The following is a 115,343-nucleotide window of genomic DNA, read 5'->3' as shown; positions in this document are numbered from 1 at the left end:
CGAGCCTTGAAAGCGATTGGTGAGGCCGATCGCATCTTGCTCGTGGTTGATGCCACTGCGCCTGAGGCCGTGAACCCGTTTGCACTGTGGCCAGAATTTCTTGATGAGCGCCCTGATCCTGCCAACGTCACATTGATCCGGAACAAAACCGATATCAGCGGAGACATCGTAGGGCTACAGATGAGCGCCGACGGCCACGTCACGATCAACCTGAGTGCCAAGGCCGGCGGAGAGGGCCTTGAACTGCTGCGCGAGCACCTGAAAGCCTGCATGGGTTATCAACAGACCTCTGAAAGCAGCTTCAGCGCCCGTCGGCGTCATCTGGAAGCGCTGCACAAGGCCAGCGCCTCCCTCGAACACGGTCGTTCACAGCTGACACTGGCGGGCGCCGGTGAGTTGCTGGCTGAAGATTTGCGACTGGCGCAGCAGTTCCTGGGCGAGATTACAGGCGCGTTCAGCTCAGATGATCTGCTGGGACGCATCTTTTCCAGCTTCTGCATCGGTAAATAACGCCTCCGCTTGTCCACAGGCGGACCCTTTTCCGCGGTCTGCCTGTTTTTTCCCTTCACATTCTTTCCATCCGCACCGTTCAGGCCGTCGGATCGCTTTCGTGCGTCTGCTTTTTAACCGCGAAACCACTAAGAAATGCGAAATGAGCCCTGTGCATAACCGCCATTCAGCTCAGTTGATAAGTTGGCCTTTGACCTGAGGATAATCCCCCCTGTGGGTAACAGACCATTTAATCCACAGGCTTAAACGGGTTATCCAACGCGCTCATTGCTACCTGATCACAGAGTTTTGATTCTCTGTACAGCAAGTAGAATGTGGGCTGTATGAATCTATCCACAGAAAGGCGGTCCACTAAACATAAACATAAAAACAAAGCTTTTATAAATTTCTCTTCTTTTTATTTTTTTATCTGCCATTCATCCACAGTTGGTTAAATTTTGTGCAAAAGGTTCCTTTCAGGGGGGCGAAGTCCCTATACTTGCCGCCAATTTCCTATTCCCCCCATTAACAGGCACGAGGTGCGTGGTGGATTTCCCTTCCCGTTTTGAAGTGATCGTCATCGGCGGCGGTCATGCCGGTACCGAGGCAGCACTGGCGTCTGCTCGCATGGGTGCGAAAACCCTGCTGCTCACGCACAACGTGGAAACCCTCGGCCAAATGAGTTGCAACCCCGCTATTGGCGGCATTGGTAAAAGCCATCTGGTCAAGGAGATCGATGCGCTTGGCGGCGCAATGGCTACCGCCACTGATCTGGGCGGTATTCAATTTCGCGTTTTGAACAGTCGCAAAGGCCCAGCGGTGCGTGCAACACGTGCCCAGGCAGATCGCATCCTCTACAAGGCTGCCATCCGCGAGATCATTGAAAACCAGCCGAACCTGTGGATATTCCAGCAATCCTGCGACGACCTTATCGTCGAGCAGGATCAGGTGCGCGGTGTAGTCACACAGATGGGCCTGCGTTTCATGGCAGATTCCGTCGTGTTGACTACCGGAACCTTCCTCGGTGGACTTATCCACATTGGGTTGCAGAACTACTCAGGCGGCCGCGCCGGCGACCCTCCCTCAATCGCGTTGGCAAGGCGTCTTCGAGAATTGCCCTTACGCGTTGGCCGCTTGAAAACAGGTACACCGCCCCGCATCGATGGCCGGTCTGTTGATTTCTCCGTGATGACCGAGCAACCGGGAGACACGCCGATTCCGGTGATGTCGTTCGTGGGTTCGAAGGAACAGCATCCTCGCCAGGTCAGTTGCTGGATTACACACACCAACGCACGCACCCACGAAATCATCGCGGCCAACCTTGATCGCTCGCCGATGTATTCCGCTGCCGGTGAGATCGAAGGCGTCGGTCCTCGCTACTGCCCGTCGATTGAAGACAAGATTCACCGCTTTGCGGACAAGGAAAGCCATCAGGTCTTCATTGAGCCGGAAGGGTTGACTACCCACGAGCTGTATCCGAACGGCATCTCGACGTCTTTGCCTTTTGACGTGCAATTGCAGATCGTGCGATCGATTCGCGGGATGGAAAATGCCCACATCGTGCGTCCCGGGTACGCCATCGAGTACGACTACTTCGATCCGCGGGACCTGAAATACAGTCTGGAAACCAAGGTGATTGGTGGTCTGTTCTTCGCGGGTCAGATCAACGGCACTACCGGTTACGAAGAAGCCGGTGCGCAAGGTCTGCTCGCCGGCGCCAACGCTGCGCTGCGGGCCCAAGGCAAAGAAAGCTGGTGCCCTCGCCGCGATGAGGCCTACATTGGCGTGCTTGTGGATGATTTGATCACCCTTGGCACCCAGGAACCGTACCGGATGTTTACTTCCCGCGCCGAATACCGGCTGATCTTGCGGGAAGACAATGCCGATTTGCGCCTGACTGAAAAAGGTCGCGAGCTGGGCTTGGTCGATGATGCGCGTTGGGCAGCGTTCTGCGCCAAGCGCGAAGGCATCGAACTGGAAGAACAGCGCCTGAAATCCACCTGGATTCGACCAGGTACGGAACAGGGCGATGCGGTCTCGGCTCACTTCGGTACGCCGCTGACCCACGAATACAATCTGCTGAATCTGCTCAGCCGTCCGGAAGTGGACTACGCAAGCCTTGTAGCCATCACAGGCAATGGATCAATTGATCCACAGGTCGCTGAACAGGTTGAGATCAAGACCAAATATGCGGGATACATCGACCGCCAGCAGGATGAAATTGCACGTCTGCGCGCCAGTGAAGACACCAAGCTTCCAGCGGACATCGACTACACCGGCATTTCCGGGCTTTCGAAAGAAATTCAGAGCAAGCTGGGGATAACTCGTCCAGAGACCCTCGGCCAGGCATCCCGCATTCCGGGCGTTACTCCAGCAGCGATTTCATTGTTGATGATTCATTTGAAAAAACGCGGCGCGGGCCGTCAGTTGGAGCAAAGCGCTTGAGTTCTATGGTCACCCCGCAACACGCAGAAGAATTGACCCTCGGCGCCCGCGAGCTTGGCGTCGAGCTGACCGAAACCCAGCACACGCAGCTGCTGGGTTATCTGGCGCTGTTGATCAAATGGAACAAGGCGTACAACCTGACCGCCGTCCGTGATCCTGATGAAATGGTGTCCCGGCATTTGCTGGACAGTCTGAGCGTGGTGCCTTTCATCGAAGGAAACCGCCAGTTGGACGTCGGCAGCGGCGGAGGCATGCCAGGTATTCCGCTTGCGATCCTGTTCCCGGACATGAAAGTCACGTGCCTTGACAGCAACGGAAAGAAAACCCGGTTTCTTACCCAGGTCAAACTTGAGCTGAAGCTCGACAACCTGGAAGTTATCCACAGCCGCGCAGAAGCCTTCCAGCCAGACGTGCCGTTCACCGGGATCATCTCCCGCGCTTTCAGCAGCCTTGAAGACTTCACGCAGTGGACGCGGCACATGGGCGACACCGAAACACGCTGGCTGGCGATGAAAGGTCTGCATCCTGCGGACGAACTGGTAGCATTGCCCGCAGATTTTCATCTGGAAAGCGCGCAAGCCTTGGCCGTCCCCGGTTGCCAAGGTCAACGGCATCTGCTGATACTGCGCCGCACGGCATGACAGGGAACACACGCAATAATGGCTAAGGTATTCGCGATAGCGAACCAAAAAGGGGGTGTGGGTAAAACCACCACCTGCATCAACCTCGCAGCGTCGCTGGTCGCCACCAAGCGTCGGGTGCTGTTGATCGACCTCGATCCACAAGGCAACGCCACCATGGGCAGCGGTGTGGATAAGCACGCGCTGGAACATTCGGTCTACGATCTGCTGATCGGCGAATGTGATCTGAATCAGGCGATGCATTTTTCCGAGCACGGCGGCTATCAGCTTCTGCCGGCCAACCGTGACCTGACCGCCGCCGAAGTCGTTCTGCTGGAAATGCAGATGAAAGAGTCCCGTTTGCGCACCGCACTGGGACCGATTCGGGAAAACTACGATTACATCCTCATCGACTGCCCACCATCATTGTCGATGCTCACGCTCAACGCACTGGTTGCGGCCGATGGCGTGATCATTCCCATGCAGTGCGAATACTTTGCTTTGGAAGGTCTGAGCGACCTTGTGGATAACATCAAGCGCATCGCCGAATTGCTGAATCCACAGCTCAAAGTCGAAGGCCTGCTGAGGACGATGTATGACCCGCGCCTCAGCCTGATCAACGACGTTTCCGCGCAGTTGAAGGAACACTTCGGCGATCAGCTTTACGACACGGTGATCCCGCGCAACATCCGTTTGGCAGAAGCGCCGAGTTTCGGCATGCCGGCGCTGGCCTATGACAAGACATCCCGAGGCGCCTTGGCGTACCTGGCCCTGGCCGGCGAAATGGTTCGTCGTCAACGTCGCGGTACGTCACGCGCCGCAGCCCAGCCCACTTAAGGAAATCCCATGGCCGTCAAGAAACGAGGACTCGGGCGTGGGTTGGACGCACTTCTGAGCAGTCCTACCGTCAGCGCGCTGGAAGAACAGGCCGTCAAGGCTGATCAGCGTGAGCTGCAACACATTCCACTGGACCTGATTCAGCGCGGTAAGTACCAGCCGCGTCGGGACATGGACCCGCAAGCGCTGGAAGAACTGGCCAACTCGATCAAAGCGCAGGGTGTCATGCAGCCGATCGTGGTACGGCCGATCGCTGACAACCGCTACGAGATCATTGCCGGTGAACGCCGCTGGCGTGCCAGTCAGCAGGCCGGCGTGGACACCATTCCGGCGATGGTGCGCGATGTGCCGGATGAAGCCGCCATCGCCATGGCGCTCATCGAGAACATTCAGCGTGAAGACCTGAATCCGATCGAAGAGGCCATTGCACTGCAACGTCTGCAGCAGGAATTTCAACTGACCCAGCAGCAGGTGGCCGAGGCTGTGGGCAAGTCGCGCGTCAGCGTTGCCAACCTCCTGCGCCTGATCGCGCTGCCTGAGGTGATCAAGACCATGTTGTCCCATGGTGATCTGGAAATGGGTCATGCCCGTGCATTGTTGGGCTTGCCGGAAGAACGGCAGGTGGACGGGGCGCGACATGTTGTCGCACGCGGTCTTACCGTGCGCCAGACTGAGGCACTTGTGCGCCAGTGGTTGAGTGGTAAACAAGAGCCTGCCGCTCCCGCCAAAGCCGACCCGGATATCACGCGACTCGAACAGCGTCTGGCCGAGCGGCTAGGCTCTAACGTGCAGATTCGCCATGGGCAGAAGGGTAAAGGCCAGCTTGTGATTCGCTATAACTCGCTCGATGAGTTGCAGGGTGTCCTCGCCCACATTCGCTGAAACAAATAGTCCGTAGCGTGTAGTCGGAAATCACTACCCAGCAGTTGAATAGGGGCTGAACCGCCCCTATACTCTGCGCGCATTTTGTCGGCACAAATTATGCCAAGTTATTGATTTTGGCGGCTGGCATACGAGGAGCCCATGTGATGGAGACACGCACGCCAAACCGCTTGCCATTCCATCGCCTGGCTGTTTTCCCGGTACTGCTGGCTCAATTTATTTTCCTGTTACTGGCGGCGGTGACGCTTTGGCAGTGGCATGGAGTCGTAGCTGGGTATTCAGGGCTGTGCGGAGGCCTGATAGCGTGGCTGCCCAATTTGTACTTTGCTCATAAGGCATTTCGGTATTCCGGTGCCAGGGCAGCGCAAGCCATCGTTCGGTCGTTCTATGCCGGCGAGGCGGGCAAACTGATTTTCACGGCAGTGCTTTTTGCACTGACCTTCGCAGGTGTGAAGCCGCTGGCCCCGCTGGCGGTCTTCGGCGTGTTCATACTGACCCAGTTGGTCAGTTGGTTCGCACCCCTGCTAATGAGAACAAGACTTTTGAGACCTTAGGGCGTTTGAGGCAACCATGGCAGAGCAAACAGCTTCGGGCTATATCCAGCACCACTTGCAGAACTTGACCTTCGGTCATTTGCCTGACGGCACTTGGGGCTTCGCGCATTCCGCAGCAGAAGCAAAAGAAATGGGCTTTTGGGCTTTCCACCTCGATACTCTCGGCTGGTCGGTTGCTCTGGGTCTGATTTTCGTCCTGATTTTCCGCATGGCCGCCAAAAAGGCGACTTCTGGTCAACCAGGTGCACTGCAAAACTTCGTTGAAGTCCTGATCGAGTTCGTCGACGGCAGCGTCAAAGACAGCTTCCACGGTCGCAGCGCGGTCATCGCTCCGCTGGCACTGACCATTTTCGTCTGGGTATTCCTGATGAACGCGGTCGACCTGGTACCCGTTGACTGGATTCCACAGTTGGCCGTCATGATTTCCGGTGACCACCACATTCCGTTCCGCGCCGTGTCGACCACCGACCCGAACGCCACCATCGGTATGGCGCTGTCGGTCTTCGCACTGATCATTTTCTACAGCATCAAGGTCAAAGGCATCGGCGGTTTCATTGGCGAGCTGACACTTCACCCGTTCGGTAGCAAGAATGTTCTGGTTCAGGCGCTGTTGATTCCTGTGAACTTCCTGCTTGAATTCGTGACGCTGATCGCCAAACCGGTTTCTCTGGCCCTGCGTCTCTTCGGCAACATGTACGCTGGTGAACTGGTGTTCATCCTGATCGCGGTCATGTTCGGCAGCGGCTTGCTCTGGCTGAGCGGTCTGGGCGTGGTTCTGCAGTGGGCGTGGGCTGTATTCCACATCCTGATCATCACCCTGCAAGCGTTCATCTTCATGATGCTGACCATCGTCTACCTGTCGATGGCTCACGAAGATAACCATTAAGACTCGCCTGGCGAGTCTGATGATCCCCTCATTGCGGTGAGGGGGCGCCCGCAAGGGCGGATGTAAAAAACGATTTTGCTTTACCGCTTTAATCTAAAAAAACCTAACCAATACGACGTAAAAGTCGGGAGGAAAGATGGAAACTGTAGTTGGTCTAACTGCTATCGCTGTTGCACTGCTGATCGGCCTGGGCGCACTGGGTACTGCAATCGGTTTCGGCTTGCTGGGCGGTAAATTCCTGGAAGGCGCCGCGCGTCAACCAGAAATGGTTCCAATGCTGCAAGTTAAAATGTTCATCGTGGCTGGTCTGCTCGACGCCGTAACCATGATCGGTGTTGGTATCGCTCTGTTCTTCACTTTTGCGAACCCCTTCGTTGGTCAACTCGCTGGCTAATCGCTCGAATTTTCGAGTTGATTGGTGTGATGGACAACGAACGAGCGAGGTGTTGGCGTGAACATTAATGCAACCCTGATTGGCCAGTCCGTTGCGTTCTTCATTTTTGTGCTGTTCTGCATGAAGTTCGTGTGGCCTCCGGTCATCGCGGCTTTGCACGAACGTCAGAAGAAGATCGCGGATGGACTGGACGCTGCTACACGAGCAGCTCGCGACCTGGAGCTGGCCCAAGATAAAGCGGGTCAGCAACTGCGCGAAGCGAAAGCTCAGGCAGCTGAAATCATTGAGCAAGCCAAGAAACGCGGTAACCAGATTGTCGACGAAGCCCGTGAACAGGCCCGTGTCGATGCTGACCGCATCAAAGCTCAGGCTCAGGCCGAGATCGAGCAGGAACTGAACGGCGTCAAAGACGCGCTGCGCGCCCAACTGGGCAGCCTGGCAGTCAACGGCGCAGAGAAGATCCTGGGTGCCACAATCGATCAAAACGCGCACGCGGAGCTGGTTAACAAACTGGCAGCAGAAATTTAAGCGAGGGCGATCATGGCAGAACTGACCACGTTGGCCCGACCTTACGCTAAGGCAGCCTTCGAGCATGCCCAGGCCCACCAGCAACTGGCCAATTGGTCAGCCATGCTCGGCCTGGCTGCTGCAGTGTCGCAAGACGACACAATGCAGCGCCTGCTCAAGGCCCCGCGACTGACGAGCGCAGACAAGGCCGCCACTTTTATTGAAGTGTGCGGCGACAAGTTCGATGCCAAGGCACAGAATTTCATCCACGTCGTTGCTGAAAACGACCGTCTCCAGCTTCTGCCGGAGATCTCCGAACTGTTCGAGCTGTACAAGGCCGAGCAGGAAAAATCGGTAGATGTGGATGTCACCAGTGCTTTCGCATTGAACCAAGAACAGCAAGACAAACTCGCCAAGGTTCTCAGTGCACGGCTCGGCCGGGAAGTGCGCCTGCACGCTGCGGAGGATGCTGCCCTGATAGGTGGTGTCATCATCCGCGCCGGCGACCTGGTTATCGATGGCTCAGTTCGCGGCAAACTCGCGCAACTAGCCGAAGCATTGAAATCTTGAGTTTGAAGGGGCAGCAGAGCAATGCAGCAACTCAATCCTTCCGAAATAAGTGAAATCATCAAGGGCCGCATCGAGAAACTCGATGTAGCCTCCCAAGCCCGAAACGAAGGCACTGTCGTCAGCGTGTCTGACGGTATCGTGCGGATTCACGGTCTGGCCGACGCTATGTACGGCGAAATGATCGAGTTCCCGGGCGGCGTTTACGGTATGGCACTGAACCTGGAGCAAGACTCCGTGGGTGCGGTGGTACTGGGCGCTTACACATCGCTGGCTGAAGGCATGAGTGCCAAGTGCACCGGCCGCATCCTGGAAGTTCCGGTTGGTAAGGAACTGCTGGGTCGCGTTGTCGACGCACTGGGTAACCCGGTCGACGGCAAAGGCCCCCTGAACAACACCGAGACCGATGCGGTCGAGAAGGTTGCTCCGGGCGTTATCTGGCGTAAGTCGGTAGACCAGCCTGTACAGACTGGCTACAAGGCTGTCGATGCCATGATCCCTGTCGGCCGTGGCCAGCGTGAGCTGATCATCGGTGACCGTCAGATCGGTAAAACCGCTCTGGCGATCGACGCGATCATCAACCAGAAAGACAGCGGCATTTTTTGCGTATACGTAGCAGTTGGTCAGAAGCAATCGACCATCGCCAACGTTGTTCGCAAGCTGGAAGAAAACGGCGCTCTGGCCAACACGATCATCGTGGCTGCCAGTGCTTCCGAATCCCCTGCGCTGCAATTCCTGGCTCCGTATGCCGGTTGCACCATGGGCGAATTCTTCCGCGACCGTGGTGAAGACGCGCTGATCGTTTATGACGATCTGTCCAAGCAGGCTGTGGCTTATCGCCAGATTTCCCTGTTGCTGCGTCGTCCACCAGGACGTGAAGCTTACCCAGGCGACGTGTTCTATCTCCACTCACGTCTGCTGGAGCGCGCATCCCGCGTTTCGGAAGAATATGTAGAGAAGTTCACCAATGGCGCAGTGACCGGCAAAACCGGTTCGCTGACCGCATTGCCGATCATCGAAACCCAGGCTGGCGACGTTTCCGCGTTCGTTCCGACCAACGTGATTTCCATCACCGACGGTCAGATCTTCCTGGAATCGGCCATGTTCAACTCCGGCATCCGTCCGGCAGTGAACGCCGGTGTTTCGGTATCCCGTGTGGGTGGTGCCGCTCAGACCAAGATCATCAAGAAGCTGTCCGGTGGTATCCGTACCGCTCTGGCTCAGTACCGTGAACTGGCGGCATTCGCCCAGTTCGCTTCTGACCTGGACGAAGCGACCCGTAAGCAACTTGAGCATGGTCAGCGCGTTACCGAGCTGATGAAGCAGAAGCAATATGCGCCAATGTCGATCGCTGACATGTCGCTGTCGCTGTATGCCGCTGAGCGTGGGTTCCTGACCGACGTTGAAATCGCCAAAGTCGGCAGCTTCGAACAAGCGCTGATTGCTTACTTCAACCGCGATCACGCCGATTTGATGGCCAAGATCAACGTGAAGGGTGACTTCAATGACGAAATCGATTCTGGCCTGAAAGCCGGTATCGAGAAGTTCAAGGCCACCCAAACCTGGTAAGCCGCAGCGGGAGCCGCGAGGCTCCCGCTTGCTAACCTGATAGGTGTTACATGGCAGGCGCAAAAGAGATTCGCAGCAAGATTGCGAGCATCAAAAGCACGCAAAAGATCACCAGCGCCATGGAAAAAGTGGCGGTCAGCAAAATGCGCAAGGCTCAAATGCGCATGGCTGCTAGCCGTCCTTACGCGGAGCGCATCCGCCAGGTGATTGGTCATCTTGCCAACGCTAACCCGGAATACCGCCACCCGTTCATGATCGACCGTGAAGTCAAGCGCGTCGGTTATATCGTGGTAAGCAGTGACCGTGGTCTGTGCGGTGGCTTGAATACCAACCTGTTCAAGGCTTTGGTCAAGGACATGGCGAAGAACCGTGAAAACGGCGTAGAGATCGATCTGTGCGTGGTCGGCAGCAAAGGTGCGGCGTTTTTCCGCAACTTCGGCGGTAACGTCGTCGCTGCGATCAGCCACTTGGGCGAAGAGCCATCGATCAACGATTTGATCGGCAGCGTCAAGGTGATGCTGGATGCCTACCTGGAGGGCCGTATTGACCGCCTGTCCGTGGTATCCAACAAGTTCATCAACACCATGACTCAGCAACCAACGGTCGAGCAGTTGATTCCGTTGGTCGCCACCCAGGATCAAGAACTCAAGCACCACTGGGATTACCTGTACGAACCCGACGCTAAAGAGCTGCTGGACGGCTTGATGGTCCGTTACGTGGAGTCGCAGGTTTACCAGGCGGTGGTCGAGAACAACGCAGCTGAACAAGCCGCGCGGATGATCGCGATGAAGAACGCTACTGACAACGCCGGCGACCTGATCAGCGATTTGCAGCTGATCTACAACAAGGCACGTCAGGCAGCGATCACCCAAGAGATCTCGGAAATCGTCGGCGGCGCTGCCGCGGTTTAACGGTTCAAATATTCAGAGGATCCAGCTAATGAGTAGCGGACGTATCGTTCAAATCATCGGCGCCGTGATCGACGTGGAATTTCCACGCGACAGCGTACCGAGCATCTACAACGCGCTGAAAGTACAAGGCGCGGAAACCACCCTGGAAGTTCAGCAGCAGCTGGGCGACGGCGTGGTTCGTACCATTGCGATGGGTTCTACCGAAGGCTTGAAGCGCGGTCTGGACGTTATCGACAGCGGCGCAGCCATCTCCGTACCGGTCGGTAAAGGTACCCTGGGCCGTATCATGGACGTCCTGGGTAACCCGATCGACGAAGCGGGCCCGATCGAAGCTGACGAGCGTTGGGGCATTCACCGTCCAGCGCCTTCGTTCGCTGATCAGGCAGGCGGCAACGACCTGTTGGAAACCGGCATCAAGGTTATCGACCTGGTTTGCCCGTTCGCCAAGGGCGGTAAAGTCGGTCTGTTCGGTGGTGCCGGTGTCGGCAAGACCGTAAACATGATGGAACTGATCCGTAACATCGCCATCGAGCACAGCGGTTATTCCGTGTTCGCTGGTGTGGGTGAGCGTACCCGTGAGGGTAACGACTTCTACCACGAGATGAAGGACTCCAACGTTCTGGACAAAGTAGCCTTGGTATACGGCCAGATGAACGAGCCGCCGGGAAACCGTCTGCGCGTTGCTCTGACCGGCCTGACCATGGCCGAGAAGTTCCGTGACGAAGGTAACGACGTTCTGCTATTCGTCGACAACATCTACCGTTACACACTGGCCGGTACCGAAGTATCCGCACTGCTGGGCCGTATGCCTTCTGCAGTAGGTTACCAACCGACCCTGGCTGAAGAGATGGGCGTGCTGCAAGAGCGCATCACTTCGACCAAAGAAGGTTCGATCACGTCGATCCAGGCGGTATACGTACCAGCGGACGACTTGACCGACCCGTCGCCAGCGACCACTTTCGCCCACTTGGACGCCACCGTCGTTCTGTCCCGTGACATCGCTTCCCTGGGTATCTACCCGGCGGTTGACCCACTGGACTCGACTTCGCGCCAGCTGGACCCGAACGTTATCGGCCAGGACCACTACGACACCGCTCGCGGCGTCCAGTATGTTCTGCAGCGCTACAAAGAGCTGAAAGACATCATCGCGATCCTGGGTATGGACGAGCTGTCGGAAACCGACAAGCAGTTGGTATCCCGCGCTCGTAAGATTCAGCGCTTCCTGTCGCAGCCGTTCTTCGTGGCTGAAGTCTTCACCGGTGCTTCGGGTAAATACGTTTCCCTGAAAGACACCATTGCTGGCTTCAAAGGCATCCTCGCCGGTGAGTACGACCATCTGCCAGAACAAGCGTTCTACATGGTCGGCGGCATCGAAGAAGCGATCGAGAAAGCCAAGAAACTGTAATCCAGGCGCCCGGCAACGGGCGCTAATCAGGTTGAGGCAAGCAAATGGCTATGACAGTCCATTGCGATATCGTCAGCGCGGAAGGAGAGATTTTCTCCGGTCTGGTCGAGATGGTGATTGCACACGGTAACCTGGGTGATATCGGTATTGCTCCAGGTCACGCGCCGCTGATCACTGATCTGAAGCCGGGTCCTATCCGTCTGATCAAGCAGGGTGGAGAAGCCGAGGTGTTTTACATCTCCGGTGGTTTCCTTGAGGTTCAACCGAACATGGTCAAAGTGCTTGCCGATACCGTGCAACGCGCTGCCGACCTGGACGAAGCCTCTGCTCAGGAAGCCGTCAAGGCTGCCGAGAAAGCCCTGAATGAAAAAGGCGCAGATTTCGACTACGGATCTGCTGCTGCACGTCTGGCGGAAGCCGCAGCCCAGCTGCGTACCGTTCAGCAAATTCGCAAGAAGTTCGGCGGCTAAGGTCGGCGGCTCTCATGCGCGATTGAGTAAAAGGGTAGCCTCGGCTACCCTTTTTCTTTTTCGGCTCTTTCTCCTGAACCACCTGCCCGGCCAAGGCTGAGGCTAGTCCGCCTGGAATCCCTTCATGTCTCTCGATATCGTCATTCTCGCCGCAGGTCAGGGCACCCGCATGCGTTCGGCGCTGCCCAAGGTGCTGCACCCGGTCGCCGGCAACTCTATGCTGGGCCATGTTATCCACAGCGCCCGTCAGCTTTCTCCGCAGAGCATTCAAGTCGTGATTGGCCACGGCGCAGATCTGGTACGGGACCGTCTCGCCGCTGACGACCTGAGCTTTGTGCTGCAGGACAAGCAACTGGGCACCGGCCACGCCGTAGCGCAGGCTGTACCTGTCCTGAGTGCTGACACCGTGCTGATTCTCTACGGCGATGTGCCGTTGATTGAGGTGGAAACACTGCAACGCCTCTTGACCCTTGTGAATGACCAACAGCTCGGCCTGCTGACAGTCAATCTGAATGACCCCACCGGCTACGGCCGCATCGTCCGCGACGCAGATAACCGTGTCAGCGCCATCGTCGAACACAAAGACGCCACCGAGGCACAGAAGGCGATCAAGGAAGGGAATACCGGCATTCTGGCGGTGCCGGGCAAACGTCTCGCCGACTGGCTCGGTCGTCTGTCGAACAACAATGCTCAGGGCGAGTACTACCTTACCGACGTTATCGCCATGGCGGTGAACGATGGTCTGACCGTGGCCACGGCGCAGCCGCTGGACGCGATGGAAGTGCAAGGCGCCAACGACCGCAAACAACTCGCGGAGCTTGAACGCCACTATCAGATGCGTGAAGGCCGCCGACTGATGGCACTCGGCGTGACGCTCCGTGATCCTGCGCGATTTGATGTGCGAGGCGACGTCACCGTGGGCCGCGACGTGCTGATCGACGTGAACGTGATCCTCGAAGGCCGTGTCGTGATTGAGGACGACGTGTCCATCGGTCCGAACTGCGTGATCAAGGACAGCACCCTGCGCAAAGGCGCCATCATCAAGGCCAACAGCCACCTTGAAGGCGCCATCGTGGGTGAAGCGGCCGACGCAGGCCCGTTCGCGCGTCTGCGTCCTGGCAGCGTGCTGGGCCCTCGCGCCCATGTGGGTAACTTTGTCGAGTTGAAGAATGCCGAGATGGGCGAGGGCGCCAAGGCGGGTCATCTGACTTATCTGGGCGACGCGGTCATCGGCGCGCGTACCAACGTCGGTGCCGGCACGATCACCTGTAATTACGATGGTGCGAACAAGCACAAGACCATCCTGGGCGAAGACGTGTTCATCGGCTCCAACAACTCTCTGGTCGCGCCTGTGGATATCTCATCCGGTGCCACGACGGCCGCTGGTTCAACCATCAATCAAAATGTAGGTGCCGAGCAATTGGCGGTCGCACGCGCGCGTCAGCGCAATATCGACGGCTGGAAGCGGCCAGTTAAAACCAAGAAAACCTGAGTTATCCACAATTGGAACCGGCGTGAGCGTCAGTGAGGGCGTTCAGGCCGGATTCAGTCCCCATGTGCCACGCTGCTTGGCATTCGAATGCACCGCCCTCGAAATATGCCGCCATTTCACAGCCACCTCTTGACGAACATCTTTCGATAGGTTTCTATCGCGATCGTTATCTTTCGAAACGAAACTTAAGGTCGACCATGTCGAAGCGCAATACCCCTCAACGCCGCCACAACATTCTTGCGCTGCTTAACGAGCAGGGTGAGGTAAGTGTGGATGCGTTGGCAAAGCGTTTCGAAACATCCGAAGTTACGATTCGTAAAGATTTGGCAGCGCTTGAAAGCAACGGTCTGTTGTTGCGTCGCTACGGCGGCGCTGTGCCTATGCCACAAGAGCTGATCGGTGAACCCGGACAGCCAGTGTCGCGCTACAAGCAGGCCATCGCTCGTGCCGCCGTCGCGCGTATTCGTGAACACGCGCGCATCATCATCGACAGCGGCAGTACCACCGCCGCGATGATTCCTGAACTCGGCCAGCAACCTGGCCTGGTGGTCATGACCAACTCCTTGCATGTTGCCAACGCGTTGGGTGAGTTGGAACATGAGCCGGTGCTGTTGATGACCGGTGGCACCTGGGACCCTCACTCCGAGTCCTTTCAGGGTCAAGTCGCCGAACAGGTGCTCAGATCCTACGATTTCGATCAACTGTTTATCGGCGCAGATGGTATCGATTTACAGCGCGGTACAACGACATTCAACGAACTGCTGGGCTTGAGCCGCGTCATGGCGGAAGTCGCCCGGGAAGTGATCGTGATGGTCGAGGCCGACAAAGTCGGTCGCAAGATTCCCAATCTGGAGCTGCCATGGAGCAGCGTCCACACCCTCATTACCGATGATCGCCTGCCCCAAGAGGCTCGCGACCAAATTCAGGCTCGCGGCGTGACATTGATCTGCGCCGCTGTTTCCTAGGAGAAGACCATGTGTGGAATCGTCGGCGCCGTCGCTGAACGTAATGTCACAGCCATCCTGCTGGAGGGCCTCAAGCGCCTTGAATACCGCGGCTACGACAGCGCCGGTGTCGCGCTGTTCAGTAACGCCGGTGTATTGGAGCGCCGTCGCCGTGTGGGTAAGGTCAACGAGTTGGAGCAATCGCTGGCAGGTGAACCATTGGTGGGCCGCCTGGGCATTGCCCACACCCGTTGGGCCACCCACGGTGCGCCGCTGGAACACAACGCCCACCCCCATTTCTCCAGCGGCGAGTTGGCGGTTGTCCACAACGGCATCATCGAAAACCACGAGCCACTGCGCGAGCGCCTGAAAGGTCTGGGCTACCTGTTCACGTCCGACACGGACACAGAAGTCATCGTCCATTTGCTGCACCATAAGCTGCAGGACACGCCGGACCTGGCCGCTGCCCTGAAAGCCACCGTTAAAGAACTGCACGGTGCATACGGCCTGGCCGTGATCAGCGCCAAGCAACCGGATCGTTTGATTGCTGCCCGCAGTGGCAGCCCGCTGGTGGTGGGCTTGGGGCTTGGGGAAAACTTCCTGGCATCGGACCAATTGGCGCTGCGCCAGGTCACCGACCGCTTCATGTACCTGGAAGAAGGCGACATCGCTGAAATCCGCCGTGACAGCGTCCAGATCTGGACCGCAGATGGCCAGCCGGTCGAGCGCGAAGTGGTCCAGTACCGTGAAGGCGCAGAAGCGGCCGACAAGGGCGAGTTCCGCCACTTCATGCTCAAGGAAATCCACGAGCAGCCAAAAGTCGTGCAGCGCACCCTGGAAAACCGCCTTGGTCACGGCCAGGTGCTGGTCCAGGCCTTCGGTCCACAAGCTGCCGAGCTGTTCGCCAAGGTACGCAACGTGCAAATCGTTGCCTGCGGCACGAGCTATCACGCGGGGATGGTCGCGCGTTACTGGCTTGAAGGCTTGGCTGGCATTCCGTGTCAGGTCGAAGTGGCCAGCGAATTCCGCTACCGCAAGGTCGTGGTTCAGCCGGACACGCTGTTCGTCTCGATCTCGCAATCAGGCGAGACTGCTGACACCCTCGCCGCGCTGCGCAACGCCAAAGAGCTGGGCTTTCTCGCCAGCCTCGCCATCTGCAATGTCAGCATCAGCTCGCTGGTACGCGAATCCGACCTGACCCTGCTGACCCAGGCCGGTCCGGAAATCGGTGTCGCATCGACCAAGGCCTTCACCACGCAACTGGTGGCGCTGATGCTGCTGACCCTGTCGTTGGGTCAGGTCAAAGGCACGCTGGAAGACGGCGTTGAAGCTGAACTGGTTGAGGAGCTGCGTCGCTTGCCGACCCGTCTAGGCGAAGCATTGGCCATGGACAGCACCGTTGAGAAAGTGGCCGAGCTGTTCGCCGAGAAGAACCACACTCTGTTCCTGGGCCGTGGCGCGCAATTCCCGGTGGCAATGGAAGGTGCGCTCAAACTTAAAGAGATTTCTTACATCCATGCCGAAGCCTACCCCGCTGGCGAGCTGAAACATGGCCCGCTGGCTCTGGTCGACAGCGACATGCCTGTCGTCACGGTAGCCCCGAACAACGAGCTGCTGGAAAAGCTGAAATCCAACCTCCAGGAAGTCCGCGCCCGTGGGGGCGAGCTGATCGTCTTCGCCGACGAACAGGCCGGCCTGAACAACGGCGAAGGTACCCACGTCATCTCGATGCCGCACATCGTCGACGCCTTGGCCCCGATCCTCTACACCATCCCGCTACAACTGTTGTCGTACTACGTCGCAGTGTTGAAGGGCACGGATGTGGATCAGCCGCGGAATTTGGCGAAGTCGGTGACTGTCGAGTAAGTCACGCGTCAGCTCAGAAAAAAAGAGGCCGCTATCACGCGGCCTCTTCTCTGAAAAAATTTAAACCTTCGCCAGCGGCTCATAAGCCTGTTCCGGAATATCGGACAGCCTCGACGCATGCACCTGGCCACTCAACCCGTAGAACTTCTGAAAACTCATGATCAATGGCGTCCACTTATCCGGATCGATCCGGTTGGCGTGGCCGTCCATGAGTAAATCCGGGTGGACGTGCACGCGGTTGATTCGGACTTCGATGAGGCTGATGAAACCGCGCAGCACGTCACTGTCTTCACCTATTCCATGAGCCGCCGCGACGACTGCTTCGAGCTGGATAGGGCATTCCAGTGCTCGCGCCGCCTTGACGGTGTCAGATGCCAGTCGCGTCATGCCGGCGCGCCCAAATTTGTCGGGTTCGTACACATAACCCATCGCTTCTCGGAACGCTGGAAGCGGGTACACCCCCGTCGTTTTGGCGATACGGTCAACGGCGTTCACTTCGTTGACGGAGGGAAGGTTCAGCACGCATTCGCCGGTGCGCAGCAGGTTTTGCGCGGTCTGCGAGCCGGACGCGATACCCAGCACGCCTCGCCACCCTAGCCAGAACGCCGAAGAGATGGGGGCAAGGTTATGAGTACCGTCTTGATTGACGGTACTCACCAGAACAACGGGGGTGCCGAGGTAAAGGATGTGGGGTTCGGCGACAACGTGGGGCGCATTCATCAGTAGGTTCTCCATGGTCAGATGACTCATGGTGCGGCCCGTTCGGGATCTGTACGCTCCGATTCTTGCGGCGTTTATGTCTGATGGACGGACGCTGCCTGATACGACTTCAGAATGCCGCAGAAAAGTCGCACCCCAACTGGAATCAGCGCATCGTTGAAGTCATACGCGGGATGGTGCAGGGGCCTTGAGGCCTCGGCGCCATCAGCGCCTAACCAAAAATACGCGCCCGGGCAGGACTGGAGCATGTATGCAAAATCTTCCGATGCCATGGACGCTCGTGTATCCCAACGCACGTTTTCGGCACCCAATATAGACGCCGCGACGTCCCGCACGCGCTCGGCACAGGCCGGGTCATTTTGAGTAACCGGATAACCTTCTCGAAACGCCACTGTACCTGTTGCTCCAAAGGCGCTCGGCAACGTATTGACCATCGTGGCGATCATTTCCTGTATCCGACTGCGCACATCCCTGGACAGGCACCGCACTGTCCCCCTGATCGTCGCGGTGTGAGGAATGACGTTATAGGCCGTGCCGGCTTCAATCATGGTGACGCTCAACGCGGCAGCGTCCAGCGGAGAGATTCGCCGCGAAACGATGGTTTGCAGGGCTGACACCAATTGGGTGGCCACGACGATGGGATCGATGCCGTTCTCTGGCATGGCCGCGTGTGAGCCTGAGCCTTGAATCTGAATACTGAAGGTGTCCTGAGACGCCATCATTGCCCCCGGATTCACCGCCAACGAACCTTGGCGCAGGCCAGGCCAGTTGTGCAAGCCGTACACTGCTTGCATGGGGAAGCGCTCAAAGAGGCCGTCTTCGATCATCCGCCGCGCGCCAGCACCTGTTTCTTCAGCAGGCTGAAAGATGAAGTGGACTGTGCCGGTGAAGTCTGTCGCCTCGCAAAGATGCTGAGAGGTGGCGAGCAACACGGTGGTGTGACCGTCGTGGCCGCAGGCGTGCATGCAGCCATCATGGGTGGAAGCATGCGCCAGGCCGCTGTTTTCCTGCATAGGCAGGGCGTCCATGTCGGCACGTAAGCCGATGGCAGGCCCTGTTCCTCGTTGTAATGTCGCGACGACACCCGTCCCACCTACCCCACGAGTCACGGTAAGGCCGAAGCTTTCCAGCAACCGCGCGACCTGCTCGCGGTGCGATGTTCGTGGTAGCCCAATTCTGGATGAGCGTGAAAGTCACGGCGCCAGGCGCAGGCTTGGTCCATGAGCGAAGAAGTGGGTGCGTCTTGAAATGAAGGCATGTTGTTATTCTCGGCTGTCCTTTTTAAGCGTTGCATCGACGGGCACATGCAATCGGAGCCATGTGCCTGTTCACATCGATCCGGGGGCAATCCCGTCCTTCAATGCAACGACCTTATCCTTCGACGTCTTCTGTTGATGACCCTTCCGTAGTTGCATGAGCTGATGCGACAGCACCCTCTGCTGCGGGGAATGGCCCACGCTGTTCTTGCAGGCCGGGTTCGAAAGCATGCACCCGATGAGCAGGGGTCCGATTAAGCAGAAGGCGCATCACATCAGGCCGCGCGTAATGGCCCGCGGGATCGGCAGCGGCCTTTGCCACAGCGATTTCACCGAGATCGATTGGCGCACAGATCACGCCTTCCCATGTGTCGGGCATGCGCTCTGAAATCAGGTTGCCATAAGGGCCATAAATGACGGAGTGCCCTCCGCCGGTGGTGAATAGGGCATGTTTTTCCGGCGCGTCGCAGATTTGATCCACCATCGACTGCGACGTCACGGAGGACGGCGCCAGAACGAAACATCCACCTTCCAACGCGTAAGTCTGGGTGGCGGCCAGACTCGCCTCGGCGCTCAACGAATAGGCGACGTCTTTGTACAAGCTGAAGCCGGGCCACGCTGCTACATGCAACTGCTCGTTCTGGCTGTACATGGCGAATTTGGTCAGCGGCTGCAGATGCTCCCAGCACGACAGTGCGCCCATGCGCCCCAGTCGGGTCTCGCTGACGACCAGGTCGCTGCCGTCGCCCTCGCCGAATACCGTTCGCTCCATGTGTGTGGGCTTCAATTTGCGACGTCGGGAGACGCTTTCGCCGCTGTCGTCGATGATCCAGTTACCGACGTAAAGGCTGGCGCCGATACGCTCGACCACGCCTAGCGATACATGGATTTTGTGCTGCCGGGCAGCGGCGGCGATTAGCCTTGCACCTTCGCTTTCATAGGTGAAAGCGTTCTCATAAAAGCGACGCACCCAGCCCTTGGAGAACCCCCAAGCGGGGGCATCGAGCCAGATCCACCACGGATAACCGGGAATCCAGTCTTCGGGAAAGGCTACGATGGACGCGCCCTGACGCGCGGCTTCGGCAATGTAATGAAGGGTTTTTTCAACGGACAACTGAAGATCGCAAAAACCCGGTGCGGCCTGGATCACGGCAGCGGTGAACTCAGCGGGAAACGGTGAATGTTGCGAGGCGGACATGTTCATGATGGCTACTCAACAGTAAAGCGTTGATGACGTGGCGTTGTGGGTGGTTCAGCCGCGTACAGGCAGATCCGCAATCGGCATGGGTATCGCTTCGGGCTGCGCATCGCGAGCCACCGCGAACAACGTCTCGACCCTTTCGCTTTCTTGCGCTGTGTGAGGCTTGAAGTAGGCAAAACCCACGTAAACCGCCAGGTTGACGACCAGCGCCAGCACGCCCGATGACAACCCATAGGCCCCAGCCAACGTCTCTTTGAAAAACAGTTCAAGCATGATCACCAGCACGAAACCTACGACCATTCCGGCGATGGCCCCTTGCTTGTTACCGCGCTTCCAGAAGATGCCGAGGAACTGCGGCACAGCCAGCTGAATGACCCCTTGATAGGCCAGCACAGCCAGGGTGAACAGAGCGGGAAGCGAGAGACAGGCCACCCATGCAGCCAATGCAGTCAGCACGACCATCGCAAGCTTGGAGACGGTGACGAGTTGGCGCGGCGTGAGATCGACGTAGTTTCCGATGAGGTCGTTGGCGAACTGAGCGCCTGTCGCTTGAATGCTGCCGTCGGTGTGACCGATGGACGCCGCCAGCAAGACAACCCCCGCCAATCCGAGTAACACCAAGCCTCCGGCCTGCTGGCTGACAAGGAACCATACGTCTTCTTCGTGACCGGCGATTCCTGGGAGCTGCGACGCGAGCATCCCGAAAATCAACAGTGAGACGCCGAAGATCAGCGACAGCGGCATGGCCAGCGCCGCCGACTTTTTCAGGGCAACCACGCCATCGGCGGTGAATAGCCGCACGAAGATGAACGGCAGGCACCAGCCCCCGATCGTCCCGGTAAACAGCAGGCTGAACAGATACAGCGGGCCTTCCTTCGAGCCAATGCCAGGAAGCGCGAACATTTTGGGGTCAAGTGAGCCCAGCGTGATCCCTTTGGAGAAGCACAGCCATGCGATCAATGCACACAGCATCACGCTGCCGAAGACGTAGGCGACGATGCCTTGATACATATCGGAGATGATGACACCACGCATACCCATGCGAATGGTCCAGATCTGCCGTATGGCCACCACGATGACGCCTAGGATCACAGCTTCAGAGAAGGGCAACGCGCCCAATGACATGAAGTGAAACAAGCCACCCATCGCTTGCATGGCCAAGACCAGCCATGGAAATCCGGACACGATGCCAATCAACGCGGCGATGGTACGGATGTGCCGTGAGTCATAGCGAAGGGCGAACAGATCGGGCTGTGTATGCAGGTCGAATTTCTTGCCCCACACCCACACGGTTCTGGCCATGGCGTACATCAGCACCACGGTCAGCAGGCTGTACGCGAGGACATAGAACGAAATCACCCCGGCGCCGGCCGCTAGCCCGGCAAATGCAGTAAACATCGCGCCTGGGTACCAAGTGTTCAGGAACGACATCGCCTGGTAGTTCGCGCCGAATGATCTGCCGCCGACGGCATAGTCGGTGAAGTTCTTGTCTTTCACGTGGCTGCGTTGAAGGACGTAGATGATCATCGCGAAGAAGATCAGAAGCATTCCGAAAGTGACAATCATTGAAGTTCTCCTGCTTCGGATTCCTGCATGTATGCCGCCACGACGCTGGCCGTGATCGAGATGCAGATCGCGATGAAATAAAAGAGTGTCGGCGCCAGGCCAGCGATAGGTGTCTGGTGATCGTTCACTAACCAGTGAAGCGGTGGCAGCATCAACACGATCGCGTTGGCCACGAACCAGAGCCGAATGAGAGAGGAGCCGCGAATTAATTGTGATGTAGGCATGGCAGGCGTCCGTGGAATCCTTTGGTAAAACCCAAAGAAAGGTGGTAGGAATTGCCTGACATAAAAATGTAAGGCACGCGGCCACTGTAGGAGCGCCCATTGGGTAATCCCATCGTTCAAATGAACGGGGTGTGCTTCAAGCCAGTGTGACGTGCCACGAGGAAGCCTGATTGACGCAATGGAGTGCGACTGCTTGGTTCTGCCGCTTGCAGCCACCGGACGACAGCGTCCCAGGAGTCACCCATGTTGAAAACGCTCACAGATTGCGGCGACGTGGTTTTGAACATCAACACATCAGCCTTTGAAGCGGACGCGGAAGTCTTTCAAGAGCAGGTGTTGAACCAGATCGATCAGGTGATCGGCTTCGATCGAGCCTGGTGGGGCATCATGTCCCCCACTGCGGCGGGCTTTACCCTGCTGAGTTCATACCAGGCCAATCTCCCCGACTCGTATGTCGAGAAATGGCAAACGTGTACCGGTGATGACCGATTGGCGATGAGTGTGAACGATGCGCCAACACGCACCGTGCGTTTCGGCACTCAGGAATTGCACAGCACTGAGGGGCTTTACGAGATCAATGCCGACGTTGGCAACAAGTACGCCCTGTGTACGGCCTACAGATTGCCGGGACGAGACGACGACTTCCTGTTTCTTTCATTGTTTCGATGCGGCCGAAGCGCCGCTTTCGACAAGTCAGATGTGTGGGCCAAACAGTTTCTGATGCCTCACGTCAATTTGGCGTGGCGCCACAATCTTTCGCGACGTCAGGACCATTATGCGGGGGCTGCCGACACCTCGACCGTCATGAGTTGCGTGTTCGTCGACCTGCAATTTGCTGTGCTGGATCCGCCACCGCGCTTTCGTGAGCTCGTTCGTTCGGTCTGGCCGCACTGGTGCGGCCCCACGCTGCCTGAGCCGCTGATACAGGGTCTGCTCAATGTGCCTCGCGGCTCGGCAGTGAGATTTGCAAGGCTCGGTTTTACCTTGAAACCGGCGGGTGGTCTAAGCCTGTTGACCATTTCAGCCGTATCAGCCCTGGACAGTCTGACCCCGCGCGAATCGCAAGTAGCCGCGGCATTTGCCTGCGGGCAGTCATACAAGGAAATCGCGCGCTCTCTGGGATTGTCGCCAGCAACGGTACGGCATTACCTGCGAGAGATTTACACCAAGCTGGGACTGACCGATAAGGTCGAACTCGCCAATCTGGTTCATCATGCACCCGGTCGCGCAGAGCCCTGACCCGCGTGTTATGACGGATATACCGTGATGACCCCTCCTTATGATCTCTTGATGAAGTCGATCAGGTAGGTGGATAACGTGTCGTAATCGTCATTGAAGTGGTGGTTCCCGGGAATCCCAAGGGTCTTTCCGACGACGGTGGCATCTGTACACCCGCTCTTGCGCGCTTCATCCGTGCCGTACACACAGAACACCTTACTCGCAGGCAGTCGCGCCATTTCCGGGCCTGTCGGGTATTTGCCGGTGTCTTTGCCCATCATGCCTTCGATGCGGATTTCGAAGTTGGCGCTACGTGCGAACGACAGCAGCACAATGCTCTGAACATCGGCCTGATCGCTAACAGGCAAGCGATTGTAGAGCGCGGGGAGTACATCGGCGCCAAACGAATAGCCGGTGACAATGAAGTGTTTGATACCCCATTTCTGGCGGTAGTGTTCCATCATTTGGGACAACTCTTGGGCGCTTTTTTCCGGGCTTTTGAAGTCCCAGTAATACTCCAGCGCATCGACGCCGACGACGGCGATATCGGCGTCGGACAGATGTTCCGAAACACGCTTGTCCAGTCCCCGCCAACCGCCATCACCTGAATAGAAAAGTGTCAGTGTGTCGCTGGGGCTGGCGGCAGGCAGTTCAATCAACGGCAGTTTGTTGAGCATGTTCAATTCGGGAATGTTGAGAATCGTATGACGCAGATACGTTTCCAGTTCCTCGGAAATCAGCTTTTTCGGCGTCATCGGTGTGGTGACGTGAGTGGCGACGCCGTTTTCCCAAACCGTCAATTTGTTCGACGTCAGGTTGTGCCATGTCCCTTTTGACGGGAGCACGGTGGCGGGGTCTGCGCAGACTTCCTTGCTGGCCTCGCCAATGCCATCGGTCGTCAGCGAAACGGCGACCGCCCGTTCATTTGTTTGCAGTGAGAGCCAACGCTGCGCCAGCATGGCCTCTTCATCGAGCCCTACGACAATATCGGCAGTCGGCGCGAAGCGTCGCAAGGACTCGTCGAATTTGCGAAGGGCCTGCAGGCAATCGGAAGGTGAAAGTTCGATCTTCACAACGGTGGCGGAGGCATCGAAACTCAGTTTCCGCAGGCGCTTGGTCTCCAGATCGTTGTCCACAGGCACAGCGATGACGATGGTTTTTTTCGACACATTGGGCACGAATAGCGTCAGCGTCGACGAGCCGCCGAGGTCGTGAGTCTGCACGGTGGGCAAGACGCGCGGCAGCATGGCTCTGCGAGCCTTTCGTTCAACGACCGAGTGAGAGTGGACCGCCCATGCAACGGCCAATGCGACGAGGACAGCGATGGCGACCAGCAGGTATTTTTTTTGTTTGAAGCGCCGACTGAGGGCTTTGATCGTTTGCATTCTGATTATTCTAAAAAGCCTTTCTGCCTCAGGCATCGCGAGGAAAATCTCTGACGGGCACAGGGCGAAAACGTGGGTATGGGATTGGGCGCAAAAGGCACCCGAGCGCAGGCGCCGCATCATACGTGAAGACTTGAATGCCGTTCACTGTATGCCGCTCCGCCTGTCTGAAGGCTGACGGACTATCGTCCACAGGAATGAATGGAGGAAAAAAACCACTCGTAAGTGGTTTAAAAAGAGGGTGTAACTAGGTCGCCGGTGAAACCTCGCAGGTGTTTGAACTCACGCGACCTTGTGCACACTCGCTGCTTCACGAACATGCCCCTTTGCCGTCTTGCCCGCCTGTTGTACCGCCCACTTCATGAACTCGACGATAGCCCATTCCTCGCGCCGCTCTTTGGCGCAGTACACGAAGTAATCGAATTTCAGTTCGGACGTAGCGTTGGTCACTTGCACCAGGCGCTTGGAGCGCAGGGCTTCGGACGCAAACACGTTGTTGACCAAGGCAATCCCTTGACCCGCACAAGCGGCACTTATCAACAGGGATTCATCGCCATAACTCGATCCCTGGATCATTTTGCGGTTGTTCACACCGAACGCATTCATCCACACCTTCCAGTAGTTGCGTTCGGTGTCTTGCAGCAGTGGATAAGTCAGGCAGTCTTGTGGACTCTCGATGGTCCGTTGTTTAGTGAGCAAGTTTGGACTGCACACGGGGATCAAATAAGACGACCAGAGGCGGGTGGCATGGTTGTCCGGGCTGCTGGCCATTTCTCGCTGAATAGAGATATCCACATGGCCATGCTTGAGATCCGAGAGGCCATTGCAAATCTGTATCGAGATTTCGATGGTCGGGCAGCGCTCTTTGAAATCCCCCAGCGCGGGGATCAGCCAGGAGCTGGCGATGGTGGACGTGGTGCTGATGACCAGGCGGGTCTGGCGAGGCTGTTTGAGGGCCGCCCCAGACCAGGCTTTTTCGATCACGTCGAAGGTGTCGGACAGCTCATCGAACAGGCCGCGGCCACTGGTGGTGAGCTGAATGCCTTTGGCGTCGCGTTCGAACAGGCGTTTTCCAATCTGATCTTCCAGCCCTTTGATCTGCTGGCTGATGGCGGCGGGGGAGACGCACAGGTGATCGGCGGCGCGTTTCATACTGCCCACCTTGCACACCTCGACGAAGGTGCGAAGGGCAATCAAGGGAATCGCTCTGCTCATCGTACTGACTCCGCCCGGATGCCACAGCCCGAAAGCTGAAGGGTGAACGCGTGTGTGAGTGATGCCATGTCAGTCATTCCAGAACGTGTCGTTATCTCCGGTCCGGCAGATCCATGAGTAAATGCCGAGCGAAGAAAGGCCGAGTCTGGCGGTCGCCCCCAGACAGTCTCGTTACGGATTCAGCTGTGGATAAGTGCGTGAATCAGGTGGTGGCGGGGTTGTCCCGTGATTCGGGTAACGGTTTGGGCCTGCTCTTGCTGAGCACGAACCACACGGCCAGACAAATCAGCCCGCCACCGTACAGATGACCCGCCGACAAGTGTTCATCCAGGAACATCACGCCCCAGAGCACCCCGAATGGCGGGATCAAAAAGGTGACGGTCAGTGAGCGGACCGGGCCGATGTCAGCAATCAGCCGGAAATACAGAATGTAGGCGCAGGCCGTACACACAAAACCCACTGCGAGAAGAGACAACCAGACCGTTGAATCTCCCCAGCTGGCGGGCGGGTTGACGGTGGCCGAGATGCCGAAGAACGGCGCGAGAAACAGCGTAGCGCCGATTTGACTGCCAAACGCGACGAGTTTGGCGTCGAGACCGCCTTTGTCGGCAATCCACTGGCGGGTGAGAAACCCTGCCACGCCGTAGCAAGTGGTTGCGACCAAACAGGCCAGAGCACCCATCACCACCGTATTGGTGAAGGTCATCGGGCCGGTGGTGGTCAACAAGGTGATCCCCAACAAGCCCACCAATACACCCGCTGCTTTTTTTTGAGTCAGCGTGTCATTGAAAAACATGGACCCGATCAAGACGCCCATTAACGGCGTGGTGGCATTGAGAATGGCGGAGTATCCGGCGGGTAGTAGCAACGCCGCCATGCTGTACATCAAAAACGGAATACCCGAGTTGATGATACCCAGCACCATGGTCGCTTTGAGTTTGTCCTGGAAATCGTGGCGGGTTTTGAACATCGCCAGGATGACGAATAAACCGATGGCGGCGATTGATACCCGGAAGAATGCGGTAGGCAATGCGCCTAATACTGGGGCGGCCACGCGCATGAACAGAAAACTTGCTCCCCAGATCGCAGCGAGGAGAAGCAGTCGAACATAATCAGATGGACGCATGGCACTTCCTTCCCAAATCCAATGCTTGAAACGGACGGCGCGAAAGTTGTGGATTGACGCTTGTCGAGCCGGGGTGTGATGATTTGAGCAGTCTCTCCAGTCGTGCTCAAGCGAGCTTTTCTAACGCACATTAGATTTTCTTAACTGATTTTCTTAACTAAGGACCGGCATGAAATTCCCGCCCTTGTACGCGTTGCTTTGCTTTGAAGCGACGGGGCGTCACGCCAGCATGAAGAGCGCGGCGGGCGAGCTTTTCGTCACACCGGCGGCGATCAGCCAACAGATTGCCAAGTTGGAAAAAGCCGTGGGCGTCACCCTGTTCATCCGCAACACCAAGCGTCTGGAGCTGACCCCCGAAGGTAAGATTTACTTACGCGCGATCCGCCCCGCATTAGGCCAGATCTCAGACGCGACTCAGCGGCTGATGAGCGACAACGGCCCCAATACCATCACGGTCAGTTGCACCAGCGGTTTTGCGATGCAATGGCTGTTGCCGCGCCTGCCGGATTTTCAGGCGATCTGCCCTGGCATCGAAGTGTTGATCAGCACGACCAATCGATTGGTTGACCTGTTGGGCGACGGGGTGGATTTCGCCGTGCGCCACGGGCTTGGACGCTATCCGGGTCTGGAGGTCGAGATGCTGATCAACGACCGTTTGCAGCCGGTATGCGCGCCGAGCCTGCTGCCGGAGTCGCGCTTTCTGTCATCGCCCATCGACCTCAAGAATTACAACCTGTTGCATGACGAACACCGCGAAGACTGGGCGCTGTGGCTGCGGGCGGTGGGCATCGAGGACGCTGAAGCTGCGGTACACAGAGGCTCGGTATTTGTGGACTCCAACGGGGTGATCGAGGCCGCGTTGGCGGGCATGGGCATCGCACTGGTGCGCCGGTCGCTGGTCCGCGAGGAGCTGTCGTCAGGGCGGCTGGTGGTGCCGTTTCGCGCGACGATCGACACGCCCATCGCGTATTACCTGGTCTACGACGAGACCGCCATCCTGCCTAAATCCAGCCGTCAGTTCCGGGATTGGCTGGTGTCCCAGGCGATAGCCAGCCAACGGGAATTCACGACGCGCTGAGGAGTGGGGTGCCTATTTACGGCGGCTATACCGTTCACATGCTACCTGCTGGAGAATCGCGGCCCCCCCTGTAGGAGCGAACTCATTCGCGAAAAGTCAGTTCAGACGATGCATTTGTGGCGACTGATCCATTTTTCGCGAATGAATTCGCTCCCACAAGTTTCAATACATCCGCCCCTTTTTATCGCGACAGTTAAGCCCTGCTTTAGGGTGTAGCAAGCGATGATTTCACGCTGAATAATCCGTTAAGCACCTGATAACTATGAAGATTAAGCAAACTTGAGTTAAGTCAAACTTAACCACTGATTGCATATTTCTTGTTTGCTCCCCTTCCCGAATTTCTTCAGCTTATCCCTCAACTCAACGGCGTCGTTAAGCCTTGGTTAGCGCCGGCAAAACAACGAGCAAGGATGCTCCGGGTTGAAGGAGACACTTCATGACAGACTTTCAAATTTTCCGTCCCATGGCGTGGGACAAACTGGTTCATGAATACGATCTGGACGGGTCCCGGCTGTTGCCGTGGGACGGTTATCCGACCCCGATTGGCGGCGGTTGGTGCGTTGTTCGTCCCGGCACCAAGTCCTTGTCCCACACCCAGATCGATCAAGAGTTCTTCATCGGCATCAAAGGCACGGCCAAGTTGGTCGTTGGCGATCAGACCTACCCCTTCACCATGGGCGATATCGCCGCCATTCCGAAACACACCGACCATTACGTCCTTAACGACACCGACGAAGATTTTCACTTCTACGTGGTCTGGTGGGACCGCGATTCGGCCAACCGTTTCCTCGACGAAGACGCCCAACAGGCCGTCGCCCTGAACGAGTTCGCGCTGCACAAAGCGACGATCCATGACGTGTCCGATCAGAGGGCTTCGTGATGGGCAAGCTCCTGGTCACCATTACACCGCCCACCCCGAACGGCGACCTGCACATCGGTCACATGGCCGGGCCGTTTCTGGCAGCAGATATCTACACTCGCGCACAACGCCAGCGCGGGCATGACTGCACGCTGGTTTCCTATTCCGATGACTATCAGTCCTACATGCTGCGCCGTGGCATCGAACTGGACCGATCGCCCCAGGAGCTGGCGCTGGAAAACACCGACAAGATCAACGACACCCTGAAAAAGATGGGGATTGAAGTTGATTTCTGGATGCGCCCTTATCGCAATAACTATTTCAAGAAGGCGGTCGAAGAAACCTACGAATCGGCGATGAAGGCGGGGGCCATTTACAGAAAAGTCAGCCAGGAACCCTATTGCGAACAGTGCGACAAATGGGGCTATGAGGCGTTTGGGCGGGGCAATTGCGATCATTGCGGTTCTGACTCCGACGCCAGCCAGTGCGAGGAATGCGCCCACACGCCCAACGCGTCGAAGATGACCGAGTTTCGCTGCAAGCTGTGTTCGTCCCAAATGATTTGGCGACCCGTCGAGCGTGAATTTCTGGCGCTCTCCAATTTCCGCAGCCATCTACAGAGCACTTTCGAACACGTTCCGCTGCGCCCTTTCATTCGCCGCTTCCTCAACGAAGAATTCGAAATCGGGCCGATTGATTGGGGCATCACACGTCCTCACGACGGCGGCTTAGACCTCAAGCCCGACGGCAGCCGACGCATTCACACCTGGGTGATGGGCCTGTCGGGTTATCTCGGCGCGTTCCGCGAATACCTCAACGAACACAAGCACGCGCCTTGGGAATACGACGAGTACTGCCGCTCGGGCAAAGGCCGATTGGTGCATTTCCTTGGCTACGACTGCGCGTTCAGCCACATGATGGTTTACCCCGCACTGCTGCAAACCATGCACAGCTACCGCATGCGTCAGACCTTCTATACCAATCAATTCCTGACCCTGAACGGCAAAAACCTCTCCACCAGCCGCAATTACGCGATCTGGGCGCGGGACCTGGTGGCCGACGCCTGCACCGACAGCGCCCGGTTCTATCTGGCGTTGATTGCGCCGGAGCAAGACGCCGATGACTTCGATGTCGAAAAATTCGCCGCCTGGCGCGAGCAAACTTTCAACGAGGTGCTGGTGAAACTCGCCGCGCAGGCCGAGCGGGAGCGTGTGGAGGGCGACAGCCTGAAGGTCACGTCTGCGGATGCGGCGGCGATCAAGCTACTGGTAGCGCGCTGGTTCGAAGTGACTTCGGTGGATCACTTCAGCATGAAAGGTCTGGCCGTCTTGCTCAGCGACGTGATCAACGCGGCCCGTGATCGCCAATTGCTCGGCAAACGCATCCTGCCTTACATGGCGTTGATCGGGGCGATTGGTGCGCCAGTGTTTCCGGATTTGGCCAAGCAGATTCTGCGCTACTGCCGTTTCACGGAGAACGAAGTATTTCATCAGCTGGTGTACGTCAGCGCCGTTGAGTACGAGATCTGATCAGGAGACGCTGATGAAAACGTCATTCGATGTGATCGTGATCGGCGCGGGTGTCATGGGCGCGTCGATTGCCGCAGCGCTCGTCGAAAGCGGCCTCGACGTTGCCCTTATGGAAAAGGGTATCGGCGGCGGCCAAGGGGCGACGCGTGATACCGGCGGCATCGTTCGGGCTCTGGAGCTGGACCCCGCGTTGCGCCCGCTGACGCGACGCGGCGCGCATCACGGCACGACGGGGATCGTTCATGCCGTGTTCGAACAGGCGCTCAAACGCACTGGCGTCGCGTACATTGCCAATTCTGAAATCTGCGGCCGTTATCTCGATGCCGTGGGCACGCAAAACGTCGAGCTGCATGCGTCGGTCAGCGCGCTGGACAACGGTCGCTTCAGCGCCTTTTGCGATGACGAATGCCTGCTCATCGAACGTGATGGCGGCATGGTCGATGCCTTGTCGGCGGTCTCGAACCTGTGCCGTTACGTCAGTGAGAAGGCAACGTTTCTCGATCATCTCGCGGTGGATCATTGCGTCGAACGCGAAGGCTCAGTTCAAGTGCACGCGGGCAAATTGTGTCTGGAGGCGACCTGGGTCGTCGACGCCTGCGGTGCTGATGGTCCGCTGCCGAGGCCGCCTGGCGCGGTGCACGCTCGCACCATTCCGTTTACCCGGGTGAGTTGCGACGAAGCCCCGAGCATGCCGGTCATCGCGCATCATCTGAACACCTATTTGCTGCCGCTTGGACGCACCTTGATGCAAGTGGGCGGGCAGCGCCGCCATCGCGCGGACCACGCAAGCCACTTGAACCTGTCTGTGATGGATAACGAACAGGACGTGATGGCGCGGATCGCCAAGCTGGGCTATGACACGCAGCACAGCCTTCCGGTCGTCACTCAGGTCGCTTGGGATGCCTACACCGATGACGGTCGGCCGCTGATGGGTCGTTCCAGCGCCAACAGCCACATTTATCTGGCCACAGGCTTTTGTGGCATCGGCTTCAAGATGGCGCCGAGCGTCGCAGAGTTGCTGTCTTTCGAACTCCGCGGTTTGACGGCGGGCGTGTCGATGGATGCTGACCATCGCTCGATCATGAAAGCGTTCAACCCCAGCCGGTTCACCGAGGTGGCATTGTCATGATGCGCCTGGGTATCTGCGCCGCGTTGGACGTCGGCACCACGCTGCATGCCCGCAGCTTTTTGCGTGGCGTATACCTCTCAAGCCATTTATTCAGCCAAGTCCGGCGTGCTCAGCATTTCTACTTCGACGATGGCGCCACGGCTGCTGGCGGTCGTGCGGCGGCCGAGCGTTTTATCGACGCGCGGGTGGACGCGGTGATCGGCCATTTCGCGTCCGAGTCTGCTGCCGCCGTGGTGGAGAGTTATGCACAGGCGGGCATTCCGCTGATCCTCCCGGCCTCGACCGCTGCGGCCTTGACCGAAGAGGGCCGCACTACGTTCAGGGTATGCGCTTCGGACAAGGTGTTGGCAAAACGGCTGCTGGCGTTTGCCGACACTCAGGGCCTGCTCAAGCTTGCGCTGTTCGCCGATCAAAGCCTGCACGGTCAGCGCCAATTAAGAGAGCTTGAGAACGCTGCCAAGTTATCCACAGTGCAGATTGTGCAAGACACCGTTCAAGCCGACGCGCTGGTTTTTTGTGGACGATTGAAAGCCAGCCGCCAGTTCCTTGTGGAAAACCGCCTTTCCGGTTGTGGATTACCGCTTTTTTTCACCGACGATGCTGCATCACCTGCGTTGGTGAGCGGATTACCGCAGACCGGCACCGTGTACGTGGTCAGCTTTCCCATCGCCAGCGATCTGCCCGAGGCGCAATCAGTGGATCGGGCGTACCAGCGGATCTACGGCGAACCGGCGCCGGTCTACGCCATCGAGACGTTGGCCGCGTTCTCTCTGATAGACCTCGCCGTTCGCCAGCACCGCAGCCTGCTAACGGCGCTGCGTTCCGATGAGTTTTCCACACCCGCAGGCCCTATCCGTTTCAGCGATGGGGAAAACGATCACGCCCGAGTTTCGCTTTGGGTCTACGCCGACAAGCGCGTCCATGAAAGACGGCTGCTGTGTTGAATCGGGCCGCTCTCGGCTCGCCAAGTCTTTGAACCTTTCAGGAAGAACCACCATGAATCAGTTTGAAATCGAGGGTTTGCGTCAGGAGCTGGACGTCGTGTCGGTCGGCTTCGGTCCCGCCGGTATCGCACTGGCCTGTGCGCTGGAAGACGAAGCGGAAGACAACGGCAAGAAGCCGTTTCAGCGTGTCCGTTTTTTTGAGAAAGGGTGCGATTCGACCTGGCACGGCGCCTTCCTGCTGGCGGGCACTGACATCAACCACCACGTCTTTCGCGACCTGGTGACGCCGCGCAATCCCCGCAGCCGTTTCTCCTTCGCGATGTACCTCAAGGAGAAAGGGCGGCTGTACAAGTTCGGTCTGCTGGGACGTCCCGCAAGCCGTGTGGAATGGTCCGACTACATCGGGTGGGTCGCCGCGCAATTAAAAGACTACGTCTCCTACGATGAAGGCGTGCTGGATGTGTTGCCCGTTGCGGAAAAAGGCATCCTGCGCGCAGTGGATGTGGTCACCGCTCAAGGGACCTATCGCACCAAGCGACTGGTCCTTTCCCACGGCAGTTTGCCCAACATTCCCGAAGCGTTCAGCCCTCACTTGGGCGGGCGGGTTTTCCACACCTCGCAGTACCTGAAGAACATTCACCTGGGCGGCGGCCCGATTGCCCAGCGCTGGCTGGTGCTGGGGTCGGGCCAAAGTGCAGGCGAGGCGGTGGCGCATCTGCTCGGCGCCGCGCCAACCACCCAAGTGCATTCTGTCCACAGGGGCGTGGGTTTCCGGGTCGGGCAACTGGGGCAGTTTCCGAACATGGCGTTCTTGCCAGAGCAGGTCGACTACTTCCACCAACTGGAGCCATCGCGTCGCAGCAAGGTGTTCGACGAGATCCGTTCGACCAACTACGCAGGCATCGACGCCGATGAAAGTCAGGCGTTGTACTCCTTCATGTACGAAGGCGAAGTCAGTGGGCATCAGCGTTTGAACCTGCACACGTGGTCCAGCGTCATCTCGGTGGAGAAGGTGGGCGACGCGTATTCCGTCGTTCTGCGCGACAGCAACACGGGGCTTGAAACCACGCTTTATGTCGATGGCATCGTCCTCGGCACCGGTTATGAACAGCTCGCGGTGCCGCCGCTGCTGACCCTGCTGCAACCCTGGCTGCTGCGCGAAGAGGACGGCCATCTGGCCGTGGACCGGCACTACCGCGTGGGCCTGCAACACAGCGAGGGCGTGCAGATTCTGGCCAACGGCACGTCAGAAAAAACCCACGGCATCAGCGACGCGCAGTCGTTTTCCATGGTCGCACTGCGCGCCCAGCAACTGACCGACGCCTTGCTCGCCACGCAACCTCGGCAACTGGCGCCGGTGGTGGCACATCCCAAGCGCTTAATGGCCGCACGGGCTGAGGCACGGCCATGAACTTCATCTCGCATATCGTGGGCGATTCGAACTTCGTCCGGCTCAAGGGGTTAGGGTTCGAGAATCTGCACCTCAAGCTGGAGTCCTGTAACCCAGCCGGTTCGATCAAGATGAAAACCGCCATTGGCTTGATCGACTCCTACGCCGAGCGCCGACTTATCCACAGGGACACGGTGTTGATCGAGTCATCTTCGGGCAACCTCGGTGTGGCCCTGGCAATGATCTGTGCCGAGCGAGGCTACAAGTTTTGTTGTGTGGTCGACCCCAACACCAACCTGCACAACATCAAGATGATGGAAGCCTTCGGCGCGCAGATCGTGATTGTCACCGAGCGCGACGATAACGACGGCTACCTGGGCACTCGCATTCGCTACATCCGCGACACCGTGGCCCGCGATCCGCGTTATCTGTGGCTCAACCAGTACAGCAACCCGGCCAACGCCCGCACCCATGAGCAAACCACGGCGCGCTCGATTCACATCGCATTTCCGGCGCTGGATTACCTGGTGGTTGGCGCGGGCACCACGGGCACGTTGATGGGCTGCGTGCAGTATTTCCGCAAGCATTCGCCACGCACCAAGATCATCGCTGTGGACAGCACCGGGTCGGTGACGTTTGGCCAGGCGCCGGGGAAGCGCTTCATTCCTGGATTGGGTTCGAGCCAGATGCCGCCGATTTTCCGCGCCAACCATCTGCACAAACAGCAAGTGGTCGATGAGCGCGCCACCGTCGCGATGTGTCGCTGGCTGGCCAAGTCCAACGGCGTCTTGGCGGGGGGATCGACCGGCACGGTGGTTGCGGGTCTGGCGGCGCCCTCGCTGGGGATTCCCAAAGATGCGGTGGTGGTGGCGATCTCCCCCGACGCTGGCGAGCGCTACCTCGAAACGATCTACAACGATGAATGGGTCATGCAGAAATTCGGGCGAGCCGAGCTGGCCGCGCTGTCGTCGCAGCCCATCAGCCGCTACCTGAACACCTACGTCCACACCTTCGAGGGGGAAGCGTTGAATGTCTGAATTCCATGTCATCCCGGGCGCCGTGATCAAGGACATCCTCGACAGCCAGGCGCACACCATGGTCGCGCGCATCGAGCAGGTCTATCTGCAACACCACGACGGTCAGACCCTCAACCCGGACAGCTACTTCCTGCGTTTTCCACAGCAACCGGCCAACCGCATCATCGCACTACCCGCATCGCTGGAGGGCGAGGACGCTGTCGCAGGCATCAAATGGATTTCCAGCTTTCCAGGTAATGTCGCCCAGCAAAAACCTCGCGCCTCGGCGGTGGTGATTCTCAATGATCGCGAAACGGGCTACCCCTATGCCTGCCTTGAAGGCGCTCAGATCAGCGCGGTCAGAACAGCGGCGTCAGCGGTGTCAGGCGCTTACTGGCTCAATGGTCAGTCACGTCAGGCGAAGTCTGTGGGATTTATCGGCGCAGGCGTTATCGCCCGCAACATTGCTCGGATGCTGGCGGTGGAAGGTTGGGAGATCGAACAAGCGGTGGTGCACGACTTTGACGACGCGTCGGCCCTGGCGTTGAAGGGATTCATTGAGCAGACCGACTTATGCACAGCCCGCACGGGCATATTGGAAGACGCGCTGGCGGCAGATCTCGTGATCTTCGCCACCACGGCGGGCGAGCCGTACGTGAAGCCGCCGATGGCGTTCCGCGCCGGTCAGGTGGTGCTGAACATTTCGTTGCGCGACGTTGCCCCTCAACTGCTGCTGACGGCTAACAATCTGTGCGATGACGTCGAGCATTGTATGAAGGCCAATACCTCGCCGCATTTGGCGGAGCAAGTGACCGGCAACCGTGAATTCATGAACGGCACACTGGCGGGGTTGATTCGCGGCGAAGTGCAGCTTGATCCAGGCAAACCCTCAATCTTCTCGCCTTTCGGGCTGGGTGTGCTGGACCTCGCGTTGAGCAAATTCGTTGTAGACACCGCGCTAGCGGATGGCCGCGCCGTTGCCATCGACTCGTTCTTCGGAGAAACGCTGAGATGGAATTGAGTGCCGATCTGCGCCTTGATGGGTCCTTCCTAGAAACGCCCCCTGTGGATAAAGTCGGGCAAAAACCGGCAATCAAAATTGGCATTGTCGGCTGTGGGTCACGTGGGCTGACCGTCCTGGAGCGTCTTTGCGCGTTGGCAGGCGAGGGTGAGCGGCGGGTGGAAATCAATGTGTTCGATCCCCATCGGCCGGGGCCGGGCCTGCATTCGGTTGAGCAGCCCGAATATTTGATGCTCAACACTGTGGCGTCGCAGATTTCCATGTTCCCTGATCAGGCTGCTCTGGGCGGGTTGACGGGTCGACAAGGGCCGAATTTCTACGAGTGGTGTCTGCGTTTCAAATCCGCTGAACGTGTGGTGAAACCCAATGAGTTTCTGCCCCGTTCCTGGCTAGGCGAATACCTCGCGTGGACTTATGACGAGGTGATTCGGACGCTGCCCGAGCAGATTCGGGTGATCCATCATGCGCGGACTGTGGATAACGTCGACTACACCGATCTGGGCCGTTTTGAATTGTCCACAGGGGATAAAAAACACCGTGTTGACTGGCTTTTGATCACCATCGGTCACGCTGAAAATCGGCCTTCAGCGGCTCCGATTACCCAGAGAACGGCGCGTCTACACGCTTATCCACAGCCGTATTCGCTTCAAACGATTTCAGCCACAGATGCGGTGGGCGTTGAGGGGCTCGGCCTGGCCGCAATGGATGTCGTCGCCGGGTTGACGGTCGGTAGAGGCGGGCGCTTTGTGCAAGGACCCGAGGGACTGCGCTATCTGACGTCAGGTCAGGAACCGCAGGTGTTCATGTACTCCCGCAGCGGTCTGCCTTACCGCACACGCCCCGATATCACGCCCCATCGCGTGGGAGCGCCCGCGCTGATCTTCACGCTGGCTGCGGTGGCCGATCTTCGCGCCCGGCACCCGGAGGGGCTGGACTTCGAAGCTCACGTGCTACCGCTGCTCAAGGCCGAGATGCTCGCGGAGTACTTCGGCATGGTTGCAATGCGCCGAAGCGAGTCAGCGCTACGTATCAAATCGGAGGTCGCGACTGCGTTTTACCTGGGCGAGATCGAAGCCAAAGATCGTGAGCTTGCCGAGCGTTTTGAGGTGCCGCTTCTGCCTGACAGCGTGTACAACCCTCACAGCATGGCTGCCCCTGTGGATAATTATCAGGGGTGGATTGAAGCGTTCATTCGCGATGATCTCCACGAGAGCATTCTTGATTTGGACCACAGCCCGATAAAGGCAGCCGTAGAGGTGTGGAGAAGCTGCCGCGAACAGCTCAGGCGAGTTGTGGATAACAGAGGCCTGACGCCGACCTCACACACGGTCTTCTTCAACGAATACGCTCCCTTGGTCAACCGCATGGTCGCTGGACCGCAAAAAGAACGGCATCAAGAGTTGCTGGCGCTGGCCGAGGCAGGCGTCATTCAGTGGGTTCATAGCGCCCATGTTATTTGCAACGCTGACAATGGCGCCGTTTCAGTCGCATTGGGGGACGGACGCACCTTGGTGCTGAACGCCTGCGTGCATGCCCATGGCAGTGAGGCACGAAAAGCCGATGGCTACCCTGGGATCATCCGCCAATTACGCGCCGCCGGAATTGTCCACAGCGCGGCTGAAGATGGAGAGGGTGTGTATGTTGACAGTCACGGCAAGGCGCAGCACCACCTGTGGATAACCGGCCCCATCGTTGAGGGAGCGACGTACTACAACCACTACGTGCCGTCGTCCGGCAGTTATTCGCGAGCGTTTGTGGATGCGGATCGTATTGCCAAGAAGATGCTTGGTTTGTCGGTGATGGCTTGAGTGCGCCACAAGCGCAACTGCGCTGACAAGGGACGTGACTCAGAATGGTCTGCATTTGAGGGTGTCGATCACTTGCTGCTCAACGAACAGCCAACTGGCGGAAATCTCACAGCGCGCAGCTATTAACTGCTGAACACGTTGAAAATCTCCTCGCAGATCCCGCGCAAAAATGGGCTCGTGATGAGCGATCCGATTTCTTAGTAGCCGAATTTTGTTCAAATCCTCGAAAATTCTTTTTCGATTTTCGGCGATTGTTTTAGTGTCATCCAAGTTTGGCATCACGCGTCGTAGATGCGCGTTCCAGATGCGGTGGTCATGCCGACTGGTGAACATTTTTTCCCAGAATACAAACTTGAGTTCCGCAATAACCTGTCCTGTCGTGGCGACTTTTTTGCGAACATTCTGAAGATCGCTCACAGCGTCGTACCCAGGACCGCCCAGACGTGGAAGACTGCGTTCGAAGCCAGGGTTCCATGGCCATTGCGGGCCGTGCATCGCCTCCAACGCGTCTGCAACCGCGTTCCGAATAACCACCTCACAAATATGTAGTGGAACGAGCAAAGTGCCGCTGACCCGCGCATTCCACGCATACAGCTTCAGCCCTGCGGCTGCTTCATACCCCTCTGCCAACGCTTTGGCTTCGTAGGTGGACATTCGAGCGGGAGACAAGGCGGATTTTACCGCGCACGCAATCTGCATTGACTGAAAAGACCTATATCCATATAGTTTTGCTCACTAGCCACGGGAAACGCGGGTGCAAGCACCTCCCCCCGAGGACAGACGAAGTAAACAGGAACCCTGCCTTTTGGCGGGGTTTCTTGTTTTTCGGGGTGAGATTATACGTGCTCAGTGCGGACCGTCCCGCACGGCAAATGCTGGAGATCACCGTCTCAACCAGCCCTCCGAGACCTCAACTCAACACCCTTTTCCCGCCCCCACGCACGCCACCGCAGTGTTCCCTGGCAGATAGCGCCGTCTGATGCTCTCCAGCTCTCCAGTGCGGCGCAGGGTGTCGATGGCCTGGTTGATTTGACTGAGCCATTTCGCGTGTGCCGGTTGGAGTTTGATTACCAGCGGCGCTTCGCTGAGCTTGGCGCCCTGGCGGAACTGGGTGGGATCGAGGTGGGTGGTGTTGATCAAACCTTCGAAAATATCGTCCACCATGGCAATCGCATCGACGCGTCGGCTTTGCAGCAGCTTGATCAGGGCGTCGTCCTGAGAGGTCTCAAGCCGGTCGAGACGGTGAGTTTCAAGGGCCGGTTCCAACGCCGCGTAGGTGTAACCGCGTACTGTGCCGATGGTGAGGTGATCCATCTTCTCGATGGGTTGACCGAGCGCGGGATGGTCTGCGAGGAAATACAGGTGCTCGCTGACGATGGAGTAGGGTGTGGAGAACACATAATGCTGCCGTTCTTCAGGGGTGTTCCAGATCAGCGCATCGGCGTAGTTGAGGTCGATTTCGTTCTTTTGCAGCATCGATTGCAGACGGTTGACGGGGTACGTGACGAAAGTGACGTCCACGTTTGCGAGTTGCATCACTCGGCGGGTGATGTCCACGGCCAAGCCGCGCAGGCGACCGTTATCGTCCTCGAACGCATAGGGCTTCCACTGCGCAGTGCCTGCCACGAAGGCCTCCGCAGCAACGGGGAGCGCGATCAAACAGAGCAAGCACACAGCGAGCAGTCTGCAACGTAACCCCATACCTTCCCCCGATCATGGGCATCCATGAAGGAGCCCAAGCCTAGCAGCGGAAAATGTCGGGCATGTGTCGTAATGCCACTATTTGCAGATCGTTTCACGAAAAACCACGAAAAAAGCCCGCGCAGACGAGGTCAGGCGGGCTTTTCAGGGTGTTTGAGTCAGGCGCCGGGGCTTAGCCGGATGATTTTTGGAAACTCGGTAAGACTGACAGGCGCCGTGCAACGGTCGCCGGTGCAGCTCCAGCGTTGCTCGCTGGTGACCATCCCCTTGCTCGCCATTTGCGTATCGAGCACCCGCAACGGCGCGTTGTTCATTGCTTGGCTGACGACCTGTTCTTCTCGGGTGCGTCCCGTGGCCCAGGCCACGACGATCCGCTCGCGACCATCGCTGAACACCAATTTGTAGAGGCCGTCAGACTGCAAACTGGCGCTGGCGTCGTACTCGAAGTCTTTCAGGTAGGGGCTGATCGCTTTGAGCACCGAGTAGGCCGGTTTGGGGCTCAGGTCCACGTTCAGCAAGCCAAAGTTGTGTTCCTGATCGTCGCGCTTGTTGCCATCGTTGATCAGGTCGTACCACCAGATGCCCTTGATCGAAGGCACGGTGCGAGCGAGAAACCAGGCGCGGGCCAGGTAAGCGGCCTGACGCGTAGTGTCGATGCCGCAATGGTCCTCATGACTTGGCCAGCTCATTTCGGTCAGGTACAGAGGCACAGGCTTATGGGCCAGGCCCGTGAAGCGCCGGTCCAGATCGCGCATCCAGTTAATCCAGCTTTCCGGCGTGTTGTGGTCGCGTCCCTCGCAGTGCACGTAAGGATGGAGCGAAATGCCGTCCGCGTAATTCATGATGCCCGCCGTCAGCAGGCGATCCACGAAACCACCCTTGATGCCCGCGGACGTCACCGCACCCGCCAGCACTTTGGCCTGTGGATTGTTTTTGCGAATGATCGGTGCTGCTTCCTTCACGATGGCGACGTAATCCCGGCTAAGGCGCGAGTCGGTTGGCCCTTCGATGTCCCACTCGTTCCAAACCTCGTAGTACTTCACCGGATTGCCCAACTGGTGGGTGAGGTAATCGACGTACTTCAGGTACGGAATCTTCACCTCGGGCGTGCGCGGCTTGGCGTTGCCATTGAAGGACGTGCCGTAACCCAGGATGACCATCGGCGCTTGGTTCAGCGCGTTGGCCTTGGCGAGCCACGCCCGCCATGGCGGGATGATTTGCAGCTGATTGGGCGCCGGTTCAGCCGTGGACCAGAACCCGTCATCACGCACCGAGGTGACGCCCGCCAGGCTGGCCAGCTCCAGACTGCGCAGTGGCTGGTTAACGTTGTTCATCGAGTGGGTGGCGACACCGACGATGAATGAATCGGTAGCCGTGACGTAAGTAGAGATCAGGCACGACAGCAGCAACAGGCTTCCACGGCCAATACGCGATAGGCTCATGCGCACGCATTCCTTTGTGGGATCAGCTCAGGCCGGGGAGACCGGCCCAGGGTGCCGCTTCAACCGGCTTTGGGGCGACGGCCTTCACGTGCGACCTCGCCGCCATGGCATGCCCGATGGCCATGCCGAGGAACAGGTTCGCCAGCGTTACTTCAAGTGTGTCAGTCGTCCAACTGACGATGCAGATGCAGAAGCTGGTGGCGAGCATCGCCCGGCCATAGCGGGTCGTGATGTCAGCCAGAGTGATGAACAGCGGGATGTGCAGCGCGTAGAGGAACAACCCCGCCACGCCAAATGCCGCCCAGAGGTAAACGACGGTGCTGTCGGAAACCATGAACAGGTCCGCACCGATCACAGGGAATGCCGCCACTGAACTGCCCACCAGCCCAAATCCTGCTCCGGTGTAGGCGCGGTCTTCGCTGACCAGCTCGCGGATCACGTTTGGCCAGGTGTTGACGAGGCGGTCGTAAATCGATGACAGCGAGCTGCCGGTGGAGATTTTATTGGGGTCGAAGTCGTACATCATCGCCACGAACGGCAACGCCATTCCAAGCAACACCGCCACCACGATGGCACCGCGGGTGGTCCATCGGAAGCGGGTGATCAGCAGCAGGCCAACGGCGCCCGCAAAGGCCAGGACCGGCGCTTTACTGGTGGTCAGAATCACCCCCGCCAGCCCGGCGGCGCAGATGGCGATGGCCAGCATTTTCGAACGTACGGTGGTCATCAGGTACAGGCTGAAAATCGAGATGATGATCGCCAGCGCGCTGGAAATTCGGGCGAACCCGGCAGGCCGGTCGGCGTCTTCGGAGGCCCAGGTTGTGTTGGCGCTCAGCTCGGTGCCGCCAATGCTGTAGCTGTAGCCCTTCCACGGCAGGTCGGTGTACTTGTCCATCGCGATGCCCGCCAGCGAGGCCGCCAGTGCAAAGGCGATGGCCCACATGAACAGCCGTTTGTGCTTGGTGATCTGATCGCCGCACGCCAGTCCGAACAGCAACGGGCTGATGCCGTACAGGGCAAAAGCGAAGTTTCCTGCCCCCGCGCCATTCAGCACCGCCCATGCAGACGACAGTAACAAGGCGATGAAGCTGAGCCACACACCAGGCCCTGCCTTGAAACGGCCGAGTTCCAGCGCGAAGAACAGCAGGCAGGCGACTTTCGGGGCGTACAGCAACACCGAGATGCCCGCTTTGTCCAGGTAGAAGCGCAAGGCGCCAGAGAAGGTCTCGACCAGAATCAGGCTGATCGCGACCAGCACGATGGCCGTCGATTTGTCGAAGGACATGATCGACGGCTTTTCAACGTAAGCGGGGGTAGGCGACATCATGGGAACAGCCTCTCAAGAGCGCTGGATCGAAAATAGGGTGACAAATGAAAGAAGCGTCGTGGCCACGCTACCGCTCACCGACGTCGGCAACGCCGTCGATGAAACCGGTAAGTCCTTGTGTGCTGGAGGGCCGTGACGGGAGGGAATTGCCGAATGGGGTCCCTCTCAAAGCGGCGTGACAGGGGATATATCAGCCGCAGATCAAAGGGCTGTCAATGAAATAGTCAAATTTTCGGACAGTTTGAATAAGGCTTAAAAATCAGAGTTTCTAACTTATTGAAATTATTGAGAGTGTAAAAATTGACGCTAATAAATAAAGGAAAAAAATGAGCTTTAGGCGTGCCGCCTATGATTCATTTTTGTTACAGGTCGCTCGATTTTCGACCAATCCTGCAAGAGCAAGCTCACCGGCGCCACGAAATAAGCGTCTGGCTCAATCCAACTGTGGGAGCGAATTTATTCGCGAATACGGGTAGAGACGACGCATCTCTATCGCCTGACCGAACTTCGCGAATGAATTCGCTCCCACAAAGGGTTCATCACCGGATCAGAGTCCGGACCTCAAACTCAGGTGTATTTACGCTTATCAGCCGCAGGCGGGAAGTATTGATACAGCCAGGTCTCGCTCAGCGTACGGTCGCCAGTCTTGATGAACATGCGCATCTCCACCGGGTCCACCGAATCACTGGTCGGGTACCAGTCAAAGCTCACGCGGAAGCCTTTGATGTCCGGCAGCACCAGCACGTTGAAATCCTGCACTTTGCCGTTCGACACGGTAACCATCGGCTCGATGGCCGAGCCTTCCGGCAGCCGGTCGATGCCCCCACCATTGAAGTCCACCGCAAAGCGGCGTGCCCAGACATCCGGGTAATGCTCGCCCGGTGCCCAGCCTTCGATGAAGCCGCCCATGCCCGAACGTGTCGCGTGCACCTGCGCCAATGGCGTACTTACCGGCGGCAGCGGGCTCCAGTACAGCTTGTAGCCGTAGTTCATCGACATTCCGGCCTTGATCGGCACTTTCGGGTTCCAGAACGCAACGATGTTATCCAGCGTCTCGCCGGTGGTCGGCAACTCCATCAGGTCAATGGAGCCCTCGCCCCAGGCGGTCGTCGGCTCGACCCACAGGCTCGGTCGACGGTGATACCAGTCGACGGTGTCCTGATAGGTCTTGAACTCGTGATCGGTCTGTACCAGGCCAAAACCTTTCGGGTCTTTGTCGGCAAAGGCGTTGAACTGGAGCTTCGCCGGGTTGTTCAACGGACGGCAGATCCACTCGCCGTTGCCGCGCCACATGGCCAGGCGGTCCGAGTCATGGATTTCCGGGTGAATGGTGTCGCACATCCGGCGTTCATGAGTGCCACAGCTGAACATGCTGGTCATGGTCGCAATGCCCATTTGTTCGATGTCGGCGCGGGCGTTGATGTGCGCGTCGATGTCCATGACCACGCGATCGGCCTGGCAATCGATATCGAATTTGTAGGCACCGGTCGCGCTCGGCGAATCCAGCAGCGCGTAGACCACGAAACGGGTGGCGTCCTTGGTCGGTTTTTCGAACCAGAACTTGGTGAAGTCAGGAAATTCTTCGGGCTTGTGGGCATAGGTGTCGATCGCCAGGCCCCGGGCCGACAGGCCGTACTGCTTGTTGCTGTCGATGGCGCGGAAGTAGCTGGCGCCTAGGAACGACAGAATGTCGTTGATCGCGATTTCCGGGGCCTTGAACAGCTTGAAGCCTGCAAAACCCAGATCACCCTTGAGTTGGGTCTGATCGATGCGGCTGGCTTCGTAGTTGAACAGCTCGGGGCGGAAATGCACCTCGCGCGCCTCGTTCGTTGCGGGGTCCACGCTGTACATGCGTACCGGCGTCTTGAAGCCTGCGCCGACGTGAAAGAAATGCACGTCCAACTGGCCTTTGACATCATTCCAAAGGGAATGGCCTGCGTCGTATTTGATCGCGTTGAACTGCTGTGGCGTCATATTTGCCAGCGTGGGCGGCAAGTTTTGCTTAGTGCTGACGTAGGCTTTGCCGGCCATCTGTTTGGCGAGGTCTTGCAACGTTTTGAAGTCGAAATGTTCGATGTCGCCATCTGCTGCTGCCGCCAGGGCGCGTGCTGCATAAAGACCCGTGGCTGGCAGCGCGCTATAGGCTGCCAGCGCCATGGAAGCTTTCAGTAGATTCCTGCGATTCATAAGGTGAAGCCTCTGAAGAAATGCCGTGCCTTCCTGCACATGAAAGTGCGCTTTCCCAATCCTTGCCGAACGCAAATTACCAACAAACAGATAACAATCTCGGCATCTTGTTCGCAAAAAAGAGAAAAAATCGTTTCAGAGGGCTACTTGTGAGCATCCAGAGTATTGCGGGTTGTGTTTTAGGTGAGGTGTTCACGCCTGCTGGATAAAAGCCAGACGCACGGCGAAACCGATCAGCATCGTGCCGAACACCCATTGCTGAAAGCGTTGCGCGGTCGCGCTGCGGGCCAGCCATCGACCGATCCAGCCGCCTGCCATTGCGTACACGCTGTCGAACGACAGGCCGACCAGCACCAGAATCACCCCCAGCGCAGCGAACTGCCCGGCCACCGAACCCGCGTGTGGGTCGATGAATTGCGGTAGCAGTACCGAGCAAAACAGCAGGGCTTTGGGGTTGAGCAGGTTAGTCAAAAGCCCGCGCCCGACGGCTGCGCGCCAAGAGAGCGCCGTCCCACCCTCGCCGCCTTGGGCCGTCATGCTCATCGCGCCCGGTTTGAACATCTTCAGCCCCAGCCACAGCAGGTATGCAGCGCCGATGATGCGCACGGCTTCGAATGTCCAGGGCGAGACTTTAAACAACGTTGCCAGCCCCAGCGCAGCCAACGCCACATGACCGCCACGGGCGATGGCCAATCCGAGCGCCGTGGCAAGGGCTTTGCCACGACCGTGACGGGCGCCGGTCTGGAGCAGCAGGATCATGTCTGGGCCCGGCACCAGCAGGATCATCGACAGGGCAGCGATAAACAGCGCGATGTTTTCCATGGTTCGGCTCTCGGATGAAGGGATGATGGAAGAAAATTCTAAGGCGAGAGAGTGGGGCAGGTGCTTGCGTGTTTGACCCCTGAACGGCTTAGTATTGGCATCTTCTGCTGATTGCCACGCTGAAACGGAGTCTTTTGTGCCAAATCAATCAAACGTGAAGCTCGATGCCTACGACCGCCGCATTCTCAATGCTTTGCAACGGGACGGTCGATTGACCAACGTTCAACTGGCAGATGAGATCGGGTTGTCAGCTTCGCCATGCCTGCGACGGGTCAGGCAATTGGAAGAGGCGGGGGTGATCAGCGGCTACCAGGCAACGCTGGATGCCGATGCAGTGGGTCTGGGATTGACGGTGTTCATCGGGGTGAAAGTTGACCGCCATCACGAAGACGAGGCGCAGAAGTTTCAACAGATGGTGTCGGTGTTGCCTGAGGTAATCTCTGCGCACATCGTGTCGGGCGAATCGGATTTTCTGCTGCACGTGGTGGTGCCTGACTTACGCAGTTATGACCGGTTTCTCACAGACACACTGCTGAAAATGCCCAGCGTGCGGGACATTCGCAGCAACTTCGCGATTCGCACCCTCAAGCAGCAAGGGCCGTTGCCTTTGGGGCATTTGCCGGTGTGACAGAGCGATCCCGGATTTCTGTGGGAGCGAATTCATTCGCGAGAAATCGGGGAGTCGATAGAGGTGTATCGGCTGCACCGGCCAATCGCGAATAAATTCGCTCCCACAGTTGAGCCTTCATCGGACTTCAAATGCCGTGGCAGCCTCGAATTTCTGTGGGAGCGAATTCATTCGCGAGAAATCGGGGAGACGATAGAGGTGTATCGGCTGCAATGGCCAATCGCGAATAAATTCACTCCCACAGGGTCATCAGCAGGCCGCGGTTCAATCGTCGACCTTGGGCTCACGCCTGCGTCGTATGCCCACCCACTGCCATCGCCGCCTGGCGCAAGGCCTCGGAGCGGGTAGGGTGCGGATGGCAGGTGAGCGCGATGTCTTCCGCCGACGCTGCAAATTCCATCGCCACGCAATACTCGGCAATCATCTCACTGACGCTTGGCCCAACCAGATGCACACCCAGAATCTCGTCGGTTTTTTCATCAGCCAGCACTTTGGCGAAGCCGTCTGTTTCGTGATTGACCTTGGCCCGGCTGTTGGCGCTGAACGGGAATTTTCCCACCTTGTAGGCGCGGCCTTCCTCCTTCAATTGCTCCTCGGTCTTACCGACGCTGGCCAGCTCCGGCCAGGTGTAAATCACGTTGGGGATCAGGTTGTAATTCAGCTCGCCCTTCTTGCCGACGATCCGCTCGACGCACACCGCTGCTTCATCTTCTGCCTTGTGCGCGAGCATCGGGCCGGAGGTCACGTCGCCGATCACCCAGATGCCGTCCACTGACGTGCGATGGCCCTTGTTGGCCAGCGCGCCGCGCTTGTCGACTTCAAGCCCCACTGTTTCCAGCCCCAGACCTTTCGTGACCGGACGTCGGCCGATGGACACCAGCACGTAGTCCGCTTCGATCACTTCGGCTTCGCCACCGGCGGCGGGTTCGACTGTCAGGCTCACGCCTGTGTCACTGGCGACGGCCGACGTCACTTTGGAGCTGAGTTTGAAATTCATACCCTGGCGCGACAGTGAGCGATGCAGGGTCTTGCCAGTCTCCAGATCCGAGCCGTGGGCCACGTGATCGAGGAATTCCACGACCGTGACCTTGGCCCCCAGACGACGCCATACGGACCCCAGCTCAAGGCCGATCACGCCTGCACCAATCACTACCAAGTGCTTGGGTACTTCGCTCAGGGACAGCGCGCCGGTTGAATCGAGAATGCGCTGGTTATCGATGGTCACGCCCGGCAGCGGGGTCGGTTCGGAGCCGGTGGCGATGATGATGTCCTTGGCCGTCAGCTCGGTTTCGGCGCCGCTGGCATCGGTGACGATGACCTTGCCCGGCCCGGCCAGACGACCCCAGCCCTTGATCCACTCGGCTTTGTACTTGCGAAACAGGAACTCGATGCCTTTGGTGAGGCCGGTCACACTCTCGACCTTCTGCGCCATCATCTGCGCCAGATTCAGGGTCGGCGTGACCTCAATGCCGAGCTTTTTGAATTCATCGCCTGTCGCCGCTTCGTACAACTCAGAGGCGTGCAGCAGGGATTTGGACGGGATGCATCCCACATTCAGGCAGGTGCCACCTAAGGTCTCGCGGCCTTCGATGCAGGCGACCTTCAAGCCTTTCTGACCGGCGTGAATGGCTGCGTTGTAGCCGCCTGGGCCGCCGCCAATAATGACAACGTCGTAGTGACTCATGAGCGTACTCCTGAATGAAGAAATGACAGTGGAGGAAGCGTAGTCCGCTCTCCGCGAATGTCTTGATGGACCCTATCAGAGAAAAATTATGTCCGTAATATCGACTCAGGAGTGAGGTGAGGTCAAGGCCAGGGCTTTACAAGGCTGAAACGGTTTTTGCCCGGATGATTAATTTCGCTGCCGTCGAAATCCGGTCTCCTACAAGAAAAGGTGCACGGAATGAGACCTGTGGATAACGTGTTGGCAGTCTGTGTGTAAAGCTGTTGAAACACTTTCTTCAATCTTGTGCATAAACCTTGGCGTTAGGGGTGGTGGCAGGCTTTGTCACTTCAGCCACTGCGCCCCGAATGCGTCTGACGAGGGTCACCAGCAGCAGAATGGCCATCACCGCCATGATGACGTTAATCGGCGCTGTGAGGACGCGCTCCGAGGCGATGCCTACGCCAAACAGACCAAAACACAGCATGCGCACGTGGCTTTTCAAGGGACCGTCCCGCCGACGAGACGCCTTGATCAACGGCCCGAGCAAACCGGCGAATTCGCTGAAAATCGCCAGCAGCGTGACCGTCAGCACCAGCAACAGGCTGACCTTGGGAATCACTGCAAACGGCAGAAATAGAGCGGTTTCAGCGACAACTCGGCTCAACTCGCGGGCGCAGGTGCCGAATCTGGAGTGTTGTCCGAACTCTGTCACCAGCAACGTTTCCACCGCGTTGAACAGCATCCGAATCAGCATCCAGATCGGAATCAACAGGAAGATTGGCGGGTACGCGGCAAACGCGGCCACCAGCATCCCGACGGCCACCGAAATGAGCCCCGCGCATGACGTTACGTGAATAGCGCGCACGCCGTCATCGAACAGAACCCTGGCCACCGGATGCAGGATTTTGAGCAGCCAAGTCTTGAGTGTGGTCAGCATGATCGCGGGCCGCTCCCCTGTGGATAACTTTCTGGGAGCATAGTGCAAGTTTGAGGTTGTGCTGAAGTCTGAAGATTGCCACGACCTCTGTAGGAGTGAGCTTGCTCGCGATGCGTTTATCCAGACACCCGTTCAGTGAACGAGAGACCGCTATCGCGAGCAAGCTCACTCCTACATAGATAAGTTCGGGTATGACCTGCACTCATACCCCCATGAGTTTTTATGGTTACTGGCCCCGAAATATCCGGTGATACAAATCGCATCACAGCTCACCTACAACAACAAAGAGCGCTTGCGATATGACTTCTCTGCACGCCCCGATTCCGTCCAGCCCCATGCGGCGCTCTCCGACTTCCTCCATTCGCCACGCGATGCCCGGCATCCGCGTGCGGTTCTGATCACCCGCATTTTTCCGTTCCGGAGAACACCCCATGAAAAAACTCGACCTGTACATCGGTGAAGGCTTCGAAGGCCCAGGCGTCAACGCCGCCCACATCAACATCATGATCGGCCCGCGCAACGGCCCTGCGGGACAAGCCTTCGCCAACAGCCTCGCCTCGCCAAGCCAGGGCCACTGCCCGTTCATGGTCATCGCTCAGCCGAACATCCCGGTCAAACCGATGACGCTTTATGTGAACAAAGCCGCCATCGGCAGCGACCTGCACGGCAACGCCACCTGGGGCGCGTCTCAGGCCGGTATCGCCAAGGCCGTCACCGAAGCGCTGCTCGACGGCACCTTGCCTGCCGAAGCCGAAGACGAGTGGGCCATCGTCACCGCCAACTGGGTCAACCCGGCCTGTGACGATCTGGATGCCGTCTACCTGAACAACTACAACGCCTGCCGCAACGCGATTCGTGCAGCCCTGACCGGCAAGCCTGAGCGTTCGCAACTGGCCGATGTGGTCAACCGCATCAGCAACCCGTTCTACACGCCAAAAGCCTGAGGTCCGCGCCATGCAATACATTCGTTTGGGAAATTCGGGTCTCGAAGTTTCGCGGCTGTGCCTGGGCACCATGAACATGGGCACCCCTGACTGGAAACCGTGGATCTTCGACGAGAAGAAAAGCGAGCCGATCGTGCGTCACGCGCTGGAAAACGGCGTCAACTTCATTGATCTGGCGGACTTCTATTCCGCAGGCGTTGGCGAAGAAGTGGTGGGCCGCATCGTCAAGCGCCTGGCCCGCCGCGAGGATCTGGTGATCACTACCAAGGTCGGCTACGGCACCCGCTCTGGCAAGAACGCCAGCGGTCATTCGCGCAAACACATCATGGATAGCATCGATGCTTCCCTGAGCCGTCTGGGCATGGATTACGTCGACGTCTTCATGCTGCATTACTTCGACGTGAACACCCCCGTCGAAGAAACCATGAGCGCGATGAACGACATCGTGCGTTCCGGCAAGGCGCGCTATATCGGCGTCTCGACCATGCTCACCGGCCAGTTGGCGAAGATCCTCATGGCCTGCGAACGCAACGGCTGGGTCAAGCCCATCAACATGCAGCTGCAGCTGAACTGCGCCTACCGCGAAGAAGAGCGCGAGATGATTCCGTTCTGCCGCGATCAGGGCCTGGGCGTTTCCGTGTTCAGCCCGCTGGCGCGTGGTTTGTTGACCGGCGACGTGCAATCCACCCGCAACCAGACCGACTTTTTCACGCAACAGATGTACAGCGACGAAGCCTCGTTCCAGATCGCCCATTCGGTGCAGCGCGTGGCCCAGCGTCGTGGCGTGTCCAACGCGCAGATCGCCCAGGCGTGGGTCGCCAACCATCCGGGCGTCGACTGCATGCTGGTCGGCGCAGACACCACGGCTCAGTTCGACAGCGCCCTGGCCGCGTTAGAAACCAGGCTCGATGCCGATGAGCTGTACGAATTGGAGCGCAATTACACGCCGTGCGACGTGATCAACGATTACACCGCTGGCAAACGCATCCTGCGCAGCGCACGGCCTGCTACTGAAGTCTTCAGCCTGACCGAGGCCGTGGCATGAGCGCGCTGATCCGCAACGGGCATTACATCGACGGTCAATGGACGACGGGCGGCCCGACGTACCCCGTCTCCAACCCCGCCACCGGCGAGCTGATCGCTCAGGTGCAGAAGGGCGGGACCGAGGAAACCAATCACGCCATTGACGCGGCTGAACGCGCACTGCCCGCCTGGCGCAAGCTGACTGCGAAGGAACGCAGCGTGAAGCTCAAGCGCTGGAGCGAACTCATGCTGAGCAATCAGCGTGAGTTGGCGACGCTGCTCAGCCGCGAGCAAGGCAAGCCGTTTGCTGAAGCGATGGGTGAGGTCGTCTACGCCGCAAGCTTTCTGGAGTGGTTTGGTGAGGAAGCTAAGCGCGCCTACGGCGACGTGATTCCGAGCCACAAGGCCGATGCGCGCATCGTCGTCACCAAGGAAGCCATCGGCGTGGTCGCGGCGATCACACCGTGGAACTTCCCGCTGGCGATGGTCACCCGCAAAGTCGGCCCGGCGCTGGCGGCGGGCTGCACGATGATTCTCAAGCCGTCCGAGGAAACCCCGCTGTGTGCGTTCGCGCTGGCCGTGCTGGCCGAACAGGCAGGCATTCCAGCGGGCGTGTTCAACGTCGTGTCGGGCGATGCGGTGGCCATTGGCGGCGCGCTGCAAGCGTCGTCTGTGGTGCGCAAACTGTCGTTCACCGGCTCGACCCGCGTCGGCAAATTGCTGATGCGTCAGGCCGCCGACACGCTGAAAAAAGTCTCGCTGGAACTGGGCGGCAACGCGCCGTTCATCGTCTTTGACGACGCCGATCTGGATGCCGCCGTCAAAGGCGCCATGGCCTCGAAATTCCGCAACACCGGGCAGACCTGCGTCTGCGTGAACCGCTTCTTCATTCAAGACGCCGTGTACGAAGACTTCACCCGCAAGCTGGCCGAAGCCGTGGCTTTGATGCGCGTGGGCAACGCCCTGGAAGGCGAAACCGAGCAAGGTCCACTGATCAACAACGTCGCACTGGGCAAGGTCGAGCAACACGTCGGCGATGCGCTGGAGAAGGGCGGCAAGCTGTTGTGTGGCGGTCAGCGTCACGCGCTGGGCGGCACGTTCTTCGAGCCGACCGTGATTACTGAAGTGAACGATCAGATGCTGATCGCTCAGGAAGAGACCTTCGGCCCGGTCGCCGCGTGTTTCCGCTTCAAGGACGAAGCTGAAGTGCTGCGCCGCGCCAACGACACGCCGTTTGGCCTGTCGGCGTACTTCTACAGCCGCGACATTGGGCGTGTGTGGCGAGTGGCCGAAGGGCTGGAAGCAGGGATGGTAGGCATCAACGAAGGGATCATCTCCACGGAAGTCGCGCCGTTCGGCGGCATCAAGGAGTCGGGTCTGGGGCGCGAAGGATCGCGGTACGGTCTGGAAGACTATCTGGAAATCAAATACCTGCTGATGGGTGGGCTCTAGACGCCGATCGTTCCCACGCTCTGCGCGGGAACGCACCCGTCTCGCTACCCCTTTCTGTAGGCGTGAGCTTGCTCGCGATAGGTTTGTCTTTCGCTGAGGTGGTGATTGACCCTCCGCCATCGCGAGCAAGCTCACTCCTACAGTCGAATCCCGCCGGCTGGGTAGCCAGCGGGAAAATTCTGGTTTCGCTTCTCCGTCAATAACAATAACTGGAGGCAAACATGTCTGTTCAACCGGTACAAATCGATGATCTGCCCATCGGTAAATTTCACATCAAGATTGCAGGCCTGACGTTCGGTGCGCACTTCACCGATGGCTACATTCTTGGCCTGATCGGCATCGCGTTTACCTTGCTCAGCCCGCAGCTGCACCTGGATGCGTTCTGGCAGGGCCTGATCGGGGCGTCGGCGCTGATCGGCCTGTTTCTCGGCAGTCTGTTCTTCGGATGGATTTCCGATCGGCTGGGCCGACAGAAAATCTTCCTCGTCAGCTTCGTGCTGATCACGGCGGCGTCGGTGTTGCAGTTTTACGCCGAAACCGCGATGCAGCTGTTCCTGTGTCGGGTGCTGATCGGCATCGGTCTGGGCGGCGACTTCAGCGTTGGCCACGCCATGCTCGCCGAGTTCTCGCCGAAGAAACATCGCGGCGTGCTGCTGGGTTCGTTCAGCGTGATCTGGACCTTCGGTTATGTGGCGGCGACCTTCGTCGGCACGGCCATGCTTTCGCTGGGCGACGATGCCTGGCGCTGGATGTTGTCGTCCTCGGCCATTCCGGCGGCGTTGATCCTGATCGCGCGCATCGGCACCCCCGAATCGCCTCGCTGGCTGATCAATCAGGGCCGCGTCGCCGAAGCGCGCGCCATCGTCAAAAAGCACTTGGGCGACCACGTAGTCATGGACGAAGAGCGCTCCAGCGACCGTCGTTCGGGTTACGCGATTCTGTTCAGCCCCGAGTACCGCACGCGCACGCTGTTCAACTGCCTGTTCTTCGTCTGCATCGTAATGCCGTATTTCGCCATCTACACCTTCCTGCCGTCGATTCTGCAGAAGATGGGCCTGGCGGAAGGCTTCGGCACGGAGCTGATGCTGAACATGTTGTTGATTGCAGGCGCCTTGATCGGCATCTGGTGCACGGTGAAATTCACCCGCCGGGGGTTCCTGATCAACTCGTTCATCATTCTGGCGATCGCGTTGTTTGTGTTGGCGGTGCTGCCAAGCGCCTCGACGCTGCTGATGGTGCTGGCGTTTGCGTTGTTCACGGTGGTGCTGTCGGCGGTGAGCAACTTGGTGGGCGTGTTCCCGGCAGAAAGCTTCCCGACCGAAGTGCGCGCCAGCGGGATTGGTTTGGCCACGGCGGTCAGTCGGCTGGGGTCGGCGATTAGCACGTTCCTGTTGCCGGTGAGCGTGGCCGGTATTGGCTTGAGCCCGACCATGGGCATTCTCGCGGCAATTCTGGCGCTGGGGGCGATTATCTCCTGGGCGTGGGCGCCGGAAACCAAAGCGTTGACGTTGAATCAGGCGTGTACGGTGAAGGAGGGCGATGTTGCGCCCGTCATCGAGCCTTCGCTGACCTCTCGGGCCTGACGCGGTTTTACTGCGGAATAAGCGTTGCTCTGCCATACAGAGCAACGCGTATTGAGAGGGCCTTGTTACCTGTACTTGGCTAGTGCTGAATCATCTGGGTTGGAGGAGAAATAACAGCGTCCTGTTTGAACAAGCGACCCTCTCGCTGCAGCCTTTCAAATGCGGTATCGGGCCTTCGGCTTTTGTTGCTCATACTCTTTACAACTTTTGTACAGGCCAATCAGGTCCGCGGTTTTGTCAGGCTGGCCTGCCCAAAGGTAATGGCTGCAACCATGCGGGCTATCGTTCTCATGGTCTTACTCCCTAGTGGTCATCCCTATTCCACAGCCGGACTTCTATACGCAACGTTGCATCGATGCCGGGTCGCACGCCATTGGGGGTCTTCACCGGTATGTCGAAGCTCACCCCAGTGAGGTCTGGCAGGTCACGGGTGACAACCTTGTTCGTCGCCTGGTTGGGGGTCTCGCTTTGCAGGCCGCTAAAAATGGCATAGCCCGACGGCTCCGCTGGATCAGGTATGGCCTCCACCAGAATCAGCTCTCGGTAGATATAGCTACCTTCATAGTGCTGATCTTTCCAGAACACACGGTCCACGCTGTAGTCGGGTACCAATACGGCGAGGTCAAAAGCGAAGGCGACGGACTTCATCTTGCTGACGCTCTTCGTTTCATCCAAGAAAATCGAGAACAGATGAGGGCTGGCCTTTCTGCTTGGAGAGGGCGGGGCACCCGCTTGAGTCGGGAACAGGTCGTCAAAGAGCCTGTGAATCGCAGAGTTTTCCCTGACAACCCGCCGATGTATCTGCCACTGACTCCCGCGAACACTGGCGACAATCTCAAATTGATAAGAGGCCCTGACCTCTTTGCCAGCATCTTTCTCAGCCTGTACGTCAGCAGGCAGGGTCAGTTCGTCGATATCCAGTATGCCGTCGATGCGCAGGCTTCCGAACAAGAAGCGAGTCAGGTTTTGATAGCCCTCCTCGGAATTGACGATGCCGTAATGGCCAGAGTGGCTCCGGTGGGCGAAGGCCGCTGGAGAATGCACGATCTGACCGTTTTCACGGGTGAAGGTGGTGGCGTTTTCGATTCGGACCAGGCCGTCGCTGGCGTCGCCGACCGCCCAGGCACTCATGCCTTTCATGACCGTGTAATCGCTCGGATTGGTACCGACCAGATTGAATACCCGCTCCGCCGGGAAGAGCGTCAGCAGGGAGACATCAGGTTCTGTCGCAGGGATATCGAAGTATCCTGCCATGCGTTGGCGGTTGAAGTTATTGGCATCGCCGAACGTGGCCCACGCGGGCACATTACGTACGACTCTCAGATCAATGCCATTGTGCGGCGTGGCGTAGGTAAACAGCTTGTGGACGGCATTGCGAGCGTCTGGATGACCCAAAGCCGGGTTTTGTAGAAAAGCGCGGGCTACCAATCCACCCATTGAATGTGCGACCAGATAACAGCGGAAGTCCTCTTTGCTGACCTGGTTATCCAAGGGCTCGCCGGTGATGGGATCTGTACCTTGGCGGCATACCAGTTCGCGGACTCGCAGGATCAGATTACTGAGGTTCTGGGCAAAATGCTCGATGGGCGGAGTATCGCCTGTTCCGAAGGTTTCGGAGGCTTCATCGTAGTAGCGAAAGATGATGATCGACTGATAAGGCAGGGCAATGTTGGGCAGTAACGGTCGTGTCGGATCTTTGGAGTCAGGCTCGGTCAGGTCTTGGCCATCGACATAAATATCGTCGTAGCGACGGTCGCTTTTCTGGTCACTCTGGTTTAGCCAGACGACTTCATCTTTGAGGCGGACCATAGGCGATTCAAAGAAAAACTTCTGTACCTTGCCATTCCACAGTTGGCGCGATTTGGAAGAGCCGATATTGAAGCCCATATAAGGGTCAGCAACCGTCTCTTCTATCTCATCTGCCGTTGCTGCGAAGCCGCGGATATAAATAATGGGGTGATAAGGGTGATTTTTATTCATGATTCGCCCTGCGTCAGGTGGTCGAGTTCGGCCACATTCACGATGCCTTCTTACACTCGACTCAAATGACGTAGTCGACCCAGGTGTGATGTGTCCCTATTTGGTTGCCGCCGTTTTGTGCACGCCTTCCACTGCTTTCAAGACTGCGTCAATTTCTTTGGCGTGGACTTCATCGGTTTTACCGATGGGGTCCAACACTGCGCTGAGCCTGGTCGCGTTGTCTTGGACTGTCGCCTGCGCGTGGTCTTCCCTGGCAACCCTCAGTAATAGCCATGACCCACCTTTAAATAACTTTCCGCTCATATCACTCAGGTAAGGATTATGTGTCTGTTCAGTTATTGCCATGAATGCAAAATCGGGCAGAGTGTCTCGCCGTTCCATCCTGACGATTGCGTAATAACCTTCCTGCAACGGAGCACGACTCGTATTCAAGGCAACCACCGCGCCGGTGTCAGCCTTGGTGTGCCCGGTATATACCGGGTCAAACTCCATCTGATAACGCAGTTCTACATCATCCCCATTGGCGCTCAGCAACGCCCCGCCCAGGGAGTTGAGGAGATTGATGACCGGGGTGCCGGGCGCGTAGGCGGCACTCCCGATTTTTGCCAACTGCTGAAGCAACTGGCGGCCCTGCTCGTTTTCATCGTTGTCGAGTTCCATGATCGCGAGGTCGATAAAAAAGGCACCCCCTTCGAATGTTTTAGGCCCATACACTGGGATATTGAGCGCGTTGATAAGTTGGCCACTTTCACGAATGTCTTCGTTGTAATACACGACCCTGCCATTGCGCTCCATCTCTGTGGGGTTGAATGTAAGCCCGGTGGTTGGGCTGCGTTCACCGGCATTGGCGAGAATGGCTATTTCTCCCGGCGTATTTTGCGAACTCCCCAGTATCGAGACATTTCCATCCCCGCCAGGGCAGGGAACGGCGCCCTTGTTGGTGTGGGAAAACCAGTCGCCGGATCGACGGCTTTCCCTGAAGTCGCAAATGTAAGCCGAAATCAGCTTCACCGAGATGGCTTCACCTTTCGTTATTGAATGGGAATCTGGCTTGGACGGAACCAGGAAAAGGCTGGTGACATGGCTGCCATCGACAGAGTGACCCATTTGCACCGCGCCTTCGTTTTGCTGAAGGTTTCGGGCGCACCCTGCGAGGGTGCCGATTGTCGCGGCAAAAACCAGAATCCGAATGGATAGAGAGTTATCAAGCATCATGCGCATTCCTTTGTGCCGACCCAGCAGTGAGCAGTAGCGTCAATACGACCGATTGCACTCACGTGCATTCGTTTGACGTAGACAGTTACCGTTGCCCAAGAATGCTTGACGACCAAAGGAACGCTTGAAGGGTGTCTTTGAAATTAGCTCGATTTTTGGCCAGCGCCAGTGTCTTTCAACAAAATCCTGCTTTGGGGGCGTTTGGGGCTGGATCAGGGATTACTCACCAAACTCAACCACTCGGTAAACAGCTGCACCTTGGACAGCCCGAACTTGTCATTTGGGATGTCGAGCCAATAGCCGTAAGGGCCGATTACCTCGACGGGGGTGATCGGCAGCAGGCTGCCATTGGCCAGCTCGCGCTCGATCATCTGCCGGTCGATCACCGCCAGTCCGCCCCCTGACAGCGCGGTGTTGATCACCTGATCCAGCGTACTGAATTCCAGCCCTTGCGTCGCATCGACATCGATTCTTCCTACCGCGCTCAGCCAGTTCTCCCACACCTTCAGGCGCTTGCCTTCGTGGAGAATGTGCAGCAGCGGAAAACGCCGCAGGTCCGGCGCTTCGCCGTTGTCGAATAACTCGGGACTCGCCACCGCGATATGCCGCTCCATGACCAGCAATTGGCTATGACAGTGGGTGTCCGCCTCCAGTCCGAAGCGGATGTGACAGTCCACTTCCGCATATCCGTCGTGATTCGCCTGGTTGGTGATGCTCAGGCTGATGTCCGGATAACGCTGCACGAAGGTGCGCAATTGCGCCGACAGCCAGCGCGTGGCCCACGTCGGCGGAGCGAGAATGCGCAGGCGTTGGCGCAGGTTCGGTACGCGCACGGCTTGCAGCGAACGTTCGATGTGATCGAACGCCTGGGCCAGATTCGGCGACAGTGCGGCGCCCGACTCGGTGAGCGACAGGCCTCGCGGCGTGCGAATGAACAGCGTGATGCCCAGGTAATCTTCGAGCTGCTTGATCTGCCGGCTGATGGCGCCTTGGGTCACGTTCAGCGATTCCGCCGCCTTGTTAAAACTGCGGTGCCGAGCGACCTCTTCGAAGATGCGCAAGGTGTTCAACGAAGGCAATTGACGCATCGAACAGGCTCCAGCGCTGACCTTTCAAGCGGCCACTCGTGTCGAGCGGATCGGAAAGGGTGGATCAGCGGTGTGTATTTTTAGAGGAATTTTGTAGGAGGTATCTGACGCTGTGGCGCACGCCGATGCAAGGCCCGCGCGCAGAAAATGACGTCGTGGGGGCGCCCTTTGCGGGCTAACCTGTCTGCTGGCTGTCTGAGTGAATAATTCGTCATCTTCCGACGTGTTGATCAGACGAAAATTTCACGACTTCTGTTATATCGTAACGCCCCGTTAAACTGTGTTTCGGGATGCGTATCCCACGACGTGGACAGGCAGGGTAATGACTACAGCGTTCAGCAAGGTGTGGAGTGTCGATGCGGGTTGATCTGGATGTTGAAGGTGCAACGCCTGCAAGTCTGCCGAGGTTTCAGCGCGCGAGCTTTCATGCTCGGCGCCTGTCGCGATTGACCTACGTGCTGGGCACCATGGGCGTGATCGGCCTGGTGCTTTCGCTGTTCGTTGACCTGTTTTCCCCCAATTCCCTATGGACTGCCGTGCTGACCAACAGCGCCGCGAGCCTGCTGGTGCTGGCGTCGGCCATGCAGTCGGCGCAGGTGGTGGCCTTGTGGCGCGCCCGTGTCATCGCGCCGGACGACGTGGCGGTGGTGGCGGACGAAGACGTCGTCGCCGACGAGCAGGGCTGGTACGACCGCATGCTCGGTCGCATCGGCGGGGCCGGAACCTCGATGGTCGGTCAGATCGGGGCGTCGGTGTTCTGGCTCGCGGGCTGGTCACTGTTGGCGCTGATCAGCATTTCGTTGGTCTGGAACCTCGCACTAATCGGTACCAATGTCGGCCTGACCGGCAGCGTGGTCGGTGGTCTGTTGCTGCTGATCGGCTTTGGTCTGTTGGTGCTGGAGCGCCAGTTCAGCAACGAATCCGAAGCGTCGTGGCCTGAAGCCGAACAACTGGCGCAGATCACGCGCATGGCCATTGGCACGTTGCTGATCGCGGCGCTTTGTCTGTTCTTTTCGTCGGTTGAGCGGGTCTGGCCTGCGCGTCTGGCGGTGTTGGTCGGCCTGCTGCCGGGGCTGGTGGCGCTCGAATTGCTGATCCGCGCACTGCTGTCGGTTTTCAGCCCGCGCAACGACCGGCTTGAGCCGCGCCTGGTCGCGAGCAGTTTCGCTGCTGGTCTCCTGCGCTGGCCGCCGCGTCCGCTGACTGCGCTGCAGAACGAATTGCACAACCGCTTCGGCATCGACCTGCGGCAGATCTGGGCGTTTACCTACATGCGTCGCGCCTTCTTGCCCGTCATGGCCGTGATCGTCGCGTTGGGTTGGGCCCTGAGCGGCGTGCACGAAATTCCGATGCAGGGGCGAGGCATTTATGAGCGTTTCGGTAAGCCCGTCGAAGTCATGGGACCGGGCCTGCACGCCGGGCTGCCATGGCCGTTCGGGACCGTGCGGCCGGTAGAGAATGGCGTCGTGCACGAGTTGGCGACCAGCGTTTCCGAGGACGCCAACGCCAAAAACAACGACGCGGAACAGGTGCGCGATCCGGCTGAAGGGCCGCCGCCCGCGGTTGCGAACCGGCTGTGGGACGCGACCCATATCAACGATAAATCCCAAGTGATCGCCAGCGGCTCGGGCGACAAGCAGAGCTTCCAGATCGTCAACATGGACGTGCGCTTCGTCTACCGCATCGGTCTCGACGATCAGGCCGCCATGGCCGCGACCTACAACAGCGCCGACATTCCGAGCCTGATTCGCAGCACCGCCAGCCGCGTGCTGGTGCATGATTTCGCCTCGCGGACCCTCGATGAATTGCTCGGCGAGCAGCGCACTGATCTGGCCGCCGACATTGGCACTGCCGTGGCGCGGGACCTGAAGAAACTCGACAGCGGCGTGGAAATCCTCGCGACGGTCGTCGAATCGATTCACCCGCCGGCCGGTGCCGCCAACGCGTATCACGCCGTTCAAGCGGCGCAGATCAGCGCTCAAGCGCTCATTTCCCGCGAACGAGGCGCCGCTGCCGACCAGGCCAACCTGGCGCAGTTGCACGCCAGCGTAGCGCACGATCAAGCCGCCGCCGCGTCCCGCGAAGTCATGGCCACGGCGCAAAGCGCGGACCTGCGTTTCAGCGCCGAACAACAAGGCTACGCCAAGGCCGGTCAGGCGTTTCTGCTGGAGCAGTACCTGAGTCAACTGACCCTGGGCGTGACCCACGCCAAATTGCTCGTTCTGGATCATCGACTGGGCGGCACCAGCGCCCCCACTATCGATCTGCGTTCTTTCACCCTCCCGGTCGACCCTGCGGCGTCGCCAAAGTCGGCTGAACAGCCAATGGCTGAATAAGGAGTCGTCCCTTGAGTCTGTTTCATTCCCACGACCATCACGACCATTCAGGTCACGACCACGGCGGTCACGGCCATCACCATGGCCACCATCACCACGGCGAAGCGTCGGGGCCGGTGGGTTTTCCGTGGCGTCGCGCCGGGCTGGCAGCGGTGTTGATCGCGTTTGCCGTGGCAGCCGCGAGCCTGGTGCAGGTGCGTTCTGGCGAAGCCACTGTCATCACCCGTTTCGGTAACCCGTCCCGCGTGCTGCTCGACCCGGGTTTGAGCTGGCGCTGGCCCGCGCCATTCGAGGCGGCGATTCCAGTGGACCTGCGGCTGCGCACCACCTCCAGCGGCTTGCAGGACGTGGGCACTCGCGACGGCCTGCGCATCATCGTGCAGGCCTACGTCGCCTGGCAGGTGCAGGGCGACCCTGACAACGTGAAGCGCTTCATGCGTGCGGTGCAGAACGAACCGGACGAAGCGGCGCGGCAGATCCGCACCTTCGTCGGTTCGGCGCTGGAAACCACGGCGGCAAGCTTCGACCTGTCGAGCCTGATCAACACCGACGCCAACCAAGTGCGCATCGGCGACTTCGAAAACCAACTGCGCCAGCAGATCGACAAGCAATTGCTCACGACCTATGGCGTGCGCGTCCTGCAAGTGGGCGTCGAGCGTCTGACACTGCCATCAGTGACCCTCAACGCTACGGTAGACCGCATGCGCGCCGAACGTGAAACCATCGCCACCGAACGCACGGCCATCGGCAAGCGTGAAGCCGCGCAGATTCGCTCGGCAGCGGAACGCGATGCGCGCATCGTCGAAGCGGACGCCACCGTCAAAGCTGCCGACATCGAAGCGCAATCCCGCGTCGAAGCCGCTCTCATCTACGGCCGCGCTTACGCCAGCTCGCCGCAGCTGTACAACCTGCTGCGCTCGCTGGACACCCTAGGCACCGTGGTCGGCCCGACCACCAAGCTGATCCTGCGCACAGACGCCGCGCCGTTCCGCGTATTGGTGGACGGCCCGCCGAGCCTTGATGGCAAGCCGGATGGCAAAGCTGGAACGCAGCCATGAGTGAGCAGGACTCGACCCCGATCGAGCGCCCGGCGGTGAACAGCCCTTGGCTGCAAGCGAGTCGGTTGGCGTTCATGGGCTTGTATGTCGTGACGTTGCTGGCGGCACTGGGTTGGGCGGTGTCCAACGTGCGCCAGATTGATCCGCAAAACCGCGCCGTGGTCTTCCGCTTTGGTGAGCTGGATCGCGTGCAGAACGCCGGTCTTTTGCTGGCCTGGCCGCAGCCTTTCGAGCAAGTGGTGCTGCTGCCGTCAGCGGACCGCGTGATCGAACGCCACGTGGAAACGCTGCTGCGCTCGCCCACGGCCCAGGCCGCTGACAAGGTCACCAGCTTCGCGACGCCGATGAGCGACGCGCTGGCCGGTTCGGGCTATCTGCTGACGGGCGATGCCGGTGTCGTACAGCTGGATGTGACGGCGTACTACAAGGTCACCGACCCCCGTGAGTTCGTGTTGCAGGGTGAGCACGTGTTGCCTGCGCTGGATCGTCTGGTCAATCGCAGCGCGGTCAGCCTGACGGCAGCGCGGGACCTGGACACGATTCTGGTGGCGCGCCCCGAGTTGATCGGCTCAGACAGCCAGGCCGCCGAGCGCCGTGAGCGTCTGCGGGGCGATCTGGTGCAAGGGATCAACACCCGCCTCGAAGACCTGACCGCCACCGGCATTGGCCTGGGGGTGGAAGTGGTGCGGGTGGACGTCCAGTCCAGCTTGCCGCCTGCCGCCGTCAACGCCTTCAACGCCGTGCTGACCGCCAGCCAGCAAGCCGATCAGGCCGTCGCCAATGCGCGCACGGACGCTGAGAAGCAAAACCAGACTGCCAATCAGCAGGCCGACCGCACCTTGCAGGTCGCCCATGCCCAAGCGTCCGAGCGACTGGCCAAGGCCCAGACCGACACCGCCGCCGTCACCGGTCTGGCGCAATCGATCCAGAACAAGAGCGACCCGGGTCTGCTGCTGCGGATCTACCGCGAGCGCGTGCCGGGCATTCTGAAGCAGGCCGGTTCCGTGACGACGGTCGATCCCCATGACGATTCACGCCTGATCATTCAGGGAGCCGACAAATGAGTGCCGACGCCGCACATAACCACGACCACACTCACGACCACGAGCATCATCACGCGGACACCCCCGCGCCCGGCAGCATGCTGACCAGCAACGAACAGCGCAGCGCTGCGCGGCAGCTGACATTAGCCATGCTCGCCCTGGGCTTACTGGCGCTGGGGCTGGTCTGGCGATTCTTCGCACCCGAGCAGGTCGGCGTCAGCCAGTTGCTGCTGGGCGTGGCGTCGTTGCTGGTGGCGATTCCCGTGGTCAGCGCCGGTTGGTACAGCCTGCGTTACCCGAGCCTGCACGGCATCACCGATCAGCTCATCGCGCTGGCCATGCTCGGTGCCTGGGCCACGGGCGACCTGATGACCGCCGCGCTGCTGCCGATCATCATGATCTTCGGCCACGTGCTGGAAGAGCGCAGCGTCATTGGCTCGCAAGAGGCGATTCAGGCCCTCGGCAAACTCACCCGTAGCCATGCGCGTTTGATCGGGGCCGATGGCACGATTCGCGAAGTGGACAACGGCTCTCTCGTCGCGGGTGATCGCGTCGAAGTGCGCGCCGGTGATCGGGTGCCTGCTGACGGTTTGGTGATTTCGGGTCAGGCCAGTCTCGACACCGCGCCCATCACGGGAGAATCAGTGCCTCTCGAAGCGCGTGCGGGCATGGAAGTGTTCGGCGGTGCGATCAACCTCGACGGTCTGCTGCGCATCGAAGTGACGCGCATCGGCAACGAATCGACGCTCGGCAAAGTCATCGCGCTGATGCAGAACGCCGAACGTTCGAAGCCGCCGATCACGCGTTTGCTGGAACGCTACGCGGGCAGCTACATGGTGCTGGTGTTGCTGATCGCGGCGGTCACCTGGTTCATCACCAACAACGCACAGGCGATGCTCGCCGTGCTGGTGGCGGCGTGTCCTTGTGCGCTGGTGTTGTCGGCACCTGCCACGGCCATCGCCGGGATCGCGGTCGCGGCCCGCCACGGCATTCTGATTCGCAGCTCGGCGTTTCTCGAAGAACTCGCGGACCTGACCTCCCTGGTGGTCGACAAGACCGGCACGCTGACCTACGGCAGCCTGCGTTTGCAATCGGTGCAGGCCGAGGAGGGCGCGGGCGATGACGTGATTACGCTCGCGGCCAGCCTGGGTTCCGCCAGCAGCCACCCGGTCAGTCGCGCACTGGCAGGGCTGGTGGAAAAGGATCATTTGCTGGCGCTGGAAGACATTCGCGAACGTCAGGGGCTGGGGGTCATCGCACAAACAGGCCGTGGTGAAGCGGCGATGGGCCGCCCCGAGCTGTTCGCGCAACTGGGAATCGAGACCTCGCCCGTGCCCAACCATGACGGTCCGATTGCGGGGCTGGCGGTCAATGGTGTGTTCCTGGCCTGGCTGCTGCTGGCCGACAGCCTCAAGCCCGAAGCGCGTCAGGCGTTGAGCGAACTGCGCGAGCTGGGCATGGGGCGTCAGTTGCTGCTGACCGGCGACCGTCAGAGCGTGGCGGACATCCTCGGTGCCGAAGTCGGCATCAGCGACATCCACGCGCAGGCATTGCCGGAAGACAAACTCAACCGTGTCATGGGCGAGATCAAGAGCGGCTTCCGGCCCATGGTTGTGGGCGATGGCATCAACGACTCCCTCGCACTGAAGGCAGGTGTCGTGGGTGTGGCGATGGGGGCGGGCGGTGCGGACATTGCGCTGGCGTCTGCCGACATCGTGCTGATCGGCAGTGACTTGCGTCGTCTGGGCACATGCGTGCGTCTGAGCCGCCAATGTCGCTCCACGCTGCAGGTGAACGTGATTATCGGGCTGGGATGGACGCTGGCGATTGTCGCACTGGCAGCCTTTGGCGTCCTCGGTGCGGCGGGCGCGATGATCGCCGCTGTGCTGCATAACCTCAGCACGCTGCTGGTTTTGGGCAACGCAGGGCGCCTGTTGCGCTTTCACGAACCCATCGCGAAATTTCACATGCCGTCGTAAGTCTTTGATTCGGCGCCCTCTCTGAGAGCGCCGGATTAGACGCCTGCACTAAGTATAAAAATTCGCTTGAGCTTTGAAGAACTCTGTAACAAATTACCTATCAGTCATGCAGAGGGTGCTCCATTGCAGGCTTCAAATTGGCTCGAAACCTGGGGGCATGGAAGTACCCGGCAGTAGGTTCCACGTTGTCATTCATAAAAGCCGATAGCCTGACGGTTCCTGCTCTGGAACCGGTTTTGGACTACCCTTTTCCGTGTTTCTGGATCAGGGGGTTTTCTCAATGCTCGCGCAACTTCCACCGGCGTTACAGAAGCTTCACTTACCACTGCGACTCAAGCTCTGGGATGGCAATGAAGTCGAGTTGGGGGCAGACCCCAGCGTCACGATTGTCGTCAAGGACCCCTCGCTGGTGTCCGATTTCACTCACCCAAGTCTCGACCTCCTGGGCAGCGCCTTCGTTGAAGGCCGTCTGGAGCTCGAAGGCTCGATCAGCGAAGTCATGCGCGTCTGCGACGAGCTGACGGCCGCGCTGGTGGACGAGGATGACGATGTCGTCCCGGTGCGCACCGAGCACGACAAGGAAACCGACGCCAAGTCGATCTCCTACCACTACGACCTTTCCAACGACTTCTACCGGCTGTGGCTGGACAAGGAGATGGTCTATTCCTGCGCCTACTTCAAGACCGGCACCGAGACGCTGGAGCAAGCGCAGCAGGACAAATTCCATCACCTGTGTCGGAAACTGCGCCTGAAGCCTGGGGAATATTTGCTCGACGTGGGCTGTGGCTGGGGCGGATTGGCCCGCTTCGCTGCCCGAGAGTACGGTGTGAAAGTGTTCGGCATCACCCTGAGCCGCGAGCAACTGGCGCTGGCGCGGGAGCGCGTGAAAGCCGAAGGTCTGGAAGACCGGGTTGAGTTGCAACTGCTGGATTATCGCGACCTGCCGCAAGATGGCCGCTTCGACAAGATCGTCAGCGTCGGCATGTTCGAACACGTGGGCCACGCCAACCTCGAGCTGTACGCCAAGTGTCTGTTCGGCGCGGTGAAGGAGGGCGGTCTGGTAATGAACCACGGCATCACCGCCAAGCACACCGATGGCCGTCCAGTGGGGCGCGGCGCCGGAGATTTCATTGATCGTTACGTGTTCCCGAATGGTGAGCTGCCGCACTTGGCGATGATCAGCGGGTTCATCAGCGAGGCGGGGTTGGAAGTGGTGGACGTGGAAAGTCTGCGCTTGCATTACGCCAAAACCCTCGATCACTGGAGCGCCCGTCTGGAAGAGAAGCTCGACGTAGCGGCGGCGATGGTGCCGGAACAGGCCTTGCGGATTTTCAGGCTGTATCTGGCGGGTTGCGCGTATGCATTTTCGAAGGGGTGGATCAACCTGCATCAGATTCTGGCCGTGAAGCCCCGAGCCGATGGTAGCCACGACCTGCCGCTGACGCGGGACGATCTTTACCCTTAACAGCGCAGCGATCCCCTGTAGGAGCGAATTCATTCGCGAAGCGGTTTTACAGTCGATGGATGTGCGTCGGATGTAACGGCCAATCGCGAATGAATTCGCTCCCACACGGGGCGTGAGCCTCCGCGAATAAATCACAAAATCGGAGAGATCAACCGCGCCACGCGCATCCCCAGCTGCTGTAAGTGGTGGGTCTCTTTGCTTTCCTCAATGGAAATCTCATGGGCCTGGGCGAAATCGTCGCTGAGCATGGCTTCCACCTCCCGCGCAAACTCCTCGTCCACGGTCAGCAGCATCAGCTCGAAATTCAGGCGGAACGAGCGGTTGTCCAGATTGGCGCTGCCGATCGCCGAAATCTCGTTGTCCACCAGCACCACCTTCTGATGCAGGAACCCCGGCTTGTAGCGGAACATCCGCACGCCCGCGCGCACCGCTTCGAACGCGAACAGGCTGGACGCCGCGTAGACCGTGTAATGGTCAGGTCGCGACGGCAGCAGCAAACGCACATCCACCCCGCGTAATACCGCCAGCCGCAAGGCCGCCGATACCGCTTCGTCCGGGATGAAATACGGCGTGGTGATCCACACGCGCTCGGTTGCGGCATGAATGGCTTCCACGAAGAACAGCGAGCAGGTCTCTTGCGAGTCAGCCGGGCCGGTGGCGAGGAACTGGCACAGCACGCCGTCTTCGGGGTAGCTCTCCGGCAGGATCAGCGGCGGCAGTTCGCGGGTTGCCCAGAACCAGTCCTCGGCAAACGATTCCTGCAAACACGCCACCACCGGGCCGACGATGGACACGTGCGTGTCTCGCCACGGCGCCAGCGGTGGCTTGAGGCCCATGTATTCGTCGCCGACGTTATGGCCGCCGACAAACCCCTTCACGCCATCCACCACGACGATCTTGCGGTGGTTGCGGAAGTTGACTTGAAAGCGATTGAGCCATCCGCCGCGCGTGGCAAAGGCTTTGATTTGTACGCCGCCTGCCCGAAGTTTTTCGACGTAGCTGGCGGGCAGCGAGTGGCTGCCAATACGGTCGTACAACACGAAAATCTCGACGCCCTCGGCGGCCTTCTCTAACAGCAGCGACTGCAATCGGCGCCCGAGCCCATCGTCATGAATGATGAAAAACTGCACGAACACCACGCGCTTCGCCGCCCGTATCGCATCGAAAATGGCCGTGAACGTGGCGTCCCCGTTGATCAGCAGTTTCACTTCGTTGTTGGCGAGGCACGGCATCCGTCCCAGCTTGGGCATGGCGCGCAGCGACTCATAGGCATCCGAGCGCCGTGCCGCGACGGCTTCTTCGATCCAGGGTTTCCAGTTGAAATCGACGATGGCATTGCGCATCTCGTTGTTGGCCTGACGACGCGCCTTGATGTAGGCGTCGAAGGTGCTGCGGCCAAAGACCAGATAAGGAATGAGTGTGATGTAAGGGATGAAAATCAGCGGCATCGCCCAGGCAATCGAGCCTTGTGCGGTGCGCACGGTCAGCAGAGCGTGAATCGCTGCTACGATGCCGAGCAGGTGAGTAAAACCAAGCAGATAGCCAAAGAAATACGGGCTGTGGTAATCCATGCGCAACCTTGTGTTCGAGGCGTATAGGTGTCTAACAGACCACAGCGGGCGGGGATTGTCGCTATTTTATTCTGGCTGCAACTGGTTATCGGATTCGCCGTCTAAGCGTCATCGTCTAGCGACCTCGCTCGGTCTCGCTGGCATGCCGCAATCACACTGTTTCAGGCAAAAAAGGAAAACAGATTCATGAAAAAGCGCGTATTGGCGTTGATGGTTTGTCTGGCTGCGCCCTTCGCTCAAGCGCAAGTGCTTCAGCCCGGCTTGTGGGAGCTGACGTCGAGCAACATGCAGGTCGATGGCCAGCAGATGCCGGACATGCAAATCATGCTCGCCCAACTGCAAATGATGGCCCCTGAACAGCGTGCGGCCATGGAACAAATGCTGGCAAAACAAGGGATTACCTTGGGCGGTCAAGGCGTTCGGGTGTGTCTGACGCCCGAACAGGTGAAGAACGAGCAGATTCCGCTGACCGATCCCAAGACCGGCTGCACTCAGCAAATCACTGACCGCAACGGGCCTACCTGGAAATTCAAGTTCAGTTGCCCACGTGCCCAAGGCACCGGCACTGCGCAGTTCTTGAGTGATCGCCAGTTCACCACCCACGTCATTGGCTCGTTCAATGCCACCGGCCAGCAGCAGAATGGCAGCATGGACACTAAAGCCGTGTGGCTGGGCCAGAACTGCGGAACGGTCAAACCGCGCACTTAACTCGCTGCAGTACGACCGTTCGTCCGAACGCCCCGTTTACCGGGGCGTTTTTATTTTCAGCGCCAGATTCGTGTCCATGTTCCACGTGGAACATCTTGTTGTTTCACATGAGTTTTTGCCTGTTACCCCTTGTTTTAAAGCGGAAAACTCAGCGCATTTCTGTAAAAAGCTTCATCTTCACCGAATGACCTGCATGTTATATTGTTACGAAGAATGTCGTTTCTATCCGGGCTGGGATGCTCATCTTTTTTCGGAACGTGTCATGCATCGACGTCAAATGCTGCTCAATATGCTTTTGGCCAGCGCCGCCTTCGCGCTCCCTTTCTCTGTCAATGCTGCCAATGCCGCGCAGATTCGCAACGCCCGTCTCTGGCGTTCCGATAACAAGCTGCGACTGGTCTTCGACCTCAGTGGCCCGGTGCAGTACAAGACCTTCACCCTCAGCGCCCCTGAACGCATCATCATTGATGTGAGCGGCGCGCGTCTGGAAGGCAACTTCCCTGAGCTGGCGCTGGAAAACACGCCGATCAAAGCGATTCGTTCGGGCCATTTCGGACAGGGCGACACGCGCATCGTGCTAGACCTCGCATCGCCCGTGCAGCTCAACAGCTTCCTGCTCGGTCCAGAAGGTGCGCAAGGCAACCGGTTGGTGGTCGATCTCGGTAACGATTTGAAGCCACATGTGCCGGTGCAACTGGCAGCTGCGCCCGCCGCGCTGGTCAAGGAACCGCCTCCACCCGTGCTGGACAAAGCGCATCCGAAGCGCGACATCATGGTCGTGGTCGATGCCGGTCATGGTGGTAAAGACCCTGGCGCTGTCGGCTCCAAGGGTGAGCGCGAGAAAGACGTGGTGTTGTCCATCGCGCAACTGCTCGCTAAGCGGTTGAAGCGTGAGAAAGGCTTCGACGTGCGTCTGGTGCGTAACGACGACTTCTTCGTCCCGTTGCGCAAACGCGTAGACATCGCTCGCAAATACAACGCTGACATGTTCATCTCGGTGCACGCCGATGCGGCACCGAGGCTGACGGCTTCAGGTGCATCGGTGTTCGCGTTGTCTGAAAACGGCGCGACCTCGGCCACGGCCCGTTTCATGGCTCAGCGCGAGAATGGCGCGGACTTGATTGGCGCGACTAGCCTGTTGAACCTGAAAGACAAGGACCCGATGCTCGCGGGCGTGATTCTCGACATGTCGATGAACGCGACCATTGCGGCGAGCCTGCAACTGGGTCACACCGTGCTCGGCAGTCTGGAGGGCGTCACCACGCTGCATCAGAAACGCGTCGAGCAGGCCGGGTTTGCGGTGCTGAAATCGCCGGACGTGCCGTCGATTCTGGTCGAGACCGGCTTTATCTCCAACAGCCGCGACAGCCAGCGTCTGGTGACGGCGCGCCACCAACAGGCCGTGGCGGATGGGCTGTTCACCGGGATGAAGCAATACTTCGAGGCCAACCCACCTGCAGGCTCGTTCATCGCTTGGCGGCAGGAGCAAAAGGCGGAACAGGCGGTCGTTTAACGACAGCCCATCACGCGATCACAGGTGATCTTGCTCCGGCTGCCGCTGGAGCTGGACACCCGGCTGATCGTCGTCCAGCCGACTTTCTGGATGTACCCCACCCAGGCCTCGCCATCCGAGGCCAACCCCGTGAAAAACGTCATCGAGCCATAACGGCTGTTGGTTTGCGCCCACGTGCGATTGCCCACGCTTTCGTACCCGCGCAAATACATCGTCGTGCCCGACATCGCCACGCTGTACTGGTTGTTATAGGCGTCGATGCACGCCAGCAACGTTGCGCTGCGCGTACATAACGCCCGGTCCAGCCTCGGCGACGGAGGTGCAGCCCACACCTGTATGCCTAGCAGCAGAGCAAACCCGGCGAAAACGTTGGAAACCCTGACCATCGAGCGGACCTTGTAAAAAGTGTTAGCAGGTTTGTATTGTTATACTATAACGTAAAAAGCACCTGAACTTGCTACCTGATGAGACCTCCATGAACCGCCTCCCCGTAACCGTCCTGTCCGGCTTTCTCGGTGCCGGTAAAAGCACGCTGCTCAATCATGTACTGCGCAACCGCGAGAACCTGCGCGTCGCCGTGATCGTCAACGACATGAGCGAAATCAACATCGACGGTAGCGAAGTCCAGCGCGACGTCAGCCTCAATCGCGCCGAAGAAAAACTCGTCGAAATGAGCAACGGCTGCATCTGCTGCACCCTGCGTGAAGACCTGCTGGAAGAAGTCAGCCGGCTCGCCAAGGATGGGCGCTTCGATTATCTGCTGATCGAGTCGACGGGCATCTCCGAGCCGCTGCCGGTGGCCGAGACGTTCACCTTTCGCGATGAGTCAGGGCAGAGTCTCGCCGATATTGCGCGGCTCGACACCATGGTAACGGTGGTTGATGGCCTTAATTTCTTGCAGGACTATCAGGCCGCCGAAAGTCTGGATACACGCGGGGAAACGATGGGTGAAGACGACGAGCGCTCGATCACCGATTTGCTGATCGAACAGGTCGAGTTTGCCGACGTGATTCTGATCAGCAAGATTGATCTCATCAGCACCAGCGACCGCCTTGAGCTAATGGCCATCCTCAAAAGCCTCAACAGCCAGGCCGAGATTTTGCCGATGGTGATGGGCGCGGTGCCCTTGGGCAAGATTCTGGATACGGGCCGTTTCGACTTTGAGCGGGCAGCTCAGGCGCCGGGCTGGCTGAAGGAATTGCGTGGCGAACACACACCGGAAACCGACGAGTACGGTATCGCGTCGACAGCCTACCGAGCGCGTCGCCCGTTTCATCCGCAACGCTTCTTCGACTTCATCAACCAGCCATGGACTAACGGCAAACTGCTGCGCTCCAAAGGGTTCTTCTGGCTGGCGAACAAGCACCAGGAGGCGGGGAGCTGGTCCCAGGCGGGTGGGCTGATGCGCCATGGCTTCGCCGGTCGCTGGTGGCGTTTCGTGCCCAAGGCCCACTGGCCGCAAGATGAGGAGAGCACAGAGGTCATCATGCGCAGCTGGCTGGCGCAGACCGGAGATTGCCGTCAGGAGTTGGTGTTCATCGGCCAGAACATCGACTTCGCACAGCTGACCGCTGATCTCGATGCCTGTCTGCTGAGCGACATTGAAATGGCCGCCGGTGTTGAAGCCTGGGCGCAGTTGGATGATCCGTTTGGTGATTGGCATGGTGAGGCTGCGTAGCGCCTCCGAACACCCGAAACATCTGTAGGAGCGAATTCATTCGCGAGAGGACGGTACATTCGATAGAGATTTGTCGAATGTACCTACGCATCGCGAATGAATTCGCTCCCACAGGACTGTGTGCATTCGTCAGATCAAATGGTTTGGATGCTCACTGCGCCTTCCACACCCCTTTGCTCTGCTCCTCGCAGAACGGCTTGAGGAACGCGGCGTCGCTGGCCACGCCGTAATAGTGAATGTTCTGCCGATAAGGCATATTGGCGACTTGCGCGTTGCTGCACTGGCCGAATGACCCGCTCGGGCACTGTTCGGCGTAGGTCACTTCGATTTTCTGATCCTTCAACTGCGGTTTGCAGAAGCCGTCGTGGAACAGATCGGGCGGAATGGTGAGATTTTCCTGACAGACTTTCACGTCAAGCCGCTCGGCCTGGCTGTGGACTACACAGGATTCGGCCCACGCCTGACTCGACGTGACCGCCAACAGCACCAACGCCAGCCGCGTGGGCAGCCAGATTGCTCGCATTCATTACCTCCGTCTGCGCTCGTTCTCGGGAGCGACGTTCAAGAATGGCCGGACATGCTGCAGAACATCCCCACCCATGTCATTGCTGGCCCTTTGGGCGCAGGCAAGACCAGCCTGATCAAGCACCTGTTGTCGCAGAAACCGCCGAATGAACGCTGGGCGATTCTGATCAACGAGTTCGGCCAGATCGGTCTGGACGCGGCACTGCTCAGCACGGCGCAAGATGGTATCGCACTTGGTGAAGTCGCTGGCGGTTGCCTGTGCTGCGTCAACGGTGCGCCGTTTCAGATCGGACTGGGTCGATTGCTGCGCAAGGCTCGGCCGGACCGACTGTTCATCGAGCCGTCCGGTCTCGGGCATCCCGTCCAGCTGTTGAAGCAATTGCGAGAGGCGCCGTGGCTCGGGGTGCTGGCCGTTCAGCCCAGCGTCATCGTTCTGGACGCTCGGGCCCTTGCAGCCGGAAAACCTCTCCCGCCGACTCAACAAGAGGCTGTGGGAAACGCCGGTCTGTTGGTGCTTAACAAATCGGAGGGGCTGAACGCCGCGGCCCGAGACACCCTCGTCACGATGCTGCCCGAACGCGCTGTGTGCTGGACTGAATCTGGCGCGCTGCCGCTGCAACGCTTGCCCGGCATCGATGCAAAAGCCAATGAGGGTGTGGATAAGTTCGTTGCGTTCCGATCTCTTGCTCAATTGCCAGCGGTCTGGGTCGACCCGATGACGCCGATTTGTCTGAGTCAGGCTCAGCCTGAAGGCTGGAGCATTGGCTGGCGTTGGCACCCGGAGCGTATTTTCGATGCGGCCAGAGTCCAAGGTTGGCTGCGAAGCCTTGAATGGCGCCGTGCCAAGCTGGTTATCCACAGCGGATCGGGGTGGGTTTCGGGCAATGCGCTGGAGAGCGGCGAGTTTGAATGGGCGCCGAGTGAATGGCGCAAGGATTCGAGGCTTGAATTGATTTTCAATGAACCTCAAGCCGAGGTTCAACTGACCGCGCAGCTCGCGAACTGTATGGCCTAGCGCTGCTTATCCACAGCGGCTTACTGCTTCCACTTATTGTGCTCTTGCCGCCATTCGGCGAGCTGGATGATTTCGGCCGTCGGCTTCGGGTCTTTGATTTCAAACGGGTAGGGCGCCAGTTCGATCTGCGCAGTGTGTGCGCCAAACATCGTGATCGTGCCGGGGTGGCGTTGCTCGCCCGTCACCGTGAATTCGAAGTTGTACACCCGGGCCAGACGCTTGCGGCCTTCGTTGTCGCGCTTGAACGCGATACGGCGCAGCGCCACGTTGCCGTCGAGCAATTCGATGTCGAGCTTGGCGCAGTGCTGTTTGACACGCTCCAGCGCCCGTTCACGTAGACCATGGGAGTGCCACAGCCAAGCGCCAGCAGTCGCCAGCAGCATCAGGACGAAAATATTGCCCAGGGTCAGCATGGAAAGAGAGCTCCAACAGAAGGTGTCCAGCTTAACTGCGTCAGGTCACTGACAGCCATAGTGCGTCCGTTTAATTTCGCTTCACTTCGTCCGCCTGCGCTGTTGCTGTGCTTTACGGCCACCGTTACCCATTGAACTGAGGGAGGCCGCGCCTTAGCGAATGCGGTAGGCCAGTTGCAATGTGTTGACTGACCCATCGCATTCGCCAGCCAGCCGACTCCCCCAAGACGCATTACGCCTGATCGACGTTGCTCAAATCCCATCCTCGCGAATTTCGCGATAGCGCTTTTCAAGCTCCTGGCGCAATTGGCGCCGCTGCTGCGCTTGCACGTAGCGGCGCTTGTCTTCGCTGGTCTGCGGATCCAACGGCGGAACGCTGGCCGGTTTGCGTTGGTCGTCCACCGCCACCATGGTGAAAAAGCAGCTGTTGGTGTGACGCACCGAGCGCTCGCGGATGTTTTCCGTCACCACCTTGATCCCGACTTCCATCGACGTGTTGCCGGTGTAGTTCACCGAAGCCAGGAAGGTCACCAGTTCGCCGACGTGAATCGGCTCGCGGAAAATCACCTGATCCACCGACAGCGTCACGACGTAACGACCGGCGTAACGGCTCGCGCACGCGTAGGCGACTTCATCGAGGTATTTAAGAAGAGTGCCGCCGTGCACGTTGCCAGAAAAGTTGGCCATGTCCGGGGTCATCAATACAGTCATCGACAGCTGGGCGTTTCCGGGTTCCATAGCGTGCTCACGGTCTGGTTGGGTCAATTGGCACCTCGGATGGGTGCTCGAAATAAAATCGGCTATCAAAACCAACACTATCGGGACGCTGGCAGCCGGGCTGCCGTCACGCCTGAGGTCGATCTGTTTCCATATATTGCACCGGCTTCATCGGCTTTTGTGCGGTGTTAACCTGCGAAAACCCTTGGATGGGGTATTTCCTGCGTTCCGCTCAGAAATTTCTGACTCTGCTGGCGATCTTTCGCACAGCAGCCGTCTCCTTTTCAGCATGAACGCGCATCTTTAGTCGTCACAAGGAGCCGCGCCATGCATGCCATCAGTTTCATTCAGGACCTGGCAGTCATCATGCTGGTGGCTGGCGTGGTCACCGTTCTCTTCCATCGACTCAAACAACCGGTCGTCCTCGGCTATATCGTCGCCGGGTTCATCATCGGGCCGCACACTCCGCCATTCGGCCTGATCCACGACGAAGACACCATCAAGACCCTTGCCGAACTGGGCGTGATCTTCCTCATGTTCTGTCTGGGACTGGAATTCAGTCTGCGCAAACTGTTCAAGGTCGGCGCTACGGCGTTCGTCGCCGCCTTCCTCGAAATCATGCTGATGATCTGGATCGGCTATGAAATCGGCCAGTATTTTGGCTGGAGCACCATGGATTCGCTGTTCTTGGGAGCGATTTTGGCCATCTCCTCGACCACGATCATCGTCAAGGCGCTCAACGACCTGAAGATGAAGAACCAGCGTTTCGCCCAACTGATCTTTGGCGTGCTGATCGTGGAAGACATCCTCGGCATCGGCATCATCGCGCTGTTGTCGGGCATTGCGGTCAGCGGCTCGGTGAGTTCCGGTGAAGTGTTCTCCACCGTCGGCAAGCTTTCGTTGTTCATGATCGTCGCGCTGGTGATCGGGATTCTGCTGGTGCCGCGTTTGCTGGCCTACGTCGCGAAATTCGAAAGCAACGAGATGCTACTGGTCACGGTCCTGGGCCTGTGTTTCGGCTTCTGTCTGCTGGTGGTCAAACTCGAGTACAGCATGGTGCTGGGGGCATTCCTAATTGGCGCGATCATGGCCGAATCGAAGCAACTGGCGAAGATAGAGCATTTGATCGAACCCATTCGCGACATGTTCAGCGCAATTTTCTTTGTCGCCATCGGCTTGCTTATCGACCCGCAGATCCTGCTCGCCTATGCATGGCCCATCGCTGTGATCACCGTGGCCGTTGTCCTGGGCAAGATGCTGTCCTGCGGCCTGGGAGCGTTTATCGCGGGGAATGACGGCAAGACTTCGCTTCGGGTCGGGATGGGGCTGTCACAGATTGGCGAGTTTTCTTTCATCATCGCGGCGCTCGGGATGACCTTGCAGGTCACTAGCGATTTTCTCTACCCGGTGGCGGTGGCCGTGTCGGCGATCACTACATTGCTCACACCGTATCTGATTCGGGCTGCCGATCCACTGTCCCACACGTTGGCGAGGATCATGCCTACGCGAGTGGCCCGGGTTTTCGGTCTGTACGGAGAGTGGCTGCGCAGCATTCAGCCACAGGGGCAGGGGGCGTTACTGGCTTCGATGATTCGCAAGATCCTGCTGCAAGTGGGGGTGAATCTGGCGCTGGTGGTGGCGATCTTCTTCTGCGGTGCTTATTTCGCCGAGCGCATTGGGGATTACTTCAGCGAATGGGTCAGCGAAGTCGGTCAGCAGAAGGCCTGGATATGGGGCGCTTCTTTACTGTTGTCGCTACCGTTTCTGATCGCGGCCTATCGCAAGCTGAAAGCGCTGTCGATGCTGTTGGCCGAGATGAGTGTGAAGCCAGAGATGGCGGGCAGGCATACCGCACGCGTACGCCGAGTGATTGCGGAAGTGATCCCGTTGCTGTCGCTGGTGGTGATTTTCCTGCTGATCGCCCTGCTGTCGGCGAGCATGCTGCCGACTCACGAATGGTTGCTGCTGATCGTGATCGTGGCAGCGGTCGTGGCGGCGGTGCTGTGGCGCTGGTTCATCCGCGTGCACACCCGCATGCAGATCGCGCTGCTGGAAACACTGGGGAATCATCACGAGCCTTCAGAGCATTGAGCCGCTGAAGGCTTCCCTGCGTGCGTGGGAAATGTCTCAGCTTTCCAGCCAGACATCCCGCGCCCAGTGCCAGACCGATTCCCAGCTTTCTTCGGTGACGAGTTCTTCTTCGCCGGACCACAGCACCACAGTGCCGTCTTCTTCAACGCAGTAGTAATCTTCGCCATCTTGGCAGATCGGGATGAGCTCGCGCGGAACACCGATGTCCCAGGCATTTGCTGCCACGTCCGGCAGGTAGGTATGAGATTGCGGATCGGTGACAGTCACCGGCTCCAGGCTGCCGTACACCACGTCGCTGACGGTCAGCAAGAATTCCTTGAAGACGAAAGGAATGTTGATGAACAGCTGCTCTTCGATTTCGACAAGCTGATCTTCGTCCGGCAGCTCAAGCGGGACGGGAACCGGCTCATTGGCTTCACGGAGTTGTTCGATGACTTCTTCCACGACGTGGATCCTCTAACGGTTTCGCGGTTTATACAGTAGCTCAAAGACATCACCAAATTAACTGCGGCCCACAAAAAACAAAACCCCGAACACAGTCGGGGTTTTGGATTAGCGAAGCGGCAAAGAGTTTCAGCCGTTCTGGCGAATACCTGCCACCAGCCAAGGCTGGTTCTCGCCCGGAGCGCGCTCCATGTTCCAGCTTTCGCTGAACACTTCGCCCTGGTCGAAGCGCGACGTTTTCGACACACCACTGAAGGTCAAGGTAGCAATGGTCTTGTCGGCGCGGTCGTCGACACCTTCAAGTTGCACGTTCAGGTTGTCGATATAGGTGGACTGGAAGCCATCACCCAGGTCTGCACGTTCTTTTTTCAGGAACTGCAGCATTTGCGGGGTCACGAACTCAGAGATTTTGTCCATCTCGTTCGCATCCCAGTGCTGTTGCAGCGACTGGAAGTGGTTACGTGCGGCCTCGATAAAGCGCTCTTCGTTGAACCACGCCGGTGCGTTGATCACCGGACGAGCCGACGCGGCGGGCGAACCGCCGAACATCGAATTGGCGTTTTGCGCAGGCTGCTGTTCGAAGGTTTCACGCTGGAACGGCGCGCCAGCCGGAGCCATGTTTGGCTGCTGCTTGCGTCGACGGGCGGCGATGAAACGGAAGATCACGAAAGCGATGACCGCCATGATCAGGATGTCGAAGAACTGCATGCCTTGGAAGCCGCCGCCCATGAACATGGAAGCGAGCAGGCCACCGGCAGCGATACCGGCCAGAGGGCCCAGCCATTTGGAAGCACCGCCCGCAGCAGGCGCAGGACGACCGGCAGCGTTAGGTGCAGCGGCAGGAGCAGAAGGAGCTGTCTGACGCGCTTGGTGACTTGGCGCCGAGCCCATGCTCTTGCCGCCACCGAAACGCGCGGCGTTAGCATCCAGACTCATGGTGAGTCCGATGACCAGCGCCAAAGCGATGCTTAGAAAACGTTGCATATTGGGAATTCCCGTTTGTGGATTGCACGCGCGCCATATTGAACAGGACAAATGTGTCTGACCAGCGACCATATGTTTCTGGCTTTTGCGTGGATCTCAATCACCCGCGTACTACTTGGGCTGCAGGGCGATTGAGAAAGTTCTGTAGGAAAGATGGGGGCCAGATGTAGGAATGCAATACCGGAGGTCAGCCATCACGCAGGTCTACTGAGGCGTCAGGGCCTGATCAAACCGGCTCCAGCTTGGCGTACCCCAGCATCAGCCACTTGCTGCCTTCGGAGAAGTTCACCTGCACCCGAGCCTGCGCACCGGCGCCTTCGAAGTTCAGGATGGTGCCCTCGCCGAACACCGCGTGCTGCACGCGTTGGCCGAGCGAGAACTGGCTTTGTGGAATGCCTTCGCCATCGAACAGCCGGCTCGGCGCCATGGTCTTGGAGCCACCGAAAGGGCGTGTAACGCTGTTGGACAAGCGCACTTCCTGAATCAGATTCGGCGGGACTTCACGTACGAAGCGCGACACCTTGTTGTAGGTCTCGCTGCCGTACAGACGTCGGGTTTCGGCGTACGTCAGCACCAGATGTTGCATTGCTCGGGTAATACCGACGTAAGCCAGGCGGCGTTCTTCTTCCAGACGGCCCGGTTCTTCCAGGCTCATCTTGTGCGGAAACAGGCCTTCTTCCATGCCAACGAGGAACACATACGGGAACTCAAGACCTTTGGCACTGTGCAGCGTCATCAGCTGGATGCTGTCTTCGTGCTCATCGGCCTGGGTGTCGCCTGCCTCCAGTGAAGCATGGCCGAGGAACGCGGCCAGTGGCGTCAAGTCTTCCTCGTCTTCGCTGTTTTCGAAGGCGCGGGCGGCACTGACCAATTCCTCAAGGTTTTCTACCCGAGCCTGGCCTTTCTCGCCTTTTTCTTCCTGGTGATAGGTGATCAGCCCGGACTGCTCGATGACGGTCTGGGTCATCAGGTGCAGCGGCATCTCCATGACCTTGGCCGAGAGGTTCTCGATCAGTTCGATAAACCCGCCCAAGGCGCTGGCGGCCCGACCGGTCACGCCTTTGTTAGCCACCAGCAGTCGCATGGATTCCCACATCGACACATCGGCGTGGCGCGCATGCTCGCGAATGGCTTCGACGGTTTTCTCGCCAATGCCACGGGGCGGCACGTTGATCACGCGTTCGAGGGCTGAATCGTTGCCACGGCCTTCCAGAACGCGCAGATAGGCCATGGCGTTCTTGATTTCGGCCCGTTCGAAGAAGCGCTGACCGCCATAAATGCGGTATGGGATGCGCTCGCGCAACAGGGCCTCTTCCAACACCCGGGATTGGGCGTTGGAGCGGTAGAGAATGGCGATGTCGCTGCGGGACATGCCGGTCTTGATCGCGCTCTCGATGGTCTCGACCACGTAGCGCGCTTCATCGTGTTCGTTGAAGGCGGCGTACAGGCTGATCAGTTCGCCGTCGCCGACATCGGTCCACAGCTCTTTGCCCAGACGGCCACTGTTGTTGACGATCAGACCGTTGGCAGCCTTCAGGATGCTCGCGGTGGAGCGGTAGTTCTGCTCCAGTCGGATCGTCTCGGTATCCGGGAAGTCATCGGAATACTGATGAATGTTCTCGATCTTCGCGCCGCGCCAGCCGTAAATCGACTGATCGTCGTCGCCGACCACCATCAGGCTGTCGCCACCCTTGGCCAGCAACCGCAGCCAGGCGTACTGCACGGCATTGGTGTCCTGGAATTCGTCTACAAGGACGTGGCGGAAACGGCGCTGGTAATGCTCCAGCAGGCCAGGATTGTCGCGCCACAGGTCCAGCGCACGTAGCAGCAGTTCCGAGAAGTCGATGACGCTGGCCCGTTGGCACGCCGCTTCGTAATTCTCGTAGATGCCCTTCATGGTGCTGAGGAACAGGTCGCCAGATGCCTGAATGTGCTTGGGACGCAGCCCTTCATCCTTCTGGCCGTTGATGAACCATTGCGCCTGACGCGCAGGCCATTTCTGCTCGTCCAGACCCATCTCGCGGATGACGCGCTTGACCAGACGCTGCTGGTCGTCGCTGTCGAGAATCTGGAAATTCTGGTTCAGTCCGGCTTCCTGCCAGTGCGCACGCAATAGACGGTGCGCCAGCCCGTGGAAGGTGCCGACCCACATGCCTGCCGGGTTGATGCCCATCAGCTGCTCGATGCGATGGCGCATCTCGGCGGCTGCCTTGTTGGTGAACGTCACCGACAGGATCGAGTGGGGCGACGCGTTCTCAACCTGGATCAACCAGGCGATACGGTGCACCAGCACGCGGGTTTTGCCGGAGCCTGCGCCAGCGAGAACCAACTGACGACCCACGGAGGCGGCGACCGCCTGGCGTTGGGCATCGTTGAGGGAGTTGAGCAGAAGGGAGAGGTCATCAGTATGCATCGGGGCATTCTAGGGTGCCGACGGATGCCGGGCAAACTCTAACGCTGGTCGGTCGTGAAAAGCTGTCGCCCTCTGCCTGTCGGAGCGGAAAACCGTCACGTATGCCGACCATTCACGCAATTTATTTCCCTGACTGTTTGGTCTCTTCGGTGGCTTGTGTATGCTCCGTGCACGTTCAAGGCTCACTAATTATAAGAATCGCCATGACCACCAGCTCCAAAGCCCCGGCCGATGCTGTGGCGACACGACGTGTCATCCGCAGACAGTTCGCCACCCAGCTTGCCGTCGAGCGCACACGCCTTCTTTATCAGGGGTCGCTGCTGCCGACTCTGTTCATGTTCATCAATGGTTTGCTCTGCGCCTGGCTGCTCTGGAGTCCGCAGCGGTACGTGCTCGTCAGTATTTGGGTGGGCTGGCTGTCAGCGCTGGTGTGCCTGCGGGTGCTTCAGGTGGCGGCGTTTCGTGCGGCGCCACCGGAGCGCCAGGCGCATCCGGTCTGGACGCGGATGTTTCTGGCGGGGGCCTGTGTCAGCGGGTTCACGCTCTCCAGCGCGGCGCTGGTGCTGGTTCCCGTGGAAAGCTTCGTGCAACAGGCGTGGGTCTTCGGCCTGATCGGCGCGGCCACGCTCTCGGCCAGCGTGGCCTATGCCGCAAGCATCCCGGCCTTTCTGACGTTCACCGTGCCCTGTCTGCTGCCGCCCATCCTCTATCTGTTCTGGGGTGGCGACGTGCCGTTGCGCGGCTGGGGCTGGCTAGGGTTGATCCTGCTGCTGGCGCTGATCGTCGTGGCGGCGCAGGTCAACCGGTTGATTGAGCGAGGTCTGACCCGGCGCTTTCAGAATCAGGCCTTGATTGAGCACCTGCAACAGGCTCAAGCCCAAAGCGAAGCGCTGAATCGAGAGCTGACGCGGCAATATGAAGAGCGTGCCCGATTCCTCTCGCACTATGACGAGCTGACAGGTCTGGCCAACCGCGCGCTGTTCAACGAGCGGCTGCGCGAAGCCAATCAGCGCGTACGCCACGGCAGGCAAACCCTGGCGCTGCTGCACATCAATCTGGACCGTTTCAAGCTGCTCAACGACAGCCTTGGGCATGAGGTTGCCGATCAATTGCTGCGCCAGATAGGCCGCCGCATCAGCGCCGAGCTGGCGGACGCCGATACTGTGGCACGCTTGTCCGCCGATGAGTTCGCGGTGCTGTTCGATACCTTCGGCAACCTGACGACGCTGACGCGAATGACCACCCGGTTGCTGAACAAACTTCGTTCCCCGGTTCTGGTGGCTGGGCACGAGCTGGTGGTCAGCGCGTCCATCGGCATCGCCTTGCTGCCGGATTCGGCCAGAGACATTTCTGCGTTAGTCACCCAAGCCAACATGGCGATGCAGCACGCCAAACACTTGGGCGGTAACAATTTCCAGTTCTACACCGACAGCCTGCAAGCCCGGACGCTTGAGCGTTTGCAGCTGGAGATTCAACTGCGCCGAGCGATTGAAGACGGTCAGTTGGAGGTCTTCTATCAGCCCAAGCTCGAACTGGCGACGGGTCAGCTCAGTTCTGCCGAGGCCCTTGTGCGTTGGCGGCATCCGGTGCTCGGCATGGTACCGCCCAGCGAATTCATCGGCCTGGCCGAAGAGTCCGGGCTGATCGCCGACATCGGCGAGTTCGTGCTGCGCCGCGCCTGCCGACAGGCCTGTGAATGGCAAGCCAGCGGGCTGCGGCCCATTCGGGTGTCAGTCAATTTGTCCGTGCATCAATTGCGGCAGGGCAAGCTCGTCAGTCTGGTGCGTCAGGTGCTCGATGAAAGCGGGCTGCTGCCTGAATACCTGGAGCTTGAACTGACCGAAAGTCAGTTGCTGGACAGCGTCGAGCACATCATCTGCACCTTCCAGCAGTTGCGTGAGCTGGGCGTGAAGTTGGCTATCGATGATTTCGGCACAGGCTATTCGTCACTCAGTTACTTGAAGCGCTTCCCCGTGGACTACGTAAAAATTGATCAAGCATTTGTCAGAGGCCTGAACGAGGGCACCGAAGACGCCGCCATCACGCGGGCGATCATCGCCATGGCTCACAGCCTTGAATTGAAGGTGGTCGCCGAAGGGGTAGAGAACGAGCAACAGCTGGAATTTCTCCGAGCCCATGCATGCGACGAGGTGCAAGGCTACCTGGTCAGTCGGCCTGTGGAGGCCAATGCGATCGGCACTGTCCTACGTGATTGTGAAGCTGTGGCCTGGAGTCCCGTGTGAAAAGTCCTACACTGCATGGCGACCCGTCGCTCCGGGCTTTTCGTTTGGAATCATCAAACTCGTTTAGCTGTGCGGTTTGCAGGTCATGTAGTATAACTACAAGAAAGCTACAGCCCGACCCATCCTCCTATTGAGTCCTGTCCTTTGAATCTGTTGCAGCACATCGCCCAGTCTCGCCATCTCTTGCGTAAGTCGGAGCTCAAGGTAGCCGACCATGTGCTACTTGATCCTGCGGCCGTGATGCACAGTTCCATGGCCGATCTGGCCCACAGCGTGGGCATCAGTGAGCCGACCATCGTGCGATTCTGTCGTGCGATTGGCTGCACCGGTTTCCAGGATCTCAAACTCAAACTGGCGCAAAGCCTTGCGGCGGGCGCGAGTTTTGGGCAGTTCGCGATTCATGAAGACGACTCGGTTGCGGACTACAGCCTTAAAATCTTCGATACCACGCTCCATACGTTGATGGAAGTTCGGGAAAAGCTCGACCCTCACGCGTTGCAGGCGGCGGTGACCGTGATGGCTGCGGCCCATCGTGTGGAGTTTTACGGGTTCGGCGCGTCGGGCGCGGTCGCGGCTGACGCCCAGCACAAATTCTTCCGACTGTTGCTTACGGCGGCGTCCTACTCCGACCCGCACATGCAGGCCATGTCGGCGGTAACGCTCAAGCCCACAGACGTCGCGGTGTGCATCTCACAGTCGGGCCGGTCGAAGGACCTGCTGATCACGGCCAACCTCGTACGCGAGAGCGGCGCGAATCTGATCACCCTGTGCCCGAGCCAGACCCCCTTGGCCGAACTCTCGACTGTCAACCTGGCGATCGACGTGCACGAAGACACCGAAATCTACACGCCGTTGACCTCGCGTATCGCCCATTTGGTCGTGATCGATGTGCTGGCAATGGGCGTGGCGATGGCCCGTGGCCCGAGCCTGGTCAATCACCTGAAGAGCGTGAAGCGCAGCTTGCGTAGCTTGCGGCTGTCGCCGAAGTCGATCAAGTCGTCGGAAGATTGATATCAGCCACGCCTTTGATTTTCTGTGGGCACGAATTCATTCGCGAGACTTCGATACATTCGCAACGAATGTGTCGTCTTTACGACTGAATCGTGAATGAATTCGCTCCCACAGAGTTAACCACGGCGTCTCGCCATCCGGCCCAACCTTCACCAACTTGTAACGCTTCCGAAGCCTGATCGTCACCGCGTTCCGCCACTCTGTACTCCCGCACACGCAATGGGAGACAGGATATGCCTCGGCACTACGATGACTCGCAGCAGCAAAGCAACAGCGCCAAAACCCGCCGTCAGCAGGAAGACCAGCGCCGCATGGCGTTTCGGCGTGCGATTGAAACGCGGTCCGAAGACCGTCGCCTCACCCTCGAATTCGATGACTACCTGGACGCAGACTCCGCCAGCTTTTGGCAGAGCGCTAGCGTTTCGGAAGGTGCCCGTCAAAGCGCGCGACCAGCTCGCTGATCTGTGCACGCTCGGTGCGAATGAACGCCAGGAAGGCATGCGCCACTGGTGACAGACGTTTCTCCCGAGCCTGTACGACGCACCAACTGCGATAAAGCGGCAGTTCGGCCACGGGCAGCTCCTTGAGCGTGCCAGTGGCCAGTTCCAGACTCAGCGCATGCCTCGTCAGCAGCGCCACCCCCAGCCCTGCCACGACACACTCCCGTTGAGCTTCCGCCGAAGACACCTCCAGCGAATGCTCGAAGTGAGTGCGTTTCTCCTTGAAGTATTCCTCGCACGCCTTGCGCGTTCCCGACCCCTGCTCGCGTACCACCAGCGTGTAGGCTTCCAGATCTTTCAGCGACAGATTTGGCCGTTGTGAAAGCGGATGGTCCGGTCGCGCCACCGCCACGATGGGATTGTTGAGGAAAGGTAGAAACTCCAGCCCCATGTCCTGCGGAACCATTGACATCACCACCAGATCATCGCGGTTGTCGGACAGCCGTCGAATCACCTGGGCCCGATTGACTACCGTGAGGTTGAGCATGACTTCGGGGTATTGGCGCTTAAAAGCTGCGAACAGATGGGGAACGAAGTATTTCGCGCTGGACTCAATGGCGAGCTTCAACTGCCCTTGAAGCGAGCCCTGCATGTCCGACAGCTGCATGTCGAGATTCTCAAGGCGCCCGAAAATGTCGCGACTGGCCAGTTGAAGCGCCTCGGCAGCTTCGGTCAGATAGAGCTTCTTGCCCACGTACTCGAACAGCGGCTGGCCGATGAGCTCTTCAAGCTGACGGATCTGCAAGCTGACGGCAGGTTGCGTGAGGGACATTTCTTCAGCCGCACGGCTGTAGGACCGAAGATCGCAAACCTCATTGAAGATTCGCAATTGACGCAATGTCATACGCATCAATGACTTACGCATCTTTCGATTCCCCTGCTCATGGCTGAAAGCGCAACTATAAGGTTTTACTTATGTTTAACCCAATTTTTACTCATTTTTGTTAATTGCTGATTCGTCATAGGGTGAGCCATCGCTGCGACGCAACACGTTGTAACGCTATGTCGCTCCGTACTGACCGGGTTTCCGGTCCGTCTGCTCATCGGTCGAGGAAATGCCAGTGATAACAAAAATCCTGATCGCCAACCGTGGGGAAATTGCTGTCCGGATCGTGCGCGCTTGCGCCGAAATGGGCATCCGTTCCGTGGCGATCTACTCCGACGCGGACCGCCATGCGCTCCACGTAAAGCGTGCGGATGAGGCCTATGGCATTGGTTCCGAACCGCTGGAGGGTTACCTGAACCCGCGCAAGTTGGTGAACCTGGCCGTGGAAACCGGATGCGACGCGTTGCATCCCGGTTATGGCTTCCTCTCGGAAAACGCCGACCTGGCTGAGATCTGCGCCGAACGGGGAATCAAATTCATCGGCCCTTCCGCCGAAGTGATTCGCCGCATGGGCGACAAGACTGAAGCCCGCCGCAGCATGATCAAGGCCGGCGTGCCGGTCACCCCCGGCACCGAAGGCAACGTTGCCGACATCGCCGAAGCGTTGACCGAAGGTGATCGCATCGGTTACCCAGTGATGCTCAAGGCCACCTCGGGTGGTGGCGGTCGCGGCATTCGTCGTTGCAACAGCCGTGAAGAACTGGAGCAGGCATTCCCTCGGGTCATTTCCGAGGCCACCAAGGCGTTCGGCAAGGCTGAAGTCTTTCTGGAGAAGTGCATCGTCAATCCCAAGCACATCGAGGCGCAGATCCTCGGTGACAGCTTCGGCAATGTCGTGCACCTGTTCGAGCGTGATTGCTCGATCCAGCGTCGCAACCAGAAGCTCATCGAAATCGCCCCAAGCCCTCAATTGACCCCCGAACAGCGCGCCTACATCGGCGACCTGTCGGTGCGCGCCGCCAAGGCCGTGGGTTACGAGAACGCGGGCACCGTGGAGTTCCTGCTCGCCGAGGGCGAGGTGTACTTCATGGAAATGAACACTCGGGTGCAGGTGGAACACACCATCACCGAGGAAATCACCGGCATCGACATCGTGCGCGAGCAGATTCGCATCGCGTCCGGCCTGCCGCTCTCGGTGAAGCAGGAAGACATCATTCACCGGGGTTTCGCGTTGCAGTTCCGCATCAACGCCGAAGACCCGAAAAACAACTTTCTCCCAAGCTTCGGCAAGATCACCCGTTATTACGCGCCGGGTGGCCCTGGCGTGCGGACCGACACGGCGATCTACACCGGCTACACCATTCCGCCGTACTACGACTCAATGTGCCTGAAGCTGATCGTCTGGGCGCTGACTTGGGAAGAAGCGATGGACCGGGGCCTGCGCGCGCTGGACGACATGCGCCTGCAAGGCGTGAAGACCACCGCCGCGTACTACCAGGAAATCCTGCGCAACCCGGAATTCCGTAGCGGCCAGTTCAATACCAGTTTCGTCGAGAGCCACCCTGAACTGACCAACTACTCGATCAAGCGCAAACCCGAAGAGTTGGCCCTGGCCATCGCCGCCGCCATCGCCGCCCACGCAGGCATTTAAAAGCAGCGTCGAGCTGCGAGCGTCAAGCCTCAAGTAAAAGCCGTTCTCGGTGACTTGTAGCTGTGGCTCGGAGCTTGAAGCTTGTGAGGAGATAAGAATGACGAAGAAGATCTTTGTAACCGATACGATCCTGCGTGACGCTCACCAGTCGCTGCTGGCGACCCGCATGCGCACCGAAGACATGCTGCCGATCTGCGAGAAGCTCGACAAAGTCGGCTACTGGTCGCTGGAAGTCTGGGGCGGCGCGACGTTTGACGCGTGCGTGCGTTTCCTCAAAGAAGACCCGTGGGAGCGCCTGCGCCAACTTCGCGCGGCGCTGCCGAACACCCGCCTGCAAATGCTGCTGCGCGGCCAGAATCTGCTGGGCTATCGCCATTACAGCGACGACGTGGTCAAAGCTTTCGTCGCCAAGGCTGCCGTCAACGGCATCGACGTGTTCCGCATCTTCGACGCCATGAACGACGTGCGTAACCTGCGGGTGGCCATCGAAGCGGTGAAGGCTGCGGGCAAACATGCGCAGGGCACCATTGCGTACACCGTCAGTCCGGTACACACCGTCGAGGCCTTTGTTGCTCAGGCCAAGCAGATGGAAGCGATGGGCTGCGACTCCGTGGCGATCAAGGACATGGCCGGTCTGCTGACACCGTTCGCGGCTGGCGAACTGGTCAGGGCGCTGAAAGCCGAGCAGTCGCTGCCGGTGTTCATCCACTCCCACGACACTGCGGGTCTGGCCGCGATGTGCCAGCTCAAGGCGGTCGAAAACGGCGCCGATCACATCGACACCGCGATCTCCAGCTTTGCGTGGGGCACCAGCCATCCGGGCACCGAATCGATGGTTGCTGCGCTCAAGGGCAGCGAATTCGACACCGGTCTGGACCTGGAGCTGCTGCAGGAAATCGGCCTGTATTTCTATGCGGTGCGTAAGAAGTATCACCAGTTCGAGAGCGAATTCACCGCTGTTGACACCCGCGTGCAGGTCAACCAAGTGCCTGGCGGCATGATTTCCAACCTCGCCAACCAGCTGAAAGAGCAGGGCGCGCTGAACCGCATGGGCGAAGTGCTGGCAGAGATCCCACGCGTTCGCAAGGACCTGGGCTACCCACCTCTGGTGACTCCGACCTCGCAGATCGTTGGTACTCAGGCGTTCTTCAACGTGCTGGCGGGTGAGCGTTACAAGACCATCACCAACGAAGTGAAGCTCTACCTCACGGGCGGCTACGGCAAAGCACCGGGTCAGGTCGACGAGAAGCTGCGTCGTCAGGCCATTGGCAACGAAGAGGTTATCGACGGGCGTCCGGCAGACCTGCTGAAACCGGAAATGACCAAGCTGCGCGGCGAAATCGGCGCGTTGGCTAAATCTGAAGAAGACGTGCTGACGTACGCAATGTTCCCGGACATTGGCCGCAAGTTCCTCGAAGAACGCGCTGCGGGTACCCTGGCGCCAGAGCCACTGCTGCCGATTCCGGAGCCGGGCGCTGTGGCGCGGGCGGGCGGTGAAGGCGTGCCGACCGAGTTCGTCATCGACGTTCACGGCGAAAGCTACCGCGTCGACATCACCGGTGTAGGCGTCAAGGCCGAGGGCAAGCGCCACTTCTACCTGTCCATCGACGGCATGCCCGAAGAAGTCGTGTTCGAGCCCCTCAACGAGTTCGTCGGCGGTGGCATTGGCAAGCGCGCCCAGGCCAGCAAACCGGGCCACGTCAGCACCACCATGCCGGGCAACATCGTCGATGTGCTGGTCAAGGAAGGTGACACGGTCAAGGCCGGTCAGGCAGTGCTGATCACCGAAGCGATGAAGATGGAGACCGAGGTTCAGGCAGCCGTCGCGGGCAAGGTCGTGGCGATCCACGTGGCCAAAGGCGACCGCGTGAATCCGGGTGAGATTCTGGTCGAGATCGAATGATCGCGATTCATCAAGCTGAAACAGCCTGACGCGCACAGACGCGGCAGGCTGGACGATTACCTCTGGGGGAGCTCTCGTGGCTCCTCTTTTTTTGTCCTGCAGAAGCTGTTTCTGCAGCAGTTCTGTTGCTGATGTCGTGCAGCGTGGCTGAATGAACACAATCCCTGTGGGAGCGAATTCATTCGCGAAAAAGGGTCAGCCGATAGAGATGTGTCAGCTGCACTGCCCAATCGCGAATGAATTCGCTCCTACAGGAGTTGGTCTGAGCCACGTAAATTGAGCCTGGCGCGGGTTCAACTGTGGGAGCGAATTTATTCGCGAAAAAGGGACAGGCAATAGAGATGTGTCGGTTGCACTGGCCAATCGCGAATGAATTCGCTCCCACAGGTTTGATGCTCTCCAGCCAAATTAACGAGTGAATTCGCTCATGCGTGGCGCAAATCCGCCAACGTCTTGATTTGCTCGCCATCCTTGAAGTTATCCACAGCCAGCCACGCTACGAAGGCTTTCTCCAACTCGGGCCATTCGCTGTCGATGATCGAGAACCACGCGGTATTGCGGTTCTGGCCCTTGACGATCATGTGCTGGCGGAACGTGCCTTCGAAGCTAAAGCCAAAGCGCTCTGCCGCGCGCTTGGAGCGGGCGTTGTCGCCGTTGCATTTCCACTCCAGGCGGCGGTTGCCCAGTGCGAACGATTCTTTCGCCAGCAAATAAACCGCCTCGGTGCTTTTCGGCGTGCGTTGCATCGACGCGCCGAACGTCACGTGGCCGATTTCGATCCGGCCCGCACTCGGCACGATCGACATCAGGCTGAGAAACCCGTCGATGTCGCCCGTTTGCTGATCGATCACGGTGTAGAACCAAGGATCGGTCGAGTTTTGCAGCCCGGCCAAGTAGTCATTGAATGCGGCGCGTTCGGTAAACGGGCCGACAGCCAGGTAGTCCCACAATCTCGGGTCGGCGCCGGGGCCTTCGAGCGCTGTCCACAGGCCGTCCGCGTGATGTGCGGCGTCGAGTTTTTCCAGGCGGATGAACCGGCCATTCAGGGTGCGCGTGTCCGGCAGTTTGGCCGGTTGCCAGTGTTCGAGGTTCGACATGTTCAGAATTCCAGAGCTCAAAGCGGTTTACGGAATTGAATGAAGCCAGGGCGTTCGGCGATGCGTTCGTACAGCTGGATTGCGGTCGTGTTGGTCTCGTGGGTCAGCCAGTGAACCTTGTCAGCGCCGTCTTTCTTGGCTGTCGCGTACACATGTTCGATCAGCTGGCGCCCGACGCCGGTGCCGCGTTGGTCCGGGGTGACGAGCAAGTCTTGCAGGTAGCACGACCAATTGATGCTCCAGTTGGAGCGATGGTAGATGAAGTGCACCATGCCCACCGCTTTACCGTCCTGCCAGGCGAGGGCGGCATTGGTCGGCTCATTGCTGTCGAGAAAGCGTTTCCAGGTGCTTTCGGTGACCGCGTCCGGCAATTCCGTCTTGTAGAAGGTCAGGTAGGCTTTCCACAGCGGCAGCCAGGCAGCGTGGTCGTCGGCGGTAACAGGGCGGATCTGTACGTCAGACACGGGTTTCTCCTTGGCTCATCAAACGAGCGATTTCCTGATCGGTTTGATCCTGGCTGGCGGCCAGGCCTTTGCTGACGCCGGCGATGTCTTCGGCGCTGCGATTCTGGTTGAGCTTGCGTTTGCCTTCGATGCGTTCGATGGGGATGGCGAACCCGACGATGGCGTTGAGCATTTTCTCGACGTAATCGGCCGGCGCATCGCTCACTGCCCAAGGCTCGGCGCGCTTGCCTTCATGCTTGTCGGTCAGGTCGCTGACGAGCTGCAACAGGCGTGCGGGGTCGGTGAAGACCTCCGCGCGGCCATAGGCATGCACGGCGAGGTAATTCCAGGTCGGCACCACTTTTCCGTGTTCGGCCTTGGCAGCGTAAAAAGACGGGCTGATGTAGGCGTCCGGCCCTTGGAAAATCACCAGCGCTTCGCCAGATGCCAACGCCTTCCACTGCGGGTTGGCCTTGGCCAGATGGCCGAACAGCGTGCCATGCGGCCCTTGGTTCGGGTCGAGTAATAGCGGGACATGGCTCGCGTGCAGGCCTGTTTCGTCGACGTTGATCAAGGTCGCCAGGCGCGTACCTTCGATCTGTCGATGCAGGCTGGCGAGGTCCTCATCTTTGAAATAGCTGGGTGTATACATGAAATTTTCCTTGGCGATTGGCCCCATCCTAGGCAGCCTATTGGTCTGTTGTAAGAACCATTAATGGTCAATTTTGTAGAGCCAATCCATGCCAATCACGCTATCGCTAACCTTCGATTTCGCCGGGATCGAGCTGGACCGCCAACAGGGCCTAAGTCGCCAGCTGTATCAGGCGTTGCGCCAGCGAATCCTTGACGGGCGTTTGGGCAGCGGCACGCGCTTACCCGCCAGCCGAGATTTGGCCCTGGCGCTTTCGATTTCCCGCAACAGCGTGATGCGCGCCTACGACCAGTTGTACGCCGAAGGTTTTACTGAAGGGCGAATTGGTGACGGTACTTACGTCGCTCAACTGCCGGACAAACCCATGTCCGCCAAAAAATTATCCACAAAAGTGTCCACAGGCTTATCACCAGGCTTATCAACACGTTTATCCACATTTTCGCTAAATGAACCTGGTGATTTATCCAGTAAAGTTATCCACAGCGCATCGATAGTGCGACTGGAACAGCATCATTTAAAGCCCCATTTGCAGGGTTTGCCGAGGGCATTTCGGGTCGGCATTCCTGCATTCGATCTGTTCCCGTTCGACGTGTGGGGCAAGCTGCACGCGGCTTTCTGGCGAAAACCGGGGTTGCACCAGTTGGGTTATGGCGACCCGGCAGGGGAGTGGCGGCTGCGCGAGCTGATCTCGGTGTATTTAAGAACATCTCGTGACTTGCAGTGTGACCCTGAACAAATTGTGATCACCAGTGGCGCGCAGCAGGCGATTGCCCTTTGTGCACAGTTGCTCTTGAACGATGGCGACGGCGTGGCGATTGAAAACCCCGGCTATCGCGCCGCTGGGCATGCGTTCGCCGTGGCGGGCGCGACATTGCGCGGCATGCCGGTGGACGAGGAGGGGATGCGCAGTCCGGATTTGAAGGACAGGAATTGCAAACTGGCCTACGTCACGCCGTCTCACCAATACCCGTTGGGCGTGACCATGAGCCTGGCGCGGCGCCTGGAGTTGCTCGCCTGGGCCGAGCGTACCCAAGGGTGGATCGTCGAGGACGATTACGATGGCGAGTACCGCTACAGCGGCGCACCGCTTGCGCCCTTGGCTGCACTGGACCGGCATGGGCGGGTGCTTTACGTCGGCACCTTCGGCAAGGTCGCGTTCCCGGCGCTGCGCCTCGGCTATCTGGTGTTGCCGCGCAATCTGGTCAAGCCGTTCAGCCAGCGGCGTGCTGTGGACATGCGGCATTCGGAGATTGGCACTCAGGCGGTCATGGCCGAGTTCATCGCGGCGGGACATTTCCAGCGGCACATTCGGCGCATGCGCCGAGCGGCATTGAGTCGGCGGGATGCGTTGCTGGCGGGATGGCCCGAGGATGTACGGGGCTGCAGTCCCATGCCCAAGCCGGTGGCGGGGTTGCACGTGTCGGTGGCGGTCGAGAGCCTGGCGCGAGAAAGAGAACTGGTGGCCAAGGCTGACAGCGTGGGTGTCGAGATCGGGGCGTTGAGTGATTATTGGCTCCCGGATTCCCAAACCCCTGTGGATAACCGGGCGGGGTTGGTGTTGGGGTTTGCGGCGGTGCCCGAGGCAGACATTGCGTCGGCGCTGGAGCGGTTGCGGGGTGTTTGGATCTGAAACGCAATCCTTTGTAGGAGCGTGGCTTGTCCCGCGATCGGCTGCGAAGCAGTCGTAAACCTGCAACCAGGTATGACGGATGTACCGCATTCGCTGAAGTTGCTGCCGGTTCCCGGCAGATCGCGGGACAAGCCACGCTCCTACAGGTGCGCGCCGAGTCGTCAGTTGCAGGGTTATACTCGCGCCCATCGCAAACATACCCTGAGACACATCCATGAGCCTCCCTCTTTCCGCCGCCCCTGAGCGCAAGCTCGGTACGCCGCTGATCGCTTGCATCCTGTTGGTTATCGGCGCGCTGTTTCTTCAGTCCGCCGTCGGCGGCAAGCAGGTCTTGTTGCTGATCGTCGGCGCCGCATTGGGCCTGACTCTTTATCACGCGGCCTTCGGTTTCACCTCAGCCTGGCGCGTGTTCATCAACGAGCGACGCGGCGCGGGTCTGCGGGCGCAGATGGTCATGCTGGCGATTGCGGTCGTGTTGTTCTTCCCGGCCTTGGGCGCGGGGACGCTATTCGGCACGCCGGTCACCGGACTGGTCGCGCCTGCCGGCGTTTCCGTCGTGTTCGGAGCGTTCATTTTCGGTATCGGCATGCAGATGGGCGGTGGTTGCGCGTCAGGTACGCTGTTCACCGTCGGGGGCGGCAATGCGCGGATGCTGGTCACGCTGCTGTTCTTCATCATCGGCTCGGTGATTGCCACCCATCACGCCGACTGGTGGTTCTCACTGCCGTCGTTCCCGGCGACCTCTATCGTCAAAACCTTCGGCGTGATGCCCGCGCTGATCATGAGTCTCGCGCTGTTCGCTGTGATCGCCCTGATCACGATCAAGCTGGAAAAACGTCGTCATGGCGAACTCGAAGCCGCTGTCACGAGTGAGCACGTGGGCCTGCGTCGCTTCCTACGAGGCCCGTGGCCGCTGGTGTGGGGTGCGATTGCGCTGGCGTTGCTCAACTACGCGACCCTCGCGTTGGCGGGGCGTCCCTGGGGCATCACCTCGGCGTTTGCCTTGTGGGGCGCGAAAGTCGCCAGCGCGCTGGGTGTGGACGTCGGCAGTTGGGTGTTCTGGCAGATGCCAGCCAATGCCAAGGCTTTGGCCGCGCCGGTGTGGGAAGATATCACCACGGTCATGGACATCGGCATCATGTTGGGTGCGGCCGTGGCGGCGGGGCTTGCAGGACGTTTCTCGCCAAGCCTGAAGATCCCTACCCGTTCGCTGATCGCGGCCGTGTTGGGCGGTTTGTTGTTGGGGTACGGCTCGCGTTTGGCCTATGGCTGCAACATCGGCGCGTATTTCAGCGGCATCGCTTCTGGCAGCCTGCACGGCTGGCTGTGGCTGATCGCAGCGTTTGCGGGGAATGCGGTGGGCGTGCGGATTCGTCCGTTCTTCTTTGAGGGCGAGCGGCGTCCGGTGGTGTTGAGCGGGTGTTGATTACTGCCTGACAGCACTGCCGCAGTTTTGCGGCACTCATAAAACCCTCTGTGGGAGCGAATTCATTCGCGATGCGGTAGTACATCCGACAAATTTTCGTCGGATGTACCGGCCTCTCGCGAATGAATTCGCTCCCGCAGGTGATCATCGTGTGCCAAGCCTATGTCTTGTCAGATAACGAAGGTCAGCGTCATTTCCCGAGTTGGGATTTGGCGACCTTAGCAATGTTCTCAGCCGTAAACCCGAACTTCGCCTGCAGTTTGTCGATGGGCGCTGATGCCCCGAACGTGTTCATCACGATCTTCGCGCCGGTCTGGCCGACGTACCGATCCCAACCCACAGGCCCGGCCTGCTCCACCACGACGCGGGCTTTCACGTTCGGCGGCAGCACTTCGTCGCGATACGCCTTATCTTGATCCTCGAACAGCTCCCAGCTCGGCATCGACACTACGCGGGCCGCGATACCTGCTGCCTTGAGTGTTTCGAACGCCTCGACGGTCATGCCGACTTCGCTGCCGGTGGCGATGAGAATCACCTCGACCTTGCCCTCGACCGCGTCGGCCAACACGTACGCACCACGTGCAACGTGCTCGGCACTGGCGTATTTAGCGCGATCTAGCGTCGGCATCGGTTGGCGCGACAGCACCAGACACGTAGGTCGATGGGTTTGCGCCAAGGCCACTTTCCAGGCTTCGGTGGTCTCGTTGGCATCGCCCGGACGCAGAGTCAGCAGGCCGGGGGTGGCGCGCAGTTGGGTCAGGTGTTCGATGGGTTGGTGAGTCGGGCCGTCTTCGCCAACGCCGATGGAGTCGTGGGTGAAGACGAAAATCACCGGCAGCTCCATGATCGACGCCAGGCGAATCGGCGGCTTCATGTAGTCGCTGAACACCAAGAATGTCGAGGTGTACGGGCGGATGTAGGACAGCGCCAGGCCGTTGGCAATCGAGCCCATGGCGTGTTCGCGAATCCCGAAATGAAGGTTGCGGCCGCTGTAGCTGCCAGCCTCGAAACTGCCAGCGCCTTCAAACGTGAGGTTGGTTTTGGTCGAAGGGGAAAGGTCAGCCGAGCCGCCGATCAACCAGGGAATCTGCTGGGCGAAACCGTTGAGCACCTTGCCGCCTGCCGCTCGGGTCGCGATGCCTTTGGCGTCGGTATCGAAACTGACCGCCGTGTTGCGCCAGCCTTCGGGCATCTCGCCTTGACGCATACGTTGGAGCTCGTCGGCCAGTGCAGGCTGCTCTTTCTCGAAGCGGGCAAAGGTTTCCTTCCACGCGTCATAGCCGCTGCCGTTGCGTTTCAGCAGGGCGTCGCGCAGGTAATGGCGCGCTTCTTCAGGCACCAGGAAGCTGCTGTTTTCGTCCCAGCCGTAAGCTTTTTTGGTCAGCTTGATTTCATCTTCGCCCAGCGGTTCGCCGTGGGCGGCAGCGGTGTTGTGTTTGTTCGGCGAGCCGTAGCCGATCACGCTGTCGACCACGATCAGCGTCGGAGCGTCATCGGTCTGCTGGAAGGTCTGGATTGCCTGAGCCAGCGCGGCCGCATCGTTGGCGTCCTTCACGTGCAGGGTCTTCCAGCCGTAGCCTTCGAAGCGTTTCAGCGGATCGTCGCTGTAGGCCAATTCGGTATGGCCTTCGATGCTGATGGTGTTGTTGTCGTAAATCCAGCACAGGTTCGACAGCTTCAAATGACCGGCCAGCGACGCTGCTTCTGCGGTCACGCCTTCCATCATGTCGCCGTCGCCGCACAGCACGTAGACGTTGTAATCGAACAGCGTCGCGCCGGGCTTGTTGAAATGCTCACCCAGCCAGCGTGAGCCCATCGCCATGCCCACGCTGTTGGCGCAGCCCTGACCCAACGGGCCGGTGGTGGTCTCGACGCCGGTGGTCATGCGGTATTCAGGGTGACCGGGGGTTTTCGAATCCATTTGGCGAAACTGCTTGATGTCTTCCAGGCTGATCGCCGGTTTGCCGGACGGCTTGCCGTGTTCGTCGATCTCGATCACGCCCGCCAAGTGCAGCAGCGAATAGAGCAGCATCGAGGCGTGACCGACTGACAGCACAAACCGGTCGCGGTTGGGCCAGTCGGGATGTTCCGGGTGATAGCGAAGGAAATCTTTCCACACCGTGTAGCCGACCGGGGCCAGTGCCATCGGCGTGCCGGGGTGGCCAGAGTTGGCCTTTTGTACGGCGTCCATGGCCAAAGTGCGGATGGTATTGATGGTCAGTTGGTCGCGATCGGTGTGGGGTGCAGGTCGTTCGGTGGAGGTGGCAGACGCGCTCATTAACATTCTCCTCGTGACGTGTGGCTGAAGCTTCCAGATAGGTGTTGAGCGCGGGGGAGGCGGGTTCGTTCCATGAATAATCCGTCACCTGACTGGCTGTTGGCGGACGAAGGCGGGTCGCGCTTTTAAGGCATTTGGTTACATTTCCACTGGTGGGCAGCCCGAACGATCTGTAACAACTGTATTCGAACCCCTTTGCGACTCCAGCTTGTTGCGGGGTCGACGGTTGCAAACAGGGGGTGACCATTGCAGGAAACGATCATCAAGAAATACCGCGCCATGATCAGGACGTTTACCTACATCGGTTGGTCGCTGTTCTGGCTGCTGATTTGGGACATCGTTGTCACGGTCGACTTCATGCTGTACCTGGAACGCAAGATCACACTGCCGTCGATGCCTCTCACGTTGCTGGGCTCGGCGCTGGTGGTGCTGACCAGCTTTCGTAACTCCAGTGCCTACAACCGGTGGTGGGAAGCCCGCACGTTATGGGGCGCGCTGGTCAACAATTCCCGCAGCTTCGCGCGGCAAGTGCTGACACTGATCGACGACGGCACCGAGCTGAATCCGGTCAAAGCCGTACTGCTGCGTCGGCACGTGGCCTACGTGGAATGCCTGTCGGCGCACCTCAAGGGCGAACAATGCGGTGAGGACGTCACGGCGATGATTTCCCGCGAGGAATACGACCGCCGCACACGCACCAACAACTTTCCCAATGACATCCTCAACGAGTCTGCCGCGATCATCGCGGGCGAATATCAAGCCGGTCGGCTGGACAGCATTCGTCTGGCGCGGCTCGAATCGACGATGGTGGAGATTTCCAACTGCCAGGGCGGGATGGAGCGCATCGCCAACACGCCGCTGCCTTATCCCTACGTGACCTTCCCGCGACTGTTCATCACGCTGTTCTGCATCATCGTGCCGATCGGGTTGGTGGAAACGTTGGGCTGGTTCACGCCACTTGCATCGACGGTGGTGGGTTTCATGCTGCTGGCGATCGAACGCATTGGCACCGACCTGCAAAGCCCGTTCAAGGCGTCCGAGCATGAGATTCAGATGAAGGCGTTGTGCGCGAATATTTCGGGGAATTTGAACTCGATGCTTCGCGATGCCACAGAGAAGCAGCGATGAGTGACGAGCTGCAAGCTTCAAGCGGGTGTACGCCACTTGCAGCTTGCGGCTCGAAGCTTGCCGCTGTTTCTAGGTGCCGGACTTGATCTTGGTCCATACCCGCGTCCGCGCGCGTTCGGCTTCGCGTGGCAACGGCGTCAGCGTGTAGAGGGTTTTCATCGCTTCGGCGGTCGGGTAAAGGTTCGGGTTGTTACGAATCGCGGGATCGACCTTGTCCGTCGCGTCCTTGTTCGGATTTGGATAGCCGACAAAATCGCTGATCGGCGCGATCACCTCAGGCTGCAGGAGGTAGTTGATGAAGGTATGCGCATCCTCCACGTCCTTCGCGCCTTTCGGGATGGCCAGCATGTCGAACCAGATCGGTGCGCCTTCTTTCGGTAGGCGCATGTCCACGACCACGCCATTCTTCGCTTCCTTCGCCCGGTTGGCGGCTTGCGAGAAGCTGCCCGAATAACCCACGGCCACGCAGATGTCGCCGTTGGCGATGTCAGCCATGTACTTGGACGAGTGAAAATAGGTGATGTATGGGCGGATCTTCATCAGCAAGGCTTCCGCCTTGTCGTAGTCCTTTGGATTCTTGCTGTTCGGATCAAGCCCCAAATGTTGCAGGGCGAGTGGCAGAATCTCGGAAGGCGAATCGAGCAGCGTCACACCGCACTGCTTCAATTTGCTGATGTTCTCTTCCTTGAAGATCAAATCCCAGCTGTCCACAGGCGCCTTGTCGCCCAGCACGGCCTTGACCTTGTCCGGGTTGAAGCCGATCAGGATCGTGCCGTACATGTACGGCACAGCGAATTTGTTGCCTGGATCGTTGGCTTCCAGCAGTTTCATCAGGCTCGGGTCGAGGTGCGAATAGTTCGTTAATTTGCTCTTGTCCAAGGGTTGAAACACGCCCGCCTGAATCTGCTTGGCCAGAAACACGTTGGAAGGCACCACCACGTCATAACCGGAGTTGCCCGTCAGCAGCTTGGCTTCGAGGGCTTCGTTGGTGTCGAAGATGTCGTAGATCAGCGGGACCTTGGTGTCCTTCTTGAAGTTCTCCAGGGTCTGCGGGGTGATGTAGTCGAACCAGTTGTAAACGCGCAGGGTTTTCTGTTCATCGGCGTGGGCCATGCCGCCGAGCATGGCGGCGCACAGGGCGGGGGCGATCAAGCGCTTGAGTCTGTTCATCGTTGTCTCTCTTCTTTTTAAGTCGGAGGGGTCAGACGCTTTCGAAACCTTCCAGCACGTTCACGGCGTTGATGCCGATTTCTTCGACGGCGTAGCCGCCTTCCATCACGAACAGCGTGGGTTTGCCCAGGCGTGCGATGCGTTCGCCCATGCGCAGGTAGTCCGGGCTGTCGAGCTTGAATTGCGAGATTGGGTCGTCCTTGAAGGTGTCCACGCCCAGCGACACCACGACGATGTCCGCGCCGAAGCGGTCGATCTCGTCACAGGCTTTTTCCAGCGCGGCGCTCCAGGCTGTCCAATCGCTGCCTGCGGCCAGTGGATAGTTGAAGTTGAAGCCTTCACCCGCGCCTTCGCCCAGCTCGTCTTCATAGCCGAGGAAGAAAGGAAATTCAGCCTCAGGGTGGCCGTGAATCGAGGTGAACAGCACGTCGCTGCGCGCGTAAAAAATCGACTGCGTGCCGTTGCCGTGGTGGTAATCGACGTCGAGGATGGCGACCTTTTTGTGGCCTTGGTCGATAAAGGCCTGCGCAGCGATGGCAGCGTTGTTCAGGTAGCAATACCCGCCCATGACGTCGCTGGCGGCGTGGTGTCCCGGCGGGCGGCACAGGGCGAAGGCGCTGCGCGCTCCCTTTTGAATCGCGGCCTGCGCAGTGAGAGCGACTTGCGCAGCGCTGTATGCGGCTTGCCAGGTGCCCGCGGTGATCGGTGCTCCGGCATCAAAGGTGTAGTAGCCCAGCTGGCCGTGCAGGCTGGTGGGGATGACCGAACGCAATGTGCGTGCTGGCCAGGTGAACGGCAGCAGGTCGCCTTGGGGGTTGGTCGCTGCCCAGCGAGCCCATGCGCCTTTGAAGAATTCCAGAAACGCTTCGGTGTGAATGCGCTTGATCGGCTCGATGCCGAAATCCTGCGGGCCTTCGACGGCGCCAATTTCGCGATCCTTGACCCGTTGCAGGACGTGGTCGGCACGGGAGGGCATTTCGAAGCAGGGCATCAATTGCCCGTCGATCAACTCGCAACGGCCATGGTGCAGATGGTGATCGTCTGAATAGATCGTCAGCATTTTCTTGTTCTCCTGTGGGCATCGGTGTCCGACATTCTTGAGGCGGACGACTTTTCGGAGAACGACGGAAACGGCCAAAAGGGGATGTATTCGGCCATAAAAGCTGTCCGAAAATCGCCCCTGAATAGGGCGCCGCACCCTGTTTGGAGGCGCGGATCACAAATCGATTGGCCGGTGATATTCCATTGTAGGAATGAGCTTGCTCGCGATCGAGGTCTGTCCGACACCGCAGGGGGGACTGACATACCGGTATCGCGAGCAAGCTCACTCCTACAGGGGACATGCGGCAAATCAGGTATTCAAAGCCTGAACTGACTCGGCGCCACGCCGCTCCAGCGAATGAACGCATGCCGAAAACTCGCCGTTTCGCTGAAGCCCAACACCTCGGCAATGTGATGAATTGGTAAATGGTCATCCTGCAACAGTTGCTTGGCTCGCTCGAAGCGTAGCTCGTCGAGCAACTGCTGATAGCTGCTGCCGGTGGCCTGCAAATGACGACGCAGTGTACGCTCGGAACAGTTCATCTTCTGCGCGAGCTGCCGTAGGCTTGGGGATTGGTCGAGCTGATCCGCGAGCAAATGACGAATGCGTCCCAGCCAAGCCTGACGCCCGGTGAACTCGATGTTCTGTCGACGGCAGCGTTCGCGCATGTCGCGATGGGTGACGGGATCGGCAAGGGTCAGCGGCTGATCGAGCCAACGTCTGTCGAAGGCAAAGGCGTTGTCTTCTGCGTTGAAGCGCACCTCGCAGGCGAAACTTTCTCGGTAGCTTCCCTGATAATCCGGGGCGTCGTGAGCGAATCGTGCTGCCAGAAGCGGCAGCGGTTTGCCGAGCAAGTCATCGCAGATCACCTTGAGCGACGCCATGCACAGCTCGGCGTTGAAGACCCGCAAGCCCTCGTCGTCCCGATAATCGCTGGCGCTGAACCAGACGCGGTCGCCGTCTTCGACTAACTGTAGTTCGAACAGCGTCCCGAGCAGCGCCGGGTATTCCAGCGCCAGGCGCAGGGCGTCACCGAAAGTGGCACTGGTGAGCAGGGCGTAACCGAGAATCCCGTAAGACGACACATGCATGCGCCGCCCCAGCGGCAACCCGATTTCCCGACGCAACGCCACCGCGTTGGAACAGACCTGCATTTCCTGAAAGGTGGTAATGCGAATGTCCGGCCGACTCAGGTCCGCTTCCGTGATCCCACTCCCGGCCAGCAACGCCTCGCTGCCCCACCCCTCGGCCGAAAACGTCTCCAGCACCAGCGACACGGCGTTGAGGGTGGTGAGGTGCGAATGAAGCATGAGGGCATTCCGATTGTTTTTTTGATCGGAAAGGGGGAGCAAGAGATGTGCCGTGTACAACCCGAAGAACGAGTCGTTTGAATGTGTGACCGCTGCGCGGTCAATCGCGAGCAAGCAACGCTCCCACGGCCTTCGGCCAGAATCAAAAGCCTTCACCGCGCCACGATCTGCTTCTGCCGGAGGCGTGGGAGCGTTGCTTGCTCGCGATCGGGTGCGAAGCAGTCTTAGACAGAAGCGATGCAATCGTCTTTAACGCAACTCCCCACACACATCCAGCTCCACCAACCGCCGCACTTCCTCCACCGGCAAGTCCGCGCCGAGCAGAGCGTGGAGTTTGCCGAAGGCGGCTTCGCGGGTCATCCCGCCACCGGAGAGGACGCCAACGCTGCGCAGGCGGCTGCCCGCTTCGTAGACATCCAGCTCGACGCCGCCTTCGTGACATTGGGTGATGGCGATCACGCAGATGTCGCGTTGATGGGCGCGTTGCAGGCTGTCAAGGAAGGCCGGGTTGTCGCTGGGGCCGGTGCCGCTGCCGAAGCACTCCAGGATCAGACCTTGAATGCCGCTGTCGATCAGGCCGTCGAGTTGTGCCGCGCCAATGCCGGGGAACAGCGGCAGCACGGCGACGTTGGCGAGTTTCTTGGGCTGGTTGTAGGCCAGCGCCGTGGGCAAGGTGCCAACGGTCTGTCCGCCGCGAGAACGGTTCAGCGCGGCAAACGGGTTGCGACCGAAGCTGCGGATTTTCGCGCAGCGGGTCGGTTGCATCAGTTCACCATGGAAGTAGAGGTGCACGCCGGACGGCAATCCTTTGCCCAGCGCCTGCAATGCGCCGTTGACGTTTTCCCAGGCATCGCTGTCCGGCACGCCTGCGGGCAGCATAGACCCGGTGAACACGACAGGCGCGTCCAGCCCCAACAGTTGAAAGCTCATGGCCGCTGCGCTGTAGGCCAAGGTGTCGGTACCGTGCAGGATCAGCACGGCATCGCAGCCTTGAGCCTCAACCGCCTCGACGACCGCCTCACGCAGACGCTGCCAATAGGCGGGCGTCATGTTGGCGCTGTCGATCAAGGGAGACATTTCGCGAAATTGCCACTGCGGCACCACCAGCGCAGGCTGGCTCGCCAGTTGTTCGGCCATGCGCGCCTCGAAACCGGACGCTGGTGCGAGACCGTTTTCGCTGGCCTGCATGCCGATGGTGCCGCCGGTGTACAGCACCATGATGTGGCTGGCCGGTGCGTGATTGTCGCGATTCATGCGTGTCTCCCTGGACAGACTTCAGAGGGTCAAGGTGTGTCGATGGCCGGTTTGCCGGTGGCCGTCGCAGGCTTGGCGGCAGGCTGCCCATCGACCGGCTTTGGCCAGGCCTTCAGGTCCAGGTCCAGATCGGGGAACTGGCTGGAGTCGAACACCGGCGTCTTGATGCCTGCCTTACGCTGGGCATCGTAGTCGTTCAGGATACGCAAACCGATCTTGAACAGCATGGCCAATGCAATCAGGTTCACGAACGCCAGCAGGGTCATGGTGATGTCGGCAAAAGCGAACACGGTGCCGAGGTCTTCCACAGCCCCCCACAGGATCAACGCCAGCACGAGTGCGCGGTAGCCCATCAGCGCTTTGCGGCTCTCGCCGAGCAGGTAGCGCAGGCTGTTCTCGCCCAGGTAGTAGTTGTAGAGAATCGAGGTGAAGACAAACAGCGACAGTGCCACGCTGATGAACAGCTTGCCCCAGTCGCCCACGACCGCCGCCAGCGAGTTCTGCGTCAGTGCGATGCCGTCGCCTTCGAAGCCGGGGGTGTAGAAGCCTGAGAGCAGAATCAACAAAGCGGTACAGGTGCAGATGACGAAGGTGTCGAGGAACACGCTGAACGCCTGAACCACGCCTTGCGCCACCGGGTGTGGCACCTCAGCGACCGCAGCGACGTTTGGCGCGCTGCCCAGACCGGCTTCGTTGGCGAACACGCCGCGTTTCACACCCATGACGATGGCACTGCCGACCAGGCCGCCGAACACTTCGTCTACACCGAACGCGCTTTTGACGATGGTCGCCAGCATGTGTGGGACGTGTTCGAACTGCACGCCGATCACGTAGAGGGTGACTGCGATGTAGACCAGCGTCTTGACCGGCACCAACAGGTCAGCGACCGCTGCGATGCGTTTGATACCGCCGATGAACACCAGACCCAGCAGCACGGCCAGACCGATACCGGCGTAGCCTGGCGATACGCCGAACGCATTATTGAGCGAGTGGGTGACGGCGTGGGATTGCAGGCCGTTGAACGCGAAACCGAACGTCACCAGCAACAGCACCGCCATGACCATGCCCAGCCAGCGCTTGCCCAGCCCGTGCTGAATATAGAAAGAAGGGCCGCCGCGATATTGGCCTTCGGAGTCGCAGCGCTTGTAGAGCTGGCCGAGGGAACATTCGAAGAAGCTGCTGGCCATACCGACCAATGCCGTGACCCACATCCAGAACACCGCGCCCGGCCCGCCGAGGGTGACCGCGATGCCGACACCGGCGATGTTACCGGCGCCCACGCGACCCGCGAGGCTCAGCATCAGGGCCTGGAACGAACTCAGTTGCCCGGAGCTGCTGCGCAGGCTTTCGCGAAACACCGCGAACATGTGGAAAAAATGACGCATTTGGACGAAGCGCGAGCGAATCGTGAAATATCCACCGAGCCCGACAATGAGCACGATCAGCAGTTTTCCCGAGAGGAAGTCGTTGATGACTTCAAGCATTGATGTTTCCTCGCTTTTTTAGAGGGGGCGCACTATACCGGTGCGCGTTATTGGAGTCTGTAAACCGTTTCTGCTTTTTAATCCCGTTTCGTCGGTTTCCGATGGGCGTCCCGGGAGAACCGTTCTGTAGCAGTGGTGTTATTTGGGTAGTCAGTTCCTTGAGCACTAGGGTCTGAGATCAGCCCGTTCCGCAAAGATTCCGGGCAAAAAAAAGGGCCGGGAAGCGTCTACTTCCGGCCCTCAAAAGGGTGAGGGGTGTCTAGGCCCTCAGCCTGGTGAGCGTGTTGCAGATAACGCGAGAGCGGTTTGATCAGGCCTTCAATGGCACCAAACGTGGAGCGATCATGTTCTCGGGGCGCAAAATGTCGGCGAGCATCGTGTCGTCGAGCAGGCCCTCTTCGCGCACCAGTTCCAGTACGCCTCGGCCTGTTTCCAGCGCGACGCGGGCGATACGGGTGGCGTTTTCGTAACCGATGTACGGGTTCAGCGCGGTGACCAGGCCAATCGAGTGCTCGACAAGCTCGCGGCAGCGCTGTTCGTTGGCGGTGATGCCGACGATGCAATGCTCGCGCAGCATGTCCATGGCGCGTTGCAGCAGGCGGATCGAGTCGAAGATCTTGTAGGCGATCAGCGGCTCCATCACGTTCAGTTGCAGTTGGCCGCCTTCGGCCGCGACGGTCAGCGCCAGGTCGTTGCCCATGATTTCAAAGGCGCACATGTTCACGGCCTCCGGGATCACCGGGTTGACCTTGCCAGGCATGATCGAGCTGCCGGGTTGACGCGCTGGCAGGTTGATTTCGTTGATCCCGGTGCGCGGTCCGCTGGACAGCAGGCGCAGGTCGTTGCAGATTTTCGACAGTTTGACGGCGGTGCGCTTGAGCATGCCGGAGAACAGCACGAAGGCGCCCATGTCGGAGGTGGCTTCGATCAGGTCAGCGGCTGGCACCAATGGCTGGCCGCTGATGATCGCCAGACGCTCGACCGCCAGATGCTGGTAGCCAGGGTCGGCGTTGATGCCGGTGCCGATGGCGGTGCCGCCCAGGTTCACTTCGGTCAGCAACTCAGGCGCCAGGCTGCGCAGACGGTTGAGGTCTTCGGTCAGCGTGGTGGCGAAGGCGCGGAATTCCTGGCCAAGGGTCATCGGAACGGCGTCTTGCAGCTGGGTTCGGCCCATTTTCAGCACATGGCTGAATTCCTGACCCTTGGCCGCGAAGGCCTGAATCAGGCTGTCGAGGCTGGCGAGCAGGGCGTCGTGGCCCAACAGCAGACCCAGGCGAATCGCCGTCGGGTAAGCGTCGTTGGTCGACTGCGCCATGTTCACGTCGTTGTTCGGGTGCAGGTGTTTGTATTCGCCTTTGGCATGGCCCATCGCTTCAAGGGCGATGTTGGCGATGACTTCGTTGGCGTTCATGTTGGTGGACGTCCCGGCGCCACCCTGAATCATGTCGACCACGAACTGTTCGTGGAAATCGCCACGGATCAAGCGGGCGCAGGCCTCGCTGATCGCTGCGTGCTTCTCGCTGCTCAAGTGGCCCAACTGATGGTTCGCATCGGCGGCCGCTTGCTTGACCATGGCCAGACCGACCACCAGTTTCGGGTAGTGCGAAAGGGGAACGCCGGAGAGGTGAAAGTTGTTCACTGCGCGCAGGGTCTGAATGCCGTAATACGCTTCAGCGGGTACTTCGAGAACGCCAAGCAGGTCTTTTTCGATGCGAAATGATGCAGCGGAGGACATGATAGAGAAAGTCTCAAGAGAGGCACGGACTAAGCCGGAACGCCTTTAATACTAGGCTTGCGGGCGATTGCGAACCAATGCTGTTAAGCGCTAGCCTATGCACAAACGGCATAATGTCGATGTGACGTTCGGATTGTGATGAGCGTGTGAAGAGGTATTCCGAATGGTCTGCCGTCCTGTAGGAGTGAGCTTGCTCGCGATTGCTGTTTGCCCGGGACGAGTTCGTTATCTGGCCTGCCGCCATCGCGAGCAAGCTCACTCCCACATAGGGCCGACCGAATTACGTGGCGTGCAGCCGACTCGCCAAGGCTGAGAGCCCCTGGAGAACACCATGAATCTGGAAAGCAAATGGCTGGAAGACTTCAGCGCGCTGGCGGCCACCCGGAGTTTCTCCCAGGCGGCGGAGCGTCGGTTCGTGACGCAACCGGCGTTCAGTCGGCGGATTCGCAGCCTGGAAGCCGCTTTGGGTCTGACGCTGGTCAATCGTTCGCGTACTCCCATTGAACTGACCGCGGCGGGCCAACTGTTTCTGGTGACAGCGCGCACCGTGGTTGATCAACTGGGCGAAGTGCTGCGCCATCTGCATCATCTGGAAAGCGGGCAGGGCGAAGTCATGCAAATCGCCGCCGCTCACTCGCTGGCGCTGAGCTTCTTCCCGCGCTGGATCGCGCAGTTGCGTAACGAAGGCCTGAACATTGCGACCCGCCTGGTCGCCACCAACGTCGGCGACGCGGTGCATGCCCTGCGTGAAGGCGGTTGCGACTTGATGCTCGCGTTCTACGACCCCGACGCCGCGTTACAGATGGACGCCGAGATCTTTCCGTCCCTGCACCTGGGCGTGACGGAAATGCTGCCCGTCTGCTCGGCGGACGCGGACGGCAGGCCGCTGTTCGATCTGGAAGGCGAACAGAGCGTGCCGTTACTCGCCTACAGCGCGGGGGCCTTTTTGGGGCGCTCGGTGAACCTGTTGCTGCGCCAGCGCACCGTGCGCTTTACCACGGTTTACGAGACGGCAATGGCCGACAGCCTTAAAGGCATGGCGTTACAGGGATTGGGGATCGCCTGGGTGCCACGTCTTTCTATTGCGCCGGAACTGGAGCGTGGCGAACTGGTGATTTGTGGTGGCCCGCAATGGCATGTCCCACTGGAAATTCGGCTCTACCGTTGCGCCTTGGTGCGCAAGGCCAATGTGCGGCTGTTGTGGCGCAAGCTGGAAACGGCTGCCGGAGCTGCTGATTCGAGTCAGTGAGCCCGGCGGCCGGTAATGCCCGGATCAGGGGATGTCTTGCAGGTAGTTCCTAATCGCCTGCGCCGATTTCTCACTGTAGCGGTAGCAATTCTTGAGGAAGAAAACATCCTCCACGAACATGTTAGTGATGCACGGCGCGGGGGCTGCAGTGGCGTGAAATTCGCCATCACTGTGTGTGGCACCGAGCGTATGCCCGACTTCGTGGGCAAGGGTGCGATAGGCCGTCATCGACGCTATGGCCGAGCGTTTGCCGAGTCCTGCGACGCCTTGTACGAAAAACGTCAGATTGTCCTTGGTGATCAATAGGTATTTGTGGCGCTTGTTGCGGGGTTTGTTTTCGTCAATCACGTAATCGATTACGCGCTGGTCCCATTCATAAAGCGCTTTGTCTGCGTCGCTCAGGCGATAGTCAAAATCGGTGTAGCCGGGTTTACGCAGTATGGGAACAATCTGCACGTTTCGTTCGGTAATGGCGCCGAGGTCTTCGGTAAACCACCTCAGGTATTTTGCGTCCAGATTCCGGATGTCCTGATCGTTGAGTTCATCATGCAGAAAGAGCGTCAGCACGATGGGCATTTTCGCCTCTGTGGCGTCGTTGCCTGCCGCCAGGGTTGAAGTGGTTATGGCGCCGCCAAGAAAGGCGATCGCCAGCGCTGCGATAAATACGTTCATGGTCTTTTCTCGTCCTTGAGAGTGGATGGATGTTGCGCAGTCTCAGCTGAACAGAAGCCGCTAAGGATGTCAGTCAGAGCAAGGGCGTGGGCTGGAGGGATTTTTCGCTTTTTATTGTCAAAAAAGGGGCGCACTTGACGCAGTTGACAGATGGTCGCCGCTGATCTGTTAAACCACTGTCATTGCGGTATACTGCGCGGCCTTTGGCCGGTTGCACTGGTCATAATTCGTACGACAAGCCACGCCGGTTTTCCCGCGTGGCTTGTTGTTTTTAGACGCGCCTGCGGGCGCCCGATGATAGAGGCACGACTATGAGCGCACTGGTTGGCGTGATCATGGGCTCCAAGTCCGATTGGTCCACTCTTAGCCACACCGCCGACATGCTGGAAAAGCTCGGCATTCCGTACGAAGTCAAAGTGGTGTCGGCTCACCGCACCCCGGATTTGCTGTTCCAGTACGCTGAAGAGGCCGAAGGCCGTGGCATCGAGGTGATCATCGCCGGTGCCGGTGGTGCTGCTCACCTGCCCGGCATGTGCGCCGCCAAGACCCACCTTCCTGTGCTGGGCGTGCCGGTGCAATCGTCGATGCTGTCGGGTGTCGATTCACTGCTCTCCATCGTGCAGATGCCGGCGGGCATTCCGGTCGCGACGCTGGCCATTGGCAAGGCCGGCGCGATCAACGCCGCGCTGTTGTCCGCCAGCATCCTGGGCGCCAAACACCCGCAATTCCACGCAGTGCTGAAAAAATTCCGCACTGAGCAGACAGACAGCGTTCTGGACAATCCAGACCCACGCGAGGCCTGAGGTTTTCATGAAGATCGGCGTAATCGGTGGCGGCCAGCTGGGTCGCATGTTGGCACTGGCGGGCACCCCGCTGGGTATGAACTTCGCCTTTCTGGACCCTGCGCCAGACGCATGCGCTGCTGCACTGGGCGAGCACCTGCGTGCCGATTACGGCGATCAGGACCACCTGCGTCAGCTGGCAGATGAAGTGGACCTGGTGACCTTTGAATTCGAAAGCGTACCTGCTGAAACCGTGGCGTTCCTGTCGCAGTTCGTGCCGGTCTACCCGAGCGCCGAAGCCTTGCGTATCGCCCGCGACCGTTGGTTCGAGAAGAGCATGTTCAAGGACCTGGGCATTCCGACGCCTGCGTTCGCCGACATCCAGTCCCAGGCGGGTCTCGACGCTGCCGTCGCCAGCATCGGCCTGCCTGCGGTGCTGAAAACCCGCACGTTGGGTTACGACGGCAAGGGCCAGAAAGTCCTGCGCAAACCCGAAGATGTGGTCGGGACGTTTGCCGAGCTGGGCAGCGTACCGTGCCTGCTGGAAGGTTTCGTGCCGTTCACGGGTGAAGTGTCGCTGATTGCCGTGCGCGCCCGCGATGGCGAAACCCGCTTCTACCCGCTGGTGCACAACACCCACGACAGCGGCATTTTGCGCCTGTCCATCGCCAGCACCGATCACCCGTTGCAGGCGCTGGCCGAGGATTACGCCGGTCGCGTCCTCAAGCAGCTCGACTACGTCGGTGTGCTGGCGTTCGAGTTCTTCGAAGTCGATGGCGGCCTGAAAGCCAACGAAATCGCGCCACGCGTTCACAATTCCGGTCACTGGACCACCGAAGGCGCCGAGTGCAGCCAGTTCGAAAACCACCTGCGTGCCGTCGCTGGCCTGCCGCTGGGTTCGACCGCCAAAGTGGGGGAGAGCGCGATGCTCAACTTCATCGGTGAAGTGCCTGCCGTGGACAAGGTCATCGCCATCGACGACTGCCATTTGCATCACTACGGCAAGGCGTTCAAAACTGGGCGCAAGGTCGGGCATGCGACTGTTCGAAGCCATGACCGCGCAACGCTGGATCGCCAAGTAAAGCGGGTCGAAGCGCTGATCAAAAACTGATCATTTGCAGTACACCTTTGTAGGAGCGTGGCTTGTCCCGCGAACGGCTGCGTAGCAGTCGCAAAACGGGTGGGCGCGGTATTTCTGATGCGCCGAGGTCGTAGGATTCTACGACGACTCCGTCGCCGATCGCGGGACAAGCCACGCTCCTACAGGTTCGCGCCATTCCGGTTGAACCATTCATCCCCCACACCCCTCTCATAGCGTGTTGCCAATTGCCGACTAGGCTTGGGCATATTCATTCAAACAGAGGGAAATGGCATGGGAATCATCGGAACCATCTTCATCGGCCTGATCGTGGGTCTGTTGGCTCGCTTTCTGAAGCCAGGCGACGACAGCATGGGCTGGATCATGACCATTATTCTGGGCATCGCCGGTTCTCTGGTGGCGACCTACGGTGGTCAGGCGCTGGGCATCTATCAAGCAGGCCAAGGCGCAGGTTTCCTCGGTGCACTGGTAGGCGCGATTGTCCTGCTGGTGATCTACGGCTTGATCAAAAAGAAATGAATGAGAGTCTGGCCCTCTGCGCTATTGCCGCGCAGGGGGCTAGAATGCGCGGCATACAATTCCTCCTGCCGAGCCCTTCAATGCGTCGTCTTCTCCTCGTTTCCCTGCTGCTGGTCTGCGGACTGGCACGCGCCGCCGATATTCCTGAAACCGACTGGCTTGAGCTCATGCCCAAGTCGGATCAGAAAGCCCTCGAAGCCATGCCCGAAATCGATCACAACTCCCCGGAAGCCCAGGGTACGTTCGACAGCAAGGGTGGTTTGAAGCAAAGCAAGGGCTTGCCCGCCGTGATGTATTCGACCAAGACCGTCGCGGCCATGGACGGCAAGCACATTCGTCTGGGCGGTTATCCGGTCCCGCTGGAAACAGACGCCAAGGGTCACGCCACGCTGTTTTTCCTGGTGCCGTACCCAGGCGCGTGCATTCACGTGCCGCCACCCCCGCCTAATCAATTGGTGCTCGTGCGTTATCCCAAAGGGCTGAAGATCGATGACATCTACACACCGCTATGGGTCATTGGCACGTTGAAGATCGAGAAGGTCAGCAATGACTTGGCCGACGCAGCTTATGCGCTGGATGCAGGGAAAGTGCGAGTGGTGACTGAGGCGGATTTGTAAGCTGATCCGCCCTCTGCATCGATCACGCTGCGAATGTTGCGTAATGCCTGAAATCACCTGTGGGAGCGAATTCATTCGCGATAGGCCGGCACATTCACAACAATGTGTCGACTGTAAGATCCCATCGCGAATGAATTCGCTCCCACAGGGCAAGATCAGCGTTTGGTTATTCTTCGCCCAAAGGCTCAGCCCAGATGCTGACGCCCATGACATGCATCTCACCCGGCGCGAGCGTCACGATGTCGGTCATGACGTTCGCAGTCTCGACACACACCATGCTCTTCCAGCCGTCGGCTTGCATGTCACTGAACGTCTTGGTCTTCTCGATCCACGGGTTCCAGACCACGGAGGATTTCGAGCCCTGCGTCTGGATTTGAATCCGACGCTTCCAGCCAGGGTCGACGATGGAAACCAAGTCCGGTGTGTCCTGATAGATACGGTCCGTCTCGCCGCTGAACGTGATGTCACCCGCCTGAACGTTCAGCGTCTCCCAGCTTTCCAGCGTGTTCAGGTACTTCACGCCGTCCAGACCTTCGATGCTCACTTGGTGCACGTCGCTCACCGCGAAATAGCTGTGCAGTGCCTGGCTCAGGTTGACGGTTTCAGGGCCGGCGTTGAAGCTGGCAAGACTGACGTTCAGCGCAGCGTCCATGCGAATCTGCAGCTTCACGCCAACCGTGTGCGGCCAGCCCGGTAAATGCCCTTCGGCCTTGGGTTGAATGAACTCGACGATCAGGGCGTCGCCGTCTTCGCCCATCCCCATCAACTCCCAGTCGATGGCCCGAACTTCGCCGTGGGCGTTCGCCGGTTCGCTGCTCTGGCGCATGTCCTGCACGCATTGCGGGTTGCGCTGGAAATTGCCGAACCACGGCCAGCACACGGGCATGCCGCCGCGAATCGCTTTTCCGTGTTTGAAAACCGCACCGGGGTTGGACCAGATCAGGGGCTCATCGCCGTCGATCTGATAGCTGACGACGTGCGCGCCCTGCTGGGCGACCACCAGTTCGGCCTGACCGTGGCGAATGCGCCAGCAGTTCAGCTCACCGAGCTGGATGGATTCGACTTCTGGCGTAGGCATACGGGTACTCACTCAAAGGACAGTGACTGAATCAGACTGTGCCAAGCTTGATGAGTTTACTGCGCGCTGCCAAGTGCAATGAGGCGCTGACCCGATGTTCAGCGCCGGGCTGGAACCGACCGGGTGCGCCCGCTGCCGTCGATGGCAACGAACACAAAGACAGCCTCAGTCACCTTGCGCCATTCGCTGGACAGCGGATCGTCGCTCCAGACTTCGACCATCATCTGAATCGAGCTGCGGCCGATTTCCAGCGTCTGGGTATAAAAGGACAGCTGCGCGCCTACGGCCACAGGGACCAAAAACGCCATACGGTCGATCGCGACGGTGGCGACACGTCCGCCCGCGACTTTGCTGGCCATTGCTGTGCCGGCCAAGTCCATTTGTGCGACCAGCCACCCGCCATAGATATCACCGAAACCGTTGGTTTCGCGCGGCAAGGCGGTGATTTGCAAGGCGAGATCGCCCTGCGGGATTGGATCTTCTTGCTCTAACTCATTCATCAAGGGGTCCCTCTGACCCATCACGCTCAGTCTTCACTACGTTTAAAGGGGGAAGTTCTGCGAAAACGACTTGGGTAAATGGTTTCGCACAAATTCCCCGAAAGACCGGTTGAGTCACGGCCGGGCAGTATATCGGTCAAGGTCCGACGAAACGACCGCCGGGTTTCCATTTTGCCCGACGCTCGTTGCAATCCATGTGCAGCGACGCGCAATTTGCTATCGTGCCGAACCGATTTGGCCCACTCCGCCAAAATTGGCACGCAATTTTGATGCCCGATTAACGTGTCGAGTCGATAAATCGCGTGCACAGCCGCTACCCATGGCTGCCTTGCTGCCGATCACTCGTCCCAAAAGAGTCTCAAAAGAGAAGCCATTGTCATGTCCTCTGTGTCTTCAAGTGCCGCGCAATCTTCGCGTCCGCTGACCCGCAACGATTACAAAACCCTGTCGCTTTCTGCCTTGGGTGGCGCGCTGGAATTTTACGATTTCATCATCTTCGTGTTCTTCGCCGCCGTGGTGGGCAAGCTGTTTTTCCCCGTGGACATGCCGGAATGGCTGCGTTTGATGCAAACGTTTGGCATTTTTGCCGCCGGCTATCTGGCGCGTCCGCTGGGCGGAATCGTGATGGCGCATTTCGGCGACCTGCTTGGCCGCAAGAAAATGTTCACCCTCAGTATTTTCCTGATGGCGGTGCCGACCCTGATCATGGGCCTGCTGCCGACCTATGCGCAGATTGGCATCTGGGCGCCGCTTTTGTTGCTGCTGATGCGGGTCATTCAAGGCGCCGCCATTGGTGGCGAAGTGCCGGGTGCGTGGGTATTCGTTTCCGAGCACGTTCCCGCACGTAACGTCGGTTACGCCTGTGGCACGCTCACCTCGGGTCTGACCGCAGGCATTTTGCTCGGCTCGCTGGTCGCCACCTGGATCAACAGCATCTACACACCTGCCGAGGTTTCGGACTACGCCTGGCGTATTCCATTCCTGCTCGGCGGGGTATTCGGTCTGATGTCGGTGTACCTGCGCCGTTGGCTGCACGAGACACCGGTGTTCGCCGAGCTGCAACTGCGCAAGCAACTGGCCGAGGAAGTGCCGCTCAAGGCCGTTCTGCGTGATCATCGCAGTGCCGTCGTGTTGTCGATGGCCCTGACCTGGCTGCTGTCAGCGGGTGTCGTGGTGGTTATTCTCATGACCCCGACTCTGTTGCAGACCAGTTATGGCTTCGCACCCGCGGTCACACTCAAGGCCAACAGCCTGGCGATCGTGATGTTGAGTCTGGGCTGCATTGGCGCAGGCGCGCTGGCCGACCGCTTTGGTGCAGGCTTAGTCTTCCTGCTCGGCTCATTGGGTTTGCTGGTCAGCTCGTGGACCTTCTATCACACCGTCGGCGCTTCCCCGGATTGGCTCTATCCGCTGTACGCCATCACCGGTCTGTTCGTCGGCACCATCGGCGCCGTGCCGTTCGTGATGGTAAAAGCCTTCCCGCCTGTCGTCCGATTCTCCGGCCTGTCGTTCTCCTACAACCTGGCCTACGCGATCTTCGGCGGCCTGACCCCGATGGTCGTCACTCTGATGCTCAAGGCCAACCCGATGGGGCCTGCCTGGTATGTCGCGATTCTGTGCGCGCTGGGCATGGTGATTGGGGTGTATCTGCTGAAGAGTAAACGCGCCTGATTCGTGAGAAATAGCCCGTAGCAATTAATCGGCTCGATGTGAGGCCGCCACCTGAAAAGGCTGGCGGCCTTTCATTTAATTGTCACAATTTGGTCATACAGTAGTCACATGGCCATCATTCACCCGGCCAGACTTTTGACCTCGCCAGGAGCCAGGCATGACATTCAAGCGTTTGATGACTGTACTCACCTTTGTTGCAGCCAGCGTTGCCACCGCAAGCGCTGTTGCTGCGGTTGATCCGGCGATCAAACCTTACGTCAAAACCTCCGGCGTCTCGGGCAATCTGTCGAGCGTTGGCTCGGACACCTTGGCCAACCTGATGACCATGTGGGCCGAGGCTTACAAGAAAGAATACCCAACGGTGAACATCCAGATTCAGGCGGCGGGCTCGTCCACGGCGCCTCCGGCACTGACCGAAGGCACTGCAACCATTGGCCCGATGAGTCGCAAGATGAAGGACGGGGAGATGTCGGCTTTCGAGCAGAAATACGGCTACAAGCCGACCGCGATTCCGGTGGCGGTGGATGCGTTGGCGGTGTTCGTGCACAAGGACAACCCGATCAAGGGCCTGACCTTGCAGCAAGTGGACGCTATCTTCTCGGCAACACGCCTGTGCGGCGCCAAGACAGACGCAAAAACCTGGGGCGACGTAGGTGTGACCGGGGATCTGGCGGGGAAGTCGATCCAGCTGTTTGGCCGCAATTCGGTTTCGGGCACTTACGGCTACTTCAAGGAAGTCTCGCTGTGCAAAGGCGACTTCAAGCCCAACGTCAACGAGCAGCCCGGCTCCGCCTCAGTGGTCAGCTCCATCAGCAGCTCGCTCAACGGCATCGGTTATTCGGGCATTGGTTATAAAACGTCCAGCGTGCGCACCGTGCCGCTGGCCAGGAAAGAGGGCGATGCCTTCATCGAAGACAACGAAGCCAACGCGCTGAATGGCACGTATCCGCTGGCGCGGTTCCTTTATGTCTACGTGAACAAGGCGCCGAACAAGCCACTCAACCCGCTGGAGGCCGAGTTCGTCAAACTGATCCTGTCAAAACAAGGTCAGGAAGTTGTCACGAAAGACGGGTACATTCCTCTACCAGCCAAGGTTGTCAGCAAAGCATTGGCTGATCTGGGGCTATAAGAACGCGGCAGTGCGAAGCGCTGACAGACAACCCTGCGCGGGGTGACAGGTTCGTCCCGCCGCTGAACCCAAGGGCCTTATGGAACGAGGCTTGCGAAACATGAACAGTCCGTTGCCACGGTTCCGAGGCGACGGGCTTTTTTGCGTCACTATGCTGTCATGTATCTGTCATACATTGCCGCTAGGGTGTGCGCATGAATGATTTGGCCAATTCATCAATGACCGAGAAGTCCCCGCCTGAGCGCATTGATTTCAATGCGCCGGAGCTGCAACGCAAGCGTCGTATTCGTGCGCTCAAGGACCGACTGACGCGCTGGTACGTGTTGGTGGGTGGCCTCGCCGTTCTTGCGGCAATCACGCTGATCTTCTTTTATCTGGCCTACGTCGTCGCCCCTCTGTTTCAGGGCGCGAAGCTGACCGCCCAGACCGTACAGGCTCCCACCTGGATGCAGGACGCTGGCAAACCGCTGGTGCTCGTCCTCGAAGAGCAGAACCAGGTCGGCCTGCGGGTCTCGGACAAGGGCGAAGCGCTGTTCTTCAATATGGCCGACGGCAGCGAGGTCACCCGTGTTGCGCTGCCGGTCCCTGCTGGCGCCCACGTGACGTCGGTGGCGCAGGATCAGCCCGGCAAGCCGCTGATGGCGGTAGGTTTGTCCAATGGCCAGGTGCTGGTGTTCAAGCACGCCTACCCGATCAGCTACCCCGGCAACAAAAAGACCATCACCCCGGCTATCACGTGGCCCTACGGCGAAACCCCCTTGGTGTTGGATGACGCTGGGCGTGCACTTGAGCATGTCAGCCTCAACGCCAACGACACCACGCTGATTCTGGCGGGTGCCACCGGCGCGGAACTGCACGTGCTGTCGCTGACCCAGTCCGAAAACCTGATGACCGGCGAAACCACCCGCGAACAGAACCGCATTGCGCTGCCGCAGCTGTCGGCCATGGTGAAAGCGATTTACGTCGATCCGCGTCAGCAATGGCTGTACGTCATCAATGGTCGCGCCCAGGCCGACGTGTTCAATCTGCAAGACCGCACGCTCAACGGTCGCTACAAGCTGCTGGAAGACGCCAACGCTGAAACCACCGCCAGCACGCAGCTGGTGGGCGGCATTTCTCTGATGATAGGCAGTTCTCGCGGCAACATCGCCCAATGGTTCATGGCCCGCGACGTCGATGGCGAGATGCGCTTGCAGCATATCCGCGACTTCAAAATGAGCGGCGCACCCATCTCGCAGATCACCGCCGAGCAACGCCGCAAAGGCTTCATTGCCATGGACACCTCCGGCAAGCTGGGCGTGTTCCACAGCACGGCCCATCGCACGTTACTGGTCGATCCGGTCGCCAGCGGCCCATCGGTCATGGCCCTGTCGCCGCGCGCCGATCGCATCGTCGTCGAAGACAACGGCAAGCTGCTGCCTTTGACCCTGAACAACCCGCACCCGGAGGTCTCATGGAGCGCGTTGTGGGACAAGGTCTGGTACGAGAACTACGACGAGCCCAAATACATCTGGCAGTCCACGGCCTCGAACAGTGACTTCGAACCCAAGCTGAGCCTGGCCCCGCTCACCTACGGCACGCTCAAGGCCGCGTTCTACGCGATGCTGCTGGCCGCGCCGCTGGCCATTGCCGCTGCGATTTATACGGCCTACTTCATGGCGCCTGGCATGCGCCGCAAGGTCAAGCCGGTCATCGAGCTGATGGAAGCCATGCCGACCGTCATCCTTGGCTTCTTCGCCGGGCTGTTTCTGGCGCCGTACCTGGAAGGGCACT

Annotated in this window: 97 protein-coding genes and 1 pseudogene (2 of these 98 running past the window's edge); 58 read left to right on the top strand and 40 right to left on the bottom strand. The window is 59.1% G+C overall.

Translation table 11 applies throughout. The features are described from left to right. The 17 genes from mnmE to glmS all read left to right on the top strand — a co-directional run. Nucleotides 1-510: the 3' end of a tRNA uridine-5-carboxymethylaminomethyl(34) synthesis GTPase MnmE gene (gene mnmE / locus ACWKWE_RS23245; protein WP_483851905.1), read on the top strand. 861 nt of this gene lie to the left of the window's left edge; 510 of the gene's 1,371 nt are visible here — the last part of the coding sequence; the start codon falls outside the window, past its left edge; it ends in the stop codon at nt 508-510. Nucleotides 511-1,035: 525 nt separating this feature from the next. Next, on the top strand, nt 1,036-2,934 hold the full coding sequence (gene mnmG, locus ACWKWE_RS23240; protein WP_483851820.1) for a tRNA uridine-5-carboxymethylaminomethyl(34) synthesis enzyme MnmG: 1,899 nt from the start codon (nt 1,036-1,038) through the stop codon (nt 2,932-2,934). Between the two features lie 5 nt (nt 2,935-2,939). Then, the gene (rsmG, locus tag ACWKWE_RS23235; RefSeq protein ID WP_178115701.1) at nt 2,940-3,575 is read left to right on the top strand and encodes a 16S rRNA (guanine(527)-N(7))-methyltransferase RsmG; all 636 of its coding nucleotides are present in this window, start codon (nt 2,940-2,942) and stop codon (nt 3,573-3,575) included. Nucleotides 3,576-3,593: 18 nt separating this feature from the next. Continuing rightward, nucleotides 3,594-4,391: a ParA family protein gene (locus tag ACWKWE_RS23230; protein ID WP_166593939.1), complete on the top strand. Its 798-nt coding sequence runs from the start codon at nt 3,594-3,596 to the stop codon at nt 4,389-4,391. A gap of 9 nt (nt 4,392-4,400) precedes the next feature. Next, nucleotides 4,401-5,273 carry a ParB/RepB/Spo0J family partition protein gene (locus ACWKWE_RS23225; protein ID WP_166593940.1) on the top strand — a complete coding sequence of 291 codons (873 nt, stop codon included), beginning with the start codon at nt 4,401-4,403 and terminating at the stop codon, nt 5,271-5,273. A gap of 146 nt (nt 5,274-5,419) precedes the next feature. Next, nucleotides 5,420-5,827, top strand: coding sequence for a F0F1 ATP synthase subunit I (locus ACWKWE_RS23220; RefSeq protein ID WP_166593941.1), 408 nt, complete (start codon nt 5,420-5,422; stop codon nt 5,825-5,827). Nucleotides 5,828-5,843: 16 nt separating this feature from the next. Continuing rightward, entirely contained in the window at nt 5,844-6,713 is an 870-nt protein-coding gene (atpB, locus tag ACWKWE_RS23215; RefSeq protein ID WP_081564624.1) for a F0F1 ATP synthase subunit A, read from the top strand. Nucleotides 6,714-6,849: 136 nt separating this feature from the next. After that, nucleotides 6,850-7,107, top strand: a complete 258-nt coding sequence (gene atpE, locus ACWKWE_RS23210) for a F0F1 ATP synthase subunit C (protein ID WP_002555987.1) — start codon at nt 6,850-6,852, stop codon at nt 7,105-7,107. 57 nt (nt 7,108-7,164) lie between these two features. Beyond that, the gene (locus ACWKWE_RS23205; protein WP_166593942.1) at nt 7,165-7,635 is read left to right on the top strand and encodes a F0F1 ATP synthase subunit B; all 471 of its coding nucleotides are present in this window, start codon (nt 7,165-7,167) and stop codon (nt 7,633-7,635) included. Nucleotides 7,636-7,647: 12 nt separating this feature from the next. Beyond that, the gene (locus tag ACWKWE_RS23200) at nt 7,648-8,184 is read left to right on the top strand and encodes a F0F1 ATP synthase subunit delta (protein ID WP_166593943.1); all 537 of its coding nucleotides are present in this window, start codon (nt 7,648-7,650) and stop codon (nt 8,182-8,184) included. Between the two features lie 21 nt (nt 8,185-8,205). After that, nucleotides 8,206-9,750, top strand: a complete 1,545-nt coding sequence (gene atpA / locus ACWKWE_RS23195; protein ID WP_108236322.1) for a F0F1 ATP synthase subunit alpha — start codon at nt 8,206-8,208, stop codon at nt 9,748-9,750. 50 nt (nt 9,751-9,800) lie between these two features. Then, nucleotides 9,801-10,661: a F0F1 ATP synthase subunit gamma gene (atpG, locus tag ACWKWE_RS23190; RefSeq protein ID WP_110951681.1), complete on the top strand. Its 861-nt coding sequence runs from the start codon at nt 9,801-9,803 to the stop codon at nt 10,659-10,661. A 28-nt stretch (nt 10,662-10,689) separates the two neighbouring features. Next, nucleotides 10,690-12,066, top strand: a complete 1,377-nt coding sequence (gene atpD / locus ACWKWE_RS23185) for a F0F1 ATP synthase subunit beta (protein ID WP_166593945.1) — start codon at nt 10,690-10,692, stop codon at nt 12,064-12,066. A 44-nt stretch (nt 12,067-12,110) separates the two neighbouring features. Beyond that, nucleotides 12,111-12,536, top strand: coding sequence for a F0F1 ATP synthase subunit epsilon (locus ACWKWE_RS23180; protein WP_043192055.1), 426 nt, complete (start codon nt 12,111-12,113; stop codon nt 12,534-12,536). Between the two features lie 124 nt (nt 12,537-12,660). Beyond that, on the top strand, nt 12,661-14,028 hold the full coding sequence (gene glmU / locus ACWKWE_RS23175; protein WP_483851819.1) for a bifunctional UDP-N-acetylglucosamine diphosphorylase/glucosamine-1-phosphate N-acetyltransferase GlmU: 1,368 nt from the start codon (nt 12,661-12,663) through the stop codon (nt 14,026-14,028). Nucleotides 14,029-14,225: 197 nt separating this feature from the next. Next, complete coding sequence (locus tag ACWKWE_RS23170; protein WP_483851904.1) at nt 14,226-14,993, top strand: DeoR/GlpR family DNA-binding transcription regulator; 768 nt, start codon at nt 14,226-14,228, stop codon at nt 14,991-14,993. A gap of 9 nt (nt 14,994-15,002) precedes the next feature. Continuing rightward, nucleotides 15,003-16,838 (top strand): glutamine--fructose-6-phosphate transaminase (isomerizing), encoded by a 1,836-nt coding sequence (glmS, locus tag ACWKWE_RS23165; protein WP_483851818.1) that lies wholly within the window; start codon nt 15,003-15,005, stop codon nt 16,836-16,838. A 60-nt stretch (nt 16,839-16,898) separates the two neighbouring features. Here glmS and ACWKWE_RS23160 read toward each other — a convergent pair whose 3' ends face one another. The 4 genes and pseudogenes from ACWKWE_RS23160 to ACWKWE_RS23145 form a co-directional block, all read right to left on the bottom strand. Beyond that, on the bottom strand, nt 16,899-17,588 hold the full coding sequence (locus ACWKWE_RS23160) for a flavin reductase family protein (protein ID WP_483851817.1): 690 nt from the start codon (nt 17,586-17,588) through the stop codon (nt 16,899-16,901). A 44-nt stretch (nt 17,589-17,632) separates the two neighbouring features. Continuing rightward, nucleotides 17,633-18,816 (bottom strand): annotated as a pseudogene (locus ACWKWE_RS23155) (M20 aminoacylase family protein). Between the two features lie 113 nt (nt 18,817-18,929). Continuing rightward, the gene (locus tag ACWKWE_RS23150; protein WP_483851816.1) at nt 18,930-20,018 is read right to left on the bottom strand and encodes a carbon-nitrogen hydrolase family protein; all 1,089 of its coding nucleotides are present in this window, start codon (nt 20,016-20,018) and stop codon (nt 18,930-18,932) included. Between the two features lie 48 nt (nt 20,019-20,066). After that, entirely contained in the window at nt 20,067-21,905 is a 1,839-nt protein-coding gene (locus ACWKWE_RS23145; RefSeq protein ID WP_483851815.1) for a sodium:solute symporter family protein, read from the bottom strand. Nucleotides 21,906-22,048: 143 nt separating this feature from the next. On the opposite strand from ACWKWE_RS23145, the gene ACWKWE_RS23140 reads away from it, so the two are divergent. Beyond that, nucleotides 22,049-23,044 (top strand): helix-turn-helix transcriptional regulator, encoded by a 996-nt coding sequence (locus ACWKWE_RS23140; protein WP_483851814.1) that lies wholly within the window; start codon nt 22,049-22,051, stop codon nt 23,042-23,044. 38 nt (nt 23,045-23,082) lie between these two features. Here ACWKWE_RS23140 and ACWKWE_RS23135 read toward each other — a convergent pair whose 3' ends face one another. The 3 genes from ACWKWE_RS23135 to ACWKWE_RS23125 all read right to left on the bottom strand — a co-directional run bounded on the left by ACWKWE_RS23135 (nt 23,083) and on the right by ACWKWE_RS23125 (nt 26,749). Continuing rightward, a complete protein-coding gene (locus tag ACWKWE_RS23135; RefSeq protein ID WP_483851813.1) occupies nt 23,083-24,270 on the bottom strand; it encodes a virulence factor family protein in 1,188 nt (395 codons plus the stop codon). Nucleotides 24,271-24,690: 420 nt separating this feature from the next. Further along, a complete protein-coding gene (locus ACWKWE_RS23130; protein WP_483851812.1) occupies nt 24,691-25,623 on the bottom strand; it encodes a LysR substrate-binding domain-containing protein in 933 nt (310 codons plus the stop codon). A gap of 202 nt (nt 25,624-25,825) precedes the next feature. Next, complete coding sequence (locus ACWKWE_RS23125; RefSeq protein ID WP_483851811.1) at nt 25,826-26,749, bottom strand: DMT family transporter; 924 nt, start codon at nt 26,747-26,749, stop codon at nt 25,826-25,828. A gap of 169 nt (nt 26,750-26,918) precedes the next feature. Between ACWKWE_RS23125 and gcvA the strand changes: the two genes are divergently transcribed. The 9 genes from gcvA (at nt 26,919) to ACWKWE_RS23080 (ending at nt 37,523) form a co-directional block, all read left to right on the top strand. Then, nucleotides 26,919-27,827, top strand: coding sequence for a transcriptional regulator GcvA (gene gcvA / locus ACWKWE_RS23120; protein WP_483851810.1), 909 nt, complete (start codon nt 26,919-26,921; stop codon nt 27,825-27,827). A gap of 436 nt (nt 27,828-28,263) precedes the next feature. After that, a complete protein-coding gene (locus ACWKWE_RS23115; RefSeq protein WP_483851809.1) occupies nt 28,264-28,707 on the top strand; it encodes a cupin domain-containing protein in 444 nt (147 codons plus the stop codon). Next, complete coding sequence (locus ACWKWE_RS23110) at nt 28,707-30,215, top strand: methionine--tRNA ligase (protein WP_483851808.1); 1,509 nt, start codon at nt 28,707-28,709, stop codon at nt 30,213-30,215. The genes ACWKWE_RS23115 and ACWKWE_RS23110 overlap by 1 nt, the downstream gene beginning before the upstream one ends. A gap of 13 nt (nt 30,216-30,228) precedes the next feature. Then, a complete protein-coding gene (locus ACWKWE_RS23105) occupies nt 30,229-31,344 on the top strand; it encodes an NAD(P)/FAD-dependent oxidoreductase (protein ID WP_483851807.1) in 1,116 nt (371 codons plus the stop codon). Beyond that, entirely contained in the window at nt 31,341-32,288 is a 948-nt protein-coding gene (locus ACWKWE_RS23100; protein ID WP_483851806.1) for an ABC transporter substrate-binding protein, read from the top strand. Before ACWKWE_RS23105 ends, ACWKWE_RS23100 begins: the two co-directional genes overlap by 4 nt. Nucleotides 32,289-32,340: 52 nt before the next feature. After that, nucleotides 32,341-33,699, top strand: coding sequence for a SidA/IucD/PvdA family monooxygenase (locus ACWKWE_RS23095; protein ID WP_483851805.1), 1,359 nt, complete (start codon nt 32,341-32,343; stop codon nt 33,697-33,699). Then, complete coding sequence (sbnA, locus tag ACWKWE_RS23090; RefSeq protein ID WP_483851804.1) at nt 33,696-34,715, top strand: 2,3-diaminopropionate biosynthesis protein SbnA; 1,020 nt, start codon at nt 33,696-33,698, stop codon at nt 34,713-34,715. The genes ACWKWE_RS23095 and sbnA overlap by 4 nt, the downstream gene beginning before the upstream one ends. Then, on the top strand, nt 34,708-35,715 hold the full coding sequence (gene sbnB / locus ACWKWE_RS23085; RefSeq protein WP_483851803.1) for a 2,3-diaminopropionate biosynthesis protein SbnB: 1,008 nt from the start codon (nt 34,708-34,710) through the stop codon (nt 35,713-35,715). Before sbnA ends, sbnB begins: the two co-directional genes overlap by 8 nt. Then, nucleotides 35,706-37,523, top strand: a complete 1,818-nt coding sequence (locus ACWKWE_RS23080) for an FAD/NAD(P)-binding protein (protein ID WP_483851802.1) — start codon at nt 35,706-35,708, stop codon at nt 37,521-37,523. Before sbnB ends, ACWKWE_RS23080 begins: the two co-directional genes overlap by 10 nt. A 39-nt stretch (nt 37,524-37,562) precedes the next feature. Here the strand turns inward: ACWKWE_RS23080 and ACWKWE_RS23075 are convergent, their stop codons facing one another. The 6 genes from ACWKWE_RS23075 to ACWKWE_RS23050 form a co-directional block, all read right to left on the bottom strand. Continuing rightward, nucleotides 37,563-38,177, bottom strand: coding sequence for a hypothetical protein (locus ACWKWE_RS23075; protein WP_483851801.1), 615 nt, complete (start codon nt 38,175-38,177; stop codon nt 37,563-37,565). A 261-nt stretch (nt 38,178-38,438) separates the two neighbouring features. Then, a complete protein-coding gene (locus ACWKWE_RS23070; protein WP_483851800.1) occupies nt 38,439-39,149 on the bottom strand; it encodes a substrate-binding periplasmic protein in 711 nt (236 codons plus the stop codon). 233 nt (nt 39,150-39,382) lie between these two features. Beyond that, the gene (locus ACWKWE_RS23065; RefSeq protein WP_483851799.1) at nt 39,383-40,666 is read right to left on the bottom strand and encodes a hypothetical protein; all 1,284 of its coding nucleotides are present in this window, start codon (nt 40,664-40,666) and stop codon (nt 39,383-39,385) included. 22 nt (nt 40,667-40,688) lie between these two features. Then, on the bottom strand, nt 40,689-41,993 hold the full coding sequence (locus ACWKWE_RS23060; RefSeq protein ID WP_483851798.1) for a hypothetical protein: 1,305 nt from the start codon (nt 41,991-41,993) through the stop codon (nt 40,689-40,691). 567 nt (nt 41,994-42,560) lie between these two features. Then, nucleotides 42,561-44,180 carry a glucan biosynthesis protein D gene (locus tag ACWKWE_RS23055; protein ID WP_166593963.1) on the bottom strand — a complete coding sequence of 540 codons (1,620 nt, stop codon included), beginning with the start codon at nt 44,178-44,180 and terminating at the stop codon, nt 42,561-42,563. Between the two features lie 192 nt (nt 44,181-44,372). Continuing rightward, complete coding sequence (locus tag ACWKWE_RS23050; RefSeq protein ID WP_483851797.1) at nt 44,373-45,002, bottom strand: LysE family translocator; 630 nt, start codon at nt 45,000-45,002, stop codon at nt 44,373-44,375. A gap of 154 nt (nt 45,003-45,156) precedes the next feature. On the opposite strand from ACWKWE_RS23050, the gene ACWKWE_RS23045 reads away from it, so the two are divergent. Further along, on the top strand, nt 45,157-45,630 hold the full coding sequence (locus ACWKWE_RS23045) for an Lrp/AsnC family transcriptional regulator (RefSeq protein WP_341964660.1): 474 nt from the start codon (nt 45,157-45,159) through the stop codon (nt 45,628-45,630). 283 nt (nt 45,631-45,913) lie between these two features. Here the strand turns inward: ACWKWE_RS23045 and lpdA are convergent, their stop codons facing one another. Together lpdA and ACWKWE_RS23035 are read right to left on the bottom strand one after the other, a co-directional pair. Continuing rightward, the gene (gene lpdA / locus ACWKWE_RS23040; protein ID WP_166593965.1) at nt 45,914-47,314 is read right to left on the bottom strand and encodes a dihydrolipoyl dehydrogenase; all 1,401 of its coding nucleotides are present in this window, start codon (nt 47,312-47,314) and stop codon (nt 45,914-45,916) included. 277 nt (nt 47,315-47,591) lie between these two features. Further along, nucleotides 47,592-48,233, bottom strand: coding sequence for a CDP-alcohol phosphatidyltransferase family protein (locus ACWKWE_RS23035; RefSeq protein ID WP_483851796.1), 642 nt, complete (start codon nt 48,231-48,233; stop codon nt 47,592-47,594). A 431-nt stretch (nt 48,234-48,664) separates the two neighbouring features. Here ACWKWE_RS23035 and fae point away from each other — a divergent pair, with 431 nt between their 5' ends. The 4 genes from fae to ACWKWE_RS23015 all read left to right on the top strand — a co-directional run bounded on the left by fae (nt 48,665) and on the right by ACWKWE_RS23015 (nt 53,235). Next, on the top strand, nt 48,665-49,177 hold the full coding sequence (fae, locus tag ACWKWE_RS23030; RefSeq protein WP_341960992.1) for a formaldehyde-activating enzyme: 513 nt from the start codon (nt 48,665-48,667) through the stop codon (nt 49,175-49,177). Nucleotides 49,178-49,187: 10 nt separating this feature from the next. Next, nucleotides 49,188-50,222 carry an aldo/keto reductase gene (locus ACWKWE_RS23025; RefSeq protein ID WP_483851795.1) on the top strand — a complete coding sequence of 345 codons (1,035 nt, stop codon included), beginning with the start codon at nt 49,188-49,190 and terminating at the stop codon, nt 50,220-50,222. After that, entirely contained in the window at nt 50,219-51,652 is a 1,434-nt protein-coding gene (locus ACWKWE_RS23020; RefSeq protein WP_483851794.1) for an NAD-dependent succinate-semialdehyde dehydrogenase, read from the top strand. The genes ACWKWE_RS23025 and ACWKWE_RS23020 overlap by 4 nt, the downstream gene beginning before the upstream one ends. Before the next feature lie 221 nt (nt 51,653-51,873). Next, complete coding sequence (locus ACWKWE_RS23015) at nt 51,874-53,235, top strand: MFS transporter (protein WP_483851793.1); 1,362 nt, start codon at nt 51,874-51,876, stop codon at nt 53,233-53,235. 303 nt (nt 53,236-53,538) lie between these two features. Here the strand turns inward: ACWKWE_RS23015 and ACWKWE_RS23010 are convergent, their stop codons facing one another. From ACWKWE_RS23010 to ACWKWE_RS23000, 3 genes are all read right to left on the bottom strand, one after another. Beyond that, nucleotides 53,539-55,215: an esterase/lipase family protein gene (locus tag ACWKWE_RS23010; protein WP_483851792.1), complete on the bottom strand. Its 1,677-nt coding sequence runs from the start codon at nt 55,213-55,215 to the stop codon at nt 53,539-53,541. 96 nt (nt 55,216-55,311) lie between these two features. Then, nucleotides 55,312-56,430, bottom strand: coding sequence for a hypothetical protein (locus tag ACWKWE_RS23005; RefSeq protein ID WP_483851791.1), 1,119 nt, complete (start codon nt 56,428-56,430; stop codon nt 55,312-55,314). A 212-nt stretch (nt 56,431-56,642) separates the two neighbouring features. Then, entirely contained in the window at nt 56,643-57,518 is an 876-nt protein-coding gene (locus ACWKWE_RS23000; protein WP_483851790.1) for a LysR substrate-binding domain-containing protein, read from the bottom strand. Between the two features lie 356 nt (nt 57,519-57,874). Between ACWKWE_RS23000 and hflK (ACWKWE_RS22995) the strand changes: the two genes are divergently transcribed. The 5 genes from hflK (ACWKWE_RS22995) (at nt 57,875) to cfaB (ending at nt 65,399) form a co-directional block, all read left to right on the top strand. Next, entirely contained in the window at nt 57,875-59,854 is a 1,980-nt protein-coding gene (gene hflK, locus ACWKWE_RS22995; RefSeq protein WP_483851789.1) for a protease modulator HflK, read from the top strand. Between the two features lie 11 nt (nt 59,855-59,865). Continuing rightward, nucleotides 59,866-60,912 carry a protease modulator HflC gene (hflC, locus tag ACWKWE_RS22990; RefSeq protein ID WP_483851788.1) on the top strand — a complete coding sequence of 349 codons (1,047 nt, stop codon included), beginning with the start codon at nt 59,866-59,868 and terminating at the stop codon, nt 60,910-60,912. Next, entirely contained in the window at nt 60,909-61,976 is a 1,068-nt protein-coding gene (gene hflK / locus ACWKWE_RS22985; protein WP_166593974.1) for a protease modulator HflK, read from the top strand. The genes hflC and hflK (ACWKWE_RS22985) overlap by 4 nt, the downstream gene beginning before the upstream one ends. Continuing rightward, complete coding sequence (locus ACWKWE_RS22980; RefSeq protein WP_483851787.1) at nt 61,973-63,934, top strand: cation-translocating P-type ATPase; 1,962 nt, start codon at nt 61,973-61,975, stop codon at nt 63,932-63,934. The genes hflK (ACWKWE_RS22985) and ACWKWE_RS22980 overlap by 4 nt, the downstream gene beginning before the upstream one ends. Before the next feature lie 280 nt (nt 63,935-64,214). Next, a complete protein-coding gene (gene cfaB / locus ACWKWE_RS22975) occupies nt 64,215-65,399 on the top strand; it encodes a C17 cyclopropane fatty acid synthase CfaB (protein WP_166593976.1) in 1,185 nt (394 codons plus the stop codon). 131 nt (nt 65,400-65,530) lie between these two features. On the opposite strand, the gene cls is transcribed toward cfaB, so the two are convergent. After that, a complete protein-coding gene (gene cls / locus ACWKWE_RS22970; RefSeq protein ID WP_166593977.1) occupies nt 65,531-66,970 on the bottom strand; it encodes a cardiolipin synthase in 1,440 nt (479 codons plus the stop codon). Between the two features lie 186 nt (nt 66,971-67,156). Here cls and ACWKWE_RS22965 point away from each other — a divergent pair, with 186 nt between their 5' ends. Together ACWKWE_RS22965 and ACWKWE_RS22960 are read left to right on the top strand one after the other, a co-directional pair. Next, nucleotides 67,157-67,678 carry a DUF3617 domain-containing protein gene (locus ACWKWE_RS22965; RefSeq protein ID WP_166593978.1) on the top strand — a complete coding sequence of 174 codons (522 nt, stop codon included), beginning with the start codon at nt 67,157-67,159 and terminating at the stop codon, nt 67,676-67,678. A gap of 262 nt (nt 67,679-67,940) precedes the next feature. Beyond that, entirely contained in the window at nt 67,941-69,191 is a 1,251-nt protein-coding gene (locus ACWKWE_RS22960) for an N-acetylmuramoyl-L-alanine amidase (protein ID WP_166593979.1), read from the top strand. Here ACWKWE_RS22960 and ACWKWE_RS22955 read toward each other — a convergent pair. Next, nucleotides 69,188-69,577 (bottom strand): glutamine synthetase, encoded by a 390-nt coding sequence (locus tag ACWKWE_RS22955; RefSeq protein ID WP_483851786.1) that lies wholly within the window; start codon nt 69,575-69,577, stop codon nt 69,188-69,190. The genes ACWKWE_RS22960 and ACWKWE_RS22955 overlap by 4 nt on opposite strands. A gap of 89 nt (nt 69,578-69,666) precedes the next feature. Between ACWKWE_RS22955 and zigA the strand changes: the two genes are divergently transcribed. Beyond that, a complete protein-coding gene (gene zigA / locus ACWKWE_RS22950; RefSeq protein ID WP_483851785.1) occupies nt 69,667-70,869 on the top strand; it encodes a zinc metallochaperone GTPase ZigA in 1,203 nt (400 codons plus the stop codon). Between the two features lie 151 nt (nt 70,870-71,020). Here the strand turns inward: zigA and ACWKWE_RS22945 are convergent, their stop codons facing one another. Beyond that, on the bottom strand, nt 71,021-71,392 hold the full coding sequence (locus ACWKWE_RS22945; protein WP_483851784.1) for an NADH:ubiquinone oxidoreductase: 372 nt from the start codon (nt 71,390-71,392) through the stop codon (nt 71,021-71,023). A gap of 54 nt (nt 71,393-71,446) precedes the next feature. Here ACWKWE_RS22945 and ACWKWE_RS22940 point away from each other — a divergent pair, with 54 nt between their 5' ends. Beyond that, nucleotides 71,447-72,409: a CobW family GTP-binding protein gene (locus ACWKWE_RS22940; protein WP_483851783.1), complete on the top strand. Its 963-nt coding sequence runs from the start codon at nt 71,447-71,449 to the stop codon at nt 72,407-72,409. A gap of 20 nt (nt 72,410-72,429) precedes the next feature. Here ACWKWE_RS22940 and ACWKWE_RS22935 read toward each other — a convergent pair whose 3' ends face one another. Together ACWKWE_RS22935 and ACWKWE_RS22930 are read right to left on the bottom strand one after the other, a co-directional pair. Further along, a complete protein-coding gene (locus ACWKWE_RS22935) occupies nt 72,430-72,822 on the bottom strand; it encodes a DUF3301 domain-containing protein (protein ID WP_166593983.1) in 393 nt (130 codons plus the stop codon). A 252-nt stretch (nt 72,823-73,074) separates the two neighbouring features. Next, the gene (locus tag ACWKWE_RS22930) at nt 73,075-73,560 is read right to left on the bottom strand and encodes an acyl-CoA thioesterase (RefSeq protein WP_166593984.1); all 486 of its coding nucleotides are present in this window, start codon (nt 73,558-73,560) and stop codon (nt 73,075-73,077) included. Between the two features lie 306 nt (nt 73,561-73,866). Here ACWKWE_RS22930 and ACWKWE_RS22925 point away from each other — a divergent pair, with 306 nt between their 5' ends. After that, nucleotides 73,867-75,630 (top strand): cation:proton antiporter, encoded by a 1,764-nt coding sequence (locus ACWKWE_RS22925; protein WP_483851782.1) that lies wholly within the window; start codon nt 73,867-73,869, stop codon nt 75,628-75,630. A gap of 36 nt (nt 75,631-75,666) precedes the next feature. On the opposite strand, the gene ACWKWE_RS22920 is transcribed toward ACWKWE_RS22925, so the two are convergent. The 3 genes from ACWKWE_RS22920 to uvrD form a co-directional block, all read right to left on the bottom strand. Then, on the bottom strand, nt 75,667-76,074 hold the full coding sequence (locus ACWKWE_RS22920; protein ID WP_166593986.1) for an SMI1/KNR4 family protein: 408 nt from the start codon (nt 76,072-76,074) through the stop codon (nt 75,667-75,669). 129 nt (nt 76,075-76,203) lie between these two features. Then, nucleotides 76,204-77,058 carry a Tim44 domain-containing protein gene (locus ACWKWE_RS22915; protein ID WP_166593987.1) on the bottom strand — a complete coding sequence of 285 codons (855 nt, stop codon included), beginning with the start codon at nt 77,056-77,058 and terminating at the stop codon, nt 76,204-76,206. Between the two features lie 226 nt (nt 77,059-77,284). Then, nucleotides 77,285-79,471, bottom strand: a complete 2,187-nt coding sequence (gene uvrD, locus ACWKWE_RS22910) for a DNA helicase II (protein ID WP_483851781.1) — start codon at nt 79,469-79,471, stop codon at nt 77,285-77,287. 335 nt (nt 79,472-79,806) lie between these two features. On the opposite strand from uvrD, the gene ACWKWE_RS22905 reads away from it, so the two are divergent. The 3 genes from ACWKWE_RS22905 to ACWKWE_RS22895 all read left to right on the top strand — a co-directional run bounded on the left by ACWKWE_RS22905 (nt 79,807) and on the right by ACWKWE_RS22895 (nt 83,186). Further along, nucleotides 79,807-81,714, top strand: a complete 1,908-nt coding sequence (locus ACWKWE_RS22905) for a putative bifunctional diguanylate cyclase/phosphodiesterase (RefSeq protein ID WP_483851903.1) — start codon at nt 79,807-79,809, stop codon at nt 81,712-81,714. Nucleotides 81,715-81,858: 144 nt separating this feature from the next. Continuing rightward, complete coding sequence (gene hexR / locus ACWKWE_RS22900) at nt 81,859-82,725, top strand: transcriptional regulator HexR (RefSeq protein WP_166593990.1); 867 nt, start codon at nt 81,859-81,861, stop codon at nt 82,723-82,725. Nucleotides 82,726-82,958: 233 nt separating this feature from the next. Continuing rightward, nucleotides 82,959-83,186 carry a PA3496 family putative envelope integrity protein gene (locus ACWKWE_RS22895; protein WP_256665072.1) on the top strand — a complete coding sequence of 76 codons (228 nt, stop codon included), beginning with the start codon at nt 82,959-82,961 and terminating at the stop codon, nt 83,184-83,186. Here ACWKWE_RS22895 and ACWKWE_RS22890 read toward each other — a convergent pair. After that, on the bottom strand, nt 83,140-84,090 hold the full coding sequence (locus ACWKWE_RS22890; RefSeq protein ID WP_483851780.1) for a LysR family transcriptional regulator: 951 nt from the start codon (nt 84,088-84,090) through the stop codon (nt 83,140-83,142). The two genes, ACWKWE_RS22895 and ACWKWE_RS22890, sit on opposite strands and share 47 nt — an antisense overlap. Before the next feature lie 196 nt (nt 84,091-84,286). Between ACWKWE_RS22890 and ACWKWE_RS22885 the strand changes: the two genes are divergently transcribed. After that, on the top strand, nt 84,287-85,702 hold the full coding sequence (locus ACWKWE_RS22885) for an acetyl-CoA carboxylase biotin carboxylase subunit (RefSeq protein WP_166593992.1): 1,416 nt from the start codon (nt 84,287-84,289) through the stop codon (nt 85,700-85,702). Between the two features lie 97 nt (nt 85,703-85,799). Further along, entirely contained in the window at nt 85,800-87,605 is a 1,806-nt protein-coding gene (gene oadA / locus ACWKWE_RS22880; protein ID WP_401145428.1) for a sodium-extruding oxaloacetate decarboxylase subunit alpha, read from the top strand. Nucleotides 87,606-88,030: 425 nt separating this feature from the next. Here oadA and ACWKWE_RS22875 read toward each other — a convergent pair whose 3' ends face one another. Genes ACWKWE_RS22875 through ACWKWE_RS22865 form a run of 3 tightly spaced genes read right to left on the bottom strand, consistent with a single transcriptional unit; the run spans nt 88,031 to nt 89,797 of the window. Next, a complete protein-coding gene (locus ACWKWE_RS22875; protein ID WP_483851779.1) occupies nt 88,031-88,702 on the bottom strand; it encodes a GNAT family N-acetyltransferase in 672 nt (223 codons plus the stop codon). Between the two features lie 17 nt (nt 88,703-88,719). Next, entirely contained in the window at nt 88,720-89,166 is a 447-nt protein-coding gene (locus ACWKWE_RS22870; protein WP_166593995.1) for a GNAT family N-acetyltransferase, read from the bottom strand. Then, entirely contained in the window at nt 89,159-89,797 is a 639-nt protein-coding gene (locus ACWKWE_RS22865; RefSeq protein WP_483851778.1) for an FMN-binding negative transcriptional regulator, read from the bottom strand. Before ACWKWE_RS22865 ends, ACWKWE_RS22870 begins: the two co-directional genes overlap by 8 nt. 88 nt (nt 89,798-89,885) lie before the next feature. On the opposite strand from ACWKWE_RS22865, the gene pdxR reads away from it, so the two are divergent. Together pdxR and ACWKWE_RS22855 are read left to right on the top strand one after the other, a co-directional pair. After that, nucleotides 89,886-91,427, top strand: a complete 1,542-nt coding sequence (pdxR, locus tag ACWKWE_RS22860; RefSeq protein ID WP_483851777.1) for a MocR-like pyridoxine biosynthesis transcription factor PdxR — start codon at nt 89,886-89,888, stop codon at nt 91,425-91,427. Between the two features lie 214 nt (nt 91,428-91,641). Next, complete coding sequence (locus tag ACWKWE_RS22855) at nt 91,642-92,853, top strand: YeeE/YedE family protein (protein WP_483851776.1); 1,212 nt, start codon at nt 91,642-91,644, stop codon at nt 92,851-92,853. 190 nt (nt 92,854-93,043) lie between these two features. Here ACWKWE_RS22855 and tkt read toward each other — a convergent pair whose 3' ends face one another. Further along, nucleotides 93,044-95,131 (bottom strand): transketolase, encoded by a 2,088-nt coding sequence (gene tkt, locus ACWKWE_RS22850; protein WP_483851775.1) that lies wholly within the window; start codon nt 95,129-95,131, stop codon nt 93,044-93,046. Nucleotides 95,132-95,377: 246 nt separating this feature from the next. Between tkt and ACWKWE_RS22845 the strand changes: the two genes are divergently transcribed. Then, nucleotides 95,378-96,259, top strand: a complete 882-nt coding sequence (locus ACWKWE_RS22845) for a bestrophin family protein (RefSeq protein WP_178115698.1) — start codon at nt 95,378-95,380, stop codon at nt 96,257-96,259. A 69-nt stretch (nt 96,260-96,328) separates the two neighbouring features. Here ACWKWE_RS22845 and ACWKWE_RS22840 read toward each other — a convergent pair whose 3' ends face one another. The 6 genes from ACWKWE_RS22840 to ACWKWE_RS22815 form a co-directional block, all read right to left on the bottom strand. Beyond that, nucleotides 96,329-97,429, bottom strand: a complete 1,101-nt coding sequence (locus ACWKWE_RS22840) for a polyamine ABC transporter substrate-binding protein (protein WP_401145441.1) — start codon at nt 97,427-97,429, stop codon at nt 96,329-96,331. A 31-nt stretch (nt 97,430-97,460) separates the two neighbouring features. Continuing rightward, nucleotides 97,461-98,489: a histone deacetylase family protein gene (locus ACWKWE_RS22835; RefSeq protein WP_483851774.1), complete on the bottom strand. Its 1,029-nt coding sequence runs from the start codon at nt 98,487-98,489 to the stop codon at nt 97,461-97,463. A 299-nt stretch (nt 98,490-98,788) separates the two neighbouring features. Beyond that, nucleotides 98,789-99,781, bottom strand: a complete 993-nt coding sequence (locus ACWKWE_RS22830; protein WP_483851773.1) for an AraC family transcriptional regulator — start codon at nt 99,779-99,781, stop codon at nt 98,789-98,791. Between the two features lie 249 nt (nt 99,782-100,030). Then, on the bottom strand, nt 100,031-101,035 hold the full coding sequence (locus ACWKWE_RS22825; RefSeq protein WP_483851772.1) for an asparaginase: 1,005 nt from the start codon (nt 101,033-101,035) through the stop codon (nt 100,031-100,033). A 29-nt stretch (nt 101,036-101,064) separates the two neighbouring features. Next, a complete protein-coding gene (locus ACWKWE_RS22820; protein WP_341960944.1) occupies nt 101,065-102,519 on the bottom strand; it encodes an alanine/glycine:cation symporter family protein in 1,455 nt (484 codons plus the stop codon). A gap of 310 nt (nt 102,520-102,829) precedes the next feature. Continuing rightward, the gene (locus ACWKWE_RS22815; protein ID WP_166594006.1) at nt 102,830-104,254 is read right to left on the bottom strand and encodes an aspartate ammonia-lyase; all 1,425 of its coding nucleotides are present in this window, start codon (nt 104,252-104,254) and stop codon (nt 102,830-102,832) included. 331 nt (nt 104,255-104,585) lie between these two features. Here ACWKWE_RS22815 and ACWKWE_RS22810 point away from each other — a divergent pair, with 331 nt between their 5' ends. Continuing rightward, nucleotides 104,586-105,503 (top strand): LysR substrate-binding domain-containing protein, encoded by a 918-nt coding sequence (locus tag ACWKWE_RS22810; protein ID WP_483851771.1) that lies wholly within the window; start codon nt 104,586-104,588, stop codon nt 105,501-105,503. Nucleotides 105,504-105,527: 24 nt separating this feature from the next. Here ACWKWE_RS22810 and ACWKWE_RS22805 read toward each other — a convergent pair whose 3' ends face one another. Continuing rightward, on the bottom strand, nt 105,528-106,175 hold the full coding sequence (locus ACWKWE_RS22805) for a zinc metalloprotease (protein ID WP_483851770.1): 648 nt from the start codon (nt 106,173-106,175) through the stop codon (nt 105,528-105,530). Between the two features lie 311 nt (nt 106,176-106,486). On the opposite strand from ACWKWE_RS22805, the gene purE reads away from it, so the two are divergent. The 4 genes from purE to ACWKWE_RS22785 all read left to right on the top strand — a co-directional run bounded on the left by purE (nt 106,487) and on the right by ACWKWE_RS22785 (nt 109,192). Then, nucleotides 106,487-106,978 carry a 5-(carboxyamino)imidazole ribonucleotide mutase gene (gene purE / locus ACWKWE_RS22800; protein ID WP_074754780.1) on the top strand — a complete coding sequence of 164 codons (492 nt, stop codon included), beginning with the start codon at nt 106,487-106,489 and terminating at the stop codon, nt 106,976-106,978. 7 nt (nt 106,979-106,985) lie between these two features. After that, nucleotides 106,986-108,068 (top strand): 5-(carboxyamino)imidazole ribonucleotide synthase, encoded by a 1,083-nt coding sequence (locus ACWKWE_RS22795; protein ID WP_483851769.1) that lies wholly within the window; start codon nt 106,986-106,988, stop codon nt 108,066-108,068. A 261-nt stretch (nt 108,069-108,329) separates the two neighbouring features. After that, nucleotides 108,330-108,575, top strand: a complete 246-nt coding sequence (locus ACWKWE_RS22790; protein ID WP_166594011.1) for a GlsB/YeaQ/YmgE family stress response membrane protein — start codon at nt 108,330-108,332, stop codon at nt 108,573-108,575. 80 nt (nt 108,576-108,655) lie between these two features. Then, entirely contained in the window at nt 108,656-109,192 is a 537-nt protein-coding gene (locus ACWKWE_RS22785; RefSeq protein ID WP_483851768.1) for a DUF3299 domain-containing protein, read from the top strand. Nucleotides 109,193-109,358: 166 nt separating this feature from the next. Here ACWKWE_RS22785 and ACWKWE_RS22780 read toward each other — a convergent pair whose 3' ends face one another. Both ACWKWE_RS22780 and ACWKWE_RS22775 read right to left on the bottom strand, forming a co-directional pair. After that, complete coding sequence (locus tag ACWKWE_RS22780) at nt 109,359-110,270, bottom strand: D-hexose-6-phosphate mutarotase (protein ID WP_483851767.1); 912 nt, start codon at nt 110,268-110,270, stop codon at nt 109,359-109,361. A 98-nt stretch (nt 110,271-110,368) separates the two neighbouring features. After that, nucleotides 110,369-110,770, bottom strand: a complete 402-nt coding sequence (locus ACWKWE_RS22775; protein WP_108236231.1) for an acyl-CoA thioesterase — start codon at nt 110,768-110,770, stop codon at nt 110,369-110,371. A 378-nt stretch (nt 110,771-111,148) separates the two neighbouring features. Here ACWKWE_RS22775 and ACWKWE_RS22770 point away from each other — a divergent pair, with 378 nt between their 5' ends. From ACWKWE_RS22770 to ACWKWE_RS22760, 3 genes are all read left to right on the top strand, one after another. Beyond that, on the top strand, nt 111,149-112,441 hold the full coding sequence (locus ACWKWE_RS22770) for an MFS transporter (protein ID WP_483851766.1): 1,293 nt from the start codon (nt 111,149-111,151) through the stop codon (nt 112,439-112,441). Nucleotides 112,442-112,598: 157 nt separating this feature from the next. Beyond that, entirely contained in the window at nt 112,599-113,570 is a 972-nt protein-coding gene (locus ACWKWE_RS22765) for a phosphate ABC transporter substrate-binding protein PstS family protein (RefSeq protein ID WP_483851765.1), read from the top strand. A 194-nt stretch (nt 113,571-113,764) separates the two neighbouring features. Further along, a protein-coding gene (locus ACWKWE_RS22760; protein WP_483851764.1) for an ABC transporter permease subunit crosses the window boundary here: on the top strand, nt 113,765-115,343 show its 5' portion. It continues 707 nt past the right edge of the window; only the first 1,579 of its 2,286 coding nucleotides appear in the window; its start codon is at nt 113,765-113,767; its stop codon lies off the right edge, out of view.

The sequence above is a fragment of the Pseudomonas salicis genome, assembly GCF_057128705.1.
This window is presented reverse-complemented; position numbering and strand designations above follow the sequence as displayed.

Coding starts and splice junctions, on each gene's coding strand:
- gcvA (WP_483851810.1), top strand. CDS start 26,919: ATGAAATTCCCGCCCTTGTACGCGTTGCTTTGCTTTGAAGCGACGGGG.
- atpB (WP_081564624.1), top strand. CDS start 5,844: ATGGCAGAGCAAACAGCTTCGGGCTATATCCAGCACCACTTGCAGAAC.
- ACWKWE_RS23020 (WP_483851794.1), top strand. CDS start 50,219: ATGAGCGCGCTGATCCGCAACGGGCATTACATCGACGGTCAATGGACG.
- fae (WP_341960992.1), top strand. CDS start 48,665: ATGAAAAAACTCGACCTGTACATCGGTGAAGGCTTCGAAGGCCCAGGC.
- ACWKWE_RS22960 (WP_166593979.1), top strand. CDS start 67,941: ATGCATCGACGTCAAATGCTGCTCAATATGCTTTTGGCCAGCGCCGCC.
- cfaB (WP_166593976.1), top strand. CDS start 64,215: ATGCTCGCGCAACTTCCACCGGCGTTACAGAAGCTTCACTTACCACTG.
- ACWKWE_RS23055 (WP_166593963.1), bottom strand. CDS start 44,180: ATGAATCGCAGGAATCTACTGAAAGCTTCCATGGCGCTGGCAGCCTAT.
- pdxR (WP_483851777.1), top strand. CDS start 89,886: ATGCCAATCACGCTATCGCTAACCTTCGATTTCGCCGGGATCGAGCTG.
- glmS (WP_483851818.1), top strand. CDS start 15,003: ATGTGTGGAATCGTCGGCGCCGTCGCTGAACGTAATGTCACAGCCATC.
- ACWKWE_RS22810 (WP_483851771.1), top strand. CDS start 104,586: ATGAATCTGGAAAGCAAATGGCTGGAAGACTTCAGCGCGCTGGCGGCC.
- sbnB (WP_483851803.1), top strand. CDS start 34,708: ATGTCTGAATTCCATGTCATCCCGGGCGCCGTGATCAAGGACATCCTC.
- ACWKWE_RS23140 (WP_483851814.1), top strand. CDS start 22,049: ATGTTGAAAACGCTCACAGATTGCGGCGACGTGGTTTTGAACATCAAC.
- ACWKWE_RS23035 (WP_483851796.1), bottom strand. CDS start 48,233: ATGCTGACCACACTCAAGACTTGGCTGCTCAAAATCCTGCATCCGGTG.
- zigA (WP_483851785.1), top strand. CDS start 69,667: ATGAACCGCCTCCCCGTAACCGTCCTGTCCGGCTTTCTCGGTGCCGGT.
- ACWKWE_RS22965 (WP_166593978.1), top strand. CDS start 67,157: ATGAAAAAGCGCGTATTGGCGTTGATGGTTTGTCTGGCTGCGCCCTTC.
- ACWKWE_RS23005 (WP_483851791.1), bottom strand. CDS start 56,430: ATGATGCTTGATAACTCTCTATCCATTCGGATTCTGGTTTTTGCCGCG.
- ACWKWE_RS22795 (WP_483851769.1), top strand. CDS start 106,986: ATGAAGATCGGCGTAATCGGTGGCGGCCAGCTGGGTCGCATGTTGGCA.
- atpE (WP_002555987.1), top strand. CDS start 6,850: ATGGAAACTGTAGTTGGTCTAACTGCTATCGCTGTTGCACTGCTGATC.
- ACWKWE_RS23095 (WP_483851805.1), top strand. CDS start 32,341: ATGAATCAGTTTGAAATCGAGGGTTTGCGTCAGGAGCTGGACGTCGTG.
- ACWKWE_RS23060 (WP_483851798.1), bottom strand. CDS start 41,993: ATGATGTCGCCTACCCCCGCTTACGTTGAAAAGCCGTCGATCATGTCC.
- ACWKWE_RS23125 (WP_483851811.1), bottom strand. CDS start 26,749: ATGCGTCCATCTGATTATGTTCGACTGCTTCTCCTCGCTGCGATCTGG.
- ACWKWE_RS22890 (WP_483851780.1), bottom strand. CDS start 84,090: ATGCGTAAGTCATTGATGCGTATGACATTGCGTCAATTGCGAATCTTC.
- ACWKWE_RS23075 (WP_483851801.1), bottom strand. CDS start 38,177: ATGTCCACCTACGAAGCCAAAGCGTTGGCAGAGGGGTATGAAGCAGCC.
- ACWKWE_RS23130 (WP_483851812.1), bottom strand. CDS start 25,623: ATGAGCAGAGCGATTCCCTTGATTGCCCTTCGCACCTTCGTCGAGGTG.
- ACWKWE_RS23225 (WP_166593940.1), top strand. CDS start 4,401: ATGGCCGTCAAGAAACGAGGACTCGGGCGTGGGTTGGACGCACTTCTG.
- tkt (WP_483851775.1), bottom strand. CDS start 95,131: ATGAGCGCGTCTGCCACCTCCACCGAACGACCTGCACCCCACACCGAT.
- ACWKWE_RS22835 (WP_483851774.1), bottom strand. CDS start 98,489: ATGCTGACGATCTATTCAGACGATCACCATCTGCACCATGGCCGTTGC.
- ACWKWE_RS22955 (WP_483851786.1), bottom strand. CDS start 69,577: ATGGTCAGGGTTTCCAACGTTTTCGCCGGGTTTGCTCTGCTGCTAGGC.
- ACWKWE_RS22830 (WP_483851773.1), bottom strand. CDS start 99,781: ATGCTTCATTCGCACCTCACCACCCTCAACGCCGTGTCGCTGGTGCTG.
- ACWKWE_RS23150 (WP_483851816.1), bottom strand. CDS start 20,018: ATGAACATGTCCGCCTCGCAACATTCACCGTTTCCCGCTGAGTTCACC.
- ACWKWE_RS23110 (WP_483851808.1), top strand. CDS start 28,707: ATGGGCAAGCTCCTGGTCACCATTACACCGCCCACCCCGAACGGCGAC.
- ACWKWE_RS22980 (WP_483851787.1), top strand. CDS start 61,973: ATGAGTGCCGACGCCGCACATAACCACGACCACACTCACGACCACGAG.
- ACWKWE_RS22915 (WP_166593987.1), bottom strand. CDS start 77,058: ATGCAACGTTTTCTAAGCATCGCTTTGGCGCTGGTCATCGGACTCACC.
- ACWKWE_RS23200 (WP_166593943.1), top strand. CDS start 7,648: ATGGCAGAACTGACCACGTTGGCCCGACCTTACGCTAAGGCAGCCTTC.
- ACWKWE_RS23115 (WP_483851809.1), top strand. CDS start 28,264: ATGACAGACTTTCAAATTTTCCGTCCCATGGCGTGGGACAAACTGGTT.
- ACWKWE_RS23170 (WP_483851904.1), top strand. CDS start 14,226: ATGTCGAAGCGCAATACCCCTCAACGCCGCCACAACATTCTTGCGCTG.
- purE (WP_074754780.1), top strand. CDS start 106,487: ATGAGCGCACTGGTTGGCGTGATCATGGGCTCCAAGTCCGATTGGTCC.
- ACWKWE_RS23080 (WP_483851802.1), top strand. CDS start 35,706: ATGGAATTGAGTGCCGATCTGCGCCTTGATGGGTCCTTCCTAGAAACG.
- ACWKWE_RS22815 (WP_166594006.1), bottom strand. CDS start 104,254: ATGTCCTCCGCTGCATCATTTCGCATCGAAAAAGACCTGCTTGGCGTT.
- glmU (WP_483851819.1), top strand. CDS start 12,661: ATGTCTCTCGATATCGTCATTCTCGCCGCAGGTCAGGGCACCCGCATG.
- ACWKWE_RS22940 (WP_483851783.1), top strand. CDS start 71,447: ATGCTGCAGAACATCCCCACCCATGTCATTGCTGGCCCTTTGGGCGCA.
- ACWKWE_RS23180 (WP_043192055.1), top strand. CDS start 12,111: ATGGCTATGACAGTCCATTGCGATATCGTCAGCGCGGAAGGAGAGATT.
- ACWKWE_RS23230 (WP_166593939.1), top strand. CDS start 3,594: ATGGCTAAGGTATTCGCGATAGCGAACCAAAAAGGGGGTGTGGGTAAA.
- ACWKWE_RS23145 (WP_483851815.1), bottom strand. CDS start 21,905: ATGGGCGCTCCTACAGTGGCCGCGTGCCTTACATTTTTATGTCAGGCA.
- oadA (WP_401145428.1), top strand. CDS start 85,800: ATGACGAAGAAGATCTTTGTAACCGATACGATCCTGCGTGACGCTCAC.
- cls (WP_166593977.1), bottom strand. CDS start 66,970: ATGGATTACCACAGCCCGTATTTCTTTGGCTATCTGCTTGGTTTTACT.
- atpD (WP_166593945.1), top strand. CDS start 10,690: ATGAGTAGCGGACGTATCGTTCAAATCATCGGCGCCGTGATCGACGTG.
- ACWKWE_RS22765 (WP_483851765.1), top strand. CDS start 112,599: ATGACATTCAAGCGTTTGATGACTGTACTCACCTTTGTTGCAGCCAGC.
- ACWKWE_RS22925 (WP_483851782.1), top strand. CDS start 73,867: ATGCATGCCATCAGTTTCATTCAGGACCTGGCAGTCATCATGCTGGTG.
- ACWKWE_RS22935 (WP_166593983.1), bottom strand. CDS start 72,822: ATGCTGACCCTGGGCAATATTTTCGTCCTGATGCTGCTGGCGACTGCT.
- ACWKWE_RS23010 (WP_483851792.1), bottom strand. CDS start 55,215: ATGAATAAAAATCACCCTTATCACCCCATTATTTATATCCGCGGCTTC.
- ACWKWE_RS23100 (WP_483851806.1), top strand. CDS start 31,341: ATGATGCGCCTGGGTATCTGCGCCGCGTTGGACGTCGGCACCACGCTG.
- ACWKWE_RS22820 (WP_341960944.1), bottom strand. CDS start 102,519: ATGCTTGAAGTCATCAACGACTTCCTCTCGGGAAAACTGCTGATCGTG.
- ACWKWE_RS22770 (WP_483851766.1), top strand. CDS start 111,149: ATGTCCTCTGTGTCTTCAAGTGCCGCGCAATCTTCGCGTCCGCTGACC.
- ACWKWE_RS22805 (WP_483851770.1), bottom strand. CDS start 106,175: ATGAACGTATTTATCGCAGCGCTGGCGATCGCCTTTCTTGGCGGCGCC.
- rsmG (WP_178115701.1), top strand. CDS start 2,940: ATGGTCACCCCGCAACACGCAGAAGAATTGACCCTCGGCGCCCGCGAG.
- ACWKWE_RS23135 (WP_483851813.1), bottom strand. CDS start 24,270: ATGCTGCCGCGCGTCTTGCCCACCGTGCAGACTCACGACCTCGGCGGC.
- ACWKWE_RS23050 (WP_483851797.1), bottom strand. CDS start 45,002: ATGGAAAACATCGCGCTGTTTATCGCTGCCCTGTCGATGATCCTGCTG.
- ACWKWE_RS22775 (WP_108236231.1), bottom strand. CDS start 110,770: ATGAATGAGTTAGAGCAAGAAGATCCAATCCCGCAGGGCGATCTCGCC.
- hflK (WP_483851789.1), top strand. CDS start 57,875: ATGCGGGTTGATCTGGATGTTGAAGGTGCAACGCCTGCAAGTCTGCCG.
- ACWKWE_RS22930 (WP_166593984.1), bottom strand. CDS start 73,560: ATGGAACCCGGAAACGCCCAGCTGTCGATGACTGTATTGATGACCCCG.
- ACWKWE_RS22785 (WP_483851768.1), top strand. CDS start 108,656: ATGCGTCGTCTTCTCCTCGTTTCCCTGCTGCTGGTCTGCGGACTGGCA.
- ACWKWE_RS22790 (WP_166594011.1), top strand. CDS start 108,330: ATGGGAATCATCGGAACCATCTTCATCGGCCTGATCGTGGGTCTGTTG.
- sbnA (WP_483851804.1), top strand. CDS start 33,696: ATGAACTTCATCTCGCATATCGTGGGCGATTCGAACTTCGTCCGGCTC.
- ACWKWE_RS23105 (WP_483851807.1), top strand. CDS start 30,229: ATGAAAACGTCATTCGATGTGATCGTGATCGGCGCGGGTGTCATGGGC.
- ACWKWE_RS23160 (WP_483851817.1), bottom strand. CDS start 17,588: ATGAGTCATCTGACCATGGAGAACCTACTGATGAATGCGCCCCACGTT.
- ACWKWE_RS22895 (WP_256665072.1), top strand. CDS start 82,959: ATGCCTCGGCACTACGATGACTCGCAGCAGCAAAGCAACAGCGCCAAA.
- ACWKWE_RS22865 (WP_483851778.1), bottom strand. CDS start 89,797: ATGTATACACCCAGCTATTTCAAAGATGAGGACCTCGCCAGCCTGCAT.
- ACWKWE_RS23220 (WP_166593941.1), top strand. CDS start 5,420: ATGGAGACACGCACGCCAAACCGCTTGCCATTCCATCGCCTGGCTGTT.
- atpA (WP_108236322.1), top strand. CDS start 8,206: ATGCAGCAACTCAATCCTTCCGAAATAAGTGAAATCATCAAGGGCCGC.
- ACWKWE_RS22875 (WP_483851779.1), bottom strand. CDS start 88,702: ATGTCGAACCTCGAACACTGGCAACCGGCCAAACTGCCGGACACGCGC.
- ACWKWE_RS23025 (WP_483851795.1), top strand. CDS start 49,188: ATGCAATACATTCGTTTGGGAAATTCGGGTCTCGAAGTTTCGCGGCTG.
- ACWKWE_RS22945 (WP_483851784.1), bottom strand. CDS start 71,392: ATGCGAGCAATCTGGCTGCCCACGCGGCTGGCGTTGGTGCTGTTGGCG.
- ACWKWE_RS23065 (WP_483851799.1), bottom strand. CDS start 40,666: ATGAGCCTATCGCGTATTGGCCGTGGAAGCCTGTTGCTGCTGTCGTGC.
- ACWKWE_RS22840 (WP_401145441.1), bottom strand. CDS start 97,429: ATGAACAGACTCAAGCGCTTGATCGCCCCCGCCCTGTGCGCCGCCATG.
- ACWKWE_RS23000 (WP_483851790.1), bottom strand. CDS start 57,518: ATGCGTCAATTGCCTTCGTTGAACACCTTGCGCATCTTCGAAGAGGTC.
- ACWKWE_RS22780 (WP_483851767.1), bottom strand. CDS start 110,270: ATGCCTACGCCAGAAGTCGAATCCATCCAGCTCGGTGAGCTGAACTGC.
- ACWKWE_RS22905 (WP_483851903.1), top strand. CDS start 79,807: ATGTTCATCAATGGTTTGCTCTGCGCCTGGCTGCTCTGGAGTCCGCAG.
- uvrD (WP_483851781.1), bottom strand. CDS start 79,471: ATGCATACTGATGACCTCTCCCTTCTGCTCAACTCCCTCAACGATGCC.
- hflK (WP_166593974.1), top strand. CDS start 60,909: ATGAGTGAGCAGGACTCGACCCCGATCGAGCGCCCGGCGGTGAACAGC.
- ACWKWE_RS22855 (WP_483851776.1), top strand. CDS start 91,642: ATGAGCCTCCCTCTTTCCGCCGCCCCTGAGCGCAAGCTCGGTACGCCG.
- ACWKWE_RS22825 (WP_483851772.1), bottom strand. CDS start 101,035: ATGAATCGCGACAATCACGCACCGGCCAGCCACATCATGGTGCTGTAC.
- lpdA (WP_166593965.1), bottom strand. CDS start 47,314: ATGAGTCACTACGACGTTGTCATTATTGGCGGCGGCCCAGGCGGCTAC.
- atpG (WP_110951681.1), top strand. CDS start 9,801: ATGGCAGGCGCAAAAGAGATTCGCAGCAAGATTGCGAGCATCAAAAGC.
- ACWKWE_RS23015 (WP_483851793.1), top strand. CDS start 51,874: ATGTCTGTTCAACCGGTACAAATCGATGATCTGCCCATCGGTAAATTT.